The sequence below is a fragment of the Acetobacter sp. JWB genome, assembly GCF_003323795.1.
Taxonomy (GTDB): Bacteria; Pseudomonadota; Alphaproteobacteria; order Acetobacterales; family Acetobacteraceae; genus Acetobacter; species Acetobacter oryzifermentans.
This window is the reverse complement of record NZ_CP030871.1, coordinates 1034510-1149852: the sequence shown is the minus strand read 5'-3', so window position 1 is coordinate 1149852 and position 115343 is coordinate 1034510. Positions and strand designations below refer to the sequence as shown.

Annotated in this window: 94 protein-coding genes (1 of these 94 cut by a window edge); 51 read left to right on the top strand and 43 right to left on the bottom strand. The window is 54.9% G+C overall.

Annotated elements, in window-relative coordinates; genetic code table 11:
- The first annotated feature begins 70 nt into the window (after window positions 1-70).
- The 3 genes from DS739_RS05495 to DS739_RS05485 are packed head-to-tail and all read left to right on the top strand — an operon-like array spanning window position 71 to window position 2048.
- Window positions 71-277 (top strand): YdcH family protein, encoded by a 207-nt coding sequence (locus tag DS739_RS05495; protein WP_006115131.1) that lies wholly within the window; start codon window positions 71-73, stop codon window positions 275-277.
- A gap of 44 nt (window positions 278-321) precedes the next feature.
- Window positions 322-870, top strand: a complete 549-nt coding sequence (purE, locus tag DS739_RS05490) for a 5-(carboxyamino)imidazole ribonucleotide mutase (RefSeq protein ID WP_006115130.1) — start codon at window positions 322-324, stop codon at window positions 868-870.
- The gene (locus tag DS739_RS05485) at window positions 867-2048 is read left to right on the top strand and encodes a 5-(carboxyamino)imidazole ribonucleotide synthase (RefSeq protein WP_006115129.1); all 1182 of its coding nucleotides are present in this window, start codon (window positions 867-869) and stop codon (window positions 2046-2048) included. Before purE ends, DS739_RS05485 begins: the two co-directional genes overlap by 4 nt.
- 22 nt (window positions 2049-2070) lie before the next feature.
- Here DS739_RS05485 and DS739_RS05480 read toward each other — a convergent pair whose 3' ends face one another.
- Together DS739_RS05480 and DS739_RS05475 are read right to left on the bottom strand one after the other, a co-directional pair.
- The gene (locus tag DS739_RS05480; protein WP_006115128.1) at window positions 2071-2835 is read right to left on the bottom strand and encodes a RadC family protein; all 765 of its coding nucleotides are present in this window, start codon (window positions 2833-2835) and stop codon (window positions 2071-2073) included.
- The gene (locus DS739_RS05475) at window positions 2832-3656 is read right to left on the bottom strand and encodes a RadC family protein (RefSeq protein ID WP_006115127.1); all 825 of its coding nucleotides are present in this window, start codon (window positions 3654-3656) and stop codon (window positions 2832-2834) included. Before DS739_RS05475 ends, DS739_RS05480 begins: the two co-directional genes overlap by 4 nt.
- A gap of 45 nt (window positions 3657-3701) precedes the next feature.
- Here DS739_RS05475 and DS739_RS05470 point away from each other — a divergent pair, with 45 nt between their 5' ends.
- The 5 genes from DS739_RS05470 (at window position 3702) to DS739_RS05450 (ending at window position 10647) form a co-directional block, all read left to right on the top strand.
- Window positions 3702-5933: an ATP-dependent helicase gene (locus DS739_RS05470; protein ID WP_035351511.1), complete on the top strand. Its 2232-nt coding sequence runs from the start codon at window positions 3702-3704 to the stop codon at window positions 5931-5933.
- Window positions 5933-6853, top strand: coding sequence for a 50S ribosomal protein L11 methyltransferase (locus DS739_RS05465; protein WP_006115125.1), 921 nt, complete (start codon window positions 5933-5935; stop codon window positions 6851-6853). Before DS739_RS05470 ends, DS739_RS05465 begins: the two co-directional genes overlap by 1 nt.
- Window positions 6854-6895: 42 nt before the next feature.
- Entirely contained in the window at window positions 6896-8677 is a 1782-nt protein-coding gene (locus tag DS739_RS05460; protein WP_006115124.1) for an aminopeptidase P family protein, read from the top strand.
- 97 nt (window positions 8678-8774) lie between these two features.
- Entirely contained in the window at window positions 8775-9806 is a 1032-nt protein-coding gene (locus DS739_RS05455; protein ID WP_006115123.1) for an isocitrate/isopropylmalate dehydrogenase family protein, read from the top strand.
- A 97-nt stretch (window positions 9807-9903) separates the two neighbouring features.
- Entirely contained in the window at window positions 9904-10647 is a 744-nt protein-coding gene (locus DS739_RS05450; protein WP_006115122.1) for a hypothetical protein, read from the top strand.
- 5 nt (window positions 10648-10652) lie between these two features.
- Here DS739_RS05450 and DS739_RS05445 read toward each other — a convergent pair whose 3' ends face one another.
- Window positions 10653-12200 carry a peptide chain release factor 3 gene (locus DS739_RS05445; protein WP_035351513.1) on the bottom strand — a complete coding sequence of 516 codons (1548 nt, stop codon included), beginning with the start codon at window positions 12198-12200 and terminating at the stop codon, window positions 10653-10655.
- 99 nt (window positions 12201-12299) lie between these two features.
- Window positions 12300-12917 carry a 30S ribosomal protein S4 gene (rpsD, locus tag DS739_RS05440; RefSeq protein ID WP_035351514.1) on the bottom strand — a complete coding sequence of 206 codons (618 nt, stop codon included), beginning with the start codon at window positions 12915-12917 and terminating at the stop codon, window positions 12300-12302.
- A 272-nt stretch (window positions 12918-13189) separates the two neighbouring features.
- On the opposite strand from rpsD, the gene DS739_RS05435 reads away from it, so the two are divergent.
- On the top strand, window positions 13190-13741 hold the full coding sequence (locus tag DS739_RS05435) for an HdeD family acid-resistance protein (RefSeq protein ID WP_035351518.1): 552 nt from the start codon (window positions 13190-13192) through the stop codon (window positions 13739-13741).
- Window positions 13742-13821: 80 nt separating this feature from the next.
- Here DS739_RS05435 and DS739_RS05430 read toward each other — a convergent pair whose 3' ends face one another.
- Window positions 13822-16422: a cation:proton antiporter gene (locus tag DS739_RS05430; RefSeq protein ID WP_006115118.1), complete on the bottom strand. Its 2601-nt coding sequence runs from the start codon at window positions 16420-16422 to the stop codon at window positions 13822-13824.
- A 268-nt stretch (window positions 16423-16690) separates the two neighbouring features.
- Here DS739_RS05430 and DS739_RS14420 point away from each other — a divergent pair, with 268 nt between their 5' ends.
- Complete coding sequence (locus tag DS739_RS14420; RefSeq protein WP_231621180.1) at window positions 16691-16930, top strand: hypothetical protein; 240 nt, start codon at window positions 16691-16693, stop codon at window positions 16928-16930.
- Between the two features lie 122 nt (window positions 16931-17052).
- Window positions 17053-18762 carry an ABC transporter substrate-binding protein gene (locus DS739_RS05415; protein ID WP_035351521.1) on the top strand — a complete coding sequence of 570 codons (1710 nt, stop codon included), beginning with the start codon at window positions 17053-17055 and terminating at the stop codon, window positions 18760-18762.
- A gap of 97 nt (window positions 18763-18859) precedes the next feature.
- Here DS739_RS05415 and pstS read toward each other — a convergent pair whose 3' ends face one another.
- The 5 genes from pstS to rpmI form a co-directional block, all read right to left on the bottom strand.
- Window positions 18860-19906, bottom strand: coding sequence for a phosphate ABC transporter substrate-binding protein PstS (gene pstS / locus DS739_RS05410; RefSeq protein WP_081461398.1), 1047 nt, complete (start codon window positions 19904-19906; stop codon window positions 18860-18862).
- 19 nt (window positions 19907-19925) lie between these two features.
- Entirely contained in the window at window positions 19926-22385 is a 2460-nt protein-coding gene (pheT, locus tag DS739_RS05405; RefSeq protein WP_006115114.1) for a phenylalanine--tRNA ligase subunit beta, read from the bottom strand.
- 3 nt (window positions 22386-22388) lie between these two features.
- Complete coding sequence (gene pheS, locus DS739_RS05400) at window positions 22389-23459, bottom strand: phenylalanine--tRNA ligase subunit alpha (RefSeq protein ID WP_035351523.1); 1071 nt, start codon at window positions 23457-23459, stop codon at window positions 22389-22391.
- 164 nt (window positions 23460-23623) lie between these two features.
- Window positions 23624-23983, bottom strand: a complete 360-nt coding sequence (gene rplT / locus DS739_RS05395; RefSeq protein WP_003622900.1) for a 50S ribosomal protein L20 — start codon at window positions 23981-23983, stop codon at window positions 23624-23626.
- 14 nt (window positions 23984-23997) lie between these two features.
- Window positions 23998-24198, bottom strand: coding sequence for a 50S ribosomal protein L35 (gene rpmI / locus DS739_RS05390; protein ID WP_003622898.1), 201 nt, complete (start codon window positions 24196-24198; stop codon window positions 23998-24000).
- A gap of 220 nt (window positions 24199-24418) precedes the next feature.
- On the opposite strand from rpmI, the gene DS739_RS05385 reads away from it, so the two are divergent.
- From DS739_RS05385 to DS739_RS05370, 4 genes are all read left to right on the top strand, one after another.
- A complete protein-coding gene (locus DS739_RS05385; protein ID WP_035351527.1) occupies window positions 24419-25891 on the top strand; it encodes a mannitol dehydrogenase family protein in 1473 nt (490 codons plus the stop codon).
- Between the two features lie 404 nt (window positions 25892-26295).
- Window positions 26296-27624, top strand: a complete 1329-nt coding sequence (locus DS739_RS05380) for a cytochrome c (protein ID WP_035351529.1) — start codon at window positions 26296-26298, stop codon at window positions 27622-27624.
- Between the two features lie 20 nt (window positions 27625-27644).
- Window positions 27645-28121 (top strand): (2Fe-2S)-binding protein, encoded by a 477-nt coding sequence (locus DS739_RS05375; protein ID WP_006115970.1) that lies wholly within the window; start codon window positions 27645-27647, stop codon window positions 28119-28121.
- Complete coding sequence (locus DS739_RS05370; protein WP_006115971.1) at window positions 28114-30441, top strand: xanthine dehydrogenase family protein molybdopterin-binding subunit; 2328 nt, start codon at window positions 28114-28116, stop codon at window positions 30439-30441. Before DS739_RS05375 ends, DS739_RS05370 begins: the two co-directional genes overlap by 8 nt.
- A 126-nt stretch (window positions 30442-30567) precedes the next feature.
- Here DS739_RS05370 and DS739_RS05365 read toward each other — a convergent pair whose 3' ends face one another.
- From DS739_RS05365 to DS739_RS05345, 5 genes are read right to left on the bottom strand one after another with little or no spacing between them, the layout of a single operon-like run.
- Window positions 30568-31011 carry a SufE family protein gene (locus tag DS739_RS05365; protein WP_006115972.1) on the bottom strand — a complete coding sequence of 148 codons (444 nt, stop codon included), beginning with the start codon at window positions 31009-31011 and terminating at the stop codon, window positions 30568-30570.
- Window positions 31011-32324, bottom strand: a complete 1314-nt coding sequence (hslU, locus tag DS739_RS05360; RefSeq protein WP_006115973.1) for an ATP-dependent protease ATPase subunit HslU — start codon at window positions 32322-32324, stop codon at window positions 31011-31013. The genes DS739_RS05365 and hslU overlap by 1 nt, the downstream gene beginning before the upstream one ends.
- Window positions 32324-32923 carry an ATP-dependent protease subunit HslV gene (gene hslV, locus DS739_RS05355; protein WP_006115974.1) on the bottom strand — a complete coding sequence of 200 codons (600 nt, stop codon included), beginning with the start codon at window positions 32921-32923 and terminating at the stop codon, window positions 32324-32326. The genes hslU and hslV overlap by 1 nt, the downstream gene beginning before the upstream one ends.
- A 46-nt stretch (window positions 32924-32969) precedes the next feature.
- Window positions 32970-34967: a response regulator gene (locus tag DS739_RS05350; RefSeq protein ID WP_035351530.1), complete on the bottom strand. Its 1998-nt coding sequence runs from the start codon at window positions 34965-34967 to the stop codon at window positions 32970-32972.
- The gene (locus tag DS739_RS05345) at window positions 34951-36801 is read right to left on the bottom strand and encodes an ATP-binding protein (RefSeq protein WP_006115976.1); all 1851 of its coding nucleotides are present in this window, start codon (window positions 36799-36801) and stop codon (window positions 34951-34953) included. The genes DS739_RS05350 and DS739_RS05345 overlap by 17 nt, the downstream gene beginning before the upstream one ends.
- 235 nt (window positions 36802-37036) lie before the next feature.
- Between DS739_RS05345 and DS739_RS05340 the strand changes: the two genes are divergently transcribed.
- Window positions 37037-37432: a hypothetical protein gene (locus tag DS739_RS05340; RefSeq protein WP_035351532.1), complete on the top strand. Its 396-nt coding sequence runs from the start codon at window positions 37037-37039 to the stop codon at window positions 37430-37432.
- 58 nt (window positions 37433-37490) lie between these two features.
- Here DS739_RS05340 and DS739_RS05335 read toward each other — a convergent pair whose 3' ends face one another.
- Entirely contained in the window at window positions 37491-38573 is a 1083-nt protein-coding gene (locus DS739_RS05335) for a zinc-ribbon domain-containing protein (RefSeq protein WP_050793121.1), read from the bottom strand.
- A gap of 168 nt (window positions 38574-38741) precedes the next feature.
- Here DS739_RS05335 and DS739_RS05330 point away from each other — a divergent pair, with 168 nt between their 5' ends.
- Genes DS739_RS05330 through DS739_RS05320 form a run of 3 tightly spaced genes read left to right on the top strand, consistent with a single transcriptional unit; the run spans window position 38742 to window position 41097 of the window.
- Window positions 38742-39524, top strand: a complete 783-nt coding sequence (locus tag DS739_RS05330; RefSeq protein WP_006115979.1) for a cell division ATP-binding protein FtsE — start codon at window positions 38742-38744, stop codon at window positions 39522-39524.
- On the top strand, window positions 39521-40468 hold the full coding sequence (locus DS739_RS05325; protein WP_035351539.1) for an ABC transporter permease: 948 nt from the start codon (window positions 39521-39523) through the stop codon (window positions 40466-40468). The genes DS739_RS05330 and DS739_RS05325 overlap by 4 nt, the downstream gene beginning before the upstream one ends.
- 44 nt (window positions 40469-40512) lie before the next feature.
- Window positions 40513-41097 (top strand): YdcF family protein, encoded by a 585-nt coding sequence (locus DS739_RS05320; RefSeq protein WP_035351770.1) that lies wholly within the window; start codon window positions 40513-40515, stop codon window positions 41095-41097.
- A 5-nt stretch (window positions 41098-41102) separates the two neighbouring features.
- Here the strand turns inward: DS739_RS05320 and fghA are convergent, their stop codons facing one another.
- On the bottom strand, window positions 41103-41969 hold the full coding sequence (gene fghA, locus DS739_RS05315; RefSeq protein ID WP_006115981.1) for an S-formylglutathione hydrolase: 867 nt from the start codon (window positions 41967-41969) through the stop codon (window positions 41103-41105).
- 144 nt (window positions 41970-42113) lie between these two features.
- Here fghA and DS739_RS05310 point away from each other — a divergent pair, with 144 nt between their 5' ends.
- The 3 genes from DS739_RS05310 (at window position 42114) to DS739_RS05300 (ending at window position 45388) form a co-directional block, all read left to right on the top strand.
- On the top strand, window positions 42114-42989 hold the full coding sequence (locus tag DS739_RS05310; RefSeq protein ID WP_006115982.1) for a bestrophin family protein: 876 nt from the start codon (window positions 42114-42116) through the stop codon (window positions 42987-42989).
- A 65-nt stretch (window positions 42990-43054) separates the two neighbouring features.
- Complete coding sequence (locus tag DS739_RS05305; RefSeq protein ID WP_006115983.1) at window positions 43055-43645, top strand: CarD family transcriptional regulator; 591 nt, start codon at window positions 43055-43057, stop codon at window positions 43643-43645.
- 138 nt (window positions 43646-43783) lie between these two features.
- Window positions 43784-45388 (top strand): tetratricopeptide repeat protein, encoded by a 1605-nt coding sequence (locus DS739_RS05300; protein WP_006115984.1) that lies wholly within the window; start codon window positions 43784-43786, stop codon window positions 45386-45388.
- Window positions 45389-45473: 85 nt separating this feature from the next.
- On the opposite strand, the gene DS739_RS05295 is transcribed toward DS739_RS05300, so the two are convergent.
- Complete coding sequence (locus DS739_RS05295; RefSeq protein WP_035351542.1) at window positions 45474-46865, bottom strand: penicillin-binding protein activator; 1392 nt, start codon at window positions 46863-46865, stop codon at window positions 45474-45476.
- On the opposite strand from DS739_RS05295, the gene rsmI reads away from it, so the two are divergent.
- Window positions 46853-47821, top strand: coding sequence for a 16S rRNA (cytidine(1402)-2'-O)-methyltransferase (gene rsmI, locus DS739_RS05290; RefSeq protein ID WP_035351545.1), 969 nt, complete (start codon window positions 46853-46855; stop codon window positions 47819-47821). The two genes, DS739_RS05295 and rsmI, sit on opposite strands and share 13 nt — an antisense overlap.
- Window positions 47822-47824: 3 nt before the next feature.
- Here the strand turns inward: rsmI and DS739_RS05285 are convergent, their stop codons facing one another.
- Together DS739_RS05285 and DS739_RS05280 are read right to left on the bottom strand one after the other, a co-directional pair.
- On the bottom strand, window positions 47825-49039 hold the full coding sequence (locus tag DS739_RS05285; RefSeq protein WP_006115987.1) for an NAD(P)/FAD-dependent oxidoreductase: 1215 nt from the start codon (window positions 49037-49039) through the stop codon (window positions 47825-47827).
- A gap of 4 nt (window positions 49040-49043) precedes the next feature.
- A complete protein-coding gene (locus tag DS739_RS05280) occupies window positions 49044-49763 on the bottom strand; it encodes a glutathione S-transferase family protein (RefSeq protein WP_003622857.1) in 720 nt (239 codons plus the stop codon).
- Between the two features lie 133 nt (window positions 49764-49896).
- On the opposite strand from DS739_RS05280, the gene minC reads away from it, so the two are divergent.
- The 3 genes from minC to minE all read left to right on the top strand — a co-directional run bounded on the left by minC (window position 49897) and on the right by minE (window position 51881).
- A complete protein-coding gene (gene minC, locus DS739_RS05275; protein ID WP_006115988.1) occupies window positions 49897-50595 on the top strand; it encodes a septum site-determining protein MinC in 699 nt (232 codons plus the stop codon).
- Window positions 50596-50733: 138 nt separating this feature from the next.
- Window positions 50734-51549: a septum site-determining protein MinD gene (gene minD, locus DS739_RS05270; RefSeq protein ID WP_006115989.1), complete on the top strand. Its 816-nt coding sequence runs from the start codon at window positions 50734-50736 to the stop codon at window positions 51547-51549.
- A complete protein-coding gene (gene minE / locus DS739_RS05265) occupies window positions 51546-51881 on the top strand; it encodes a cell division topological specificity factor MinE (RefSeq protein ID WP_006115990.1) in 336 nt (111 codons plus the stop codon). The genes minD and minE overlap by 4 nt, the downstream gene beginning before the upstream one ends.
- Before the next feature lie 94 nt (window positions 51882-51975).
- Here the strand turns inward: minE and DS739_RS05260 are convergent, their stop codons facing one another.
- Both DS739_RS05260 and DS739_RS05255 read right to left on the bottom strand, forming a co-directional pair.
- Window positions 51976-52695, bottom strand: a complete 720-nt coding sequence (locus DS739_RS05260; RefSeq protein WP_006115991.1) for a GntR family transcriptional regulator — start codon at window positions 52693-52695, stop codon at window positions 51976-51978.
- Complete coding sequence (locus tag DS739_RS05255) at window positions 52695-54545, bottom strand: ABC transporter ATP-binding protein (protein WP_006115992.1); 1851 nt, start codon at window positions 54543-54545, stop codon at window positions 52695-52697. The genes DS739_RS05260 and DS739_RS05255 overlap by 1 nt, the downstream gene beginning before the upstream one ends.
- Window positions 54546-55132: 587 nt before the next feature.
- Here DS739_RS05255 and DS739_RS05250 point away from each other — a divergent pair.
- From DS739_RS05250 to rsmA, 6 genes are all read left to right on the top strand, one after another.
- Window positions 55133-56791: a hypothetical protein gene (locus DS739_RS05250; RefSeq protein ID WP_035351549.1), complete on the top strand. Its 1659-nt coding sequence runs from the start codon at window positions 55133-55135 to the stop codon at window positions 56789-56791.
- A gap of 111 nt (window positions 56792-56902) precedes the next feature.
- The gene (gene lptF, locus DS739_RS05245; protein WP_006115994.1) at window positions 56903-58108 is read left to right on the top strand and encodes an LPS export ABC transporter permease LptF; all 1206 of its coding nucleotides are present in this window, start codon (window positions 56903-56905) and stop codon (window positions 58106-58108) included.
- A gap of 16 nt (window positions 58109-58124) precedes the next feature.
- Window positions 58125-59237, top strand: a complete 1113-nt coding sequence (gene lptG / locus DS739_RS05240) for an LPS export ABC transporter permease LptG (protein ID WP_006115995.1) — start codon at window positions 58125-58127, stop codon at window positions 59235-59237.
- A 6-nt stretch (window positions 59238-59243) separates the two neighbouring features.
- Entirely contained in the window at window positions 59244-61571 is a 2328-nt protein-coding gene (locus DS739_RS05235) for an LPS-assembly protein LptD (RefSeq protein ID WP_081461441.1), read from the top strand.
- Between the two features lie 81 nt (window positions 61572-61652).
- Window positions 61653-63017 (top strand): peptidylprolyl isomerase, encoded by a 1365-nt coding sequence (locus DS739_RS05230; protein ID WP_006115997.1) that lies wholly within the window; start codon window positions 61653-61655, stop codon window positions 63015-63017.
- Between the two features lie 4 nt (window positions 63018-63021).
- Window positions 63022-63852, top strand: coding sequence for a 16S rRNA (adenine(1518)-N(6)/adenine(1519)-N(6))-dimethyltransferase RsmA (rsmA, locus tag DS739_RS05225; RefSeq protein ID WP_035351552.1), 831 nt, complete (start codon window positions 63022-63024; stop codon window positions 63850-63852).
- A 6-nt stretch (window positions 63853-63858) separates the two neighbouring features.
- On the opposite strand, the gene DS739_RS05220 is transcribed toward rsmA, so the two are convergent.
- The 8 genes from DS739_RS05220 to DS739_RS05185 all read right to left on the bottom strand — a co-directional run bounded on the left by DS739_RS05220 (window position 63859) and on the right by DS739_RS05185 (window position 71795).
- Window positions 63859-65070 carry a cyclopropane-fatty-acyl-phospholipid synthase family protein gene (locus tag DS739_RS05220; RefSeq protein WP_006115999.1) on the bottom strand — a complete coding sequence of 404 codons (1212 nt, stop codon included), beginning with the start codon at window positions 65068-65070 and terminating at the stop codon, window positions 63859-63861.
- A 99-nt stretch (window positions 65071-65169) separates the two neighbouring features.
- Complete coding sequence (gene rplI / locus DS739_RS05215; protein ID WP_006116000.1) at window positions 65170-65775, bottom strand: 50S ribosomal protein L9; 606 nt, start codon at window positions 65773-65775, stop codon at window positions 65170-65172.
- Window positions 65776-65786: 11 nt separating this feature from the next.
- The gene (gene rpsR / locus DS739_RS05210) at window positions 65787-66062 is read right to left on the bottom strand and encodes a 30S ribosomal protein S18 (protein ID WP_003622836.1); all 276 of its coding nucleotides are present in this window, start codon (window positions 66060-66062) and stop codon (window positions 65787-65789) included.
- Window positions 66063-66068: 6 nt separating this feature from the next.
- A complete protein-coding gene (gene rpsF, locus DS739_RS05205) occupies window positions 66069-66530 on the bottom strand; it encodes a 30S ribosomal protein S6 (protein WP_035351555.1) in 462 nt (153 codons plus the stop codon).
- A 166-nt stretch (window positions 66531-66696) separates the two neighbouring features.
- Window positions 66697-67278, bottom strand: coding sequence for an N-acetyltransferase (locus tag DS739_RS05200; RefSeq protein ID WP_006116002.1), 582 nt, complete (start codon window positions 67276-67278; stop codon window positions 66697-66699).
- The gene (rpoD, locus tag DS739_RS05195) at window positions 67268-69259 is read right to left on the bottom strand and encodes an RNA polymerase sigma factor RpoD (protein ID WP_035351559.1); all 1992 of its coding nucleotides are present in this window, start codon (window positions 69257-69259) and stop codon (window positions 67268-67270) included. Before rpoD ends, DS739_RS05200 begins: the two co-directional genes overlap by 11 nt.
- Before the next feature lie 145 nt (window positions 69260-69404).
- Window positions 69405-71243 carry a DNA primase gene (gene dnaG / locus DS739_RS05190; protein ID WP_006116004.1) on the bottom strand — a complete coding sequence of 613 codons (1839 nt, stop codon included), beginning with the start codon at window positions 71241-71243 and terminating at the stop codon, window positions 69405-69407.
- 96 nt (window positions 71244-71339) lie between these two features.
- The gene (locus tag DS739_RS05185; protein WP_035351772.1) at window positions 71340-71795 is read right to left on the bottom strand and encodes a GatB/YqeY domain-containing protein; all 456 of its coding nucleotides are present in this window, start codon (window positions 71793-71795) and stop codon (window positions 71340-71342) included.
- 233 nt (window positions 71796-72028) lie between these two features.
- Here DS739_RS05185 and carA point away from each other — a divergent pair, with 233 nt between their 5' ends.
- From carA to DS739_RS05135, 9 genes are all read left to right on the top strand, one after another.
- On the top strand, window positions 72029-73429 hold the full coding sequence (gene carA / locus DS739_RS05180) for a glutamine-hydrolyzing carbamoyl-phosphate synthase small subunit (RefSeq protein WP_006116006.1): 1401 nt from the start codon (window positions 72029-72031) through the stop codon (window positions 73427-73429).
- Window positions 73430-73445: 16 nt separating this feature from the next.
- On the top strand, window positions 73446-76700 hold the full coding sequence (gene carB / locus DS739_RS05175) for a carbamoyl-phosphate synthase large subunit (protein ID WP_006116007.1): 3255 nt from the start codon (window positions 73446-73448) through the stop codon (window positions 76698-76700).
- Between the two features lie 151 nt (window positions 76701-76851).
- A complete protein-coding gene (gene greA / locus DS739_RS05170) occupies window positions 76852-77325 on the top strand; it encodes a transcription elongation factor GreA (RefSeq protein WP_006116008.1) in 474 nt (157 codons plus the stop codon).
- Between the two features lies 1 nt (window position 77326).
- Window positions 77327-78523, top strand: coding sequence for a threonine ammonia-lyase (locus DS739_RS05165; RefSeq protein ID WP_035351562.1), 1197 nt, complete (start codon window positions 77327-77329; stop codon window positions 78521-78523).
- 159 nt (window positions 78524-78682) lie between these two features.
- Window positions 78683-80221 (top strand): 2,3-bisphosphoglycerate-independent phosphoglycerate mutase, encoded by a 1539-nt coding sequence (gene gpmI / locus DS739_RS05160; protein ID WP_035351564.1) that lies wholly within the window; start codon window positions 78683-78685, stop codon window positions 80219-80221.
- Window positions 80222-81688, top strand: a complete 1467-nt coding sequence (locus DS739_RS05155; RefSeq protein ID WP_006116011.1) for a murein hydrolase activator EnvC — start codon at window positions 80222-80224, stop codon at window positions 81686-81688. It abuts the gene before it with no gap.
- 178 nt (window positions 81689-81866) lie between these two features.
- Entirely contained in the window at window positions 81867-83312 is a 1446-nt protein-coding gene (locus tag DS739_RS05145) for a S41 family peptidase (RefSeq protein WP_035351569.1), read from the top strand.
- A 20-nt stretch (window positions 83313-83332) separates the two neighbouring features.
- On the top strand, window positions 83333-84424 hold the full coding sequence (locus DS739_RS05140) for a divergent polysaccharide deacetylase family protein (RefSeq protein WP_035351571.1): 1092 nt from the start codon (window positions 83333-83335) through the stop codon (window positions 84422-84424).
- Entirely contained in the window at window positions 84421-84933 is a 513-nt protein-coding gene (locus DS739_RS05135) for an RNA pyrophosphohydrolase (RefSeq protein WP_006116013.1), read from the top strand. Before DS739_RS05140 ends, DS739_RS05135 begins: the two co-directional genes overlap by 4 nt.
- 78 nt (window positions 84934-85011) lie before the next feature.
- On the opposite strand, the gene DS739_RS05130 is transcribed toward DS739_RS05135, so the two are convergent.
- The 5 genes from DS739_RS05130 to DS739_RS05110 all read right to left on the bottom strand — a co-directional run bounded on the left by DS739_RS05130 (window position 85012) and on the right by DS739_RS05110 (window position 91603).
- Entirely contained in the window at window positions 85012-86589 is a 1578-nt protein-coding gene (locus tag DS739_RS05130) for a DHA2 family efflux MFS transporter permease subunit (RefSeq protein WP_006116014.1), read from the bottom strand.
- Complete coding sequence (locus tag DS739_RS05125; RefSeq protein ID WP_006116015.1) at window positions 86586-87785, bottom strand: HlyD family secretion protein; 1200 nt, start codon at window positions 87783-87785, stop codon at window positions 86586-86588. The genes DS739_RS05130 and DS739_RS05125 overlap by 4 nt, the downstream gene beginning before the upstream one ends.
- Window positions 87786-87957: 172 nt before the next feature.
- Complete coding sequence (locus tag DS739_RS05120; RefSeq protein WP_006116016.1) at window positions 87958-89751, bottom strand: ABC transporter ATP-binding protein; 1794 nt, start codon at window positions 89749-89751, stop codon at window positions 87958-87960.
- 56 nt (window positions 89752-89807) lie between these two features.
- Window positions 89808-91001 (bottom strand): CCA tRNA nucleotidyltransferase, encoded by a 1194-nt coding sequence (locus DS739_RS05115; protein ID WP_035351574.1) that lies wholly within the window; start codon window positions 90999-91001, stop codon window positions 89808-89810.
- Window positions 90998-91603: a DUF1285 domain-containing protein gene (locus DS739_RS05110; protein ID WP_035351577.1), complete on the bottom strand. Its 606-nt coding sequence runs from the start codon at window positions 91601-91603 to the stop codon at window positions 90998-91000. The genes DS739_RS05115 and DS739_RS05110 overlap by 4 nt, the downstream gene beginning before the upstream one ends.
- Before the next feature lie 82 nt (window positions 91604-91685).
- Between DS739_RS05110 and DS739_RS05105 the strand changes: the two genes are divergently transcribed.
- Genes DS739_RS05105 through DS739_RS05085 form a run of 5 tightly spaced genes read left to right on the top strand, consistent with a single transcriptional unit; the run spans window position 91686 to window position 99334 of the window.
- Complete coding sequence (locus tag DS739_RS05105) at window positions 91686-92723, top strand: MoxR family ATPase (RefSeq protein WP_006116018.1); 1038 nt, start codon at window positions 91686-91688, stop codon at window positions 92721-92723.
- A gap of 5 nt (window positions 92724-92728) precedes the next feature.
- A complete protein-coding gene (locus DS739_RS05100; protein WP_006116019.1) occupies window positions 92729-93712 on the top strand; it encodes a DUF58 domain-containing protein in 984 nt (327 codons plus the stop codon).
- Window positions 93709-96504 (top strand): DUF4159 domain-containing protein, encoded by a 2796-nt coding sequence (locus tag DS739_RS05095; RefSeq protein WP_006116020.1) that lies wholly within the window; start codon window positions 93709-93711, stop codon window positions 96502-96504. The genes DS739_RS05100 and DS739_RS05095 overlap by 4 nt, the downstream gene beginning before the upstream one ends.
- Window positions 96501-98645 (top strand): hypothetical protein, encoded by a 2145-nt coding sequence (locus tag DS739_RS05090; protein ID WP_006116021.1) that lies wholly within the window; start codon window positions 96501-96503, stop codon window positions 98643-98645. Before DS739_RS05095 ends, DS739_RS05090 begins: the two co-directional genes overlap by 4 nt.
- A gap of 23 nt (window positions 98646-98668) precedes the next feature.
- On the top strand, window positions 98669-99334 hold the full coding sequence (locus tag DS739_RS05085) for an ankyrin repeat domain-containing protein (protein WP_035351775.1): 666 nt from the start codon (window positions 98669-98671) through the stop codon (window positions 99332-99334).
- Between the two features lie 61 nt (window positions 99335-99395).
- On the opposite strand, the gene DS739_RS05080 is transcribed toward DS739_RS05085, so the two are convergent.
- The 3 genes from DS739_RS05080 to DS739_RS05070 form a co-directional block, all read right to left on the bottom strand.
- Window positions 99396-100499, bottom strand: coding sequence for a site-specific DNA-methyltransferase (locus DS739_RS05080; protein ID WP_006116023.1), 1104 nt, complete (start codon window positions 100497-100499; stop codon window positions 99396-99398).
- Window positions 100496-101143 carry a ribonuclease HII gene (locus tag DS739_RS05075; protein WP_006116024.1) on the bottom strand — a complete coding sequence of 216 codons (648 nt, stop codon included), beginning with the start codon at window positions 101141-101143 and terminating at the stop codon, window positions 100496-100498. Before DS739_RS05075 ends, DS739_RS05080 begins: the two co-directional genes overlap by 4 nt.
- A 110-nt stretch (window positions 101144-101253) precedes the next feature.
- Window positions 101254-101559 (bottom strand): CsbD family protein, encoded by a 306-nt coding sequence (locus DS739_RS05070; RefSeq protein ID WP_035351587.1) that lies wholly within the window; start codon window positions 101557-101559, stop codon window positions 101254-101256.
- Between the two features lie 112 nt (window positions 101560-101671).
- Here DS739_RS05070 and DS739_RS05065 point away from each other — a divergent pair, with 112 nt between their 5' ends.
- From DS739_RS05065 to DS739_RS05045, 5 genes are all read left to right on the top strand, one after another.
- The gene (locus DS739_RS05065) at window positions 101672-103066 is read left to right on the top strand and encodes an MFS transporter (RefSeq protein ID WP_006116026.1); all 1395 of its coding nucleotides are present in this window, start codon (window positions 101672-101674) and stop codon (window positions 103064-103066) included.
- A gap of 173 nt (window positions 103067-103239) precedes the next feature.
- On the top strand, window positions 103240-104475 hold the full coding sequence (locus tag DS739_RS05060; RefSeq protein WP_006116027.1) for an efflux RND transporter periplasmic adaptor subunit: 1236 nt from the start codon (window positions 103240-103242) through the stop codon (window positions 104473-104475).
- Complete coding sequence (locus DS739_RS05055; RefSeq protein WP_006116028.1) at window positions 104472-107663, top strand: efflux RND transporter permease subunit; 3192 nt, start codon at window positions 104472-104474, stop codon at window positions 107661-107663. The genes DS739_RS05060 and DS739_RS05055 overlap by 4 nt, the downstream gene beginning before the upstream one ends.
- Complete coding sequence (locus DS739_RS05050; protein WP_006116029.1) at window positions 107660-110968, top strand: efflux RND transporter permease subunit; 3309 nt, start codon at window positions 107660-107662, stop codon at window positions 110966-110968. Before DS739_RS05055 ends, DS739_RS05050 begins: the two co-directional genes overlap by 4 nt.
- Entirely contained in the window at window positions 110968-112533 is a 1566-nt protein-coding gene (locus DS739_RS05045; RefSeq protein ID WP_006116030.1) for an efflux transporter outer membrane subunit, read from the top strand. The genes DS739_RS05050 and DS739_RS05045 overlap by 1 nt, the downstream gene beginning before the upstream one ends.
- Window positions 112534-112621: 88 nt before the next feature.
- Here the strand turns inward: DS739_RS05045 and DS739_RS05040 are convergent, their stop codons facing one another.
- The 5 genes from DS739_RS05040 to DS739_RS05020 form a co-directional block, all read right to left on the bottom strand.
- Entirely contained in the window at window positions 112622-112798 is a 177-nt protein-coding gene (locus DS739_RS05040; protein WP_006116031.1) for a DUF1328 domain-containing protein, read from the bottom strand.
- 58 nt (window positions 112799-112856) lie between these two features.
- Window positions 112857-113090, bottom strand: coding sequence for a hypothetical protein (locus DS739_RS05035; RefSeq protein ID WP_035351594.1), 234 nt, complete (start codon window positions 113088-113090; stop codon window positions 112857-112859).
- Window positions 113091-113172: 82 nt separating this feature from the next.
- Window positions 113173-113991, bottom strand: coding sequence for an ABC transporter ATP-binding protein (locus tag DS739_RS05030; protein WP_006116033.1), 819 nt, complete (start codon window positions 113989-113991; stop codon window positions 113173-113175).
- Window positions 113979-114743 carry an ABC transporter permease gene (locus DS739_RS05025; RefSeq protein ID WP_035351599.1) on the bottom strand — a complete coding sequence of 255 codons (765 nt, stop codon included), beginning with the start codon at window positions 114741-114743 and terminating at the stop codon, window positions 113979-113981. Before DS739_RS05025 ends, DS739_RS05030 begins: the two co-directional genes overlap by 13 nt.
- Window positions 114740-115343: the 3' portion of an ABC transporter substrate-binding protein gene (locus tag DS739_RS05020; protein WP_050793131.1), read on the bottom strand. It continues 458 nt past the right edge of the window; 604 of the gene's 1062 nt are visible here — the last part of the coding sequence; its start codon lies off the right edge, out of view; it ends in the stop codon at window positions 114740-114742. The genes DS739_RS05025 and DS739_RS05020 overlap by 4 nt, the downstream gene beginning before the upstream one ends.

Below are 115343 nucleotides of genomic sequence, written 5' to 3'. Positions count from 1 at the left end.
TGCTATTCACTCTGCGGGCCGCCAGACCCGGCGCACGATTCCGCATCAGTGGTGAAGGAGACAGGACATCATGCTGCGAGATCGCGATTTACTGCTTGCCCAACTGCATGAACTGCGTAGTGAACACAGAGATCTGGATACAGTTATCAGCCGGATGGGGCATGAAACCACCTTTATTGATCAACTATATCTCCAGCGGCTTAAAAAGCGTAAACTCCTGTTAAAAGATCAGATCACCAAGGTTGAAAGCCTTCTGATCCCTGATGATATCGCCTAAACCACCCCGTTACAGACTTTAGAAAACCCGGATAGATACCTACCGTGAGCGAAACCGCCCCCCTGCCCTCCGCTTCCGATGCTTTAGATGACAAAGCAGCCTCTGCCCCAGTTGTGGGGATTATCATGGGCAGCCAGTCAGATTGGGAAACCATGCGCCATGCGGATGGATTGCTGACCGAGCTGGAAATCCCGCATGAAACCCTAATTGTTTCAGCACATCGCACACCAGATCGGCTGGCTGATTACGCACGCACGGCAGCCGAACGCGGGCTAAACGTCATTATTGCTGGTGCTGGCGGAGCTGCGCATCTGCCGGGTATGTGCGCGGCATGGACACGCCTGCCCGTTTTAGGTGTTCCGGTAGAATCCCGCGCACTTAAAGGCATGGACAGCCTGCTTTCTATTGTGCAGATGCCCGGTGGCGTGCCCGTGGGCACTTTGGCTATTGGTGCATCCGGGGCAAAAAATGCAGCCTTGCTGGCAGCCTCCATTCTGGCGCTGCACAATCCGGCCCTTGCTGCGCGGCTTGAAACATGGCGTGCATTGCAAACAGCCTCTGTCCCCAACTCCCCCATTACCGAAGATAAATGACCTTCTCACATTCTCCGCTTAAGCCCAATGCCGTTATCGGCATTGTGGGCGGTGGCCAGCTTGGCCGTATGTCTGCCATTGCAGCTGCACGCCTTGGGTTTCGCACACATATTCTGACAACCGAGGCCAATGGCCCGGCGGCTCAGGTTTCTCACGCTGTAACATGCGGCAAGTATGATGATCCGGCAGCACTGGATGCATTTGCCAGCACGGTTGATGTTGTAACTTTTGAGTTTGAAAACATCAGTGCAGATGCGTTAGACCTTTTGGCCACACACTGTCCTGTGCATCCTTCGGGCCATATTTTGCGCATCAGCCAAGATAGACTGGCTGAAAAAACTTTTTTTGCTTCTGCTGGCATCCCATTAGCACCGTGGCACGCGGTCACAGACGTAAAAACCCTACATGAAGCCGCAGAAAAAGTTTGCTTACCGCTGATTCTCAAAACTACCCGCAATGGATATGATGGCAAAGGCCAGCGCCGTGTGCACCATATCCATGATCTGGAAGATGCTTTTAACGCCTTGGCACCACATCCTCTGGTTGCAGAAGGTATGGTAGATTTTGCCTGCGAAATTAGCGTTATGGTGGTGCGCAGTGCCGATGGTACGGTGCGGTGTTTTGATCCAGCGCTCAACCGGCACTGGAATGGTATTCTAGACCTTACACTAGCTCCGGCCCCTATTGATCCAAACATTGCCGCGCAGGCCGTAAAACTGGCCACCACTATTGCAGAAAAACTGGAATTGGTTGGCATTCTGGGCGTTGAGATGTTTGTTGATCGCACCGGCAACCTGTTGGTGAACGAAATGGCCCCTCGCCCCCATAATTCGGGCCACTGGACCATGAACGCCTGCCCACAGGATCAGTTTGACATGCACATCCGTGCAGTTGCGGGGCTGCCTTTGCCCCATGCTGTGCGCCATTCTGATGCCATCATGAAAAATCTGGTTGGGCCGGAAGATATGGCTCTGTTGCCACAAATTATGGCTACTCAAGGCTTTATTCCGCACTTATACGGCAAGAAAGAAGCCCACGTTGGCCGTAAAATGGGGCATGTGAATATTCTGTTCCCCTACGGCGCACTTCCCGGCAATTTGGGTATTCAGGATGCTTTGGGGCCACTGGCCACCAAAACCGCTGCCCCGGAACCAAAAGAAGACACAGCCGCCAGTTAAGACACTGCGTGAAGCAAGATATTTACAGAAGCCCTGCTTCACGCATGCTCAACAGCTTTTCTCCGGCAACAATAATATGATCCCATACGTGGATATTCATAATTTTTGCTGCACCACAAATTTGCGTTGTCATCACCACATCATCGGCTGAAGGCGTTGGGTCTCCGCTTGGGTGATTATGCACCAACACCAGAATAGTAGCTTTGAGCTGCAAGGCGCGTGATACAATTTCCCGCGGGTAAACAGGCGTATGATCCACCGTGCCCTGCCCCATAACATCATCAACCAGAAGCTGGTGCTTTTCATTTAGAAACAATACGCGCACCTGTTCGCGCTTTTCAGGCCCCATAACAGCCCGTAAATACGCATAAAGCTGTGTGCTATCAGCCAATATGCCAGAACGGCGTAATCTTGCGCGTTGGATACGCAACCCAGTTTCACGCGCCAACATCAGCAAAACGCGTGCAGCCTCTGGCAATGCCTTTATGCTTTTACTTGGCTCCTGCCAGCTTATAGCTGCCATTACTGCGGACAGGTTTCCATATTCATGTAATAAGTTCTGTGCCTGTTCCTGTGCTTTAGCATTACGCGGCTGTGCCTGTACTATAAGCCTGCATAGCAGAGAAAAATCCGTTTCTTCCGCCTCAGAAGCTTCTGGCACTGTGCCGCCATAAATTTCGGCTGGAAACGCAATAGCTTCCGCAGTTGAAACATTCAGCCGAAAATGCGTGGCATCAGCAAATTGACTTGTCGCTTTTTTTTCGGGTTTTGTAGGTGGGCGCGTCAAAATTTCGGCCCTGCGTGGTGGTTAAAGCTACGCCATTCACCCCACCCAATGGTAATATGATCATGCACCTCCACCGCCAACAATGGGGCGCTACGCTGCAATTCCCTTACAAAAGGCGCATTTTGCGCAAGGCTTTGATCCAGCGTTTGATTTTCTGCCACTAAATCCACAGTTACCAACGCACAGGCATGCAAAGCCAATGCACGTTGCAAAACCAGCGCCACAGCCTGCCGAATACAGGCCATAGCCTCATGGCTGCTGCCTTCATGCAAAAACGCTGGCACCGTTTCATCGGCAATTAACTGGTTGCGGCTATCCAGAAACAAGGCACGCACCTGCCCTCTGGGGGCATTTGCCAGATAAACATCTGCATATTCTAAAATACTGTCCCAGTTGCCCAAAAACTGGCGTGATTCCTCACCACTTTCTGGCAACCGGTCTGCCACGCAGGCCACATCTTGCAACACTGCGGCACTTGCCCGTGTAACACCACTGATCTGGCGCAGATTTTCTTCTCCTGCTTCCAGCACAGCCTGCAAAGTACCAAACGTATTGATAAGGCTTTTTGCCAAGGGCTTTGTATCTTTACGTGGAATCCCGACATACAACAGCATTTCCAGCAATTCGTAATCAGCCAAGGAAGCTGCGCCCTGGGCCAACACGCGTTGGCGCATACGTTTGCGATGCCCTGTAGGGCCGGTGCTTTCAAAAACAGGCAGGGCACCTTGCGGCGCATTTAAACAACCTTGGGTTGTGTCAGCCTTTACTGCAAAGCTGCTGGGCTTTTTTTGCCTTTTCTGCTCAGCCGACTGTCTCCCCATTCCATTGCTCCGTTTGGCCTGAAGCGCACATGCTTATATAAAGGCATGGTGAATACGTCCGAACACCCCTCCGCCCCGCTTTTTTCATCTCCGTCTGCATCGGGTGACAGTTATCTGGCTCGTCTTAACCCCGAACAGCGCGCTGCTATTGAAACAACGGATGGCCCTTTGCTGGTGCTGGCTGGTGCTGGCACAGGCAAAACACGGGTTTTAACCACCCGCTTTGCGCATATCCTGCTGACAGGCCGGGCCAAGCCATGGCAGATCCTGACAGTAACCTTTACCAATAAAGCTGCGCGAGAAATGCATGAGCGTATTGGGCTGCTTTTGGGCAGTCCGGCAGAAGGGCTATGGTTAGGCACATTTCATGCCCTGTGTGCGCGTATGCTGCGCCGCCATGCCGAATATGTGGGGCTCACACAAAGCTTTACAATTCTGGATACGGATGACCAGCTGCGCCTGCTCAAACAGGTTATGGCACCGTGGCAGATTGATATCAAACGCTGGCCTGCTCCTGGCCTTTTAGGCGTTATTCAGCGCTGGAAAGACCGCGGGCTTACACCAGAGCGCATTACCCCCTCCGAGGATTCGGACTTTGCCAACGGCCACGCCCGCGCCATTTACACCGCGTATCAGGCCCGCCTGAAGCAACTGAACGCCTGCGATTTTGGTGATCTGATGCTGCATGTAACCGAAATTTTGCGCACACGGCCTGATGTGCTGGCACAGTATCATCGCCTGTTCCGTTACATTCTGGTGGATGAGTATCAGGATACCAACACCATTCAATACCTCTGGCTGCGTCTGCTGGCCAAACACGCAGAAGGCCCAGCCAATATCTGCTGCGTGGGGGATGATGACCAATCCATCTACTCATGGCGTGGTGCAGAAGTTGAAAACATTCTGCGGTTTGAAAAAGATTTTCCCTCCGCCAAGGTTGTGCGGCTAGAACGCAATTATCGCTCTACCCGGCATATTCTGGGGGCTGCCGCAGGGCTTATCGCCCATAATAGCGAACGGTTAGGCAAGACACTTCGCCCTGGCAGAGAAGATGCAGAAGGTAAAAAAGTTAGCGTTCTTGGTGTGTGGGATTCGGATACAGAAGCCCGCATGGTATGCGAACAGGCAGAAAAACTACGCGCACAAGGCCACGCTTTAAAAGAAATAGCCATTCTGGTGCGTGCGGGCTTTCAAACCCGCGCGTTTGAAGAACGGCTTATGCAAACTGGCCTACCCTATCGCATTGTAGGTGGCCTGCGTTTTTATGAACGTGCAGAAATACGTGATGCACTGGCCTATATGCGCGTGCTAAGCCAACCGGCGGATGATCTGGCGTTTGAGCGTATTATCAATGTACCCAAACGCGGCGTTGGCCCTGCCGGGTTGCAAAAGCTGCATGCTGCTGCCCGCGCCAACAGCCTGCCCCTTACCGGCGGCACGGAAAAGCTGCTGGAAGATAACGCGCTTAAAGGAAAATCCGCCGCCCATTTACGCCAGTTGATGGAAGCCTTTGCCAGCACACGCGATATTTTAGCGCGTGAAGGCCATGTGGTGGCTGTTGAACACCTGCTGGAAGAAAGCGGGTATCTGGATATGTGGCGGCAGGATCGCTCCCCCGATGCGCCGGGGCGGCTGGAAAACCTGAAGGAACTGACACGTGCGCTGGCTGATTTTAGAACGCTGGGCGAGTTTTTAGAACACGTTGCCCTTGTGATGGATCATGATGAAAACGGGCAGGATGATTACCTGTCCATCATGACCCTGCATGGCGCCAAAGGGCTTGAATTCGATACAGTCTTTCTGCCCGGGTGGGAGGAAGGTGTTTTTCCCTCTCAACGCACGTTGGATGAAGGTGGCCTGAAAGGGCTGGAGGAAGAACGCAGGCTGGCTTACGTGGGCATTACACGCGCACGGCAGGAAGCCATTATCTTTCATGCTGGCCGTCGGCGTATTTACGCCAACTGGCAGCCTTCCATGCCCAGCCGCTTTTTAGACGAACTGCCAGATGAACACGTGGTTCGCCATGATGAAGGCGGTACGTTCCAACGGCAAGGCCTTAACCTTTCCGAATCCGTGTTTGATAACGGCCCCATTATTGCCCGCCGCAGAAAAGACCCCATGCTGGAAGCCGCACCGGCACTGCAACTAGGTGACCATGTACGCCACCCCCGCTTTGGGGAAGGCATCGTTATTTCGGCAGATCGGCACCATGTTGAAGTGTCTTTTGAATCTGTCGGCACCAAACGTCTTCTTTCATCCTTTATCGAGAAAATCTAATGGCTCCTCCTACCCGCCGTCATGCCACCAGCCTTGAAACCATTTCTGTCACTGTGCCGGAAGCGGCGGTGGAAGCTTACGAAAACGCCATTGGCAGCGTGTGCGCCACGGTTGGTATTTTTGAAGCCAACCCGGAAGGCACCCTGTGGCGGGTAGAAGGCGTGAAAGATACCGGACACCGGGAAGATGAACTAACCGCCAGCCTTGTGCTGGCCGAACTGACAAGTGGCGTTACCGCTCCACTGGAACGCACCAGCACGGAAGCAGAAGGCTGGCTGGCCCGCACGTATGAGGCTTTTCCCGAACAGGAAGTGGGCCGCCGTTTTGTGGTGCGTGGCACGCATTTGCCCGATTCTAAAAATGCCACCCGAATTGTGCTCACGCTGGATGCGGGCGTAGCTTTTGGATCAGGCGAGCATGGCTCCACCCGCGGGTGCCTGCGCGCGCTGGAGCGTGTGGCTTACCGTCGCCCTCGCCGGATTTTGGATCTGGGCTGCGGCACCGGTATTCTGGCCATGGCTGCTGCGGCATTGCTGCACCAAAAAGTATTGGCCGTGGATATTGAGCCGTGGTCTGTGCGCGTAGCGGCACAAAATGCCAAGCGTAACCAGCTTGGGCGCGTGCTTACATGCCGCTTGGGCAATGGGTGGCAAACGCCTGCCATCTGGAAGGCCGCACCGTTTGATCTGGTTTTTGCCAATATTCTGGCCCGCCCTTTGTGCCTGATGGCCAAAGATCTGGCACGGTATCTGGCCCCCGGCGGCACGGTTATTCTGGCAGGGTTGTTGCGCACACAAGTACGTATGGTGTTGGCCGCGCATCGGCGGCAGGGGCTGGTTCTTGAGCAGGAATTGACAGAAGGAGAATGGGCCACCCTTATTCTACGCCGCCCGGTTCTTCCTGTTCGAAAAACAGCCTGATCAGCCTTTTCTTTTCCTACGTTATTTCAGGACACAGTTTTCATGACGTCTGCATCTTCCGCCCGGTTGGCTGCGCTACGCACCCTTTTGCAAAACGAGGGGTTGGATGGCCTGATTGTGCCCCATAGCGATGAGTTTTTGGGGGAATACACACCAGCCTGTGCTGAACGTCTGGCATGGTTAACTGGTTTTACGGGCAGCGCAGGCATAGCCATTGTGCTGCCCCATACAGCCGCTGTGTTTTCTGATGGTCGTTACATTACCCAGATGGATCAACAGGTGGACGGTACGTGCTGGCAACGCCTGCATATCAGCCAGACACCTCCGGCCATGTGGCTGAAGGAGCAAGCCAAACCAGAAACCCGCGTAGGTTACGATCCGCGTGTGATGAGCACCGCGGAACTACGCCCGTTTGTAGCCCAAAGCGGCGTCATACTGGTGCCAACATCTCGCAATCTGGTAGATGATATCTGGGCAGATCGCCCGGCTTTTCCCTCTGCCCCAGCCTGTATGCACCCGCTGGCCTTTGCTGGCCGCAGCTCTGCCGAAAAACGGCAGGAAATTGCTGCAATTCTTACCCAGAATGGTCAGGATGCTGCGGTTCTGAGCGATTCCGCCTCTATTGCGTGGCTACTGAATATTCGAGGCTCCGATATTCCCTGCACACCCGTAGCTTTGGCATTTGCGCTGGTGCATGCAAACAACTCAGTCGATCTATTTATAAAGCCAGAAAAAATCCCGACAAACATTAAGGAATGGCTCGGCTCTTCCGTGCGCGTGCATGCACCGCAGGAGATGGAGCAGATTCTGGCAACCCTGAAAAGCAAAACCGTTGGTGTAGATCCTGCCAGCAATGCCGTCTGGTTTGGCCAAACGCTCACCCGCCACGGCGCAACAGTGCAGGAAACACCAGACCCGTGCCTGCTGCCCAAGGCCCGCAAAAACAAAGTGGAACAGATGGGCATGCGTACAGCCCATCTGCGTGATGGTGTCGCACTTTGCCGTTTCCTGCATTGGCTGGATACAAAGGGCCGCAACTGCACAGAGCTTGAAGCCGCTACACAGCTTGATGCCTTTCGTGCTGAAGGGAAGGACTACCGGGAGGAATCCTTTCCCGCCATTTCCGGTTCTGGCCCCAATGGAGCCATTATTCATTACCGCGTTACGCCGGAAAGTGACCGAAAACTTCAGAATAACGAAGTTTATCTGATTGATAGCGGTGGCCAGTACCCCGAAGGCACAACCGATGTTACCCGCACTGTCTGGACAGGCCCTGACGCGCCACCGGCCAGCTTGAAAGACGTATTTACCCGCGTGCTCAAAGGTAATTTACGTTTGGGCCGTGCGCGGTTTCCTGTTGGCACCAAAGGCCACGCGCTAGATGCACTGGCACGGTTTGACCTGTGGCAGGCTGGGTTGGATTATGACCACGGCACCGGCCACGGTGTTGGCAGCTTTCTTTCCGTGCATGAAGGGCCTGCACGTATTTCTAAAATGCCTTCTCCCATTACGCTGGAAGAAGGCATGGTGATTTCCAACGAACCGGGCTTTTACAAACCCGGCGCCTACGGCATTCGTCTGGAAACACTGGTAATGATCTACCGGAATGACATGCCGCATTCCGATCGAGCTTTTCTGGCATTTGAAACCCTTACATTGGCTCCTTTTGACAGACGGCTGATTGACCTCGCCCTGTTAGGCCCGGAAGATACCGCCGTGCTGGACGCGTACCATGCTCAAATCTTGGATCAGGTAGGCCCTCACCTGCCATCTGATGCACAGAAATGGCTGAAAACAGCATGCGCACCTCTCAAGAGGCCGTGAGAGACGGAGTCTTTCCTCTCTGGTCACGAAATTGAGAATCGCATGCACCGTAAAACGGGCGCAAAACAGGCTACGAAGTTGAAGGGAGCTTCTCAGAATGACGACAGACAGCAAGACCATTCCAGCCACTCTTATTGCAGGTGATGGCATCGGCCCTGAAATTGTTGAATCAGTTACCGAAATTCTGGATACCGTTGGGGCCCCATTTGTATGGGATCGCCAACTGGCCGGTATGGCGGGTGTGGACGCGGTAAATGACCCGCTGCCCAAGCAGACAATTGAAAGCATCCGGCGCACTGGCCTGGCCCTGAAAGGCCCGCTGACAACTCCAGTTGGTGGTGGGTTTAAATCCATCAACGTAACCCTGCGTCAGGAATTTGGCCTGTTTGCCAACCTGCGCCCAACCAAAACCATCATTCCCGGTGGTCGGTTTGATGATATCGACCTTGTTCTGTTCCGTGAAAACCTTGAAGGTTATTATGCAGCAATGGAACATTACATTCCGGTAGGGGATGACCCCAAGGGCATTGCGCTAAGCTCTGGCTTTAACTCCCGCGCAGAATGCCGCCGGATTGTAAAGTTTGCCTTTGAATATGCGGTCAAGAATAACCGCAAAACGGTAACCATTGTTCACAAGGCCAATATCCTCAAACTGCTGACAGGCCTGTTCCTTGAAGAAGGCCGCAAGGTTGCAGAAGAATACAAAGGCCGCGTTGAATTCAATGAACGGATTGTAGATGCCTGCGCCATGCAGCTTGTCATCAACCCGTGGCAGTTTGATGTGATTGTAACCTCCAACCTGTTTGGTGATATCCTTTCTGACCTTACGGCCGGTCTGGTTGGTGGTCTGGGTATGGCACCGGGTGCAAACATTGGTGAAAAAGCCGCTGTGTTTGAAGCCGTGCATGGTTCTGCACCAGATATCGCAGGCAAAGGCATTGCCAACCCACTGGCTCTGCTGCTGGCTGCTGTTATGATGCTGCGCCACGTGAACCGTGATGATCTGGCTGACCGTATTGATGCCGGTATCAAAAAGGTTATCACCAACGGTACAGTGCGCACGAAGGATCTGGGCGGCAATGCCACCACAAAGGATCTGACAGCAGCTCTGAAACAGGCAGTTGCCTGATACTCAGCATTACGGCTGTTCAAAAAACCGATTGCGATGGAAAGGGGGCCCTTGTGGCTCCCTTTTCTTTTAACCGCATCTCACATTAGGGTAAGGCATGACCCGTTCTTTTGGTGGCCCATGGCCTGCCCTCCCCCTTTCTGCTTCATTCCGCATTGATGTAGAACCATCACCTCCGGCTGTTCCGGCAGATATCGAGCAGGAAATTACGCATCTCTGGCAGCAAGCCTGTGCAACAACGCCAGCCTTATTTAATGGCTGCGTCTTTTCGGCCTCCTGCGTAACGCGTACCGTTATTAAAGGTTACTGGACAGAGTATCGTCGCGTATTTGCGCAAATGAAGAACCCTGCGCTTTTTCCATTTTTGCGGCTGCAACCATTAGCTGTGGTCGGGTTAGTGCGTACGCCAGATGGATATGTGTTAGGCCGCCGTAACCCATCATCTATCTATCAGGGAAATTTTTGGCAAAGCCCGCCTGCTGGTAGCATTGAAAAACGCACAGATGCCGAAAGTATCAATCTGGCCGAACAGATTTTAGCAGAAGCCACAGAAGAATTGGGGCTGGATGCCAAAAACCTACAGGTTGAACAGCCACTTATGGCAGTGCGGCACCCTCATACCCGCGTGTTGGATATTGGGCTTGTATTAAAAACCCGGCTGACTTTTGAGAAAGTAGAAGAAAGTTGGAGGCAACATGCCAATAAAGAATACGACATGCTAGCCTGCGTACCTGCCAAAAACGTAGCAACATGGCTGGAGCAAAACGCTATTCTGCCAACCAGCCAGTACCTTCTGCAACATGAGCAAAACACTGCGCACCATATGATGCGCCAGCGTTAAATTGCTTATTTAATTTCCACACCAATCTGCTTGATATCATGGAAGTTGATATCCGGGTTCTGTTCTTCCGTACGGCGCATCATAAATGCTGAGGTGGCCAGAAACACCGGATCATCATCCAGATCATCCGCCATGGCGGAGCGATGTGCAGCGGCAAAGGCCTCAATTTTTTCACGCGGGCCGGTAATCCAGCGGGCCAAAGAATACGGCGTGGAATCAAAACCAATGGCTACACCGTACTCTGCTTTCAGGCGAGATTGCAGCACATCAAGCTGCAAAGTACCCACAACGCCAACAATCGGCTGCGCGCCATCTTGCGGGCGGAACAACTGCACCACACCTTCTTCCGCCAGCTGCACCAGCGCCTGTTTGAGCTTTTTGGCCTTCATGGCGTCATCCAGCCGCACGCGGCGCAGAATTTCCGGGGCAAAATGCGGCACACCGGTAAACTGGATATCTTCACCCTCTGTTAGCGTATCGCCAATGCGCAAGGTGCCGTGGTTGGGAATACCCACCACATCCCCAGCGAAGGCTTCTTCTGCCAGATGTCTATCCTGCGCAAAAAAGAACTGTGGCGTATGCACTGCAAAGCTTTTGCCTGTGCGCGTGTGTTTAAGGCGCATGCCACGGCTTAGCTTGCCAGAACAGATACGGGCAAAGGCAATACGGTCACGATGGTTGGGATCCATATTCGCCTGAATTTTAAACACCAGCGCCGTCATGTTCGGCTCCGTGGCCTTTACCACACGGGTTTCTGCGGCCTGATCGCGCGGGGGCGGGCCAAAAGCCACCAGTGCATCCAGCAGATCGGTCACCCCAATTTCCTTGATCGCACTCCCGAAGAACACGGGGGTAAGGTGCCCGGCATCGAAGGATTCTTTATCAAACTCCGGCAGCGCGGCTTCTACCAGCTCCAGTTCCTCACGCATCTGCACAAGGCGGGCATCATCTTCTGGCAGATCAACCGTTGTGTGCAGTTTTTTGGTAAGAATATCGTAAGTACCAACAAACGTGGCCGCGCGCCCCACCGGCCATGTGGCAGGAGATGTATCTAGCGCAAGGGATGATGCAATTTCATCCAGCAGAGCAAATGGATCCTGCGCCTCACGGTCCATCTTGTTGATGAAGGTAACAATCGGAATATCACGCAGGCGGCAAATCTCGAACAGCTTGCGTGTACGATCTTCAATGCCCTTAGCGGCGTCAATCACCATTACGGCGGAATCTACGGCTGTTAAGGTACGGTAGGTATCTTCAGAAAAGTCTTCATGTCCGGGTGTATCCAGCAGGTTGAAAACACAGCCGCCGTAATCGAACGTCATAACCGAGCTGACAACGGAAATCCCACGGTCACGCTCAATGCCCATCCAGTCAGACCGTGTGCGGCGGCGTTCGCCCTTGGCGCGCACGTTGCCCGCCATCTGAATAGCCCCACCTGCCCGCAATATCCGTTCTGTCAGCGTGGTTTTACCAGCATCCGGATGCGAGATAATAGCAAAGGTCCGGCGGCGGGTAATGTCACTGCTAAGAGGGGCGGATGCGGTATCAGACATAAGGGCTCTGTTCCGAAACAAACATGAGTAAAAACGGCAAACGCCGGATGGAGAGAAATCCCTCCACCCGGCGCGGTATAAAACGAACCTAAACGCCGATTAACGGGAGTAGTATTCGACCACCAGATTCGGTTCCATCTGCACCGGATACGGCACATCGGAAAGCTGCGGGCCACGCAGGTACGTGCCCTTCATCTGGCGATGATCCACTTCCATGTATTCCGGCACATCGCGTTCGGCAGACTGCGCGGCATCCAGAACGATAGCCAGCTGCTTGGATTTTTCACGCACTTCGATAACGTCACCATCCTTCACGAGGTAGGAAGGGATGTTCATCTTTTTGCCGTTAACCAGAATGTGGCCATGGCTGATGAACTGACGGGATGCAAACGGCGTGATTGCAAACTTCATCCGGTACACAACGGCATCCAGACGGCGTTCCAGCAGGTTGATCAGGTTTTCAGACGTATCCCCCTTGCGGCGCACGGCTTCCTGATAATAGCGGCGGAACTGCTTTTCTGTAATGTTACCGTAGTAACCCTTCAGCTTCTGCTTAGCCATCAGCTGAACGGAGAAGTCAGACGGCTTGCCCTTACGGCGCTGGCCATGCTGGCCCGGACCATATTCGCGACGGTTAACCGGAGATTTGGCGCGGCCCCACAGGTTTACACCAAGGCGACGGTTAATTTTATACTTGCTCTCAAGGCGCTTGCTCATAGTGCGCTCTTCTCTCTTAACAGGCGGAACATCGGGCAGATGTCCGTCGTTACACCGGTAGTCCCCGTCCACCACGGATCGGAGCGGGCGCAAACCGTATTACCAGCGGGGCGTGCTCCCCTTCTGGCCGATTTGTCCACATTCCCGGCAATGGAGGCAGGAATTACGAAACCCCGGGCGCAGTGTCAACTTTTTCCGTTGCGCTTTCTTCCATTCTGCAGTGCATAGTCGTGCAATCGACCCATAAAATTGAAAAGAAAGGATTACTCAGCATGCCATTTGCTAAAAAATGGGGGCTATTTGTGGCGTTGGGTCTCGCCCTTATTATATTGGGCTTTATTGCCTGTATTGATGCGGTTTCCGTAACCCTTGCCAGCACCATATTTATTGGCGCACTGCTAATTGCTGCTGGCATTATGCAGATAGTACATGCCTTTGCTGTACGCGATTGGGGCGGCTTTATTTTTTCCCTGCTATGCGGGCTTCTCTACGCCGCTGGCGGTTACCTTCTTATAGAAGAACCAGCCACAGGTTCCGTTGCCATTACCATTTTTGTATCTGCCTGCTTTGTGGTTGTAGGCGTGCTGCGCTGCGCTCTGGCCCTGCAAGCACGCGGTATGCCGGGCTGGGTGATTATTCTGGGTAGCGGGCTTATCAGCCTGCTTGTTGGCCTCTGCCTGTACTTTACCTTGCCGTGGTCTGGCCTGTGGTTGATTGGTACATTTGTGGGTGCAGAACTGATTGTAAGCGGCATAAGCTGGCTACAAATTGGCCTTGCCCTGCGCCAGAGCAATTCTGTGCCGCCACCCATTACCCGCCTATAAAATTTACGGCGTATATATACAAAAACGGCGCGGGCCTGTTGGCTCCGCGCCGTTTTTTATGCCCACATCATTAAGGCCGCTTATTCTTTTGGTGTGGATGAAGGCGGCAACTGGCTTTTGGGGGCCAACAGCATAAGCGCATCCTTGCCAGCATCATCCTCCACCTTACGGTTTGAGCCAGGCAAAAGAGCAATAGGCCGTTCGCCTGCTTCACGCTTGCGCAGGATGTTTTGAATGTTTTCCAGCACCACGGGGTAATCTTCAATCAAGCGCTGGAAGCGGCTGGCCGTAATCACCATGAAATGCCCAAACTGCACGGCACGGATGGTGCCGGGGCAACGCCAGCCATGCAAAGCCTCCTGCGCGCCTATCAGATCCCCTGCGCCATACAGCACATCGGCCCCCGCAACGTGGCTTTCTGCCAAACCGGCGCTAATAAAATAGATGGCGCCCATCTTGCGCCCTTTCCGGCAGATTACCTCCTGCGGGGCCACAAAACGCAAGGATGTGGTCGTGGCCAGATCATGCAGTTCTGCCCCCGGCAACCCCTTAAAGATGGCTGCATGTTTTAGCCGGTCTTCTATGCCACTGCGCAGATCAAAGCTCATCCGCTTGATCAGACGATGCCTGCGGCGTTCCAGCTCTTTCAGCAGTTCACGGCTAAGTTCATCACTGATGAGGGATTCTGAAAGCAGGGTTGTGTATTCTTCACTTTCCAGGCGCAGGGCAATCTGGCGGAAAATCCGGTTTTCCAGCGCCTCGGCATAGCCATGATAATGCAAGCGCAAGGTTTCCAGCGCCTCATCCAGCAACTTGCGCTGGCGAGAGAGCACCTCGGCCACAATTTCCCCAATACGGCTGCCCAATGTGGGTTCCAGCCGCTCGTGCATGAAACGTGTGAGAGAGATGGAAATGAAATGCGCCACCATCAGCATTTCAAACCGTTCCGCCATGCACAGCATCAGCGGCCGATCCAGATGCAAATGATTATGCACCCATTGCGCCGCCTTGAAGCGCAAAGATGGACTCAACCGTTTACGCAGCGCGCGCACATACCCCAAACGCCCTTCCAGCCGTGCACCATCAATTGCTGCTTCGGAAGACCGTAGCAATGTTTCCATCACCCGGCGAGAAAGCCCCTGCATACGGAACAGATCCAGCAGCATGGAGCGTTCCTGACTGGCAATGGTAATCAGCGCCAGATTAACGCGCTGGATATCAGACAGTGCGCGGTCAAACTCATTAGCTGCCTGTTCTTCCTCTGCCCGGCGTTCTAGATGATCAACAACCGAGCGCGTGGCATCTGCGCTGAAACCAAGTTCATCCCCCAGTTCCTTGGCGCGGTTGCACACATTGCCCAGCCCGATACTCAGCACCTGATGGCGCATGGCTTCATCAATGGGGGACAGACGATCCAGCTTGAGAAACAGCACGAGGGAACGCAGCGTGGTGCCGTTAACAAGCAGCGTAATCAACACGAACCCGGTGGCAATAATACCGATAAAATGCGCAACCGGCGTGGAAACGTGTTCGTTTTCCGTAACGGCCAACGCCAGCGCCAATGTAATGGCCCCACGCAAGCCCCCCCACACCATTGTCACCTTAAATGGTGTGGGCACGGGTGGGGAAAGGCGTGTCCATGCCAATAGCGGCAACATGCCAAACACCACAGCTGCACGTGCAGCCAACCCCGCCACACTGGCAATAAGGATAAGCACCCAATCCCACCGGGTCATGCCCACCAGCAGGCGCGGTACCAGCATGGAGGCCAGCACAAACACCAAGGATCCCGCCCAAAAGACCAATTGCTGCCAAAGCTGGTTGAGAAACAGCCACGTTTGCGGCCGAATGGTGGATGGCCCGTACACAGACAGCGTAAGCCCTGCGGCCGCTGTGGCCACCACGCCGGAAACCCCCAGAATTTCGTCTGAGAGGATGTACACCACGTAAGGCAGCGCCACTGTTAGCGTAATTTCCGCTGCCGAACTGGCAATAGCGGACATCATGACCAATGTGAGCCGCCCGACAACCACCCCAACAATAAGCGCCCCCACAAAGGAGACCACGAAGGAGATCAACGCATCACCCAGATGGATGGCTTTATGCAGCGTGACGGAGGGCAGCAGAATGGAAAAGATGGAAATAGCCGCCGCATCATTCAGCAGTGCCTCACCCTCCACCAGCCGTGTTAGGCGTGTTGCGGCCCCAATATCTCGGAAAATCCCGGCCACAGCGGAAGGATCAGTCGTGGCCACAATAGATCCAAGCAGCAGGCAGACCACCAGCGGCATCTGGGCAAAGGGATACAACGCAAAGCCAATAGTGGCCGTGGCAATAACAACCGCCACCACAGCCAGAAGCAAAACAGTACCTGTTTCATGCGCGAGGCGCCGTACATCAATGGCCAACGCGCCCTGAAACACCAGCGCGGGCAGAAAGATGAGCAGAAATTCTTCACTGTTCAGCGGGAAATCAAGCAGCGCCTCTGCAATGCCATTGAAGGCCGAAGTGTGGGAACTGCGCAGAGCCACATCTGCCAAAGACCCGATGATAATACCCACAATAGCCAGCAGAACCGTTTCAGACAGTTCCAGCTTGCGCGCAATGGGCTGCACGGTGCTCACCACCACCAAAAGCAGCGCAATAACAAGCAGTACCGCTGCCAGACCCGTTACCGCCATGCCACGCTATTCCCTATATCCAACACCAACATCCATACTGCCTGAGCCGTTATCATCATGATAAGGCAAGGAAATGGCAGCTTCCGCATTATATACGCGTTATCCCTAACATGGCATGCACTGCCCTAGCCATATTACCCAAAGCATTGGCCTCATTATTCACGCATTTTCTTGCCATTATGTGAACGCATCGGGCTTGCACGCCACATATCAGCGCCTACCTGCTTTGTTCTTGGCGAACAGGCCCAAACAACGCTATGCTGGAGGTATGATGAAACAGTTTTCTTCATTGCGGCGCACGTACAAGGTCGCCCTTATGTTGCTGGCCGGATTTGGGCTTGCTGCCTGCGCGCATGATCCGCACCGGCACTATTATCACCCCGGCTCAAACCATGGGCGTGCCGCGCCTGGCTGGTACCGCCCCCCTCTTACACCGCAGCAGGGTACCAACCCTTATAAGCACTCCACCACCAACTATGGTGGCGGCTCAATGCGCTATGACCAGTAAATTTGTACGAATCTGCATTATTATCGCCACAATAGTTGTGGGCATAATGATGGTGTCGTCCCTTTACAAAAACCTTAGCACGTTGATGACATCTCCTTCCCCTGAAGCGGCTATGGAGCAGAATTCTGGCCAGTAAGTCTGGCAAGCTGTTTCGCTGTGCCTGTTTTTGTCTGCTGCTTACAGCCAGCACAACAAAAGCAGGTATGGCCGCGCCTATTTTAGATGCCCCTGCCGCATCCGTCCCACATATGGGGGGCACTTTACGCTTGGTTGCGGCCTCTTCTGGCGGCACATTAGATCCCCAGATCAATTACTCCGGCAAATACATTAATCTGTTTGCCAATGTGTATGATGGGTTAACCACCTTCCGCAAAGCAGATGGTCTGGCTGGGGCAGACGTGGTGCCAGATTTGGCTGAAGACCTTCCACACCCCGAAGATGGTGGCCTGACCTACACTTTCCGCCTGCGTGAAGGCATTATTTTTTCCACCGGGCAGCCTGTCACCACGGCTGATGTTGTGGCATCCTTCCGACGGATTTTTCGTGTTGGCAGCCCAACGGCAGGGTCTTTTTACGGGGCTATCAAAGGGGCCGATGCCTGCCTACGCAGCCCGACAGACTGCAAGCTTGAAGGGGTTGTAGAAAACCCTGCCACACGCAGCATTACATTTCATCTCACCACGCCTGATACAGAATTCCTGCATAAACTGGCATTTACGCACGCCGTGATTTTACCGGCCAATACGCCAGACCATGATACCGGCAATGTGCCTTTACCAAGCACCGGCCCCTATCAGCTTACAGTGTATGACCCGAACCGGTTTTTAAAGCTGGCACGCAATCCATATTTTAAGGAATGGAGTGCACAGGCACAGCCTCTCGGCTACCCTGATGACATAGAATACACCTTTGGCATACCGGATGAAGCTGCCGTAACCGCCGTAGAAAACGGGCAGTATGACTGGATGGCAGACCCCATCCCCCTAGACCGACTTGGGGAATTAGGCAGCCGGTTTGCTGGCCAGACACATGTGTTGCGCCACCCGGCCATGTATTTCCTACCCATGAACATGCGGGAGGCGCCTTTTTCTTCCCTCAAGGCGCGGCAAGCCGTCAATTACGCACTCAACCGCAAGGCCATGACCATTCTTTATGGTGGCCCCGGTATTGCGCGCCCACTCTGCGGGATGTTGCCTTCTACTTTGCCAGCTCCCTCTACGCAGTGTTTTTATACTAAAGATGCCTCTCCCGAATCCCCTGCCCCTATGTGGCGCGGCGTGGATATGGAAAAAGCCCGCAATCTGGTGCGTGAAAGCGGAACATATGGCCAGAAAGTCACGGTAATTGCTGCCAATACCAGTGTTGATCTGGCTATGGGCGCATGGGTGCGGGATATGTTGCAAAACCTTGGCTACCGCGCCAACCTACGCCCACTTAGCAGTGCGCTGGCTTTTTCCTACATGCAGAATTCAGATAACCATGTGCAGATTGGCGTGGCCTCTTGGTCTGCCGATTATCCATCGGCTTCCAATTTTTTGGATGCTTTATTGGGGTGTGAAAATATTCATCCCGGTTCAGACAGCTCCATCAATATTCCCGGCTTTTGCAATCACGATGTGCAAAGACTGATGGATAAAGCCAAAACGGATGTTAGCCTGACAGCCCAAGCACAAAACGCCTTGTGGCAAGAGGCCGACAAACTGGTTATGGAACAAGCCCCCGTAGCTCCAGCCATTGAAAAAGATGCTGTAATTTTAACATCCCCACGCCTGAAAAACCTGTTGTTTACACCCGTAAACCAGCTTTTATTCTCTCAGGCATGGGTGCAGTAACTTATCCCGGTTCATACGTTATCCACAGAATCTGTGGATGAAACGTGGGACAACCGCAGGATGAACGCGGGAAGAACCGAATAACCCTGTTATCCGCCTATTTCAGCCGCTCCAGAACGGCATCTCGCACAGTTGCAGGCAATGGCACATAGTCCAGCTCCCGGCTGGCGGCCTCTCCATCCTTCACGCCCCAACGGAAGAACGTTCTTACAGCGTTTCCGTGGTTTGCTTCATTTGCTTCACGCGGCACCAATGCATAGGTGGTGGTTACAATCGGCCAGCTTCCGGCTCCATCTGCATCACAAAGCGAAGCTGTCATGTCTGCTTGATCCCATGTGGCGTTTTCTGCCGCCCGCGTAAAACTGTTAACAGAGGGCACCACAAATTCCCCTGCCCGGTTTTGCAGAACAACGGTGGAAAGGTGGTTGCGTTCCGCATAAGCGTATTCCGCATACCCCACACTGCCTTCTGTATTTTTTACGTAAGAGGCAATACCATCATTCCCGCGCGCACCTGCACCAACAGGCCATGCAACAGACGTGCCGCGCCCCACCTGCTTCTCCCACGTGGGGGAAACCCGGCCGAGATATTCTGTAAACACATAGGTTGTGCCAGATCCGTCTGCCCGGTGTAGCGGAGCCACGGGCAGATCCGGCAACGTGACACCGGGGTTGAGCGCAACAATCTGCGGATCATTCCATTGCGTGATGGAACCATCATAAATAGCTGCCAGAACGGGGCCAGTAAGACGCAACGCACCTTCTGGCACGCCTGGTACATTGGCAATAATAACAATGCCACCAATAGCGGTAGGAAACTGGAGCAAATGCCCAGCCTCCAGCCGCGCATGAGGCATTGGGGCATCGGATGCACCAAAATCCACTGTGCCAGCCAAAACCTGATTCTGCCCAGCGCCAGAACCAATGGTCTGATAATTAAGCTGCACACCTGTTTGCGCCGCAGAATGAGCAGACCATGACTGATACAAGGGCGCGGCAAAGCTGGAACCGGCCCCTGTAATTTGTTCGGCCCGCGCCTGTGGCAAAACGCCACCCGCCAAGCCACACAACAAGGCAGACAGGAAAACAGTTTTCTTCCAACTCATGTTTTCAGCCCTGCCTGCCATGATGCGCTTTTCCTTCATACAACCCAGCTCCTTCTGCTTAACGCAGGGTTGCACCCGTTGCCTTGGTAACAGCGGCAACAATTTTTTCAGATACAGCTTCCAGTTCCGCATCTGTCAGGCTTTTATCCATTGGCTGAAGCGTAACTTCCACACCAATAGAGCGATGCCCTTCTGGCACGTGCGGGCCTTCATACACATCAAACAGGCTTACATCTGCAACAAGCTGGCGCTCTGCCCCACGCACAGCACGCAGCAGCTTTTCACCCGGCACATCGCGCGCCACAACAAATGCAAAATCACGCCGCACTGGCTGGAACGCAGAAAGACGCGGTGCGACTTTCTTTTTGCGTTTGGGGTCTGGCACCATATCTGGCAGCAATTCAAACCCTACAACCGGCACATCAATACCCTCGGCCTGAAGCAGAGATGGATGCAATTCACCAAAATAGGCCAGCACGTTTTTTGGCCCCTGCCGCAGCACGCCAGAACGACCGGGATGATACCAGCCCGGCGCATCTGTGGTGGTGCTCATGGCATCTGGGTTTACACCAAGCTGCTGGAGCAGTTCCAGCGCATCTGCCTTAACCGCCCACAGAGAAACAGGCTGCCCCGCCCGCCCCGGATAACGCGGTGTGTGGCCAGAGCGCACACCGGCTACCACAGGTTGCTGGCTATTTTCTGCAAAGGCTGGGCCAACTTCAAACAGCCCCAGATCACCCCAGCCACGTGCGCTGTTATGCTTAACCGCAGCCAACAGATTGATCATGGGTGTGGGGCGCATCTGGTCTAGATCAGACGCAATGGGGTTGAGCAAACGCAGGGATTCCGGCGCGCCACCAAACCGTTCAGCCTCCTCGTGCGAGACGAAAGAGAAACCGACTGTTTCTGTAAGCCCGCGAGCAGCCAAAAAGCGCCGCGCAAGTGCCAGACGCGCCTGACGAGGCGTAAGTGCAGCTTCTGGCACAACCACCACAGATGGCAGCGGCACCGCAGGCACGGCATCCAGCCCTTTAAGGCGCAGCACTTCTTCAACCAGATCGCTTTCTGATTCTATAGCGGCAACACCTTCCGCAGCCTTGGCGGCAACATCAGCCGGAATACCCTCGCCCTGTGCCAGAATAGGCTTTTGGGCAATATCATTCCGCCATGATGGCACGCTTACACGCACCTGCGTATTGTTACGGTCCTGCACCTCAAAACCCAGTTTTTCCAGCAGGTCCACGCTTTCATCAGCAGGCACATCCAGCCCACCCAGATCGCGCACGCGGGCAAAACGCAACGTGGCATCGCGCTGCCAAGCAGGCTGCGCCCCGGCAGAAACAACTTCGCTGGCCTCACCACCACAGAGTTCAATAATCAAGCGTGTTGCCGCTTCCAACGCCGAAACTGGCAGGGCTGGATCTACCCCACGCTCAAACCGATAGCTGGAATCCGAGGAAACCCCCACACGGCGGGCGCTCAGAGCAATTTTCACGGCATCAAATAGGGCACATTCCACAAATACATCTGTGGTTTCTGCTGTTGCACCTGTGGCCTCACCGCCCATAATTCCGGCCAAAGACTGTACGCCAGCCTGATCTGCAATCACGCAGTCTTCTGGGCCAACTGTATAATCCTGCCCATCCAGCGCCCGGAACTGTTCCCCCTCACCCCGGCAGATTGTCAGCTTGCCACCGGCAATTTTGGCAGCATCAAACACGTGCAGCGGGCGGCCGAGATCGAAACAGAAATAGTTGGTGATATCCACCAGCGCGGAAATCGGGCGCAGGCCAATGCTTTCCAACTTGCGCTGAAGCCATTCCGGGCTAGGGCCGTTTTTCACACCACGAATAGTGCGGCCCAACACCCACGGGCAGGCTTCTGGGTAGGAGATATCCCACACCACGGGGGATTCAAATGTGCCTTCCACCGTTTCTGCCAGCCACGGGCGCAACGTGCCAAGCCCTGCAGCGGCCAGATCCCGCGCAACGCCGCGTACGCCCAGCGCATCACCTCGGTTGGGAGTAATGGCAATGTCGATCACCACATCATCAAGGCCAGCAAAATCAGCATAGGACTGGCCGGGCAGCGTATCTTCCGGCAGTTCTGCAATGCCGTTGCTTTCTTCACCAAGACCCAGTTCACGCAGGGAGCACAGCATACCGCCGCTGGCTTCACCACGAATCTTGCCAGCCTTGATGGTAATATCCAAGCCCGGCACATAGGTACCCGGTTTGGCAAAAATAACAGCTAGCCCTTTGCGTGCATTGGGGGCACCACATACCACCTGCACATCCTGAAAACCGGGGCCCGCATCTACCCGGCACACCTGAAGGCGGTCTGCATTAGGGTGCGGTTGGGCATCCAGAATACGGGCCGTTAAAAATGGCTCAATCGCCGCGCCACGGTTTTCAACGCTTTCAACCTCAAGCCCAATCTGGTTCAGCTTTGCGCAGATTTCTTCCAGCGTGGCCTGCGTATCCAGATGGTCATACAACCAAGATAGCGTGAACTTCATTCCTCACACCCCCTCATGCAGTAGCGCGGGCGCAAGCGGGTCCGACCCATAATAGCGCAGCCAGCGGATATCACTTTCATAAAACGAACGCAGATCGGGAATACCGTTCTTCAGCATAGCCAGCCGTTCAATGCCCATGCCAAAGGCAAAGCCCTGCCATTCATGCGGGTCCAACCCACAGTTGGCCAGCACACGGGCATGCACCATGCCTGCGCCCAGCACTTCCAACCAATCTTCCCCACCGCCGATCTCACCAGTTTTACGAGACCAGCCGATATCCACTTCCAAGGAAGGTTCGGTAAACGGGAAGTAGGAGGAACGGAAGCGCACCGGCAATTCCGGCTTACCGAAGAACGCCCGCAAAAATTCAATCAGGCAGCCTTTCAGGTGCCCTAGTGTAATGCCCTTGCCCACAACCAAGCCTTCGCACTGGTGGAACATGGGGGAGTGCGTGGCATCATGATCGGCCCGGTAGGTACGGCCCGGCACAATCACGCGGATAGGCGGCTTTTGCGCCAGCATGGTACGAATTTGCACGCCAGATGTCTGGGTACGCAGCACGCGCGTAACATCCAGCCCCGGCTGTGGCGGCAAATAAAACGTATCATGATCCGTACGTGCAGGATGATGATCGGGCGTGTTGAGGGCGGAAAAGTTGTGCCAGTCTGTTTCGATATCCGGCCCTTCTGCCACCTTAAAGCCCATGGCGCCAAAAATGGCGGTCATTTCTTCAATCGTGCGGCTGATGGGGTGCAGGTAACCCTGTTCTACCGGTGGTGGTGGCAGAGTAACATCCACCCGCTCGGCAACCAAACGGGCTTCCAGCGCTGCGGCTTCCAGCTCTTTACCGCGCGCTTCAATTGCACGGGTGAGTTCATCACGCAGGCGGTTGAGCGCCACACCACGGGCTTTGCGTTCATCGGGCTGCATTTTCCCCAGCGCTTTGAGCAAAGCCGTCAGCCTGCCAGATTTTCCCAGGGTGCTGACACGCACAGCATCCCATGCTTTCAGGTCTGTGGCGCCAGCCAGTTCGGACAGGACTTCCTGCCGCAGAATCTCAAGATCGTTGCTCATGAAACCTCACGCGAGGAGAAAATGCTTACCGGGCGGATACAATCTCCCGCAGCGGGAGAAAAGCCCCAAGAGGGAAAACCATATCCTCCCTCACCGGCACCAAGCAAAAAGGCCGCCCACGTGGGACGGCCTTTTCTTCAACCTTATCGTATCAGACAGGCAGATCAGGCAGCCAGAGCAGCCTGAGCCTTCTTTACGATTTCAGCAAAGGTTGCGGCATCATCAAACGCAATGGCGGCCAGCACCTTACGATCGATTTCGATACCAGCCTTGTCCAGACCGTTAATGAAACGGCTATAGGTCAGGCCATGTTCGCGCACCGCAGCGTTGATACGCTGAATCCACAGAGCGCGGAATTCACGCTTTTTGTTGCGGCGGTCACGGTAAGCATAGCGCAGTGCCTTTTCAACACGTTCCAGCGCAATGCGATAGTTGGTGGAGGAGCGGCCGCGATAACCCTTGGCCAGTTCCAGAACCTTTTTATGACGAGCAAGGGTGGTAACACCCCGTTTTACACGTGCCATGAATCAGATGCTCCTTATAGCCCGTAGGGGGCCCACTGCTTGACGGTACGACCGTCCTGCGGGGTCATGGTCTGCGTGCCGCGTGCGGAGCGCTTCATTTTCTGTGTGCGCTTAATAAGGCCGTGGCGTTTACCGCACGGACCAGAGAGCACCTTGCCGGTTGCGGTGATTTTAAACCGCTTCTTGACCGACGACTTGGTCTTCATCTTGGGCATTTCAACACTCCTGAAAAACTCTGGATAACGTTACCTTAATTAAAAGGTAACCAACCACGGCCGGGCATGCCCTACAAGCCCGGACGCGTGTGCGAATGCGCTCCCTTAACGGAAAGCCCCATCACTTTCAAGCCTCACATACGCAGCTTTCTTGCTTATGCTGCGTTTTGCCCCAACATTATTCACCAACAGATATTTTAAAGCGAGGTACACAGTTTTCATGATCCCTCTTTCCAACGCCACACTGCATCAGCTTCCTGTTCAGGTTACAACGCCGCGTTATAATCGGCAGAAAACCACAGCAGGCATTGCGCATCTTGGCGTGGGCAATTTTCATCGCGCCCATCAGGCCATGTATATCAACAAAGTTCTGGAGCGTGAGGGCCAGCAAGGCTGGGCCATTGTTGGTGTGGGATTGCGCAACTCCGCGCGGGAAGACAAGCGCGCAGCCATTATGGCGGAACAGGATAACCTGTACACCCTCACCACCTTTGCGCCCGATAGCTCCCATGAAACCAGTGTTATCGGCAGCATTATAGAATATGTGCATGCTGCCAAAGATCGTGCTGCCGCCATTAAACGCCTGACAGATCCGGATATTAAAATTGTCACCCTGACCATTACAGAAGGTGGCTACTACTTGGATGCCAAAGGCAACTTCACGCTGGATCACCCTGATATTAAAGCAGATTTGGCGCGTGATGTACCCGAAACAGCATTCGGGCTGGTATGTGAAGCCCTACGCCAGCGGCGCGAAAGCGGCACCGGCCCCTTTACAGTGCTCAGCTGCGATAACCTGCGCCATAACGGCAAGGTGGCCCGCACAGCTTTTTGCACCTACGCCACAGCGCGTGATCCCATTTTGGGCGCATGGATAAAAGAAAACGTTAGCTTTCCATCCAGCATGGTGGACCGGATTACACCCTCCGTTGGTGAAGCCGATATAACACGATTGGATGCTCTGACAGGCGTGGCCGACCAGATGCCCATTTTTGCAGAAGACTTCACTCAATGGGTTATCGAAGATCATTTCTGCGCGGGCCGCCCGGAACTGGAAACTGTGGGCGTACAGTTTACGGATGATGTTGGGCCTTATGAGCAGGTGAAACTGCGTATGCTCAACGCCTCTCACTCCATGCTGGCACTTCCCGGCGTGCTGATGGGGTATGACACCGTGCCTCATGCCATAGCCGACACCTTGTTGCTGGGGCATCTGGAACGTTTTCTGACCGAAGATGCCTCACCGTTCATTACACCGCCCAAAGGTCTTTCTCTGGCGCAATATGCTCAGCAGGTGCTGCACCGCTTCCGCAACCCGGCGGTTGGGGATCAGCTTTTACGCATTGCCTCCGATAGCGGCTCTAAACTGCCTGTGTTCCTGACAGATACTGTCAATGGTGTTCTCAGCTCTGGGCGCGATCATTGGCGGCTGGCGTTTGGCACGGCTTGTTTTTTAGAATATCTGCGCGGCACTACGGATAAGGGCACGCCCTACACCATTACAGAACCTGCCATCAACGCAGAGCAACTGGCGCTAGCACGCGCAGAAGATCTGGCCGCAGGATTACAGATGACTGTTTTTGCAGGCTGGAACCTGAAAGATTACCCCAATTTTGCAACTGATGTTGTAAAGCTACGCCAGAGCATTCGTGCACAAGGCACACACAAAACCCTTGCCCAGCACGCTGGCTAACCAAGCTTAGGCTTTATATGCCTTAAATTACCGTTGCGCTCCCTACCCTGCCTACCAAACACAGCCAGACCAGAGAGCGCAACGACCCCTTTCATCGCAAAAATATGATTTCTTTCAAGAACTGAGCGCATGGCATACATGCAAAATCAACGCTTAACTATATTCATTGAAATATAGATAAAGATCAAACCCCTGTTTTTCTGCAATATTCTCAGCAGGCAAATAAATCTTATTCAGATTTCACTGTAATACAGTGGAACCTATGCGTTTATTTACATCGCAAATCCAGATAAGAATTGTCCTGAATCAAGAAACGAACCTCAGACGCTGATCCATCGGCTCATGGCGCGTAGGCTTACGTGTTGCCCGCCAGATGGTACGTTTTTCACGGGATTGGGGGTAGAGTGATCAAACGTCTTCTAGCGGGAGTAGCCGCGGCCGGGGTCCTTGGGGGGCTCGGGTTCTTATATTATGCGTGGTATCCACCGATTGCACCAATTGAGCGGCCAAACCCCGCCAGCTTTTCTGCCGAGCAGATAGAACGCGGGCGGATTGTGGCGGCTGAAGGGTATTGCGCCGAATGTCACACCCGCACAGATAACGGCGGCGGCCCGGAACTGGCTGGTGACTATAAAATGGATACCCCGTTTGGGGCCATCTATTCTTCCAACATCACACCAGATGTTGAAATGGGCATTGGTGCCTGGTCGGAAGAGGCCTTCCGCCGCGCCATGCATCTTGGTGTATCCCGCAAGGGCGTGCATCTGATCCCGGCTTTCCCGTACGATCATTTCACCAAGATGACGGATCAGGATATTTCCGATCTGTATGCCTACATCATGACACGCCCAGCCGTGCATATGTCTCGCCGCCCGAACGAACTGCCTTTCCCGCTCAGCCTGCGTATTCTTCAGGCGGGTTGGAAGCTGCTGTATCTGCGCCCCGGCGTGTACAAGCCCGACCCTCGGCATGATGCCCTGTGGAACCGCGGCGCCTATCTGGCCGAAGGCAACGCCCATTGCGGCGCATGCCATACCCCGCGTGACCTTATGGGAGCCGAAAAGAAAGGCTCTGCCTACGATGGCGCTGTGGTGGATAACTGGATTGCGCCCGCTCTTAACGAGCACAACCCAACCCCCACCACATGGACGGAAGACGAGCTGTTCCAGTATCTGCGCTTTGGCGTAGCACCATTGCACGGCCCGGCTGGTGGGCCTATGTCCCCCGTGCCGCATCGCTTCCTTTCCACTGTGCCGGAAGAAGATGTGCATGCCATTGCGCATTACTTTGCGGATGTGGATCACGCTGCCGAGCGTGAAAAGAACGATAAGGCCGCCTTGGCTCGCGCCATGGAAGAATCCAAAACCGATCTGATCGGCCCGAATGTGGACCCAGACGCAAAGCTGTATCAGGGTGCTTGTGCGGCCTGCCATTACAATGCAGCGCCTACGCCTGTTCTTGGCCGCCCGGATCTGGCGCTCAACAACGCACTGTGGCTGGATGAACCCACAAACCTGTATCAGGTTATGCTGCGTGGGCTGACAGCGGAAGAAGGGCAATCTGGCGTAGCCATGCCCAGCTTCTACAATGCGCTGTCTGACAAGGATATGGCCCGCATTGCAGCCTATCTGCGCCGCACCCGCACCACACTGCCACCGTGGACAAACCTTGAGAAAAAGGCCGCCGAAGTGCGCAAGACCGTCCAGCCAGTTCCTGTCAATTCTTCGCACTAAGACGGAACACGGAGCAAGAGATGATAAAATTCAAACTCAATGGCCGTGACGTTTCCGTCGATGTGCCAGAAGATACCCCTTTGTTGTGGGCCCTGCGTGATGATCTGGATCAGACAGGCACAAAGTTTGGTTGTGGCGTAGGCCAGTGCGGTGCATGCACCGTGCTGGTGGGTGGCCGCGCCACCCGCTCCTGCATTACGCCCGTTAGCTCCATAGAAGGCGCTGATGTAACCACGATTGAAGGCCTGCACCCAGAAGGCAAGCACCCTGTGCAGGAAGCCTGGAAGGATATTCAGGTTCCGCAGTGTGGGTACTGTCAGTCGGGCCAGATTATGCAGGCTGTCAGCCTTCTGAAAGATTATCCTAACCCAACGGATGAGCAGATTGATGGCGTAATGGGCGGTAGCCTGTGCCGATGCATGACGTATGTGCGCATCCGCAAGGCGATTAAAAAAGCCGCCGCCGCCATGCAGAAGGAGGAGGCATCTCATGGGTAAGCTAGAACGCATTGCAGCCCGGCAGGATCGGGCCGCTGGCCGTGGGCCTACGCGCCGCGGTTTTCTGCTTACGGCCATGGGCTCGGCCTTTATGTTCGGCTTTGCGCGGCAGGGTAACGCTGCGCAGGTTTATCCGCAGGCTGCAGGCAATCTGCCCGCCGGTGGTGCGTTTGAACCCACAATCTGGTGCTCCATTGCGCCAGATGGCTGGGTGAACGTAAACGTTATCCGTGCGGAAATGGGACAGCATGTTGGCACAGCCCTTGCCCGGATTATTGCCGATGAAATGGAAGCGGACTGGAACAAGGTTCGGATCACCTATGTAGATACAGACCCCAAATGGGGCCTGATGATTACAGGTGGTTCATGGTCTGTCTGGTTGACGTGGGATCAGTTCCGCCAAGCTGGTGCCGCAGCCCGTACCGTCATGGTGGAAGAAGGCGCACGCCTGCTGGGTGTGGCACCTTCTGCCTGTATCGCACGTAATGGGCAGGTTATTGCGGGCAAGCGCTCCATTTCCTACGGTGATATTGTAAGCCGTGCGCACCCCACCCGTACCTTTACGCCAGATGAAATGGCCAAGCTGCCGCTCAAGCCTGCATCTGAACACCGGTTGATCGGGCGTGACGTCAAGGCGCTGGATATTCCTTCCAAAACAGACGGCTCAGCCATTTATGGTATTGATGCCAAGCTGGAAGGCATGGTGTACGCGCGCCCCAAAATGCCGCCCACACGGTATGGCTCCAAAGTGGTTTCTGTTGATGATACGGAAGCCAAAAAGGTTAAGGGCTATATCCGCTACATTGTACTGGATGATCCTTCCAATACGGTGCCGGGCTGGGTTGCGGTTCTTGCTTCCTCCTACCCTGCGGCCATCCGCGCAACAGATGCCCTGAAAGTCACGTGGACACCGGGTAAAACCGCCAACGTGACCGAGCAGGACATTATTGAACACGGCCGCAAGCAGATTGCCGAAAAAACCGGCGGTTCGCGCATCTTCAATGATGCCGGGGTGAATGAAGCGCTGGGCAAAGCCGATAAGGTGGTGGAACGCACTTATACGTGCTCTTCCGTACTGCATTATCAGCTAGAACCCATGAACGCCCTTGCCCGCCTGCATGAAGGCAAGTGGGAAGTACATTGTGGCAACCAGTGGCAAACACTGTTCCTGCCCGTTATTGCCAAGGCGCTTCAGGTTCCCGAATCCGATGTGGTGATGCGCAGCTACCTGCTGGGGGGTGGTTTTGGCCGCCGCCTGAACGGGGATTACGCAGTTCCTGCCGCACTGATTTCCAAAGCCTTGGGCGGCAAGCCTGTTAAACTGATCTTCACCCGGTCTGATGACGTACTATTTGATTCCATCCGCTCACCGTCCATCCAGACCGTGCGCGCGGGTGTCAATAAGGATGGTTCCATCAACGGGTGGGAACACCATGCCTCTGCCGGTTGGCCAACTGGTGTGATGGCTGCCGCCTTTATGGAAAAAGGTGAAGACGGCAAGCCATACGATCAGTTCGCCATTGCAGGCGCTGACCATTGGTACGACGTTGGCCCCATTCTGGTGCGTGCGCTGGATAATGATCTGGCCGATGCCACCTTCCGCCCCGGCTGGCTGCGTTCAGTTAGTTCCGGCTGGACACCATGGGCGCATGAAAGCTTTCTGGATGAACTGGCCCATGATTATGGGAAAGACCCGGTTGATTTCCGCCTTGGATTGCTAACATGCAAAGGCCGCAACGCAGGGAGTGCTCCCAACTCTGTTGGTGGCGCATCCCGCCAGGCCAATGTGCTCAAAAAGCTGGTGGAAAAGTGCGGTTACGGCAAAGTCAGCCTGCCTAAAGATACGGCCATTGGCATTGCCACCACCTTCGGGCAGGAACGCAACATGCCTACATGGACAGCAGGCGCCGCACAGGTGCATGTTGACTGCGAAACAGGTGTTGTAACCTGCCAGAAAATCTGGCTGGTTCTGGATGCAGGCACGATTATTGACCCAGACGGCGCTTTGGCCCAGACCGAAGGCGGCGCGCTGTGGGGCCTGAGCATGGCGCTGTTTGAAGGCACGGAAATTGAAAACGGCAACGTGCGTGACCGCAACCTGAACACCTATACGCCCCTGCGTATTACAGATGTGCCGGATATGGATATTGAGTTCCTGCCTAGCACGGAAAAACCCATGGGGCTTGGTGAACCGGGTGTTACCACCATTGCACCAGCTATTGGCAACGCCATTTTTAATGCTGTTGGCGTGCGTATGCGGCACCTGCCTGTACGCCCGGCTGACATTTTGAAAGCGCTGAAAGAAAAAGGGAACGCCTGATTTTTCAGGCTTCCGCTTTTTTCTAAAGCAGACATAAAAAAACCGGCGGCTGGATTTTTCCAGTACGCCGGTTTTTTTATTTAGAACTGCACCACCTGTGTGCAGGCAGCGCAATTCACATTCTGTTCAGGCCACAGCAGAAGCCGCAACGGAACGAATAGCCCGCGCCATAGCTTCCACCCCGTTGCCTCGGTTGGTGGAAAGCGCCTGCACAAGCCCCAGATCACGCAAAAACTTAGGATCTGTTGCCTGAATTTCTGCCTTGGATCGGCCAGAATATACGCGCAGCAGCAAGGCGACCAGCCCGCACACTATGGCGGCATCAGACAGACCAGCAAAATACAGCTTGCCGTCTTCTTCCTTTTCTTCCAGCCATACTTGGCTTTGGCAGCCAGGCACACGGTGGGCATCATCACACCATTCCTGAGGAAACGGCGGCAGCTTGCGCCCCATTTCTATGATGTACTGATACCGCTCCATCCAATCATCAAAGATTTCCAGCTCATCGCGGATGGCCTCAATAGCTTCTTCTGCCGTATCTTCCTGCGGCGTTACAAATGGTGCTTCCATTACAGAATAAACCTGCTCAGATCTCCCTTGCGCGCCAGTGGCGCGACTTTTTCCTGCACCATTGCAGCATTTACTTCCACGGTTTCGCCCTTACGATCCGATGCCGTGAAAGAGACATCTTCCAACAATCTTTCCAGCACTGTGGCAAGGCGCCGCGCCCCAATATTTTCAACACGGTCGTTAATATCCGCTGCCAGTTCAGCCAGCGCATCTATGGCATCATCTGCAAAGTTTAGGGTAACGCCTTCAGTTCCCATTAGGGCGATATACTGCTTGAGCAGAGAATGTTCGGGGTCTGTTAGAATACGGCGCAAATCTTCGCGGCTCAGAGGCTGCAATTCTACCCGAATAGGCAAACGACCTTGAAGCTCTGGCAAAAGGTCAGACGGCTTGGCCAGATGGAACGCGCCAGAAGCAATAAACAGAATATGGTCTGTGTTTACCGGCCCATATTTGGTGGAAACGGTTGTGCCTTCAATAAGTGGCAGCAGATCGCGCTGCACCCCCTCGCGGGAGACATCGCCACCCTTTGCGCCGCTTTCCGAGGCACGGGCACACACTTTGTCTATCTCATCCAGAAAGACAATGCCGTTTTCCTGCGCATTCGCCACGGCTTCCCGCGTGAGAGCCTCACCATCTAGCAGGCGGTCTGCTTCTTCACGCTTCAGATATTCCCGTGCCACAGAAACCTTGAGCTTTTTCTGCTTGGGGCCACGGTTCATGAAGGCCTTCATCATATCACCAACATTGATGGCCTGCCCCGGCATGGCTCCGGGCATTTCACCGCTTCCGGCAGGGGCCTGCTCGGTTACGGCAATATCAATTTCTTTGTCTTCAAGCTGCCCAGTGCGCAGCATGCTGCGGAATTTGCTTTTTGTATCGGCAGAAGATCCTTCCCCTGCCAGAGCATCTACAATGCGTTCTTCCGCTGCTTGCTGAGCTTTTTCTTCAACATCCTTGCGCCGCGATGTTTTCAGCATGGTGATGGACACTTCCACCAGATCGCGCACAATGCTGTCTACATCACGGCCCACGTAACCCACTTCGGTAAACTTGGTGGCTTCCACCTTTAGGAAAGGCGCCTGAGCCAGTTTTGCCAGCCTGCGGGCAATTTCCGTTTTACCGCAGCCCGTGGGGCCAATCATAAGGATATTTTTGGGCACGACCTCTTCACGCATGCCCTCAGAAAGCTGCGCACGCCGCCAGCGGTTGCGCATGGCAATGGCCACGGCCCGTTTGGCATCCTGCTGGCCCACAATAAACCGGTCCAGTTCGCTTACAATTTCACGCGGGGAAAAATTAGGAGCATCCATTACCGGCTCTCCTGATCTGAGGCTGCCTTAAGTGTTTCCACCCGGACAGAATGATTGGTGTAAACACAGATATCACCGGCAATCTTCATAGATCGCCGCACAATTTCCTCCGCCCCCAACCCATCAACTGTCAGCAGGGCACGCGCGGCGGAAAGTGCGTAATTGCCGCCTGAGCCAATAGCGATAATGCCATCTTCGGGTTCCAAAACATCGCCATTGCCTGTGAGGGTAAAGGAATGTTCGGCATCTGCCACGGCCATCATGGCTTCTAACCGGCGCAGATAACGATCTGTCCGCCAATCTTTTGCCAGCTCCACACAGGCGCGCTCAAGCTGGTTAGGGTAGCGTTCCAGCTTGGCTTCCAACCGCTCAAGCAGGGTAAAGGCATCTGCTGTAGCCCCAGCAAAGCCCGCCAGAATATTATCCTGCGGGCCTATGCGGCGCACCTTGCGGGCATTGCCCTTTACAACCGTGCTGCCTAGCGTGACCTGACCATCGCCCGCCATGGCAACTTCGGCCCCGCGCCGCACGCAGAGAATGGTTGTCCCGTGCCAGCCGACGGGATCATGGGATGAGGAAGCTGTATGAAGAGTATGCATGATCTTCCTCAGATAAGCCTTATTGCGCCCAGAACAAGGGGTTGGCCTATGCAGCCAGCATGGCCTTCACATCTCCTAAAAGCGCATCACGCGTATAAGGTTTGTGCAGCACGGCCACGCCTTGGGGCAAAATGCCCAGATCTGCGTAACCTGTTACAAACAGCACCGGCAGTTCCGCCCGCTCTGCATGAATACGCTGTGCGGCCTCCCCCCCATTCATCCCCGGCATCATCACATCCATCACCACAAGGGCAATATCTGGCCTGTTGCGCACGGTTTCTACAGCTTCTGCCCCGCTGGCAGATTCTAAGACCTCATACCCTGCGCGGCTCAGAAAACCTGCCGTTACGGCCCGCACGCCCGGCTCATCATCCACAACCAGAATAGCGCGGCCCTGTGGGGTGGTTGCCAGTGTGCGGATGTTGGTCGTGGTATTACCAGAAGCCGCAGTGGGCGGGAGAGATGCTGAAAGCTGCGCATCCATGGCCGGGAACCACAATTCCACAGAAGTGCCGCCACCCGGTGTACTTTCTACGCGCACTTCACCACCACAATGGCTGATAAAGCCGTAAATCATGGACAGGCCCAGCCCTGTGCCCTGCCCCATATCCTTGGTGGTAAAAAACGGATCAAAAATGCGGGCACGCATTTCTTCCGTCATGCCCACGCCTCTGTCCGAAACCTGCACCACCACCCATGCGCCAGCATGATCCTTACCAACATGTCGGCCTAACAGCCGGGCAACCTGCCGCACAGAAACGCTGGTGCTGCCGCCCTCCGGCTGCGCATCAATGGCGTTGATGCACAGGCTAAACACCGCCAGCTCAAGCTGCACGGGGTCTGTCCATACAGGTGGCAGAGGTTCTTCGGGCAAGGCAAACTGCACGCTGCTAAAGCGCCCGCTACCTTCTACCAAGGCAGAATCCAGCGCATCCCGAATATCTTCTGGCACCTTGCCCTGCTTCATGAAGCCTTGGAGGTTTTGCATTACGTCCTGCACCTCCACGCGCTGGCATACCAAATGGCGTGGTCGGCTGAAGTCTAGCAACTTGCGCGTAAGTGTGCCCCCTCGGCGTGCAGCTTCCATGGCGTTCTGGTACAGGCGCGCCACACCCGGCTCCCGCGGGGGTTCCAGATCCTGCACCAACTCCAGTGACCCCTGAATGGCGGTAAGCAGATTGTTAAAATCATGCGCAATGCCGCCCGCCAAGGTGCCGATTGCCTGCATTTTCTGGGCCTGCCGCAAGCGCTGTTCCAGCCCCAGCAGGTCTGTCACATCCCGATCAATCAGAATGGAATAATCGGACAACAAGCCCGAACGCACAGGGGCGTTGCGCAAGCTGTCCAACCGCACGCGCGTAAGATCATGCCAGCGGTTTTGCCCATCTGGCCCCGGAAGCTGCAAGACCTGCTGATCCCGGCCAGATGTTTCCAGTGCCTGCTGTGCTTCTTCCAGACTTTCATGCCGTGGGCCATTTACCAGATCTTCTTCTTTCTGGCCCAAGCATTCGGCAACGCTACGGCCAAACTCCCGCGCCATCTGCTGGTTCAGGCGGATAAAGCAACCGTTCTGATCCTTGAACGCCAGCCCAAATGGCAGGTTTTCCAATAGCCCGCGTAGCAAAAGCTGCTCACACTCCAACTCTTTTTCCAGAAAATAGCGCGCAGCCGCCTGCCCTACCATGGAAAGAAGTGTTTCATCATCCCACGGTTTATAGGCGAAAAAGGAGATCTGCCCTTGGTTCAGCGCGGCTTCCACGGCAGAGATATCGGCATATCCTGTCAGCAAAATAGCCCCTGCACCGGAAATATCCCGCGCCTGCGCCAAAAAGACATCACCCGTCATGCCCGGCATGCGCTGGTCCGAGATAATAACCGCTACATCTGGGTTTTCACGCAGCAACGCCAAACCCTGTTCTCCCGATGAGGCAGAAAGAACATGATAGGCCCCTTCCAGCAGGTCTGTCAGCGCAACCAGAATCTCCGGTTCGTCATCCACCACAAGCACGATGGGACGCTGTTTTAGGTCAGGCAACGTTATCACCGCGCCTCTCCTCTCCTGCTCTGTATGGCACGCGGAGGGTGAAACAGGCGCCCCCCAACGTGCTTGCATTGGTTACAACAACATTGCCGCCGTGGGCCTGCACAACACCGTATGCCGTGGCCAGCCCAAGCCCCGTACCAGACCCTACAGGTTTTGTGGTAAAAAACGGTTCAAAAACACGTTCCTGCAACTCTTTGGGCACACCCGGCCCGGTATCGCTTATCTGGATCACGTATTCTTCACCTTTGCCGCTTTCGGCTTGCTCCAAAAACGAGGTGATAAGGATACGATCTGCACGTGGAAGCGTAGGCTCGGAGCTTTGAATCGTCTCGCGCCGTGTGTCCAAAATGGCATCTGCGGCGTTGCTTACAATATTCATAACCACCTGATTTACCAGCGCCGCCTGACACACCAGTTCTGGCGGAGCCTCCAGCTTGCAGGTGACCTCAATATCCTGCCCCAGCTTGGGGGCAAGCAGCGTAAGCACCATGCCTATGGCCTCTGGCACATCCAGACGGCGAAACTCCCCTTCCTCCAAGCGGGAAAAACGGCGTAAACTGGCCACCAGATCCCGCATGCGTGAAAGACCGATAAGAGAGGCAGATAGGCGTTCGCTCCCCTTTTGCAATGCGGTTTCTGCCGTTACCATATCTTGCGATCTCACAGCATGCAGGGCCTTCACCATGCTGCGTTTGACCGTGTTTTCATGCGCCAGCACAAACGCCAATGGGTTGTTAAATTCGTGCGCAATACCGGCAGCCAGTTCCCCCAATGATGCCATTTTGGCAGACTGCACCAGTTTGGCCTGCGCCTCTATCAGCTTGCGATTGGCCGCTGCCAGATCTGCATTGACGCGCCGCAGAGCATCGGCCAGCGCCATACGCGCACGAGCACTTTCTATATGCGCTTCTTCCCGCCGGGCTTCATCTTGCAATGTCTTGCGCCGCACAAGGCTGCCAATGCGGCTCACCAGCAAATCTACTGGCGTATCGGCATCTAGCAGATCATCTATACCGGCATGAAATGCACGGGCCACTTGCTCACCAGATAGGCCACCGTGCTCCACCATGCCCATAATACGCGTGCACTGGCGGCTGCGCCTACGAAAAGCCGCTATGGTGCGGGCAAGCGCCAAGCCATCAAATGCCGGGCAGGCTAGATCCACCACCACACAATCCGGGCAGGCGCGGCTGCCGGCGATACCGGAAAGATCCAGCTTTTCCGGATCTTCCACCAGCAGAGCGTCTTCCCCATTTTGTTGCAGAAGCTCCACCAGATAAGGTTGGCCGCCTCTGGCTGGCTCAAAATCTGCGGGTTTTTGCCTATCAGACCACGCCCACAATACGCCGCCCGGCGCTGTCATGATAACAATGCGCGGCTGGCGAAAAACCACGCCCTCTCGCCCGGCAAGGTCTTCATCATATTCACGCAGCAACGCGCAGATACGAAAAACAAGTAAAAGCGGATTATCCGCCATGCTGAAGCAGCAATCTGCCCCGCGCTCCAGAATTTCGGATTCCTGCCTGCTGTTGGCTTCTGGCAACACCACCACTACAGGAATACCCCGCGTGGCCGCGTTTAAGCGCAACCGCTGGCAAAGTTGGGTGGCGGGCATATCTGGCAAGCGTGCTGGCACAACCAGAAGATCAGGCAGATCTTCATCAAACCCGGCAAAGGCAGAACGGCCATCCGCCACGCTTTTTACACGCAACCCACGCGCCTGCAGCAGAGTTTCAAGATGTGCCTGCCAAGCCGCGTCCACCCCAGCAAACAGGATGGAGCAGGAAAGAAAATCCATAATTTTACCGGCCACCGGCATAAAAGCCGCTGACATGCCCTTCCGAGAGGTCAGTGTAAAAAACGTATTCTAACAAAAATCTTCCTGCACACCCTCATCGCGAATGCGTTACCCATATAAAAACATGCTTTGCATGCGCCATATGGCTATCCATTGGCATGCTTTACCCTGTGCCTGTATATAGATGGCAAGAATAGTCCGCCTGCGCGCTCTGTGGGTTGGATACAGCAAAACCACTCGGCCCTGTTACTGCCGACAAGGAACGATACCAATGGACACGCGCATGCCCCTTTCTTCCCAGTCTTCTGCTGCCTCTCGTTCTGGCACTTCCAGCTTTGCCCTTGTGCGCACAGCCATTTGGTCTGTCTGTTATTTTGCGTTCTATTTTGTGCAACAGGTTGCCGAGCTGTTTGCCCCACTGTTGCTGATTGCTGGTGTGGCATGGGCCGCCCTGCCCGCGCTGGTTAGCGCACTTTCCAAATCTGCCGCATCGGCAGACCCGCAAGCGCGAGATGCCATTGCCAATGTGGCTTCCGCCATTCCGCATCATCTTGCCATTGCTGGGCATGATCTAACAGCCAGCGGCCTGATCTGGGATGGTATTATGCTAATGGCTTTGGCTGCTGCAGGCGCTACTCTGGCAACACTGGCCGGGCGCAGCATGTAAACGCTGCGCAAGCCTACTCTATCCCTAGCAAGCCACGCGCGTCTTTTCGTATCAGGTATTAGCCTGCACGATGCAGGCGCGCCGCAGCAGGCCATGCGTGCACAATGGCATTCCACCAATGCCAGATAGCCACAAAACCGATAACAGCCAGAACAACGCTGATAATCCAGGCTATTTTCCAGAATTTTTCCGTTAAAATCAGCCCACGCACATCCAGCTTGCGCGCCAATTGCGCTTGAGGTTGCGCAACATGCGCCGCCGCACTTTGAGCATAGGCCTGTGCAACTTCCGGCCGCACTTTGGGCATTCCCATAGGCCGCGGCGGGTTTGCAGCTCCTGCTTCTGGCGCAACACGTGGTGCGGCAGATTCCGCAGCGGGTGATGCCTTGCGCAAAGGCTCATAACGTTGGCCCGTTTGTGGTGCAGGCTCTCTGATCTGCTGCTGTTCTGGTGCTGCTACAGGCGTAGGCGCAGCAGAAGGTTTTGCTGCCGCCGATAGCGTTGGCTCCACATGCGGCTGAGCATACGGCGGAGGTGTTTGTTTAACATGCACCTGCCGCACAGTTGTGGGCTGCGGGGCTTCCGAAACAGGCGGCGGCGCAACTGGCTTTTCTGGCTCTGGCGCAGGAGAAGATTTCAGCTCTGCTACAGGCGTCGATTCAGTAACGGGCGCACTTGGAATTTCCGGGGCATGCTGCTGTGGAACAGGCTGAGGTTCCGGCGGGGACTGAACGGCTTCAGGCGCCAACACTTCTTCAACCTGCGCAGATGCTTCGGCTGTTTGCGTAGCGACTGGTTCTTGAACAGGTGCCTGCGGTACCGGAGGTTCTGTTACGGGTGGTGGAAGCTCCGAATCCGGCCTATCGGCAGCAGGAGCTTCCGAAGGTGCCGTGGGAGAATCCACTTTTTTTTGTGGCGCACTTTCTTTCGACGCGCTGTGTGGTGCTGTTGCTTCTGGCTGTGCAGATTGGGGTTGAGCGTGTTCATGCGGCACAGGTTCCGCAACAGGTTCTGGCTGAGGCTGCGGGATCTGAACCCGCCATTTAACGCCACAGGCAGAGCATTTGAGCATTTGCCTTTTGGCAAGAAGAGCCTCTGGAACCTGATAGGCCACACCGCAGGAAGGACAGACGATCTTCATGAACACTCTCTTGATAAAGGCTGCCTTCCTCCCTGCGCCTGCTGCACGCAGATGCGAGGCTAAGGCATCGAACGGAAGAACAGATTTGGCATCCCCCTTAGCACAGGTAACGCCCGTTCGCGCCAGACATCGCGCCAAAAAGATGGAACAGACCGTTTATTAAGCAGTATGTTGTGTCTTTCAATCGACACTTCCCCCGCCTGTCGGTTACACTACATACATGCAACAATCGCTCCGCTTTACGCCACTTCCGCCCTTTATGGTTCCAGCATGATCCGTCTGGAAAACGTTTCATGGCGGCGGGGCAAAAAGCAGAATGCGCTGGTATTGTCCGATCTTTCCTTCTCTATTCCGCAAGGGGGATTCCGCTGGCTTCTTGGCCCATCGGGCGCAGGTAAAAGCAGCCTGCTCAGCCTACTGCACCTTGAAACACTGCCCACGCAAGGGCGTATGCTGCTTTTGGGTAAACCTGTTTCCAAGGCGGAAAAGCGTGCGCATTTTGTGCGCCTGCGGCAGAGAATCGGCATGGTGCATCAGGATTACAAACTTATCCCCGGCTTGAGCGTGGCGGATAATGTGGCCCTGCCTTTGCGCCTGCAAAAACGCCCTGAAGATGAAATTCAGGATGAAATCCAAGCCATTCTTAAATGGGTAGGATTGGGTGAGCGCCTGCATGCCCCCGCATCCAGCCTTTCTGGCGGGGAGCAACAGCGCACAGCCATTGCCCGCGCCATTATCCACCGCCCCGGCCTGATTTTGGCAGATGAACCCACCAACGCGCTGGAAGAAAGCCAAGCCCACCGGTTGCTGGATATGTTTGCTGAACTCAGCGACATGGGTACCACCATGGTTGTGGCCACGCATAACGAGGCCCTGATACGCAGGCTGCAACGCCCTGCCCTCTATCTGGAACGTGGCAGACTGGTGCAGGATGAAGGGGCAGATATATGATTTTGCCCTTTTCTGGCCGCAAGGATGGCTTATCTGTTTCCGAAGCCCTACCAGACCGCAGCCTGTTTGCGCTTGTAGCCATGATGAGTTTTTTGGCAGCCTTAACTCTTGCTGGAGCAACAGGTGCGCGTGCGCTTTCTGCCCGCTGGGCCGGAGGTGCTGCCCAGCTTGTTACCGTGCAGGTGCCAGACCCAGATCAACCTCTTACCCCTACCAGCAAAAAAGAACCCGCAGGCCCCACCCGCGCAGAAGCCGTTTTGGCAGACCTCAACACCTTGCCCCCCGGCTCGGTGATGCACCGTCTGGATAAAGAGGAACTGGCACGGCTTTTAGAACCTTGGTTGGGTGAAGCGGATAATTCGGCCCTTCCTCTGCCAGCCATTATCCGCATTCGTCTGCCAGACAATGCGCAGCTCCCTAATGATCTGGAGCAAACCCTTACCGCGCATGTGCCCGGCACCATTGTTGAGCATAATGCAAGCTGGGGAGAACGTCTGAGGGCACTGGCAAACAGCCTTTTGGCCTGTGCTGGTTTGGCATTGCTAACCGTTGGTGGCATTGCCACGCTTGTAACCGGCCTTGCGACACGGGCAGGCCTTTCAACCCGGCGCGATATTATTAAAATCCTGCATGGGCTGGGTGCATCCGATGGCTATATTGCCGGTCGTTTTGCTTGGCGCACAGCTATGTTGGGGCTAGGTGGCAGCTTGGCAGGCACTGTTTTGGCTATGGTGCCTTTGCTGGTTCTGTTCAGAATGGCAGCACCTTTTGCCAATATCTCACTCCAGTCTGACACGCTGTTGCTGCCAGATTGGCACACTCTGCAAAGCGTTATTCCAACAGATATGCTGGTTGCCTTTGCTGCACTGCCATTCGTTGCGGCCTTTATCTGCTGGGTTACAACACAAAGCATGGTACGCCTATGGCTACGGCGGCTCCCTTAATCCCTCACCACAAACCATCCGGGCCACGCCCTTCTGGCCCGATCATGCTTTTTTTGCGGCTTTTACTTCGGCTGGCATTGCTGGCCTGTTTTGCATTTGCTGGTGGATTTGGCTGGTTTGTAAATGATGCCCTGCGCCCCCCGGGCTATTTGCCCCATGCAGATGGTATTGTTGCGCTTACAGGTGGCGCGGGCCGCATTGATACATCGCTTAATCTGCTAGCGCGTAATCAGGGTGAAAGACTGCTGATTTCCGGCGTGGACACCCAAACCACACTGGCCGCACTTTTACCCTCCACCGCGCCTCCGGCTTTGGCAGAACGTATTACTCTTGGCTATCAGGCACGCTCCACCATTGGCAACGCAACGGAAACAGCCGTTTGGGTTGCTGATAACCATATTACTTCGCTCATTGTTGTTACAGCCAGTTACCACATGCGCCGCGCATTGCTGGAACTCAGCCGCACATTGCCTGATGTCACCCTGTACCCCTATCCGGTGTTGCCTCCAGCCATGGAACATCCTCTGCGTCGTTCATCTTTGCGGCTTCTGGCTTTGGAATATCTCAAATGGTTGGGCGCACTGGGCGGATTTACCTCTCCCAGCCTGAGCCGCACCCTCCATTCCTGAAAAATTTAACCCACTTTCAAATTTTCTGCATGGTGGCGCAAATGGTCTGCCGCAAAACTTTGTACAAACCAATAGGAATGATCGTACCCCGCGTGCTGGCGTAGGTTCAATTTTTGCCCCACCTGTTCCGCCACCTGTTGCAAGTGCCACGGCTGAAGTTCGCGTTGCAGAAATTGGTCTGCCTCACCCTGATCAACCAGAATGGTATTGGGGTGTTTGTGGCCATCTTCCAACAAGCACACCGCATCATACCCCCGCCACATGGCCGCATCTGGCCCCAAATACGCGGTAAATACCTTTTTCCCCCATGGCACAACCGCCGGATGCACAATAGGCGCAAAAGCGGATATGGATTTCCAGAAGGTCGGCGCACGCAAACCATGTATCAATGCACCATGCCCACCCATGGAATGGCCCATAATGCCACGCCGCGCACTATCCAACGGTAACGCCTGCTCCACAATTTCTGGCAGTTCCTGCGCGATGTAACTGCCCATACGGTAATGTTTGCACCAAGGCGCTTGCGTGGCATCCAGATAAAAACCGGCGCCGGTGCCTAAATCCCAGTCCTTATCTTCTTCCGGCACGCCTGCACCGCGTGGTGATGTATCCGGAGCCACCAATGCCAGCCCCAAATGCGCAGCCTCTGCCAGTGCAGTGGATTTGATCAGGAATGTTTCTTCCGTGCAGGTTAGTCCAGCCAGTGCATAGACAACCGGTACCTTCTGCCCCAGACATGCAGCGGGCGGCAAGAATACACCAAACCGGGCAGCAAGCCCCAGAGTATGGGAAAAGTGCTCATAAAACTGCACTTTACCACCGTGGCATTCATGCTCCTCACGCAGTTGCAAGCTGGTTGGTTGCGTATCCATTTCTGCCCTCCTGATCCTTCAAAAATCCGCACTCATGCTGAAAAATATGAAATAAATATCTGTATTGTTAAGAAACTCCTTTTTTCGTGCCATGTTGATATAGGTTCAGGCAAGAACGCTTTTGTGACACGCGAGGATTTGTGAATGATTGTTGACCAAAGGGTCGGGCTACGCATTATCGGAAAAGAAATTCTAGGTGTTATCCTGCTTATGGCAGGGTGGGATTTAATTGTAGTTGTGCTTTTTCAGGTGTTCCATCAGGAGTGGATGGAACAGCCCAGCCTGCCGGTTTCCCTTATTGGTTCTGCACTGGCGTTGTTCATGGGGTTCCGCAGCAACAGCGCCTATGCACGCTGGTGGGAGGCCCGCACGTTATGGGGCGCCATTACCAATAACTGCCGCTCCTTTGGCCGACAGGCGGGCACATTGCTGGGAGACCGGCATGATCTGATGTACGCCATTGCCGCCTACCCCCACGCCCTGCGCATGGCATTGGGAAAGGAAGATGCCTCGGCCGATATCCAGCGCCTGCTTCCGCCTTATATGCAGGATGCGATTGTTCATTATCGCAACAAGCCCAATGCTATTTTGTATCAGATTGGGCTGGGCGTTACGGAAGAAGTTAATAAAAAGGGCATTGATGGCGCGGTGCATGGACAGATTGACCGCATTTTGTCCGACATTGCCAACGCGCAGGGTGGTTTGGAGCGTATCCGCAATACGCCTTTGCCCATGCAGTTTTCAGCCTTGCCGCGCACATTGGTAAATATCTTTTGTATCGTGCTGCCCCTTTCCATGGTGCAGACGCTGGAATGGATTACGCCGCTGGGTTCATCACTGGTGGGCTGCCTGTTTCTGGTGCTGGATAAAAGTGCGAATGACCTGCAGGAACCTTTTTCTGGCACACCGCATGCGCTGCCCATGGCAACAATGGCACGAAATATTGAAATTGACGTCACCCAGCCTACCGGAGACCCAACAGCCCCACCACTTGGCGCTGTAAACGGCGTACAATACTGAATAGCAGAACCGCGGTTTTCTCTTTTACAAGACAACGCTGCGGTTTTATGCTATAAGCTATAGCTATGAACACGTTCAGAGCACCTCCTAAAGGCGGCGTGACAGACGCCATGGCACGCACCGCTGCAGCTGCTACGGCAGCCCAAGCAAAAACAAAAGTAAAGGATGAAGATCCTTTTGAGGAAGGCGATGCCATTGTCTATGCCGCCCATGGCGTGGGGCGGGTAGACCGGATAGGGGTTGATGAAATTGCCGGAACGAAGCTGGAAGTAATCCAGATTTCCTTCCCCGGCAACCAGATGACACTGCGCATCCCGCTCAGCAAGGCCCGTAAGGCTGGCCTGCGCAAAATTGTCTCGCGCGAGATTGTAGATAAGGCCATGGCCATTATCAAGGGTAAGCCGCATGTTAGCAAAGGCATGTGGGCCCGCCGCGCCGTGGCATATCAGGAAAAAATCAACTCGGGTGATTTGGTACAGATTGCCGAAGTGCTGCGTGATCTACGCCGCAACGTAGATAGCCTGGATGGCAGCTTTAGCGAACGCAAGCTGTTTGAAGCCGCGCAGGAACGTTTTGTAGCCGAAGTGGCCGTTTTGGAAAAGAAAGACCCGACTGAAGTTCTGGAATCCCTGACAGCAGTTATGAAAGCTGCCTGAACCTTTTACATTCCGTTACTTTAGACATTCAGGTTCATCGCCCGGCATGATACACTATCGTGTCGGGTTTTTTCTTGCCTACACATTGCCTGCCTCGTGTTATTCATTCATCTGTTTTAAACGATATCTAATGCCATCATGAATACTCCTGCTGCTTCTGCCCCTACCCTGCCCGATCAACTGACGTTGCGGCGCGCACGTACAGAAATTATTGCGGGCCACTTCAACGAAATGCTTGCTGTTCTGGAACCATTCAGCACCAGCAATAATGATCTGGCCAAAACCCTGTATGCATATTGCCTTGCAGGCACTAACCAGCCGGAAGAAGCCGCAGAAATTCTATGCGATATTGCATCCCGCCATGCTGGCACGGAGCATCCGCTACAGGCACTGAGTGATCTGCTAGCAGAACTGGACAAACGCCCCTTAGCCGAAGCTGTATGCCGCGCTGCTCTGGAGCGCACGCCGCAGGATGCCCGTATTTATGATATTCTGGGCAATTTGCTGGTGCAATGCGGACAGTTTGATGAAGCTATCAGCCTGTTACGCCATGCTGTTGACCTACGGCCCAACAGCATGCACTCCCACAACCTGCTGGCCATGGCGCTTCTTGAACAAGGCCGTTTTGATGAAGCTTTGGCACACCTCCAAAATGTTTTGGAAACGCAGCCAGATCATGCTGGCACACTTTCAAACATCGGATGTATGCTGGCAGGCAAAGGGCGGCTGGATGAAGCACTGGATTACTATCGGCGTGCCATTTCTCTGCGTCCTACAGAACCGCAAATCCGCCTGAACCACTCCATTACACTGCTTAAAGCCGGGCGTTATGCACAAGGTTGGGCAGAACATGAATGGCGTTTGCGCCTGCCCGGCCATACCAGCCTGCCGCCAAGCACTCTTATGCCTTCGCTTGGGCCGAATACGGATATCCGGGGTAAACGTATCCTGATTACGCAGGAAGAAGGGCTTGGAGATACTTTAATGTATCTGCGTTACATCAAGCCACTTTCAGACCGGGGGGCCATCCCACATTTATGGGTACCAGAAACACTGGGCGAACTCTGTAATCGGGTTGTTGGCGCACAAATTGTGCAGGTAGGTGGCACTACCCCGCCGTTTGATTGGCATTGCCCGTTTATTAGCCTGCCCCGCGTTTTTTCTGCCACGCCAGATGCCATGGGTGCGCCCGTGCCCTATTTGCGGGCAGACACCATAAAAGTGCGCGAACTGGCAAAATTTCTGCCTGAAAATGATAACCTGAATGTGGGGCTGGTATGGGGCGGTGCACCACGGCCCAATACAATTTCAGCCCATATTGTAGACCGCAGGCGCTCCATAAACCTGCACACTCTCTCTCCATTGGGAGATGTAGAAGGCGTTAATCTCATCAGCTTGCAAAAAGGCCCTTATGCCGAGCAGATGAATGACCCACCGCCCAACATGGTATTGTATGACCCCACACATCTCCTCCACAATATGGATGATACAGCGGCCTTCATCATGTCTTTGGATGTTGTGGTCACGGTAGATACCTCTGTGGTGCATCTGGCTGGCGGATTAGGTAAGCCGGTTTTGCTGATGGATCGGTATGATAACTGCTGGCGCTGGCTGAGTGGGCGCACAGATAGCCCATGGTACCCTACGTTGCAGATTATTCGCCAGACCACCCCGCGAAAGTGGGATGATGTGGTGGAACGTGTTGCGCAGGTTTTAACCATTCTGGCACAGCACAAAAAATAATTTCTTTTATGCACAGCAAATAAAAAGGGCTGCCTGAAAATATATCAGGCAGCCCTTTTTAGCTTTTATTACAAATACAACCAGATCAACCCGATATTGCATTGGCCTTTGCTGGAGCACTCTGCATTTTGGCAGGGCTACCGCCGCCAATCACTTCAAACACACCCAAAGCACGACGAACACGCCCATCAGGCAGCAGCGTAAACGGACCATTGACGCCAGAGAACCCTTCAGACCGCGTAAGTGCGCTGGCCGGATACCCAGAAGCACCACTCTGCGCCACGGTTTTGGCCACATTGGCAGCATCGTAAGACAAATCGGCCAATGGCTTGGGCATATGGTGGTTAACCGCCATAAAACGCGTAACAAAAGCCTGACGAGACGTAGGATCTGGCGCGGCATACCATGCGCCTTTAATGGCCCCCAGCTTAGTGGCAAAAGCAGCCCACAGGCCCGGCCCCATAATACGCACGGATGGCAGGCTGATCTGGGTTTCGTTCAACGCCACAATCACGTTTCTCAGATTCAGGCCGGTATCACCCAGCAGTAGCGCATCAAAAGGTGGCGCTTCTAACTTGGGAGTCTCTGCCTTGGGCGTATCTGTTGGCGCTGCTGGTGCGCTACCATCTGTGCCCAATGCTGCCGCCAGATTAGAAGGCAGCTTGTCTGCCGTTTTAGCGGCATCTGCATCTGGTGTGGCGGCATCTGGCGTATAAGGCGCTGGCTCACTGCTGTTGCCTTTTGCAGTCTGCAAACGCGTATCGTAATTGGAAATATCACGCAGGCTTTGCGAAATACTGGCCGCCGTGCCGGAGTGATACACAATTGTGGGCTCTGGCAAACCCTGATCATGGCAAGCAGACTGCAAGCCATTCCCCAGCGCATGGCCTAGCGGGTTGTTGGGCAAAAGCGCCGCAAACTTACGCCGCCCATCATGGCGTGCCTGTTCTACCAGACGCTGCACCTGATCTTCTGGCGTGATACCCATAATCCACACACCAGAACGAGCCTGAGAAATATCACTGGTGAACGCCAGAACCGGAATACCGGCAGACTGTGCGGCGGGTGCCGCAACTGCGGTATCACCACTGGTAAGCGGGCCAAGCAGCAGGCCATCCCCGGCACTTACAGCAGCAGTAGCCGCGCCAGATGCCCCACCGGCTGCGGCTGTATCATGCACATCTAACTGCAACCCTGTTGGATCCGTAGGTGCTGTGTTGCCAACTGCAAGCTGCGCACCCGCCAGCAGTTCGTGCCCCAGCCCGGCATTTGGGCCACTAAGAGGCAGCAGAACCCCAATTTTGTGGCTGGCTACAGGCTTAGAAAGCCCACCACCAGCAGAGGGAGATTGGTCTGCACAGCCAGCCAAAGCCATGCCGGTTATGCCCAAAGCAGCCAGACCGGCCTTGCGCCATGTCTGTTTTCCCGCCAGACCTTGGCTGGAAAGTCCAGACAGGAGCGAACATGCACGCGTCATCATCAAGATCGTCCTCCACAAACAACCGGCCTGATGAACACCGCGACCGGACTTCCCCCCTCCATAGCGAAGGAAAGCCGCCAAGTCATGCGCCTTCTTGCCCCGGTCTTACGTTGGTTGCCACCCCCATTGGCAATCTGGGGGACTTCAGCCCGCGTGGTGCCGAAGCACTGGCCAGTGCAGACCTGATTCTATGTGAAGATACACGCACCACCGCCCGGCTGCTAACAGAACGCAGTATTTCTGCCCGCACAGAAGCACTGCATGAACATAATGAGCGCCAGCGTATTCCCGGCCTGATTGCCCGCTTGCAAGATGGCGCCAACATTGCGCTGGTTTCTGATGCCGGCATGCCCCTGCTATCAGACCCCGGCTTCCGCCTTGTGCGCGCGGCCATAGAAGCCAATGTGCCCGTTACAGTCGTACCCGGCCCAAACGCTGCATTAACAGCACTTGTGCTTTCTGGCCTGCCACCGCACCCGTTTATGTTCATTGGCTTTCCGCCGCCGCGCTCATCAGCCCGCAAGGAAAGTTTTGCCAAGCTACATGCGGCGGAACGTGCAGGCCTGAGCGCAACCCTAATCTGGCACGAAGCCCCGCATAGGCTGGCTGAAACTTTGGCTGATATGGCGGAAATTTTTGGCCCCACACGCCCCTGTGCTGTAGCGCGGGAACTGACCAAAAAATTTGAGGAAGTGCGGCGTGATACCGTGGGTGACCTAGCCGCCTTTTACGCCACCACACCCCCGCGCGGAGAAATAACCGTGCTCCTTGGCCCGGCCGAGCCGGAACAGACATCTGAAGATGATCTGGACACCACCTTGCGCAGCCTGTTGGAAACACATTCTGTTAAGGATGCCGCAGCACTGGCGGCAACAGCAGCGGGTTTGCCAAAGCGCACCGTTTATACGCGCGCTCTGGAGCTGGCTGCCGAAATTAAAGCTGCAAAAAGCTAAAACCTATACAGCACGAAACTGCGCTGCGGCTTCCCCCGCAGCGTGGCCACTGGCCCATGCCCAGTGGAAGTTATAGCCGCCCAACCAGCCCGTAACATCCACAGCCTCACCCACCATAAACAGGCCGGGTACAGCTTCTACCTGCATGGTGCGAGAAGACAGTGCGCGTGTATCCACCCCGCCACGCGTCACCTCTGCTTTGGCAAAGCCTTCTGTGCCTGTGGGGTAAAGTTGCATGTTCTGCGCACGCTGCGCCAAGGCCTGAATATCTTTATCGGCCCATTCCGCCATAGGCCGCTCAGATGCCTTTTGCGCTGCCAAGGCAGCGGCCAAACGCTGCGGCAGCCATCTGGCCAAAGCTGCTGGTGCCTTGGCTTTGGAACCAGCTTTTTTCAGCCCCATCAGCAAGGCTGCCAAATCCTGCCCCGGCAGCATATCCACCTTTACAGCCTGCCCCGCCTGCCAATAGGAAGAAATCTGCAACAAGGCTGGGCCAGAAAGCCCCCGATGCGTGAACAGCAAAGCTTCATCAAACGCTGTTTTGTCACACGTCACACGCACGGGCAGAGAAACACCAGCCAGCGTTTTCAACCACCCATCCTGCGGCTGATCAAATACCAGTGGTACAAGGGCCGGCTCTGGTTTGATAACGGGCACATCAAATTGCCGCGCCACATCATACGCAAAGCTGCTGGCCCCCAATTTGGGAATGGAAAGCCCACCCGTGGCCAAGATAACGGCTTTTGGCTGAAACTCACCGGCAGAGCTTTCTACCCGAAAGACATCACCAGAGCGGCTGACGTGGCGAATGCGTGTATCTGTAAGAATACGCACGCCTGCTGCGCCACATTCTGCCAACAGCATGGAAACAATATCCCGCGCTGAATGATCGCAAAAAAGCTGGCCCAGCTTTTTCTCGTGCCATGCAATGGCATGTTTGGCCAACAGGGCCAGAAAATCTTCCGGCTTATAGCGGCTGAGCGCTGATTTTACAAAATGCCGGTTGGCAGACAAAAACCGGTCTGCCCGTATTTCTGTATTGGTGAAATTACAGCGCCCACCACCGGAAATAAGGATTTTGCGCCCTACTTCCGGCCCGTGCTCCACCACAACAACGCTGCACCCACGCTGGCCTGCCGTTATGGCAGCCATAAGCCCTGCGGCACCGCCGCCAATAACCAGCACATCTGGCGCGTGCCACGCCGTTTGGTGTTTCAAAAGATCAGAAATCCAGATTGGTGTAATATTCAGGCGGCGTTATGCCAGAAACCCGATCAGCCAGAAGCGGACGGAAACAGGGGCGAGACTTCATGCGTGCGTACCAGTCCCGCACAGCTGGCACCTTGCTCCAATCAATATCGCCAATAAAATCCAGGCAGGACAGATGCCCAGCGGCCGTAAAATCTGCCAGAGACAGAAAATTACCAGCAAGCCAGTTCCGGTTTTCTGCCAGATCATTCACGTATTTCATAAGCGGGCGCATGGCGGCATAGGCCTCACGCAGCGCGGTGCCATCTGGGTTGCCGCGGCCGCTTAGGCGCTTCATCACCCGCTCATCAATAAACCGGCCAGAAACTTCGCGCGCAAACAGCGTATCAAACCACGCCATTACGCGGCGCACTTCCACACGTTCTGCCAGCGTGCGCCCCAGCAGCGGCGTATCGGAATATGCTTCTTCCAGATATTCGCAGATCACATACGAATCCGGCACAATCAGCCCATTATCTTCCACCAGAACCGGCACATCACCTGCTGGGTTCATGGCCAAAAATTCGGGCCGGTGTTCCCATGCCCGTTCAATAATGGCCTCAAACGGCAGGCGCTTTTCCGCCAGTACAAGCCGAACAGTACGGCTGGCAGGAGAGAGGGGAAAATGAAAGAGGGTACGCATACCCGATGATTTATGCCATTGCCTGCCCCAACGCCAGAGGGAAAACAGCATGAAAGCACATCAAATTCCCACCATCCCCTTGCCTTCATGCATCCAATGCGTAACAGACACTTCCCAACTGCACTGTAACGCCATTATCCTGTGCATCTGTTATTCCTGATCTTTATTTCGAGAGCGGCTGTTCTTGTCCGGCACACATCCCCCACTCCCCCGTATCCGTATGTCCGGGCGCTCTTTTCTGGCGCTCACCCTCACGCCGGAAGCCCCGCTGGAAGATTGGCTGGTGGCGCTGGATCATCAGATCACGCGGTCTGTTGGCTTTTTTGCTGGCAAACCTGTTATTCTTGATCTGAGCATGATGCAGGCCGATACGCCCAACCTTGCCTTTTTGCTGCCTGCGCTCAAAGAACGTGGCATACGTGTGCTGGGCATAGAAAACGGTGATCGCTCATGGCCTGCCGTAGCAGATTGGGAATGGCCTGAAAGCCCGGTGGGAGGCCGCTCTTCGGGCCCAATTACCGCACCAGAAGAAGAACCCGAAGGCCCACCACCCCCCACAACCCTGCTGATAGAAGACCCTGTACGCTCCGGCCAGCATATTGTCTGGCCAGATGGCGATGTGGTTATTCTGGGGGCTGTGGCCTCTGGGGCGGAAGTTTCTGCCGGGGGGTCTATCCATATTTATGGCGCCTTACGCGGGCGGGCCATTGCAGGTATTGGCGGGCACGGCAATGCCCGGATTTACACCCGCAATCTGGCCGCCGAACTTGTGGCCATAGATGGATTCTATGCCACGGCGGAAGAAATGGACCCCGCCTGTACAGAAAAGCCCGCACAGGTTCTGCTTTCGGGGGAAGCACTTTTGTTCCGTCCGCTGCCGTAAGAAAATAAATAAAAAGAAAACTAAGACTAAATAGATATTGGCAGTTTTCTTTTTAGGTGCAGCTTGTCATGTTATCGCCATACAAGGTCATCATGGCTTCATCCGTATGACCCCGCAGAGATATAAAAAGGAATACTGATGGCAAAGGTTCTGGTCGTCACGTCAGGCAAGGGTGGTGTGGGTAAAACCACAACCTCCGCAGCCTTGGGAGCCGCACTGGCCAAAACCGGCCAGAAAGTCGTGCTGGTAGATTTTGACGTCGGGCTGCGTAATCTTGATCTGGTTATGGGGGCGGAACGCCGCGTGGTGTTTGACCTGATTAACGTTATTCAGGGTGACGCCAATCTGGCGCAGGCGCTTATCAAGGATAAGCGGATTGATACCCTCTCCCTTCTACCAGCCTCCCAGACGCGGGATAAAGATGCCCTGACCACAGAGGGCGTTGCCAAGGTTATTGAAGAACTTCGTAAAAAGTTTGACTGGGTTATCTGTGATAGCCCCGCCGGTATTGAGCGTGGCGCACAAATGGCCATGCACCATGCTGATATGGCTGTTATTGTCACCAACCCGGAAGTTTCCTCTGTGCGAGACAGTGACCGCATGATCGGGATGCTGGATAGCACAACGGAAAAGGCCAAAAGCGGCAAGAAAATTGATAAGCACCTGCTGCTGACACGTTATGACCCGCAGCGCGCCGCACGCGGTGACATGCTGGCTACGGATGATGTGCTTGAAATTCTTTCCATTCCACTGCTTGGCATTATTCCAGAAAGCCCGGATGTTCTGAAAGCATCCAACGTGGGCGCCCCTGTTACGATTGCCGAACCGGAAAGCGCTCCAGCCCGCGCCTATGCAGAAGCAGCGCGCCGCTTGTTGGGTGAAAAAGTGGAAGTTACCATTCCAACTGAACGCAAAGGCCTGTTTGACTGGCTGTTCAAACGGAGAGTCTCATGACCTTCCTCTCCAACCTCTTTAAACGCCGCTCCTCCGCCCCTGTTGCGCGGGATCGGTTGCAGATTTTGCTGGCGCATGAACGCATCAGTGTAGGTGACGGCAAGGATGACCTGCTGGCTCAGCTACACCGCGAGATCATGGAAGTTATTAAACGGCACGTTGCGGTTGATCAGGACAAGGTTCAGATCAAGCTGGATCGTGGCGCGCATTGTTCCATGCTGGAAATTGATGTGGAAGTTCCGGGCCTGTCAGACAAAGACAAAGCGGATAACAAGGCCAAAGCTGCGACATCTGGCAAACCTCCGGCTGGTGGCAAAACCAAACCAGCCTAAACCTGCCTGACTGCGGGGCTTTGCGCCGCGCACAGATACACAAGCCTGACCGACCCTTTCCGGTCTGGCAGGCTTGTGTATTTTTACTTCAAATTCAAACTGTTACCGGCTGTTCTTCTGGCAGCAAAGGTTCCAGCCATTCTCTAGCTTGCAGAAAATCACGCTGCAATGCATCTGTTGCGGCCTCAACATCGCGCTTTTCAAACGCGGCCAGAATTTGCAGATGCGGGTGGTTTGGGTCTGCTGGGCTCATTGTAGGCAAGCTGTTAGCTGCTGCATAAATTGGCCCCATACGTGCCCACAACCCGCGAATAATCCCTACCGTAAACAACAAGCGGGAAAAACCTGCTGCCGTGCTATGGAAAATAGCATTGGCCACAGCGGTCTTATGTGGGTCTGCGTTTTCATATGCCACAATAAAATCCCGATGCTTTTCGCGCAGCACCGCAATCTGTTCTTGGGTAATGTGCGTAACCAGATCTCGGGTAAGACGGCCCTCCAGATCTCCCCGCACACCATGAATTTCTAAAAACAGTGCGCGCGTGGTGGTCGGCACACGGGCTGTATTGCGTTCATCCAGTTCCAGCGCCTGTTCTGAAACCAAGCGCAACAGCGCCTCGCGCACTGGAGTTGGGCTTAACTCCAATGAAGCCGCAAGCGGGCGCAAAACCAAGCGCTCACCACCTTGATAATGACAGTAAATCAGCCTGTCGCGTATCTGCTGGTAAGCATAGGCTGCAAGTGCACCTCGTGCTTCGCCCCGCCCTTCGGGTCGCAGGTTTTTCCACGCCTGTGGTGTTTGTATGATTGTCATTATGCGTGTGTCATCTGCCTGTTAAGAAACTGCCGATACGGGCCATCCTGCTGTTCAAGCTGCGCAGGAGAACCATCCTCGATAATCCTGCCTTCCTGCATCACAACGATTCTGTCAAAGTTTTGTAAGGTGGAAAGCCGGTGCGCCACAGCAATAACCGTGCGCCCAACCATCAGCCTGTCTAGTGCTTGCTGTACGTGTTGTTCGCTTTCCGTGTCCAGCGCGCTTGTGGCTTCATCTAAAATAAGAATAGGGGCATTGCGTAAAAAGGCGCGTGCAATGGCAATACGCTGGCGCTGCCCGCCAGACAGTTTTACGCCCCTATCTCCTACAATGGTAGCAAACCCTTCAGACAATTCGTCGATAAATGCGGCACACCCGGCAGCGGCTGCTGCGGCACGCACTTCTGCATCTGTGGCATCTGGCCTGCCGTAGCGAATATTTTCCATAACAGAGCGATGCAACAAGGAGACATCCTGCGGCACAATGGAAAGGCAAGCCCGCAATGCATCTTCTGTAAGATCGCGAATATCCTGCCCGTCTATCAACACACTGCCAGACTGCACAAAGCGCATGCGCTGCAACAGGGCCAGCACCGTGCTTTTGCCTGAGCCCGAACGCCCCACCAACCCTACGCGGGTGCCTGCCTGAATATGCAGGTTGAAGTGATCCAGCACTGCGGTGCCACCAGGATACGCAAACACCACATCCCGAAACTGCACATCGCCCAACACTGGGCCTTTCATCGGCACGGCATTTTCAGCATCTGGCATATCATGCGGCACAAGTAGCGAGGAAAGCACTTCGGACAACCGTGCGTTATGCTGGATGGTTTCCACCATAGACAAAGCCAGATCCCGCGTGCCGTGCAGAATGGCAAAGCCCAGCGTAATAATCATGACCACCTGCCCAACGGTTGCCTGCTGCCATTGCCACAGCAACACGGCCCAAATGAGCAAACCCGTAGTGAGCACCGCAGTCAGCAACGCATGGATCATGCGCAACTTTTCCATGTAACGCAGAGACTTCAGGCGTTCGCCCATTTCCCGTTGCGTGAGGGCATTAAAACGCTCGCGCTCACGGTTGCGCATGCCAAAGGCCCGCACCAGCGCAATGTTGCCCATAACATCCAGCGTTTCACCTTCCAGCCCGGCGGCTGCGGCTGCGTAATCTCCGTGCAGAGTGCGGCCTCTTACGGCCAGACGGAACATCAGCAAACATAGCCCAATGGCCAGCACTACTGTCACGCTGCCCATAATGGTGCTGACAGACAACATCAGCACAACAGAAAGCAGAACATTCAGACTAGGGGGCAATACGCTCCATGCCAGCAAGTTTTCTATGGTGAAACTCACATTGCCAGCGGTAGCGATACGTGCAGCAAGCGATGTGGGCATACGGTCTGCAAAATAGGCGGGAGAATGGCCTGTTAGAAAACGGAACAGATCCTGCCGGATATCCCCCGTAACCGCTACAAAAGTGCGGGCAGCAAACCACCCGGCAATACGCCACGAGATATTGTCTGCCACAATCAGGCCAATCAGCACCCCAACGGCAGACCATACGGCCATAACATCCCCCGTAGGGGATGTGCCTGTCATGAGGTCCACCAGACGGCGGATACCGTTAGATGAAAGCACAATACAGCCAATAGCCAATCCAACAGAGCCAAATACCAACGCATGCCCCACAGGCCTATGCCGCATGTAACGCACTAAAAACGCCACGGGCCGCCCGGCATAATGTGGCAGTTCCTCATCCGGCACCGTTATAATGGGCTCAGCAGAAAAAGCTTGCTGCTGAGCGCTGTGTGGCCAAGCCTGACTGTGTTTTTCTTTTTCCGCCGACACTGTGTTTGCTTTCGTTACTGATTTGGCAGAACCACTTGCCCTGCCCGGCTAAGTTTAAATTCAAGACACCAAAATGTGCTGTGCGGCGCGAACACGGCGGCATAATGGCAAATTATGATGCAAAGTACTGCAATTACGGGGAAATTTTCGCACCCTTTTACGTCGCCAATCAAAAACACCCTCAAGAAATGACGTAAATTCTTGTTATAACAATAAAAATTCCGTGATGAGTGGAACTTTTGTAAGCACACTTTTCTTCACTTTTTGTGCTGTATATATAGCATTTTATCGTCAAAACTGCTTACGTCATTTTTAATTCATACTGTTTTTCATTCTGCTTCCAACGCAAAAAATAATCGTCTATTTCCTTGATATTAAAGAATTATATTTATCCCATTCCATTGTAAAACCAATACGTTTTGCTGTTTACGCAGCATTGTAGAATGGGGAGTTTTCTACCAATGCGTTCGGTTTTGCTGCATCGTTGCCCTCTTGGCTTACAAAGCTGCTGCCTTTTTACGCCGTATTGACGGCAGGAAATCTGATCCACAGTAAGAGAGAGCAGGTTTTTAGGGGAGCACAGTTTTATGGCATCGGGAAAAAAGGCGCTGGTTGCCACGGTTATGGCCGCATCGGTTGCTGGTTCGCCTGCCATGCTGCCCAAAGCTGCTCTGGCTGATGATTATAGCGATCTGCTGGATGTGCTGCGCGCCAAAGGCAGCCTAACCAAGCATGAATACGATACGCTGCTCGCCAAACACGTGCGCCACGCCGCTCCAGCACAAACCGAGCGTGCATCTTCAGGCGGCAGAGGTGGTTCAGGCTCTGGCCGCACGGCAGCGGCTTCGGGCACACGGCACCGCATGGTGGCCCATGCCGGGCATGGGGCTGGCGGTGATGAATACGAACCCGGCATCAAGTTTGACCCCGGTGCAGAAGATTCCGGCATGCGGGCCGAAAGTGCCGCAGAACGCGCAGAAGCCAGCGCCCGTTCTGCCGAAGAAGCCGCCAAATCCCTTAAAGGCGACGATGTGGTGCGGGTGGCAAAATACGTGCCCGGCAAAGGGCTTACCTTTATGGCGGGCCCCATCAACATCAACCTTTCTGGCTTTGTGAACGGCTTTTACACCTACAACAGCCCCGCTGGCGGGCAAGCCGTGGCTGGGGGTGTTTCCACCGGTTCCAGCGGGTTTGATTCTTCTGCTGTGCGTAACGGTCTGCTCCCTGCTGGCTTTGTGCTCAAGCTTAGCACCGTGCAGCGCGGTATGGATATTTCTGCCGTTCTGGGCATGTATCCGGGTATTGATAACGCCAAAAACGGGGCTTTTAACGCCAACACAGGGGGCAGCCCCGTTGGGCTTGGCACTGCTGGTATCGATCTGCGTCAGGTTTACGTTACGTTTGGCAACAAGAATATCGGCACATTCAAGGTCGGGCGTGATCTGGCGCTGTTTGGCTCCGACGCTATTCTGAACGATGCCACGCTGCTCAGCGTCGGTGCTTCCGGCAACAACGCAGCTCCGGGCAACACATCTCTGGGCCGCATTGGTGTGGGTTATGTGTACGCAGACTGGATTCCGCAGATTTCATACGCCTCTCCCACAATCCACGGTTTTCAAGGCACTGTCGGTATCTTCCAGCCGCTGGATGAATTTAATTTTGCCGGGGGCAATCTGTCTGCCTCATCCGAGCATCATTCCTCCCCCATGGTGCAGGGCAAGGTTACGTATGATTTCAAGGTTGGCGAGGTGCAGACACGCATCTGGGCCAGCTTCCTTATTCAGCATCAGCAGGGCCTGCAAAGCACTTTGCTGAATACAGACAGCCGCAAGGGCGCAATGGCAGAAGCGGGCGATATTGGCACCAAAGTTACTTATGGTCCGCTTGAAGGTGTCGCCTACTACTATCGCGGCAGCGGCTTGGGTACCACCGGGCTGTTCTTTGATGGCGTGGGGCAAAATGGCCGCAAACGTGCATCCGAAGGGTATTACGTGCAGGGGGCCTACCACGTTACCAAAAGGCTCAAGCTGGTGGGCAGTTACGGCGTAAGCAACCTGTATCAGGCTCCGGGAGAAAACAGCCCTACCCTTGTGCGGCGCAACCAGTCTGAAGTTGGGGCTGTTTTTTACAAGCTGACAGATTGGCTGAATCTGGTGGGTGAATACACACATACATCGTCTGCCGCCCACGGCCCTTACAAGGAAAGCGACAACACGGCTGCTGGTGGTGTGATTCTTCTATTCTAGAAATTCCGCAAAAAACGAAAAAAGAAATTGCGGAATTTTGAGAGTTTGCGCCAATAAAACTGTCAGTTTTCAAGAAAAACCACACCGGAGCAACATGCTTGCACCTGCTTTATGCATGATAAGGCTGTTGCCTCCCGCACAGGTGAAGTAGATAACAGACGTATGACCGTCCGTTCACTTCAGTCTTGGCTGAAATCGCGTTTCCTCACGCTGGACAGGTATGTGTTCCACCAGCTTCTGGTGGCACTGCTGGCAACCACCGGGGGGTTGGCCGCGCTCATCTGGCTTATGCAGTCTTTGCGCTTTGTCTCTCTGGTGGTGGACAGAGGGCTTTCCCTGCGTGTGTTTATTGAACTCACAAGCCTGCTCATCCCTTCCTTTGTGGCGGTGGTGCTGCCCATTACCACTTTTGTGGTCAGCCTGTTTGTGTATCAACGGCTGGCGGGAGACCGCGAACTTACGGTTATGCAGGCGGCGGGGCTTTCACAGTTTGCGCTGGCAAAGGCCGGGCTGGGCTGTGCGCTTATGGCCACCATAATGGGCTTTTTGCTGAACCTGTGGATTGTGCCCACATCCTACCACGCCTTCCGGCAATACGAATTTGATATCCGCAACAAGATGGCGGCCTTCATGCTGCAAGAGGGCGTGTTCACCAAGGTTTCGGATGCCATGACGGTCTATATCCGTTCGCGCAGCCACGATGGCACGCTGCACGGCATTATGGTGGAGGATGATCGGCAACCGGGGAATCAGGCCACAATTCTGGCCAATCATGGGTCCATGATGATCGTGAATGATACCCCCCGCGTGATCCTGTACGATGGTTCCAGACAGGTGATCGACCATAAGACAGGTCGCCTGAACATGCTGGTTTTCAAGCAGGATTCCATGGATTTGTCTTCCGCACATCAGGAAGACGCCCGCTTTCGGGATGCTGCTGAAATGTCTTTGGGGGAACTGCTGCACCCAGATCCACAACAGGTTTCTGTGCGCGATACAGGCAAGTTCAAGGTAGAAGGCTGGCGCCGCCTTACATCCCCTCTTACCTGCTTTTCCTTTGCCATGGTGGGGCTGGTTGCCGTGCTGCGTGGAGCTTTTTCACGCTACGGCAATATCAAGCGGCCCCTTGCTGCGGTGCTAACTGTTGTGGGGCTGTTGGCCATTAACCTGTTGTTGCAAAACCTGGCCAGCCGAAACATGGCCCTTATCCCGCTTATTCCGCTTGTGGCATTACTGCCGGGGCTGATATGCGCAGGCATACTATTCATTCCGGAAATGCTGGCAGACCGCGCCTCTGCCCGCCTGACACAGAACTGAAGGGGCTTCCGGCCTGATGATTGTTGCCGTTACCCTCTCCCGCTATATTGCGCGGCAGTTTGTATTTTCCGTTGTGGCGATGATTGCCTCCCTAACCGGCATTGTCTGCCTGTTTGATTTTATTGACCTGTTGCGCCGTGTCGCCACCAAGCCAGATGTTTCCACCAATGTGGTAACAGAAATTGCAGCGCTTCATGTGCCTTATTTTGCCACGGAAATCCTACCTTTTGGCATGCTGCTGGGCGGGATTGTCTGCTTCTGGCGGCTTACGCGTTCTTCCGAACTGATTGTGGCGCGCGCTGCTGGTATTTCCGCATGGCAGTTTCTTACCGCTCCGGTAGCCTGCGCCATGCTGATTGGTGCTCTTTTCACCACCCTGATTTCTCCGGTGTCTTCATCCATGTATCGCCGGGCGGAAGAGCTGGATCAGCAATATCTGCGTACTGGTGGTGGGCCGCTCAGCCTGTCCAGCGGGTCTTTATGGCTACGGCAATCAGATAGTCAGTACGATCCGCACGGCGTTGCCATGCTACATGCGCGTGGCGTGCAGCTTAAGGATGGCTTGCTCCGTATCCGTAATGTGAGCGTGTTCCGTCTTGATCATCAGGACAAGCTGATGATGCGAATCGAAGCTCCCGAAGGCTATCTGGGAACATTGAAATGGATTTTAAGTGATGCCTCTGTGGTGCGGCCCAATGATTTGTTGCACCACGTTGGCCAGATCGATCTGCCTACAGATTTAACGGTTAACCGCGTGCAGGAAAGTTTTTCTTCCCCCGAAACGCTTTCTGTCTGGGCGCTGCCGGGCTTTATTTCCTTGCTTGATCGCTCAGGTTTCTCATCTATTCGCCATCGTATTCATTTTCAGTCCCTGCTGGCATTGCCCATGCTGGCGGGCACGATGGCACTGGTTGCGGCGGGGTTTTCCATGCGTCCATCTCGGCGCGGGGGCGTTGCCCGCATGATCGGGTCTGGCGTTGCGGCGGGTTTTCTGCTTTTCACCGTATCCAAGGTTGCAGAGCAGTTCGGGAATTCGGGGGCACTTCCGCCGATGCTAGCTGCATGGGCCCCTACGCTGGCCGGGTTATGTCTGGCTGTTTCGTTGCTGCTTCATTTGGAGGATGGCTGATTGACCGTGGCTCGCCGGCCTTTCCGCAACCCTTTGTTGCGCCGTCGTTCCACCCTCAGTGCGGCCACCGCATTGGGGAGCATGGCCGCGTGCCTTCTTTTCAACCTGCCCAAACATGCCCACGCGCAGTTCCGCCCGCAGGTGATGCACCTTGATACCGGCCGCCCGACATCTCCCGATGAACCGGCAACCTTTCAGGCCGATAAGGTTGACTACAACGATGTTGAGCACACCGTTACCTGGACTGGCAATGTCCAGGTCTGGCAGGGCGACCATGTGCTGCGAGCAGACCGCATTGTGTATGACCGCGATACCGGCGTTATAGCCGCACGCGGAAATGTAGCCACCATTCAGCCAGATGGTTCCGTGCTGTACACCCATTATGCCGAGCTTTCGGGCGGCATGAAGGATGGTATCATGATGCACGTGAATGCCACCATGCAGGACAACGCCAAGCTGGCAGCCAACGGCCTGCGGCGTACAGCAGGCAAGATTAACGTCATGAGCCGCGCCGTTTATACGGCCTGTGAAATCTGCGAAAAAGATAAAACCCGCGCGCCTTTCTGGCAGTTCCGCGCTTATGACGCCACGCAGGATCTGGAACACCAGAAAATCGACTTCCGTGATGCGTATCTGGATATTCTGGGTATTCCGGTCATCTACCTGCCCTACTTCTCCATGACGGACCCTTCAGCCAAGCGGCACAGCGGGTTCCTTATGCCCGGCATTACACCGCATGACCGTTATCTGGGCACGTATTTCACTATCCCGTATTACTGGGTGATTGATGATCAGTCCGACATGACCGTGCAGGGCCTGTTCTCCACCAAAACAGGGCCACAGATCAGCGCGCAGTACCGAAACTTCTTTAACTTCGGCAAGATCAACATTCAGGGCGGTCTGGCTTACGATACGCATCGCAGTAACAGCTACACCAACGGCTTTGGTGATGATGTAGGCCGTGGCGGCAACCATGGTGTGCAGGGCTATCTGTTTGCCCGTGGCCAGTTCTCCATAAACAAGCACTGGCGCGCCGGAGCCAACATCAATCTGGCCACCTCTGCTGACTATATGCGCGATTACCGTGTGCAGGGTTATGGGTCTGATACCCTAAACTCCAACGCCTATATTGAAGGCTTTGGCACAGGTTCTTACTCCCGTATTGATGGGCAGTACTATCAGGGCCTGAACAAAGGTGTCATTCACAACACCGATCTGCCGTGGGCGCTGCCGCGTTATACGTATAGCTTTGTTGGCCAGCCAGATGCCTTGGGCGGCCGCACCAGCGTAAACACCACCGATTTTTACGTATATCGTGAAAACGGGTCTGCCGATCAGCGCGGTGAATTGCAATTAAACTGGGATAGGCTGTGGCGTTCCCGCCAAGGGCAGCAATTCCTGCTGACATTGCGGCTTGATTCCATGGTCTACCGCGCCCGCAAGCTGTACCAGCAGCCCAACTACTACAAAACAGCCCGTACAGTTGTAAGCGGGCAGGTTCTGCCTACCATTGCGTTAAAAACCAACTGGCCGTTTGTCCGCAGCTTTGAACATGGCCGCGGCACGCAGTTGATAGAACCCATTGTGCAAGCCATTTACGCCCCCAATACTGGCATGGGCGCAACGGACATGATTCCGAACGAAGATAGCATGTCCTATGAATTTACGGATTCAACGCTGTTCTCTCTTAACCGCTATCAGGGCACAGACAGGCTGGATGGCGGCCTGCGCGGCAATATCGGGGTGCATGCCAACTGGACATGGGATGGCCACGAAGTGGATCTTCTGGCCGGTGAAAGCTTCCAGGAACATATCGAACATGACCGCCTGCCCTATTCTGGGCTAGACCATCATGCCTCAGACATTGTGGCGCGTGCCCGTGTAGCACCAAACGAGTATTTTGATTTCAACGCCCGTATGCGGCTTGATCCCTATACCGGCAAATTCAACTTTGGTGATGCCCTGTTCAGCGCCGGGGTGCCGCATTTCCGTATCCGTGGCGGGTATGTGTATGAACCCGTTACCCCCTATTACTACTTTGCCACCAACTATCGCTCCTATAGCCCGAACCAGCTTTACACTGTACGCACAAACGAAATCAGTGGCGGTTTCTCCTCCGACTGGGATAACTGGCATCTTTCCGGGTTTGCGCGCCGCAGCCTCTCCCGCCGTGAATTTGTCTCTCTGGGTGGAGATATTGGATATACGAATGACTGCTTCGGCCTCGATTTCATGTATCTCAAGCAGTACACCACCATTGGTGGGCAGCAGCGTAACTCTACCTTCCTGTTCACCCTTAGCCTGAAAACGCTTGGGTCTTTCGGCCTTAAGTAAGAACTGCTTCAAAAATGCCTCGCGCTCCGGTATCAGGGAACAGAGTTCCCGATCTGGCAGAAAGCTGAAAGACTGTTCCGTATGCGCCTGCGTTCCCTTGCACTGGCCTGTTGCTCCCTTGCCGCGCTTAGCGTTCCGGCCATTGCTGGCGCACCGTATGCGCAGGCAGCAACACGGCACACCTCCAGCGCGGCAACGCAGCAAACAGCAACGCCTGCCCAGCCTGAACCAGATGATATGATTCTTGCTGTTATCAACAGTATTCCGCTTACCAAGCGCGATGTTGATAACCGCGGCAAACTGTTTGCCCTTTCTACCGGCCTGCCCCTTACGCCAGATCTGATGGCGCGGCTGCGGCCCCAAATTATCCGCCAGCTTATTGATGAACGCCTGCGCACGCAGGAAATTCTTAGCCGCCATATCAATGTGCCGCCCGAACAGATTGCAGGCGCCATTACCAATATTGAGCGGCGCAACGGCATGCCCGAAGGCACCCTGCGCGAGCATCTGGCACAAGATGGCGTGTCTCTTACCACATTGATCGACCAGATCCGGGTGCAAATTGGCTGGATTCAGGTGCTACGGCAGGAGCTTGGTGCGCGCTCACGCGTATCTGCACAGGATATTGCCCAACGTCAGGCCGCGCTCAAGCGCGAAGAAGGCCGTACAGAATACGAACTGGCCGAAATTTTTGTAAAAGTGGAAGATCCCCGGCACGATCAGGAAGAGCTGGACTTTACCAACACCGTTATTCAGGAACTGCGTAAGGGTGCGCCCTTCCCCATTGTGGCAGCTCAGTTTTCCCAAAGTCAGACAGCGCTGGATGGTGGTTCCATGGGCTGGGTGCAGGAAGATGAGCTTGACCCCGCAGTGGTTCAGGTGGTGCGGCAGATGCCTGTGGGCGTTGGAGCTATTTCTAACCCCATCAAAGTGCCGGGCGGGTATGTTATCATCACCCTTAATGGCAAGCGTGTTATTGGGCACGAAATGGGCCACCTGATTACCATTCGGCAGGTATTCCTTTCCTTTGATACACCGCTAGACCCGCAGCACATTACGCCGCAGCAGGAATCTACCCTGCAAAAAGCCATGCAGGTTATTCAAAACACTCATAGCTGCACGGAAATGGAGGCCCTTAACAAGGCCGAAGGCGAAAAGCGCCCCACAGATCCGGGTGAAATGCCGCTGGAACGCCTGAACCCACAAATGCAATCTCTGCTGGCTGATTTGCCCGAAGGCAAGGTCTCCCGCCCTCTGGTCTCGCGCGATGGGATTGATCTGCTGATGGTTTGCACCAAAAAGGAAAAGAACTTTTCCAACCGCTCACCCAGCGAAATTGCTGACCAGTTGATGAATGAACGCGTGGAACAGGCCGCCCGCCAGTTGGATAGTGACCTGCACCGCCGCGCTATTATTGACAAGCACATTAAGCTAAAGGGGGTATAAGGCCCTGTCTGCCCCTCTGGAAAGCCTGCGCGATGTTATCCATCGGCATGGGCTGGATGCACGCAAAGCCCTCGGCCAGCACTTTCTGCTTGATCCGAGTGTTACAGAACGCATTGCAACACTGGCAGGTAACTTAAAAGGCCGCCACGTTGTGGAAGTTGGCCCCGGCCCCGGTGGTTTAACACGCGCTTTACTGAATGGCCCTGCGGAATCTGTAACCGCAGTGGAGCTGGATAGCCGCGCCGTGCTGGTTATTCAGGAACTGGCAGGCTTTTACCCCAACCGCCTCAAGGTAGTGGAAGCCGATGCGCTAAAGTGTGACCTTACAGAGCTTTGCGCCGCACCACGGCAGATTATTGCCAATCTGCCTTATAATGTGGCCACACCTTTGCTTATTGGCTGGCTACGACAAGGCAACGCGTGGGAACGGCTGACACTCATGTTCCAGTGGGAAGTGGCTGAACGTATTTGCGCCGCGCCCAACAGCCAACATTACGGACGCTTGGCTGTGCTGGCCCAATGGTGTGCAGAGTGTGCGATTGTTATGAAGCTGCCACCGGGTGCGTTTTCACCACCCCCAGCCGTATGGTCTGCGGTTGCCAGCATTACGCCTCATGCCCAACAACCCGCGCCTGCTCTTTTTAAAGCAATGGAACGCGTAACGGCAGCAGCCTTTGGGCAGCGGCGTAAAATGCTACGCGGAGCCTTAAAAGGCCTGAACGGTGATAAGCTTTTGGCAGCAGCAGAAATAGATGGCACGCGCCGCGCGGAAACTCTGGATATTGCAGAGTTTGACCGCTTGGCACGTGCGCATTTTGCGCTATCGGCTCAATAAAGCGCCTTATTCTTTTTCTGCTGCGGCAATGTAATCCCGCGTAAACGGCACGGCAGAAATAGAACGAGAAAGCTGGAGCTGGAAGTTCATGTGCCCCTGCACACGGAAAGCCAGTTCTGCGGCGTTGAGATAAAACTCAAACATCCGGGCAAAGCGTTCATCATACAACGCAACCGCTTCTGCACGTTTTACCGCAAAACGCTCACGCCAGATGGCAATTGTTTTTGCGTAATGCAGACGCAGGATTTCACAATCAGTCACCCACAAGCCTGTAGGCTCAACTGCGGCAAAAACCTCGCTTAACGCCGGAGAATACCCACCGGGGAAAATGTATTTGTTAACCCACGGGTTTGTTGTGCCCGGCCCATCACTCCGGCCAATAGAATGCACAAGTGCCACGCCATCATCCACCAGTGCGTTTTTGATGACATCAAAAAACTGCCGGTAATGCCCTACACCGACATGCTCGAACATGCCAACTGAGACAATGCGGTCAAACCGCCGATGTAGGTTGCGGTAATCCAGCAACTCAAACCGCACACGTCCTTCCAGCCCTTCATCCTTGGCGCGCTGGCGTGCAAAAGCCAACTGCTCCTGAGAAAGAGTAATGCCGGTAACAATAGCACCGTAATCCTTGGCCAGTGTAAGGGCCATACCCCCCCAACCGCACCCAATATCCAGCACTTCCAAATCCGGCCGATCTAACAGCAGCTTGGCGGCAATATGGTGTTTTTTGGCGGCTTGTGCCTCATCCAGCGTTTCTGTGCCATGCCGGAAATAAGCGCAGGAATATTGCCAATCTTTATCTAAAAACAAAGAATACAGGCGGTTATCCAAATCATAATGATGCGCCACATTCTGCTGTGCACGCTTGATTGGGTTAAACTGTATCCACCCCCGGCGCACATACCGCAGAGCCGATGCCAGACGTTCCGCCACATGGCCACCCGGGCGCATGGCGTTAAGCATGAGCACATCCAGCAGATTGTAAAGCGTGCAATCCAACGGATCGAGGTGAGACTCCATATAAGCTTCACCAAAACCCAGCCCCGGGTTTATCACCATAGCCCGCACGGCAGCCTGATTATGCAGTACTACGCCAGCTGAAGGGCCGGGATTGCGGCCTTTATAAAGGCTTGTGCTTCCATCTGGCCAGCGCACCTGCAACTGACCATCTGCGATAAAGTGTTGCAGAATGCGATCAAGAACTTGCTTCATCCCGCGTCTCCTTCAGAAAATTGATTGCAGCATACGCGCAAAAAAAAAGCCCGGAAAAGAATTTTCCGGGCTTCTTCCGCATGAAAATGCAAACAGCAATTAAGCGTTAGCTTCTGCCGGTGCAGCTTCTGCTTCAGCAATTTCTGCTGGGTCGGTAATGAGTTCGCCTTCAACAACGGCATCATCACCAGCAATTTCAGCTTCTTCTTCAAGAGAAGCAGCTTCACCACGTGCCTGACGTTCTGCTTCTTCTTCAGAACGCGCCACGTTGATGATGACCGGCACAACCACTTCCGGGTGCAGCGCAATTTTCACTTCATACAGCCCCAAAGACTTAATGGGGTGCGCAAGGAAAACCTGCTGACGGGAAATGGTAAAGCCTGCTTCCGTAACAGCCTGCGCAACATCGCGCGTGCTGACGGAACCATACAGGCTGCCGCTATCACCAGCCTGACGGATCAGGATGACAGCCAGACCTTCCATCCGTTCGGACAGACGTTCAGCTTCTTCACGGCGCTTGATGTTCTGTGCTTCCAGCTGAGCGCGTTCACGCTCAAAACGGGCACGGTTATCATCGTTTGCACGAATAGCCTTGCCCTGTGGCAGCAGATAGTTACGGGCAAAACCCGGACGTACCTTCACCACATCGCCCATCTGACCCAGATGTTCGACGCGCTGAAGCAGGATTACTTCTGTAGCAGCCATTGATCGCTCCCTCAGCTTACAACGTAGGGAAGCAGAGCCAGGAAGCGGGCACGCTTGATAGCCTGTGCCAGTTCACGCTGCTTCTTTGCGGAAACCGCCGTGATGCGGCTCGGCACGATCTTGCCACGTTCGGACAGGAAGCGGCTGAGCAGACGCACGTCTTTATAATCGATCTTCGGCGCGTTGGGGCCGGAGAACGGGCAAGACTTGCGACGACGGTAGAACGGACGACGCGCACCCACAGCCGGGCGACGGGCGGCGGGGTTTACTTCCATTGTATCAGACATTCTGGATTACTCCGCTGCTGCGTTGTCAGCTGGCTGTTCGGCGTTGCTGCGGTCTTCACCACCGCTGCGACGGCCACGGCCACTTTCAAAACGACCACCGGCCTGCTTGGGGCCACGGAAGCCGCCACGGTCACCACGGTCATCGCCCTTGCGGGACAGAACCGGAGACGGAGCTTCGTCGATTTCTTCAACGCGCAGTGTCAGCAGACGCAGAACGTCTTCGTTCAGAGCGAGCTGGCGTTCAATTTCTTTCACCAGTTCAGAACGTGCTTCCAGACCCAGAAGAGCGTAGTGGCCCTTGCGGTTCTTTTTGATACGATAGGCAAGGCTACGCAGGCCCCAGTACTCGCGCTTGCGCACGGCACCGCCATCGGCTTCAATCTGGGCGGCAATACCATCAAGAATGGCATCCACCTGCTGCTGGGAAATATCATTCCGCGCAATCAGCACGGTTTCATAAAGTGGCATGTTGACTCCCTTCGGATACAATCAACCCACCCGTGCCGAACCCTTCCGGCCTACGGTGCTACAGAGTTTTAAAATCTGAAGCTGCGGGTATAGCCGGGCCAATGCCATGAACCCGGCAGGGAAAGAGCAGTCTCAATCATATTTACGCGGCAAAAGCAAGAGAGATTCACACGCGCAGATGCTGCGGAACGGGAATGCCAAGCCGATCCGGCACATCCCATACCTCTTCTACACGCCGCATAACCTTGAAGCCTGCCTGCTGATACAAAGCCAATGCACGTGGATGATCTGCCGTGCAGGTGTTTACGCGCACAGAATGTGGCCTGCCACGCCACGCCAAACGCAGCACGTTATCCAGAAAAGCGCGCCCGACCCCTTGGCCAATCGCCTCGGGAAACAACCCGAAATAAGAAAGGTTTACAGATTGCGGATCTGCCAGATCCAGCTCAAAAAAACCACGGATCTGCTGTTCTTGCCGTAAAAGGCCAATGTTTACGGGTGCAGTTTCTAAAAAACGGGCCAGAGTGGCATCTGATGCCGCCTGCCGCATCCACCAACAATATTCCCGCCCCACCCGATCCTGCAAAAGCCGATACCCAGCCACATCGGGCTGAAGACGCTCCTGCACGTGCCATCCTTCAGGCAAAGCCAAAGGTGTGTGTTGCGGCGGAGAAAACATGCGCATGAAGGTAACAACCACCTTCATGCGCGTTGTGGATTCGGCGTTAAAGTTTAGATCAGTTATCATCCAAGAAGGAACGCAGCTTACGGCTACGGCTTGGATGTTTAAGCTTACGCAGGGCCTTGGCTTCAATCTGGCGGATACGTTCACGCGTCACGTTAAACTGCTGGCCAACTTCTTCCAGCGTGTGATCGGTGTTCATGCCGATACCAAAGCGCATACGCAGCACGCGTTCTTCACGCGGGGTGAGAGAGGCCAGAACGCGGGTTGTGGCCTCACGCAGGTTGGTCTGGATAGCAGCATCCAGCGGGATAATAGCCGTTTTATCCTCGATAAAATCACCAAGATGGCTATCTTCCTCATCCCCAATCGGGGTTTCGAGGGAGATGGGCTCCTTGGCAATTTTTAGCACCTTGCGCACTTTTTCCAGCGGCATACCCAGCTTTTCAGCCAGTTCTTCCGGAGCAGGTTCACGCCCGATTTCATGCAGCATCTGGCGGGATGTACGCACCAGTTTGTTGATCGTTTCGATCATATGCACAGGAATACGGATGGTACGCGCCTGATCCGCAATGGAGCGCGTAATAGCCTGCCTGATCCACCACGTTGCATAAGTAGAGAACTTGTAGCCACGGCGGTATTCAAACTTATCCACCGCCTTCATCAAGCCGATATTGCCTTCCTGAATCAGATCAAGGAACTGAAGGCCGCGGTTGGTGTATTTTTTGGCAATGGAAATAACCAGCCGCAGGTTAGCTTCGATCATTTCCTTTTTAGCGCGGGCAGAATCACGCTCACCACGTGCAACCGTTGCATACACACGGCGGAATTCACCAATCGGCAAACCCGTTTCCTGCGCCAGTTGCGCAACCTGATCACGCAGGTCAACCACTGTGTTGGCGTGCTTGGCCACAAAGTTTTTCCATGAACGACCAGACAGGGCGGAAACCATATCCATCCAGCCCGGATCAAGCTCACGCCCACGGTATTTCAGCAAGAAATCTTCACGCGAGACACGGCAGCTTTCTGCCAGACGCAGCATGCGCCCTTCCAGCATGTTTAGCTTCTGGAACATCTGTTTAAGCTGGGCAACCAGATCTTCAATCCGGTTATTGTGCAGGTGTACCTGCTCTACCTTGCCCACCAGTTTTTCACGCAGGGCAACGTAGTTTTCTTCAAAATTCCCATCAACATCTTCACCAGATGTCAGGGCTTCAATCCGTTGAACCTGCAACTTACGCAGAGCTGCATAAAGCGGTTCGATCTCATCAAAATGCGCCAGAATCTCCGGCTTAAGCTTTTCTTCCAGCGCAGAAAGGGAAAGGCCGCTGCCTTCGCTTTCAATATCACCCTCGCCCTCGGTTTCTGGCTCTTCTGCCTCTTCCGAGTCCGAATCGGATTCGGCTTCGTTAAACGTGCCGTCTCCGCCTTCTTCTAGCGGGTTGCCCCCGCTTTGCATGGCTTCCAGATCCACAATGTCACGCAGCAGCATTTCATTGTTACGGATCATCTCATGCCAGGAGATGATGGCGCGGAATGTCAGCGGGCTTTCACACAAGCCGCCAATCATTTCATCGCGGCCAGCCTCAATCCGCTTGGCAATAGCAATTTCGCCCTCGCGGGAGAGCAGTTCCACCGTGCCCATTTCGCGCAGATACATCCGCACCGGGTCATCCGTGCGGCCTACGCTTTCAGCATTTACATTGCCGGTTGGGCTTTCGGCTTCAGCTTCGGTCTCAGCCTCTTCCTCCGCATCTGCATCTTCGCTTTCAGCGGCGGCTTTTTTGGGTTCAGCTTCTTCGTTGTCGTTATCTTCGTTTTCGACAACCTGAATACCCATTTCAGACAGCACAGCCATAATGTCTTCAATCTGTTCAGAAGACATCTTGTCCTGCGGGAGAACGGCATTCAGCTCATCAAACGTAATGCACCCGCGCTCACGCCCTTTGGCAATCAGTTTTTTGACTGCAGAAGACCGCGTATCAAGCAGGGTGGTATCCCCATCCTGTTCCTGCGCTGCGTTGGTTGATGCCGTTTTTGTCGCCATGCCAGACCTGCTCCTCCCCGCCCGCATCCGAACAGAATGCAGAACGACCAGTTTACTATGTACTGCTCTCTTTTCAGGGCGGGCAGGACGTGGGATATCCTGCGCGTGAAGTCAAGGGGAACACGCCCTGAACACATTCGTTGTCTTATAGCTCGGTGTCGTCCACACCGCCGCGTTTCAGGCGCTCCATTGCCTCTAGCCGCGCCTGTAACCGTTGCCATTCAGCGGAATCTCCGCCTTTTTCAACAAAACGCGCAATCTCACGATTTACTTCCTGAATAAATTGCGGCCCGTAGAGCAAACCATAAAAATGCCACCACTGTGTTCTTGATGCAACAGTGTGTGCCGGGTCTTCTGCATCACTTTCCGACATCGCAGAGTAGCTTTCACGCACAACAGCGCGAATGGTTTCCTCCGCCCCTTGTGCCTGCAACCATGCATATAATGCCGCAGCATTATCTGGCAACTCACCCTCGGCAGAAAGATCAAGCAAAAGGGCGCGCACCTCGGCAAATTCTTCTGGCAAATCAAGCCGACATAGTGCCTCTTCCACCTCTGGCACCAAAACAGGATGCAACAGCAGCAATTCCAGCATCAGGCGCTGGCGTTCGCGCGTTTGATCCATATTTACTGGCACAGCACCGGGCACAGAGGCAGGAGCGTTGGCCTTACGGCCCTGCGGCCCGTTCCATTTGCCGCCACCGCGCCGGAATGTCGTAAAAAACCGATCCAGCAACGTGGAGCGATATTCAGACGCCAGCGTTTTATCTGGGATAAGGCCTGCAACTTCCGTCAGCCTACGCCGCAAGGCTGCACGTTCTTCTGGCCCCGGATTATTGGCGCCAGCGCTGAGCAAATCAAACAGCACTTCGGATAAAGGCTGCGCTGCGGCAAACATTTCCGCTACAGCCTGCCGCCCTCGTGTGCGTACCAAGCTGTCTGGGTCTTCTCCATCAGGCAGCAAACAGATACGCAGGGAATAATCCTGCTTGAGCAACGGCAGACCCGTTTCCGCCGCTTTAACCGCTGCCCTCCGCCCTGCTGCGTCACCATCAAAACACAGAATGGGCGCACGATCGACCTGCCACAACGCCTCTAACTGCTCAGGCGTGAGCGCCGTGCCCAGTGGGGCAACTGCCCCTGTAAAACCGGCCTGATGCAGGGCAATAACATCCATATACCCTTCCACCACCACCAGATCCGGCGCCAACACACCTTTGGGGCGTGGTGCACGCACAGCAGCGCGGGCACGATCCAACCCAAACAAAAGCCGCCGTTTGGAAAAAACTGGAGTTTCCGGGCCATTGAGGTATTTCGGCTGCCCATCCCCCAGAATACGCCCACCAAAGGAAACCAGACGCCCTTTGCGATCCCGGATGGGAAAAGTGACACGCCCCCAGAACAACTCACCCTTGGGGTGGCCTTGCTCATCCACCCGCATCAGGCCTGCTTCGGCCATCATGTCGAGTGTAATGCCTTTGGGCGCGAGGGCAGAAACCAGATCTCCCCGCTTCTCACTTGCCCAGCCTAAACCGAACGTTTCCAGCGTTTCCCGCGTGAGGCCGCGCCCCAGCAGATAATCCAGTCCAGCGCGCCCTTCTGGCTTGTATAAGGCGTGAGACCAGATTTCCTGCGTCGCCGCCAGCACATCTTCCAGCGAGCGCACATGCGCCACTTCTTCCTGCGTGCGGCGCGTATCCTTTGGCACTTCCATGCCTGCGCTGGAGGCTAACTCCTCTACAGCTTCGGGGAAGTTTTTGCCTTCCATCTGCATGACAAAGGAGATGACATCTCCATGCACACCGCAGCCAAAGCAGTGGAAGTGATCATCATACACATAAAAGGAAGGCGTTTTTTCACCATGGAAAGGGCAACACCCTTTCCAGTTCCGCCCGGAGCGGGCCAGCTTGACCCTGCGCCCGACAACGGACGCAATGGGCGTGCGGGCCCGCAATTCATCCAGAAAAGCTGAATCAATCGCCATTGACTGTCCGTTTCATCAAGCAGCCCGATTGGGCGGCATAAACCACCTCAGATCGGGCTGATACTTATTTCAGCAAATATGATGTTTAAAAAACGCTTAGCCCAGACGCGCTTTTACAGCAGCACTGGCCTTGCCCATATCCAGCGCCACGCCAAACTTGTTTTTCAGTTCAGCCATCACCTTGCCCATGTCCTTCAGGCTTTCTGCCTTTACGGTGGCAACAGCTTCATCCACAGCAGCTTTCAAGGAAGCTTCATCCATTTCTGGCGGCAGATAGCCACGGATCACTTCGATTTCTGCTTCTTCCTTTTCCGCCAACTCGGGGCGGCCGCCTTCTCTGTACATGCCAGCAGATTCCGTGCGGGACTTTACCATCCCACGCAGGGCCGCAATGGCTTCATTTTCATTCAACCCTTCCTGCCCTTTGGCGCGGCCTGCAATTTCCACGTCTTTCAGCTTAGCCGTAATCATCCGAATTGTGGCCACGCGGGCGCTTTCGCCTGCTTTCATGGCTGTTTTCAGGTCTGCCATCAGGCGTTCACGTAATGTCATTTCCATATGCTCCGCTCTTTCTGTGCTGCAATCGGGCGCACCATATCACCCAGATTCACAAAAAAACATCACACGGCAAATAAAGAACCTCCCCACCCCTGCGCGGCACGCATGCAACACTGCGGGAAAAAACTTCCCACCCCCTTACAACACAGCATCTTGCAGGTGGGAAATTTCTTCCCACCTTGGAAATCGAGTGCTAGAAGACGGCTTCGGGAGGCACAAGCACGCACATGCCCTTGTCCATAGATACCATTATCGCCCGGATTGGCGGCCCAGACGCCACAGCCAAGCTGACAGGCGTTGGCACAGAAGCCATCCGCAAATGGCGGCAGGCGCAGGCCATTCCGCCCCGCCACTGGCCCGTTATTGCGCAGGCCACAGGCCTTTCCCTGGAAGACCTCCAACCCATTCCGACAGACCGACCCTCCCCCCATGCGGGAGACAGCAAGACAGGATCATCCATGCCCGACGCCCGCCCCGATGGCGCCACCGCCGCGCTTGTTCTCGCAGATGGAACCGTATTGTGGGGGAAAGGCTTTGGCGCTTTCACCTCCAAACCCTCCATTGGCGAAATTTGCTTTTCAACCGGTATGACCGGGTATCAGGAAACACTTACTGATCCATCTTTTGCCGGGCAGATTATTACCTTCACCTTCCCCCATATCGGCAATGTGGGTGCGAATGCAGAAGATGATGAAGCTACAAAAGTGTTTGCCCGCGGCCTTGTGGTGAAGGAAGACCCCACAGCACCAGCCAACTGGCGCGCAACGGAAAGCTTTGATGCGTGGCTGAAGGAACGCGGTGTGTCCGGTATTGCCGGTGTGGATACCCGCTCCCTCACCTTAAAAATCCGAGACAAGGGTGCCCAAACGGCTGCGCTGGTTTTCCCGCAGGATGGCAAGTTTGATCTGGATGCCATTTTGGCAGAAGCCAAAGCATGGCCGGGCCTTGAAGGCATGGATCTTGCCAAGGAAGTAACATGCGCCGCCCCTTACGCATGGACAAAAAGCGTGTGGGAATGGCCCAATGGCAGCAAGGAAGCCCCCACAAACCGGCGCAAGGTTGTTGCTGTAGATTATGGCGCAAAACGCAACATCTTGCGCTGCCTTGTTGCTGCCGGGTGTGACGTAACCGTTGTGCCCGCCACCACCACGGGTGAAGAAATTCTGGCCCTTAAGCCAGAAGGCGTGTTTCTCTCCAATGGCCCCGGTGATCCGGCAGCTACGGCCACATATGCTGTGCCCGCTATTAAAGCTGTGCTGGATGCTGGCGTGCCGTTGTTTGGCATCTGCCTTGGGCATCAGCTTCTGGCCCGTGCGCTGGGCGCCAAAACCTACAAAATGGAACGCGGCCACCGCGGAGCTAACCAGCCGGTGCAGGATTTGGCCACCAAGCGCGTGGAAATTACCAGCCAGAACCACGGCTTTGCTGTGGATGCTGATACCCTGCCTGCCGATGCGCACGTCACACATATCAGCTTGTTTGATGAATCAAACGAAGGCTTGGCATCAGACAAGTATCCGGCGTTTTCCGTCCAGTATCATCCCGAAGCCAGCCCCGGCCCGTCTGACAGCTTCTATCTGTTCAAACGCTTTGTCACCCTGATCGACCTTAACAGCGCCAAGAAATAACGGGAACGAACGTATCATGCCCAAACGGACAGACATCCGCTCCATCCTCATCATCGGCGCTGGCCCTATTGTTATCGGGCAGGCGTGCGAGTTCGATTACTCTGGCGCACAGGCCTGTAAGGCCCTGCGGGAAGAAGGCTACCGGGTTATTCTGGTAAACTCCAACCCGGCCACCATCATGACAGACCCCGGCCTTGCGGACGCCACTTATGTGGAACCCATTACGCCGGAAGTGGTGGAACGCATTATTCTTAAGGAAAAGCCAGATGCCGTGCTGCCCACCATGGGCGGCCAGACAGCGCTGAACACCGCTATGGCGCTGCATGCATCAGGCTTTTTGACCAAGCATAATGTGGAGCTGATTGGCGCAGACGCCGAGGTGATTGACCGAGCCGAAGACCGCCAGAAGTTCCGTGAAACCATGGATGCCATTGGCATTGAAAGCCCCCGTAGCTTTATTGCCCACACGCTGGCAGAAGCGCACGATGCGCTTAAGCAGATTGGCTTTCCATCCATTATCCGCCCCTCCTTCACTATGGGCGGTTCCGGCGGTGGCATTGCCTATAACCGTGAAGAATTCGACCAGATCGTGCTTTCCGGGCTGGATGCCTCCCCCACTACGGAAGTGCTGGTGGAAGAATCTGTTCTGGGCTGGAAAGAATATGAAATGGAAGTTGTGCGCGATAAGGCGGACAACTGCATTATCATCTGCTCCATTGAAAACATTGATCCAATGGGTGTGCATACGGGTGATTCCATCACCGTTGCCCCCGCATTAACGCTGACAGACAAAGAATATCAGCGCATGCGTGATGCCTCCATTGCCTGCCTGCGGGCCATTGGCGTGGAAACCGGTGGGTCCAACGTGCAGTTTGGGATTAACCCCAAAGATGGCCGCATGGTGGTTATTGAAATGAACCCCCGCGTGTCCCGCTCTTCTGCGCTGGCCTCTAAGGCAACGGGCTTCCCCATTGCCAAAGTGGCTGCCAAACTGGCCGTTGGTTATACGCTGGATGAGCTGAAAAACGACATCACGCGCACCACTCCGGCTTCCTTCGAACCCACCATTGACTACGTGGTGGTGAAGATCCCGCGCTTTACGTTTGAAAAATTCCCCGGCGCACCGGCTCTGTTGTCCACCTCCATGAAATCTGTTGGGGAAGCCATGGCCATTGGCCGCTCCTTCCCCGAAGCGCTGCAAAAGGGCCTGCGCTCTATGGAAACCGGCCTGCATGGGCTGGACCCTGTAGAACAGCCCGGCGATGGTGGAGAAGATGCCTTTCGTGCTGCTCTCTCCCAGCCCAAGCCGGAACGTATCCTTATGGCCGCGCAGGCGCTGCGGGCTGGTCTTTCGGTGGAAGACATTCACGAAGCCTGCAAGTTTGAGCCTTGGTTCCTGCGTGAAATGGAAAAAATCATTCACGCAGAACGGGAAGTGGAAAACCACGGCCTGCCCAAGGATGCCCAAAGCCTGCGCCGCCTGAAAGCCCTTGGCTTTTCAGATGTACAGCTTTCTCGCCTGTCCGGCACGCAGCCTGAAGAAGTGGCCAAATTGCGGGCAGAAGCTGGTGTAACACCGGTTTACAAGCGTATTGATACCTGCGCGGGTGAGTTCGCATCCTCCACCCCGTATATGTATTCCACCTACGAAGGGCAGTTTGCCCCGCCAACCTGTGAATCCAACCCAACAGACCGGGAAAAGATTGTTATTCTGGGTGGTGGCCCCAACCGTATCGGGCAGGGTATTGAGTTCGATTACTGCTGCGTTCATGCCGCTTACGCCCTGCGTGAAGCCGGTTATGAAACCATCATGGTCAACTGCAACCCGGAAACGGTTTCTACCGACTATGACACTTCCGACCGTTTGTATTTTGAACCGCTCACGGCTGAGGATGTCATTTCCCTTATCCGTTGCGAACAGCAAAAAGGCACGGTTAAGGGCTGCATTGTGCAGTATGGTGGGCAAACACCGCTTAAACTTTCCCGCGCTCTGGAAGCCGCAGGCATTCCGCTGCTAGGCACCCCGGCTGATGCCATTGACCGGGCAGAAGACCGTGAACGCTTCCAGACCATGTTGCACAAACTTGGCCTGCGTCAGCCAGAAAACGGCATTGCCCGTACGCCGGAAGAAGCCGAAGCCGTGGCCGAAAAGGTTGGCTATCCGGTTGTGGTGCGCCCTTCCTACGTGCTGGGTGGCCGCGCCATGGAAATTGTGTACGACCGTAATGGCCTACAGCGCTACATGCGCGATGTGCTGACAATGGCCGGCCACGATATTTCTTCCGGCCCGATCCTGCTTGATCGTTACCTGAACGAAGCCATTGAAGCTGATGTGGACTGCATTGCAGACGGCACAGATGTGTATGTGGCTGGCGTGATGGAACACATTGAAGAAGCAGGCATCCACTCTGGTGATAGCGCCTGCGCTCTGCCGCCCTATACCCTCTCCCCCGCCATTGTAACTGAGCTAAAAGCCCAGACAGAAGCCATGGCGCGAGAACTGGGCATTGTGGGCCTGATGAACGTGCAGTACGCCATCAAGGATCAGGAAATCTTTGTTCTTGAGGTAAACCCACGCGCATCCCGCACCGTGCCGTTTGTGGCCAAGGCCACAGGCGTGCCGGTAGCCAAAATTGGTGCACGCGTTATGGCTGGCGCCAAGCTTTCGGGCTTTAATCTGGATGATCGGGCCGTGGTGCCGCATGTTGCGGTAAAGGAAGCCGTATTCCCCTTCAACCGCTTTGCGGAAGTAGACACCATTCTGGGGCCAGAAATGCGCTCCACGGGTGAAGTCATGGGGCTGGATACATCCTTCGAGCGCGCTTTTGCCAAATCCCAGCTTGGGGCAGGTGTTAAGCTGCCAACCTCCGGCACGGTGTTTCTTTCCGTGCGTGAAAGTGACAAGCCCCAACTGCCGCCGCTAGGCCGCCTGCTGGCTTCCATGGGTTTCCGTATTATGGCCACCCGCGGCACAGCCAAAAAGCTGCGCGATTCCGGCATTGAGGTAAACCTTGTAAACAAGGTGCTGGAAGGACGCCCACATTGTGTGGATGCCATTCGCTCTGGTGAGGTGCAGATGGTTATCAACACGGCGCAGGGTGCGCAGTCTGTAGCGGACAGTTTTGATATCCGCCGCTCTGCCCTTGTGCTGGGTATTCCGCACTACACCACCATGGCTGGCGCGCGGGCTGCAATTCATGCAATTGCGGCAATGCGTGAAGGACCGCTTGATGTTGCGCCACTTCAGTCATACTTTAGTGGAACATTCTAAGCTAAAGGTGCAGGCATAACCTGCCTGCACCCCCTTAGCCATGTTCGGGTGGCAGCCTGCTTTTGCGGGTTATGCCTTGCCCGTGTAACTGTTTAACTTTTGCGCCGGAACCCGCTGGTTCCGGCTGCTTTTTTAAGTCTGGGGATGCGTCTTGCAGAAAACTCCAATGACGGGCAAGGGCCTGCTGCAGCTAGAAGATGAGCTGCGCAAGCTGAAAGCAGAAGAACGTCCGGCAGTTATCCGCGCCATTGCGGAAGCCCGTAGCCACGGCGATCTTTCTGAAAATGCGGAATATCACGCAGCACGAGAACGACAGTCCTTTATTGAAGGCCGTATTCTGGAGCTGGAAGAACTTATTTCCACCGCAGAAGTTATTGAGCCCACCTCTCTTTCCGGCAAGCAGGTCAAGTTCGGGGCCACTGTGTGCCTTGTGGACGAAGATACGGACAAGGAAATTACGTACCAGATTGTTGGCCTGCACGAAGCAGACATCAAACAGCACCGCATTTCCATTTCCTCCCCACTTGCCAAGGCACTGATTGGCAAGGAAGAAGGCGATACCGTTTCTGTGCCCGCACCGGGTGGAGATCGGACTTACGAAATCCTTTCCGTCAAATTCATCTAATATGATCACGTTTCAGGATGTCACAGTCGCGGCAGATCGTATCCGCGGCAATGTGATCCGTACGCCCACCATTGCTTCCCACGCGCTTTCCAAAGCAACTGGGGCTGATATTACCCTTAAGCTTGAAAACCTTCAGGCTGTTGGGTCGTTCAAGGAACGTGGTGCCGCCAACAAGCTGGCACTGCTCTCCCCCGAAGAACGCAGCCGTGGTGTCATTGCCGTATCTGCTGGCAACCATGCGCAGGGCGTGGCGCGCCATGCCAGCCTGCTGGGTATTGATGCCGTTATTGTCATGCCCAAGTTTACACCGGCAGGCAAAGTGGTGCGCACCCGCAATTGGGGGGCGCGTGTTATTCTGGAAGGCGAAAGCTTTGCAGAAGCCCTGATGTTTGCAGAAGACCTGCAAGCGCGTGAAGGCCGCACCTTTATCCATCCGTATGATGATCCCGCAGTTATGGCGGGCCAAGGCACCTGTGCGCTGGAGCTTTTTCAAGACGCAGGGCCGCTGGATGCGCTGGTAGTGCCAATTGGTGGTGGTGGCTTGCTTTCTGGCTGTGCCGTGGCAGCCCGCGCCATGCGCCCGGATATTAAGCTGATTGGCGTGCAGGTGGAAAAGTATGATTCTCTGTGTGCTTTCCCCGGCCCGGCCACGCGCCCTAATGGTGGCGCCACCATTGCAGAAGGTATTGCCGTTCTGCAAATTGGCCGCCAAACGGATGAGGTTATCCGCAAGCTGGTTGATCAGGTTCTGGTTGTTTCTGAATCTGCTATTGAAAACGCCATTACCCTGCTGGCTGAGGGCGCCAAACAGGTAAGTGAAGGCGCAGGTGCTGCTGGGCTTGCCGCCCTGCTGACTTACCCGGATATGTTCCGCGGTAAAAAAGTTGCCCTACCTATTTCTGGCGGAAACATTGATAGCCGTATTCTGGCCAACACGCTGCTGCGCGCCATGCTGCGTGATGGCCGCATTTTGCGCCTGATTATGGAAATTCCAGACCGCCCGGGTGTTCTGGCCGATATTTCCAAAAGCATTGGGGAGGCTGGCGGCAATATTATTGAAGTTTCGCACCAGCGCCTGTTTGCTGCCCCTTCCGTGCAGGCTGCTCAGTTGGAAGTAATGATAGAAGCGCGAGACCCGGAACACGCTGCCCTTATCACGCAGGAACTGGGTAAATCTTACATTGTGCGCCGCGCCTGAAAACTTTTAGGCGTTAAGGCTTTTACAAGGGCAGCTTCTGTATGGGGGCTGCCCTTTGTGTTTGGGCATGCGCGCACCTGCTGCACTTGCCCTCTTTGTCTTCATGCAATTTGGTGGCATTATTCACGCATAAACAAAAACATAAAAAGGTTTAAACCTATGACCTCGACATCCCAGCCACAAAAGAGACCAGTTATGCTTGTCATCCTTGATGGGTTTGGATGGCGAGAGGATCAATCAGATAACGCGGTACAAATTGCCCGCACCCCCAATTTTGACAAGCTGTGGCAGAACAACCCGCACAACTTTGTACGCACCAGTGGCGAAGATGTGGGCTTACCTGAAGGGCAAATGGGCAACTCCGAAGTTGGTCATTTAAATATTGGGGCTGGCCGTGTGGTCATGCAGGAACTGCCGCGCATTTTCACCGCCATTCGGGATGGTAGCCTTGCCCGCAACCCGGTGATAGAAAACTTTATTGCCACGCTAAAAAAAACCGGTGGCACCTGCCACCTGATGGGCCTTGTTTCTCCCGGTGGCGTACATTCTCATCAGGATCATGCCGCAGCTCTTGCACACATTGTTGCGCAAGCCGGCGTGCCGGTGGCGTTCCACCTGTTTACCGATGGGCGCGATACCGCCCCGCGCTCTGCGCTGGAGTTTTTGAAAAAACTACGGGCTGATCTGCCTTCTTCCACAACGCTCGCCACCATTTCTGGTCGCTACTACGCCATGGATCGCGACAAACGGTGGGACCGGGTGGAAAAAGCCTACAACGCTATTGTAAGCGCAGAAGGCCCAACGGCTGCAACACCAGAAGATACGGTGAACAACGCCTATCAGGCCGATATTTCAGATGAATTTATTGTCCCCACCGTGTTGGAAGGCTACACCGGCATGAAGGATGGAGATGGCATTCTCTCCTTCAACTTCCGTGCAGACCGTATCCGCCAACTGATGGATGCCTTGCTGGAGCCTGATTTCAACGGCTTTGCACGAGGCAAGGTTGTGCAGTTTGCTGCCGCTGTGGCCATGACACATTACAGCGATACGCTTTCCAAACGCATGTCCATTCTGTTCCCGCCAGAGGAACTGACAAACCTGTTGGGCGAGGTTGTCTCCCGCGCTGGCCTTAAACAGATGCGCATGGCGGAAACGGAAAAATATCCGCATGTCACCTACTTCATGAACGGTGGACGCGAAACACTGTTTGAAGGGGAAGATCGTATTCTGGTACCATCCCCCAAAGTAGCCACCTATGATCTTCAACCCGAAATGTCCGCCCCGGAATTAACAGACAAAGCCGTAGCCGCCATTAAAAGTGGTGAATATGATTTGCTTGTTCTCAACTTTGCCAACCCGGACATGGTCGGCCACACGGGCAAGCTGGATGCTGCCGTAAAAGCGGTAGAAGCCGTAGATACCGGCTTGGGCCGTATTGCACAGGCCATAGCAGAACAACATGGTGCGCTGCTTGTAACGGCAGATCATGGTAACTGCGAAACCATGAAAGACCCCAAAACCGGCGGGCCGCATACATCACACACACTTAACCTTGTGCCCTTTATTGCCTATGGCTCGGGCGCATCTGCCCTGCGTGATGGTGGCAGGCTGGCAGATATTGCCCCCACGCTACTGGCTCTCCTCAACTTACCCAAACCTGCGGAAATGACAGGCTCTTCCCTGCTTGAACGCTGAATGAAACATATCCGGCCTTTTTCTTCTTCTATCTGCCCGTCTTTCCATTGGGGGAAACTGGCCGGATATACGGCGGTTCTGGTTGCAGCACCTGCTTTGCTGGTGGGCTATCCGGCAATGCCTTTGCAGGCTGCAACCACACATCATAAAAAAATAGCAACAGCACATCATTCCACGCAAACTGCGGCCAAAACCTCTGTGCGGGAAAGCAAGCCCCGCAGCACACATACGCGCAAAAGCAAAAAGCCCGCAGAACCTTCCGTGATGTCGGATCGTTCTGTGCGAGAAGCTCAGGCTGCCGTCAACGCAGCCCATGCGCAGCACGAGGCCATGGAGCAGGAAAAAGCCCGGCAAGCCGCTGCTGTTGCACAATCCCGTAGCCAGAATGAGGCTGCGCAGGCTGCCGCGGCAGAAGCCAAAAACCGCGCACTTGCGCTTTCTGCTGCAACAGTTAGCGCCACATCGCAACTTCAAAGCACAGAACAGCAGCTTTCTGATCTGCAAGATCAGATCTCGGATGTAAAAAAAGAGCAGGCTTCGCTTCAAGCCGCCTTAGTGCAAGATGCCCACGCGCTTGCCCCTATCCTTCCCTTGGCAGAACGTCTTTCTCTTTATCCGTCTGATACTTTACTGGCTGCGCCCATGCCGCAGGGTGATGCCATTACCGGCTTTTTGGTTTTGCGCGGGCTTTCCCGCCAAATGGAGCAGGAAGCCAAAGGCATGCGCGCCCGTCAAACCCGGCTGACGGCACTCAACACCACGCTAACAAACAAGCTGGCTGAACTGAACCAGCTTGAACAAGCCCAAAGCCACCAGCGCGATACCGTGCGCCAACAGGCCGCCCTTGCGCGAGAAGCCCAGAAGCAGGCGTCTGCCACTGCCATAAACACCAACCATCAACTGCAAACTGCAACACAGCGGGCTGCCAGTTTGCAGGATGCCGTTTCTAAACTGGATGCCCTACAGGCACAGGCCGAATCTGCCCTGCAAAAAGAAATAGCTGCCGCAGAACGCGCGCATGAGGCCGCGCGGGCTGAAGCTGCACGCCGTAAAATGGCCGCTATGGTAAAAACACAAGGGCCGGGGCTTACAGAGCATCCTTCTGCTGGATCTGGCCTGCGGCCCGTTGCAGGCACACTTATTTCTACTTGGGGCTCTGCTACCGAATCTGGCCCGGCTACGGGCATGACATACCGCACGCCCCCCGGTGCCAGTGTGCGCGCCCCCTGTGCTGGCACGGTAGATTTTGCAGCCCCTTTCCGCACTTATGGGCAAATGCTTATTCTGAATTGCGGCCGCCATTACCGCTTTATCATGGCGGGCCTAAGCGGACTGGCCGTAGATATGGGCCAGAGTTTGACAAAGGGCGCACCTATAGGACAGATGAGCAGTTCCGGAGGCTCTGGCACGCTGTTCATTCAGTTGCGCCATGGGCAGAAAACCATCAATCCCGCGCCTTTTCTGTAATGGCAGAAAACACGCTGGCTCTTTGCCAAGCAGGATCACAAAGGTTACTCTGCCCAACCAGCGCCAGAACATCTGGTTATGCGCGTAAAACCTTGGCCGCACCCCTATTGTGCTGGCTGAAAAGACAGGAAGAACACGCACGGGCCACATACAGCCCTGCGACAGGAGAGACGATCGCATGAAGTTCCGCACAGGTCTGATGTTCGGCGCCACTGCCTTAACCGGCCTTGCCCTGGCTTTTCATCCGGGCCATTTTTCTGGCTCCGCCCTTGTTGCAGCCCCTGCGCAGGCTGCCACGGCGCCAGATGCCACGCCCACCACAAACCACGCTGAAACATACCGACTGCTAACGCTGTTTGGCACGGTTATGGACATGATCCGCCAACAGTATGTGGAACCTGTTTCAGACCGTGATCTGATTACCAATGCGCTAAACGGTATGCTGAGCGGGCTAGACCCGCACAGCTCCTACATGACGCAAAAACAGTATGATGACATGATGGTACAGATGAAGGGCGAATTTGGCGGCCTTGGTCTGGAACTTCAGCAGCAGGATGGGCATATCCGCGTTGTTTCCCCTATTGATGGCACACCGGGCTTTAGGGCTGGCATCAAGCCGGGTGATTACATTATTGCCGTAGATGGCCACCCGATTGACGGCACCCCGCTGGATGAAGCCGTGAAGAAAATGCGCGGCAAGGCCAACACCAAAATTACCCTGACACTGGTGCGCGAAAAAACACCTAAACCCATTGTGGTAACGCTAACGCGTGAAGTGATTCACATCGATGTTGTGAAATCTGCACTGTATGATCGGGTAGGTTACATCCGCGTAGCACAGTTTAACGAAACCACGGAAAAAGAGCTGCTGAAAGCTTATAACAGCCTCAAGCAGCAGGCTGGCGGTAAGCTGGCCGGGCTGGTGCTGGATCTGCGGAACGATCCGGGTGGCCTGCTGGATCAGGCTGTAGATGTTTCTTCCAACTTCATCCGTTCGGGTGAGATTGTTTCCACCCGCTCGCGCAACCCCAAAGACAGCCAGCGTTGGGATGCGCACGGCACCGACATTACAGATGGCCTACCTCTGGTCGTGCTGATTAACGGTGGCTCCGCCTCGGCTTCCGAAATTGTTTCTGGTGCATTGCAAGATCATCACCGTGCGGTGCTGATTGGCACGCGCTCCTTTGGTAAGGGCTCTGTGCAGTCTATTATCCCCATTCCGGGTAATGGTGCCGTACGCCTAACCACTGCGCGTTACTATACGCCTTCTGGCCGTTCTATTCAGGCACTGGGCATCACACCGGATATTGTGGTGAAGGAAACGCGGGAAGATCCGGCCTTCAGCCTGCGCGAAGCTGATCTGGAGCATATTCTGAAAAATCAGGGCGGCAACCAGACCAAGGCACAGCCGCGTACGGATCTGCCAGCCATTGCCAAGGATATTCCAAACGAACCACCGGCAAACTGGCCGGAGTTTGAATACGATAAGCCTGCAACAGACTTCCAGCTTCAGGAAGGCCTGCGTATTGTGCGCTTTATGGCTGGCCTGCCTTCTCCAGATCCAGCTGCATCTCTGCCGCCTGCCAAGCAACCCGCTAAAACGGATAGTGCAACGCACCACTAAGGGCGCGAAAGGGAAAGGCCATGCACACTCCATCGCTCTGGCAGCAACTGCCCTCTAACGGGCGCACCTTTATTCGCTTTTGGGGCGGGTGCGCTACAGCCGCCGTGGCGCTGGCCATAGGGTTGGAGGTTATGGGGCCGCCCGGCCTTTCCATTGAGGGGCAGGATATTGATGTTTCGGCAGATTCCGCTGCCAAACAATCCTCCCCCATCCAGCGCACCACCATTCCCGGCCCGCAAGCTGATCTACTGGAAAGCAAGAATGGCCCGGGGGGCTTTCCGCTTCCCAAAGTGGGTGCACATGATCGCACACCTAAAAAGGTTTATGCCGCACCTGCTGTGGATGTGCCGCCCGGCACCCCCATGGTGGCTTTGCTGATTGATGGCATAGATCAGACAGATGATCTGACAACAGAAGCCATAAACTCCCTGCCCGGTCCGGTTTCTCTGGGTATTTCACCCTATGCCGCCAACCCTGAAGAACTGATGAACGCAGCACGCCAACATCGGCATGAAACGCTGCTTTCTCTCCCCATTCAGGATAACGCCAGCAAGAATACAGATGCCGGGCCCAAAGCGCTTGGGCTGCTACTTTCCCCCCAACAAAACATGGATAATCTGAACTGGGCGCTTTCTCATCTGGCGGGATATGTGGGGGTTACCAATGCCTTTGCAGGGCAAAATGGCGGTAGCTTCCCGCAATCTGAAAGCTTTAAATCTTTGGTAAAAGCCATAGATCAGCGCGGCCTGCTTTATCTGGATGCTACACCGGGCACGCAAACCGAAGGCGCCAGTAGCGCTGCTACCGCGGATGTTGTGGTGAATACGGATACCGATATTGTAAATATTGATATCCAGTTGCTGAAACTTCAGCAAATGGCACGGCAGAATGGGCGCGCCATTGGCATTCTGGGGCCATTACGGCCAGTGGCCATGGCCTGCCTGCGCGCATGGTTACCACACCTGAAAGATATGGGCATTGCCTTGGTGCCAGTTAGCCAGATTGTTCTACCGCCGGACATGTCCGCCTATGGCCCTGCCGCCGCAGATGGCAGCATGCATGTCAACCTCTCCAACCCACGGGTGCAGCAGCAAGGCCAACCGCAACAATGAGAGATGCAAGCGCCACGCCTCTTCCGTATCGCCCTAATGTTGGGGCCATGATTTTTCATGCTGATGGGCGCGTTTTTATTGCTCGGCGTACGGATATGCCCGGCGCTGGCGGCCCCTTGAATGAAGGCACATGGCAATGCCCTCAAGGTGGTATTGATACCGGAGAAGCACCAGAAAAAGCTGTGCTGCGCGAAGTGGCAGAAGAAATTGGCACAGACAAAGTGCGTATTTTGGCCGAACATCCTGAATGGATTACGTATGATCTGCCCCAGCACCTTATAGGGCGTGCATTGGGTGGCAAGTATCGGGGGCAGACCCAAAAATGGTTTGCTCTGGCTTTTGAAGGCACAGATGCCGATATCCGGCTAGATGCCCAAACCCCTGCGGAATTTGACGCATGGCAATGGATAGATCTTGCCACCCTACCCCAGCAGAATGTGGGGTTTAAAAAACCAATTTATGAACGCTTGGTGCAGGATTTCGCACAGTTTACAAAACCGCGCTCATAAAAAATAACGCGCAATAAAAAAGCGCCCTGACCGCCTATAGTCAGGGAGCTTTTTTGTATTGGCTTTTTGCTGCGCTTTTTAGTGTGCGCCAGTCGTCTTGCCGCTGCCTGTAATGGCAGAAAACAGGAAGCAGAACGGCACACAAAGAAACGAACCTATACCCAAGATCATGAACACTTCATTGTAAGACAACATAGCCACCTGCCGAGTGAATTCCTGAAACAGGGTGTGCTGTGCAATGGCCTGTGCCGCGCCGGGGGCGTATCCGTGGGCTGTGGCAACACCCCTGGCCTGCGCCAGATAATCATTATACGGCTGATGGTAGGGCGTCATCCACTGCACCATGTAGGACTGATGCGCCTGCCGCCGCTCTGTAAGCAGTGCCGTGGCACCAGAAATAGCCAAAGACCCCAACACGTTACGCGCCATACTGAATAATGCCGAAGCATCTGCATTCAGTTTTTCCGGAATGGTGGAATACGCAATGGTGGAAAGCGGCACAAACAGAAAAGCCAAACAGGCCGTCTGGCTCATGCGGAACAGCATGAGATGATGGAAGTCCAGCAATGGCAACAAATGGGCTGACCAAAACAGAGCAATACCCATAAGCCCAAAACCAAGCGCAATCACATTCCGCACAGGCATGAGCGTCATAAGCTTACCCACTATGGGGATCAGAAAGATAACGGCAATCCCCCCCGGAGAAAGCAGCAAACCGGAAATAGTGGCCGTGTACCCCATAACTTGCTGGGCAAACTGCGGAACAATGATAGCGGATGCATAAAGCAGCGCCCCCATTGCCCCCATAAGTGCTGTGCCCACCGCAAAATTACGATCCTTGAACACACGCAAATCCACTGCCGGGTTTTTGGCGTGCAACAGCCACAAAACAGCGCCACCAATGCCCAAAAACGCCAGCACACCCATAATGCGAATGAAGGTGGAGCCAAACCAGTCTGCATCCTCACCACGGTCCACCATCACTTCAAGGCTGGCAAACCCAATGGTAATCAGGCTGATACCAATGGCATCCACTGGGGCTTTTTGTTTGCGCGCCCATGGTGGATCTTCCACCAACGCCATAACGCCAACGGTTGTTAAAAACCCGAATGGCACGTTGATGAAGAAAATCCAGCGCCAAGAGAAGTTATCGGTAATCCACCCACCCAGCGTTGGGCCAATAACCGGCCCCACAACGGCTGCAATGGCGGTAAGGCCAAACGCTGCGGCACGTTTTTCGGGCGGAAAACTATCCAAAATAATGGACTGCTGATTAGGCTGGAGCCCTCCGCCAAAAAAGCCCTGTAACAGACGAAAAACAACCAGCTCTGCAAGGCTGGTGGCCGTACCGCACAAAAACGACGATACGGTGAACATAACAATGCAGATAAGAAAGTAGTTTTTACGGCCAAAAACCTTACCCAGCCAACCGGAAATTGTCAGCACAATCCCGTTGGCCACCAGATAGGCGGTCAATGTCCATGTAGCGTCATCATACGTGCTGGACAGGCTCCCTGCGATATGTGGCAGGGAGACGTTCACAATGGTTGTATCCAGAATTTCCATGAACGCCGCCATGGTTACAACAAAGGCGACTGTCCACGGATTATGCTTCGGCTTCCACCCGCCGGGGGCTACTTCGGCCTGTGTGCTCATTGCGCAACCGGGGTTGCTGGTTCTGCCCCATCACGCGGCGGCGCATCAGAGTGCCCTTCTGTATCAACATGCACGGTGGGCACCACGGACATACCAAGTGCCAATGGCTGGTTGGGGTCCAGCCCATCATCAATCAGGATTTTAACTGGCACGCGCTGCACAATTTTTACGTAGTTGCCGGTTGCGTTTTCTGGCGGAAAGGCACTGAACTGCGCGCCTGTGCCTTTTTGCAGTGAATCAATATGCCCATGCACCTTAAGGGATGGATAAGCATCTACCTTGATATCCACCTTCTGGCCGGGCTTCATACGGGTAATCTGGGTTTCCTTGTAGTTGGCCACTACCCATACTTCCGGCTCCACAATGGACAGTATATTCTGCCCCTGCTGCACATAGTTGCCCTGTTCCAGATTACGTTGGGAAATCCAGCCATCATGCGGGGCACGAATTTCTGTCCATTCCAGATTCAGGTTTGCCGTTTCCAGCCGGGCCTGTGCGGTTTTAACTGCGGCCTCTTCCTGAGTGATCTGGATAGCGGTGTTCTGAATATTGGGTTGCACAGGCATGGCCATCTGCACGGCACCCTGTGCGGCTATCACACGAGCCTTGGCAGCATCCAACGCAGCACGGGCTGAATCTATATCCTGCTGCGAAGTTGCTGCACGTTCCACCACATGCTGGCGGCGGAAATCTGTTTGCGCCTTAAATTCCTGAGCCTTGGCGGCTTCTAGCTGGCCTTTTGCCTGCAACAGCTTACCGGGAAACTCCAGCATAGCCACCATGTGCATCATGTCACTGGCGTTCTTAGATGCCTGCGCGCTTTCAACCTGTGCAGCAGCCTGATCTCGCGCGGCTTTCCAGTCTCGCGGGTCTATACGCGCCAGAAGCTGCCCTTTGCGTACAAACTGGTTATCGTTCACCAGCAGTTCTGTCACATACCCGCTAACATGCGGCGCAATGGTAATGGCGCGCCCGGCGGTAAAAGCATCATCGGTTTCAACTTCATTGCGAGTCATAAACCAGTAAACACCGGCCCCCACAGCCAGCACGGCAATAACACCAGTGAGAATAATCTTGCGGCGAGGATTCTCTTTTTTCTTTTCTTCTGGCTTGGCTGGTGCGCCGGTATTTGCGGAAGACTGGTCGTTGTGGTCGTCTGTCATACTGTTCCCTGCCATCTCAAACGCACGGCGCATACCCTGCTTTTTCGGTCAATTCATCTCTGACCGAACTGGTCGGTCAGTTTTGTGGCATGTTCACAAGCAGGCATCAAGTCGCACATGGCATTCAGCACACATGCAACCTGGGTTTTTAATGTTTTGCTGTAAAAAAGACGCAGTTTGCCACGCCCAATCTGCTGCGCTGGCCTTAACGTTCCAACCCCTGCGTTCTAACCAGCCGCGCATATAGGCCGTTTTGCGCCATGAGTTCATCATGGTTTCCGCATTCCACAGCATGGCCTTCCTGCATGACCACCACCAGATCTGCTGACCGTACGGTGGAAAGACGATGCGCTACCACAAGCGTTGTACGCCCTTTACGCAGGGTCACCAAAGCGTCCTGCACTGCGGCTTCGTTCTCACTATCCAGCGCGCTTGTCGCTTCGTCCAGCAGCAGAAGGCGTGGGTTGCGCAGTAGAGCGCGCGCCAAGGCCACACGCTGCCTCTGCCCGCCAGAAAGACGCTGCCCACCCGGCCCCACTATGGTTTCATACCCTGCGGGCAAGGCCAGAATAAACTTTTCGGCTGCGGCTGCCTTGGCCGCTGCCTGAACCTCCTCTTCCGTGGCGGTGGGGCGGCCTATCAGAATGTTGTCGCGCACAGAAAGGTCAAACAGCAGCGGATCTTGGCTGACATAAGCGATGGCATCTCGCAAGCTGGCCAGTGTGAGATCCCGCAGATCTTGCCCATCCAGTAAAATGCAGCCCGATGTGACATCATGCAGCCGCGGCACGAGGGAAAGCGCCGTGGACTTACCTGCACCAGATGGCCCCACTAGCGCTACGGTAAAGCCCGGCTTGGCCTCAAAATTAAGGCCGGAAAGACCAACGCGACCATCTGGGTAAACAAAGCCGACATCTTTAAAAACCAGATCACCCTGTCCGGCACCAAGAAGCACAGCATTGGGGCTATCTGCCACGGCGGGTTTTTCATCAATAATTTCAAAAATACGCACAAGTCCGGCCAACCCTTCCTGCAAGGCGGCGTTCAAGGCCCCTAATGCACGTAAGGGGCGTGCTGCCAGCAACAAAGCCGCCACAAAGCCGGAAAAATCCCCTAATGTGGCCCCGCCCATAGCGGCCCGCCACCCTGCAAAACCTAATACCGCAGCCACGGCAGAACCACCCAGCGCTTCTAACAAGGGGTCAACACGTGCACGACCGCGCGTAATACGCAGCATGGCCTGATGCAGATGATCGAAGGAAATGGCCGCGCGTTCTTCCTCGCGCTGTTCAAGCCGATACACGCGCACAGTACGAGCCTGGCTAAAGCTTTCTGTTAGAAAAGCAGCGGTTTCCCCAATCCGTTCCTGCATGCCACCAGAAGCGCGCCGCACGCGTTTGCCCAGCTTTTGAATAGGCACTGCGGCAATGGGGTAAAGCAGACCGGCTATCAGGCTGAGTTCCCAATCCATGTAAAACATGGAGGCAATCAGCCCCACCACGGTCACAACATCACCCAGCGAGTTTACTGCGCGGATCATGGCTTCACGGATAGAAACGGCATCCGTGGTAAAACGTGCTGCCAGTTTGGCCGGAGCCTCACGCTCTACATCGGTAATATCCGCCTGCATCAGATGCGCAAACATCTCGCTTTGCAAACCACGAATAACCTTAAGCACCAACCCCTGAGACGCCAGCGTTTGCGCGTATTGAGAAATAGATTTGGCAACCGTAATCAGCACCACCAACAGCGGCACCTGATACAGAATGCGGGAATCATGGCTGGAAAACATATCCAGCGCACGCTGAATAACCAGCGGGTACAATGCAGTAAGCCCGGCTGTTAATACCGTAAGCAACACAACAGCCGTAAGGTTACCGGGAAAATGGCGCACCTGCTGCCGCCATAACCGCCTCAGAAGCACGCGGGTATCATCCGGCAATAAATCGCGGGAAGAACGGGACGAACGGGTAGAGGAAGCAGATGCTTGTGACGTCATGCGTCTTCTCTAACAGCCTCCCCCCCTTTCGCGTAAGAGGCTGACGCATGGTTTTATTATGGCAATGCTTTCACCAGCTCTAACGCATAGGCCAGACAAGCCTGTTTATCTGCGCTGCAACCACCCTGTTGCCACCAGTTACGCACATCTTTCAGCACCTGCCCAACGTGCGGCCCCGGCTGGCAGCCTGCCTCTAGCAAATCTCGCCCTGCTATCGGAAACACAGGGATTTCAAGCCGCGCTAAACGTTGCCGCAGTTCTTCGCCCAAAACATCAGAATACCGCGCCTGATGCAGCCAACTGCGTGCAGCCAGAATATCTGGCGGAGTATCTGCCAATAAATGGCGTAATTGCGCATCGGACATCTTGGGCAAAGGCACGGGTTCAGCCTGCATGGCTTTGAGGCGTGCGGCTTCAGCGCGAGAAAATTTGAGGCGGCGTGCCATATCCGCGCTTTTATTCGGCACCAAAGCAGCAAGCCGCAGCAGTGCATCTGCTGGCGGGTTAAACGCCATCAACCGTGCAAACAAAGGCACATTTGCACCTTCTGGCAACAGAACAGGCAGAATACCGGCCTGCTGCATCAAATACACAACATCCTGCGCCTTCGGCCCAGCCAGAATACGTTTAAGTTCAGACCATACCCGCTCAACAGACAGGCCGTTCAGCAACGCCGCCTGCGCAGTAATGGCCTGCATGGCCTGTGCATCTGCCCGCCCCTGCCCATAGCGCCCCCAAAAGCGAAAAAACCGCAGAATACGCAGCGCATCTTCCTGTATCCGCAGCGTGGCATCGCCTACAAAACGCACAGTTCCTTCTGCCAGATCTTGCTGGCCGCCAAAATAATCATGCACAGCACCTGTGCTGTCACAGGACATGGCGTTGATTGTAAAATCTCGGCGCGCGGCATCTTCCTGCCAGTTGTCTGTCCAACACACCACGGCGTGCCGTCCATCTGTTTCCACATCGCGCCGTAGGGTGGTAATTTCATAGGGCGCGGAATCGATAACCGCTGTCACCGTGCCATGCGCCAACCCAGTAGGCACAACTGTAATGCCCTGCGCCTTCAGGCCTTGCATAACCTCTTCGGGCGGTTGCGGCACTGCCAGATCAACATCTGCAATAGCGCGCCCCACCATCAAATCACGCACCACACCGCCAACAAGCCGTGCTTCAGGCAGCACGGCCCATATCTGCTCCAGCGCATGCAAACGTGCAGGAGCCAGCCGGTGCAATAAAGTGCGGGTCATGCGTCGCAATCTGTGCCGGATGATTGCCTGGCAAGCGGAAAAAAGCACCCGCAGCTCCACACGCCCATGCAGGGAATACCTTGGCACATGCCTGGTTCTGCCAAAGCCGCCAGCTCGTACCACACTGGGCGAGACAGACGCGCTTCTAACGGAAAGCGCCTATCATCCCCCTCTCGCAAGCGGATATAGGGTGGGCAACTCTCCGGGCACGCTTCTGGCGGCATGTTCCAATCTGTCCGAATCGGGTGCTCTGGCCCAGCCACCACCACTTCATCCATATTGGTGCGAAAACACAGACGCTGCATTCTGCCGCAGCCTGTCCAATCCAGCTCTACCGCCAGAAAAGGCACGTCTTCCACTTCAATATACCCGGTCTCAAAAGGAGAGCGTAGCAGGTATGCCCCTTTTTCATCCCGCGTGAGCATGGAGCCAAACATGCACAGCATGGCCTTACGTTTTATGGGCGTGCCCCTATAAAGCCACACGCCATCGCGCCGCACCAGAAAAGGCAGGTATCCCAAGTCATGCCTTTTTCTTTCCGGGCTTTCCTGATGCCCCGAACAGGCAAGACTGTCGCCACTCACTGCGTGTTCGCCTTTCACTGGCCTATCATCCTGTAATACGTGTCCATACCGTCATCCTGATGATATAGGGATGATACCCCGCTTGATGTAAGCCCCGTATGTGCTTCACACTGGAACCATGACCGCATCAGACGCATCGCAGCCCGCGCAACAGCCCTCCTCTCCTCCCGAAGTGCGGGAGGCAGACCGTATCTGCGAACGGCTGCAAGCCGTGCAGCAGGAAACCTCTCGCATTGTTTTTGGCCAAAAACAGGTTATCCGCCAAACGCTTGCCACCATTCTTGCTGGTGGCCACGCGCTTTTGGTGGGGGCGCCCGGTTTAGGCAAAACATTGCTGGTCACAACTTTGGGAACAGTGCTGGGGCTTGATTCGCGCCGCGTGCAGTTTACGCCAGACCTTATGCCCTCCGATATTACGGGCAGTGAAATTCTGGATGAAGATGCCTCTGGCCACCGCAGCTTCCGCTTTGTGCCCGGCCCGGTATTCTGCCAGTTGCTGATGGCGGATGAAATCAACCGCGCCAGCCCCCGCACACAGTCCGCTCTGCTGCAAGCCATGCAGGAACACCGCGTAAGCGTAGCCGGAACAGAATACCCTTTGCCACGCCCTTTTCATGTTCTGGCCACCCAGAACCCTATGGAGCAGGAAGGCACCTACCCGCTGCCAGAAGCGCAGCTTGACCGCTTTATGCTGCAAATTCCACTCTCCTTCCCTGATGAAGCAGCAGAACGGCAGATGCTGCTAGCCACCACCGGCGCACAAACAGAACAGCCCCAAACCCTTATGGATGCCGCAAGCCTGCTGGAAGCACAGGCACTGGTGCGCCGTATTCCGGTAGGTGAAAAAGTGCTGGATGCCATTCTCAACCTGGTGCGCAACGCCCGGCCAGAAACCACGCAAGATGCCACCTTGCGTGAACAAATTGCTTGGGGCCCCGGCCCGCGGGCCGCACAAACGCTTATGCTGGCCACCCGCGCATGCGCCTTGCTGGATGGCAGACTTTCCCCCAGCCTGGATGATGTTGCGGCATTGGCCCAGCCTGTTCTGGCCCACCGTATGGCGCTGACTTTTGCCGCCCGCGCTGAAGGTGTGCAAATTCAGGATGTAATCTCTCGCCTTCTGCAACAACTGGGTTAAAGCCATTGCGCGGCCCCTCCTTTCTTACCGCCGCATTCCGCCGCAATAAGGCTGGCACCACACAGGCTCCGCATTTTGCCGCGCTGGCAGATAGTTCTGCTGCCATCGGGCAACCTGCCACGCTTACTCAACAAGCACAGGCCTTGGCGGCACGCATGCCCGATTTAATTGTGCAGGCCAATCGCACCGCCGCCACACTGGCGGCCGGGCAGCACCCGCAACATCGCGCGGGGTGGGGAGATACCTTCTGGCAATATCGCCCAGCCCAGCCGGGAGAGCCCGCTGCGCATATAGACTGGCGACAGTCCGCCCGCAGCACCCATGCTTATGTGCGCGAAACAGAAGCCGAAAGCGCGCAAACCATTCTGTTGTGGTGTGATCTTTCTGGCTCCATGAACTGGCACTCCCGCACCAACATGCCCACCAAGCTGGAAAGCGCCATTCTGCTCACGCTGGCAATGGCCGCTGCTCTTGCTCGTGGGGGAGAACGCATTCGGCTGCTTTCTTCATCCGGTATGGTGCATCTACCCTCTGGCGGCAGCCTTCTGGAGCGTCTGGCATTGGCTTTGGTGTTTCAGGCTTCCTCGCCGCAAAAAAATACGCTGCCTGCCGCTGTCGCGCTGCCCCGCCATGCACATTTACTGCTGACCAGTGATCTGCTGTGTGAAACAGAGGCCCTGCGCGGCCTGCTTCATCAATGTGCAGCGCGGGGCGTGCGTGCGCATATTCTCCATATCGCAGATCCGGCAGAGCTTTCCCTGCCCTATGAAGGGCGCGTTGAGTTTACGGGGCTGGAGCAGGAACCGCCCATTGAGCTGCCCCATGTGCAAACATTGCGTGCAGATTACACCCATCTGGCATCTGCACGCAGCAGCCAGATGGAGCAAATGGCTACAAGCCTTGGGCATGATTATATTTGCCATGTTACCGATACTCCAGCCACGCCCACCTTGCTGGCCCTGCATAATTTGATGGGCCGCCGGGTATGATTTTTCTGGCTCCCCTTGCCCTGCTGGGCCTGCTTACGCTGCCGTTGGTGTGGTGGCTTGTGCGTGCAATACCCCCGCGCCCACGCCAACAAGTGTTTCCGCCTGTAAAACTGTTGGCCAGCCTGAAACCACGCCAGACCGAGGCTGCACGCTCTCCGCTGTGGTTGCTGCTCCTGCGTCTGCTCGCTGTTGCTTTGTTGGTTCTTGGCCTGGCCCGGCCAGTGCTACCGGGGCACAATGCCGCCCAGCAAGGATCTGGCCCGGTGTTGCTTATTATAGATAACGGCATGTTCAGCGCCGCAGACTGGAACGAACGTTTAGCCGCTGCCCAGAATTTTCTGGATGATGCCGAACGCGCCAAACGTCCCGTGCTGTTGCTTACCACCGCGCCGGAAGCCGAAACATCTGTGGCAGAAAGCCTCGCCCCCTTGCCAGTTGCTCAAGTGCGGCAGCATCTGAACGCGTTGCGCCCGGAACCTTGGCAAGTAGACCGCTTAGCTGCCGCCCACACACTGGAACATCTAGCGGCACAAACATTTGGCAGTATTCTGTATCTGGCGGATGGTGTTGCCACCCCCAGCGATGGCGCGTTTACGCACACCCTGCAACGTTTGGGGCGCGTGCGGGAAGTGCGCTTTCCGCATCAAAACGCTGTGGCTCTGGCTCCGGTGGTCGATAAAGGCAATAACGTCATGGCACGGCTGGTGGCGATGCCTGCTGCGGCTCCACGTAGTTTTAATGTTATTGCGCATACGCAAGATGGGGGCACGCTGGCCGTTGTACCCGTAACCCTGCCCGCACAATCTGGCCACGCCAATATTGCTGTGAACTTGCCTGCCGCCGTGCGCAACCGCATAGATACGCTTACGCTTGCAGGCACAGCTAGCGCTGCCACCACAGTGCTAATGGATGAAAGCAGCCGCCTGCATCCGGTAGGGCTTCTGGCTTCCGGCGGAGCGGATACACCTTTAGTGGGGTCTTTGTTCTATTTGCGCCGCGCTCTTGCCCCTTCTGCCGAATTGCATGAAGGCACGCCATTGGCGCTTTTAAGCCGCCCGCTTTCTGTTTTAATTGCGCCTGATGGCACATTGGCAGACCCGGAAACACGAGAAAAAGTGCGTGAATGGGTTAAAAATGGCGGCACACTCATCCGCTTTGCAGGGCCAGCCCTTGCCGGTGCCCAGCATGATGATGCGACTGAAACCACCGAGAACGACAATACCCAGCAGACCATGCAAGATCTGCTTCCCGTCGCTTTGCTGGATGGTGCACGCCAACTCGGCGGCTCCATGACATGGGGCACCCCGCAAAAACTTGCCAAGTTTGATGCCACCTCCCCATTCGCTGGTTTAGTGCCTCCTCATGATGTCACAGTCTCTCGGCAGGTTCTGGCACGCCCCTCCGCCACACTTACTGAGCATACATGGGCACGGCTGGCAGATGGCACGCCGCTGGTTACACATGCCGCGCTGGGCAAAGGTGAAATTGTGCTGTTCCATGTCAGCAGCACAACAGATTGGTCTAACCTGCCGCTTTCCGGGTTGTTTGTCTCCATGCTGCAAAGGCTGACAGACCACGCAAACGGCGTAAGTGTGCCAGCGGATGATGCCATATTGCAACCAGCCCTTACGCTGGATGGTGCAGGTATTGCTGGCCCTCCGCCACCTTATGCGCGCGGCCTAAAAGCTTCCGCCTTTGCCAGCACGGATGTTTCCCCCGCGCACCCCCCGGGCCTGTATGGCCCCGGTTCTGGCCGCCGCGCCTTAAATGCAGCGGACCACGTTGCCACGCTGCATCCTGAAAGCGCCGTGGGTCTTATTACAGATCCGGCAGGACAACAGCCGGATGTGCCACTGGGGCGCTTCTGCCTTCTGGCAGCCATTGTTCTGCTGTTGCTTGATGGCGCTGTGGTTCTGCTGATGCGCAAAGGGCTTTTGGTTACCAACCGCGCTCATACGGCTGCATTGGTTATAGGCGGGCTGCTGTTCGGCATGGCCGCTCCGGCCCATGCAGCAGATACACAACCGCCGGTTCCTGCACAACAAACCTTACCCTCCGTGCCCGGAGCAGCACTTGAAACACGTCTGGCCTACGTGTTGACCGGGCATGAAGATGTAGATGAAGCCTCGCGCCAAGGGCTTCAGGGTTTGGCGGATTTTACGAATGCCCGCACATCTGCCGTGCTGGGCCACCCTGATGGCGTGCACCCCGAAACGGATGATCTGGCCTACTATCCATTGCTATACTGGCCGATTACGCCAGATGCCCATACCTCTCCCGCCATGATAGCCGCACTCAACCGTTTTATGGCGCATGGTGGCATTTTGCTCATTGATACCCAAGGACAGGACACGCCAGACGGCACCACAGATGATGCCAGCTTTGCCGGAGATGCTCCGGGCACGCGCGCCGCCCTGCGCCGCGCTACAACAGGGCTAACAGTGCCGCCCCTCGTAACCATGAATGACCACCACCTACTGGCGCATACTTTTTACCTGCTGCATGACTTTCCGGGCCGTTACGCTGGCCAGCCCATCTGGGTGGCGCGGGAAGGCGATGCCGGAAATGATGAAGTCAGCCCCATTATTATCGGCTCGGCAGACTGGGCACACGCTTGGGCGGTTGATCCATCTGGCAATACGCCCTTTGCGGTTATTCCTGGTGGCGCAGAGCAGCGGTTACTGGCTTATCGCTTTGGACTAAATATTGTCATTTACGCGCTTACCGGCAGTTATAAGGCAGACCAAGTGCACGTGCCCATGCTGCTGAAACGGCTGGAAGACCGGCCATGATAAACAATCTAATGCAATCCATTGGTTTTGCGCCACTTCTGCCTTTATGGCTGCTGGCTCTACTAGGCATTGGGGGCCTGATACTTTGTGCGTGGAGCCTGTATAACGGCGCGCGCGGGGCCTTGCTGCGCCTGGCTGCTCTTGCCTCGCTTCTGTTCTGGCTGGCGGGCCCGCAGCATCTGCGTGAAAGCTGGCATAGCCTGCCCCAAACCGCCCTTATGCTGGTAGATCAATCTCCTTCCATGTCTATCGGACAACGGGCAGCTATTGCCCGGCAGGCGGCAGATGCATTGGCCCATATGCAGGTGGAAGGGCTGAATATTCGTACCGTTACAGTGCGCCAGAACGGGCATGACGGCACCCGCCTGTTTGAAGCCCTGGATCAGGCTGCAGCAGATATTCCGCCTGATCAGCTTGCTGGCGCCATGATGGTTACAGATGGTCAGGTTGCTGATATTCCGGCCAGCCTGCCAGATCGCCTGCGCCCGCACACTGCTGCAGGAGAACAAACTCCCCTACCCCTGCATGTGTTGCTGACCGCCAAAGATGAGGAAACAGACCGCAAGCTCCAGATACTAGAAGCACCGCCCTACGCCATTGCCGGACAACCCGCACATTTACGCGTATTGGCCGAAGATTCCGGCCCCGGCACGCATACTGGCACACCAGCGGAACTTACCTTACGCGTGAATGGGGAAGAGCCTGTGGTCATCCCTGTTGTTACAGACACGCCGCAAGATATCAGCATCCCTGTTGCACGGCCGGGGCAGATGCTTATCAGCCTTTCGGTTTCCCCTCTGTCGGGGGAAATCTCACAACTGAATAATCAAAACATCACCCATATTATGGGTATTCGGGATAGGCTGCGGGTTTTGCTGATTTCCGGCACCCCCAACCAAGGGGAGCGTGTCTGGCGCCGGTTGCTGAAAGCAGACCCGGCAGTGGATCTGATCCACTTCACCATTCTGCGTCCACCAGAAAAAGATGATGGCACGCCGCTATCTGATCTGGCGCTCATTGCTTTTCCCGTAAAGGAACTGTTTCAGGACAAGATCAACCAGTTTGACCTGATCATTCTGGATGGTTTTGAAAACCGCAGCATTCTGCCCCACAGCTACCTGGAAAACATTGCCAACTTTGTGCGCCGTGGTGGTGGGTTGTTGCTAACCGCTGGGCCAGAATTTGTAGGCCCCGGATCATTACAGGAAACCCCTGTAGGTGATGTGCTGCCCGCGCATGTGCCGCCAGAAACAGGCATGGTTGAGCGCCAGTTCCGCCCTCGGTTAACTGCGCAAGGCCGCCAACACCCTGTTACGGCAGCTCTTTCTGGTGCGCCCGATGCCAACGTGCCAGATAGCACCACAACCATTGCAGGCGCATGGGGGCCTTGGTACCGCGCTCTCAAACCAGACAGCACACATGGTGAAGTGCTGATGAGCGGACCAGATGCCGCCCCTCTGCTGGTTCTAGACCGAGTGGATCAGGGCCGTGTGGCCCTCCTGCTTTCTGACCAGATCTGGCTTTGGTCTCGCGGTGAAGGTGGTGGCGGACCGCAAGCGGAATTGCTGCGCCGGATTTCCCATTGGCTGATGAAAGAGCCAGAGCTGGAAGAAGAACAACTGGCTGCCAGCATTACAGACAACGTGTTAACCGTAACGCGCCACAGTATCAGCACCGAAGCCACTCTGCCCGGTATCACCATCACGGCGCCTTCGGGCACGCAAACATCCCTGCGCCTGCATGCTGCCCCACAGGATGGCAGCCAGACAGCAACCATGCCCGCCAATGAAGCAGGAATCTGGCAGGTAACAGATGGCACCCACACCGCCTACGCAGCTCCAGTGCAAAGCGATATCCGTGAAATGACGGATTTACGGGCCACGGCCACCAAGCTGGCGCCTATTGTGCAGCAGTCTGGCGGTGGTGTGTTCTGGCTGGGTACGCCCGGACATTTGGCCATACCCACCATTCGGATGGCAGAATCCTCCACCCTGCACGGCGCAAATTGGCTGGCCTTCCCGCAACGTGGCGCGCATATTGTAACGGGCCAAAGCGCAGAACCCTTATTGCCAACATGGAGCATGCTGCTGGTATCCCTCGCCTTCCTTTTTGCAGGATGGTGGCGTGAAGGCCGGAATTGATAACAGCAGGGAAAGAGTGGGGGGTGCGGTCTCTCCACTTTCACACCATTATGCGGTGTGATAGCATGACGCATACGTGTAATGATGGACAGACAATGACCCGTTTCTGCCGCCTTGCTTCTTCTGCCGTGCTTATGGGCAGTTTTGCCTGCTTTGCCACCACTCCTGTCTGGGCGCAGGCACAAGGGGGCGATGAAGCTGCTGCTGCTGAAGACGCCAAAAAGGCGGAAGCCGCGCAGGCTGCCAAACAGGCTGCCCCGCCCACCAATATTCCCGGTGCATCAGGCTTGGATGAAGATGACGGGGATAAATCCAATAAGGATGTGGAACCCACAGCCGCCCTGTTTGATGCCATTAACCGTGGCAGCATTTCTGCTGCAAAAGATGCCATTAACCGTGGGGCGGATCTGAACGGGCATAATATTCTGGGTCAGACACCTCTGGATATGTCTATCGACCTCAACCGTAACCCCATTACCTTCCTTCTGTTGTCCCTCCGCACTCCGGCAGATAACCCGCGTTCTTACGGTGGCAGCATGGATGGTGGTTCGGAACCTGTTGTTTCTGGCGGCATCAACAATGCCCGTTATGAGCAGGACGAACAGAAGCAAATACAAGAACGGCGGTACGATAGCACAGGCGGCACCGCACAACCTTCTGTGGGCTTTTTGGGCTTTGGCGGCAGCTAAAACGCTGCCTTTTTATATTCTGTTTTTAAAGTATTTTCTTACACCTTAGAAAACAGCGCAGTTATGCCTGCGCTGTTTTCTGGAGTGTTTCCTGCCGCAGCACATCAAGCTGCAACAATTCCCCTGCCCGTTCAAAATACCAGAATGTCCAGCCATTGCAGGAAGGAGCATTTGTAAGCTGCGCACCCAACTTGTGGATAGAACCGCGCTTGGTGCCATTTACCAACGTACCATCAGGCGAAACAGTCGCATGTACACGGCGTTTTTTGTCACACACTACCGTACCAGCAGCAATAACCCCTTGCTCCACCAATGAGCCGAAAGGAATACGCGGGGCTTCACGCTTATCCTGAGTGGTCTGCACGGCATCGGCTTCCAGCGGCGTTTCAGCGGCCACACGCGCCATGGCAGCTTCTACATAATCCGGGTGGCGTTCAATACCGATGAAATGCCGCCGCAAACGGCGCGCCATAGCAGCCGTGGTGCCTGTGCCGGAGAATGGGTCTAGAATAACATCATTTACCGTGGTGGAAGCCAGCAGCACGCGGTGCAGCAGGCTTTCTGGTTTTTGGGTCGGATGTAGCTTCAACCCGTGTTCATTCCGCAGGCGCTCATTGCCTGTGCACAGGGGCAGATACCAGTCTGAGCGCATCTGCACATCATCATTCAGCGCCTTCATGGCCTGGTAGTTAAAGCGGTACCGGCTATCCTGCCCACGTGCGGCCCAGATAAGGGTTTCATGTGCATTGGTAAAACGCCGACCACGGAAATTGGGCATGGGGTTGGATTTACGCCACACAATGTCATTGAGAATCCAGAAGCCCAGATCCTGCAAAATGGCGCCAATGCGATAGATGTTATGATAGGAGCCAATCACCCAAATTGTGCCATCCTTATGCAGCACACGGCGGGCCTCTGCCAACCATGCACGGGTGAAGCGGTCATATTCTTCCAGATCAGAGAATTTGTCCCAGTCATCATCCACACCATCCACCAGCGTATCATCTGGGCGGCGCAGCTCCCCACGCAACTGGAGGTTGTATGGTGGATCTGCAAACACACAATCCACAGAACCAGAAGGCAGGGAACGCATGGTTTCCACGCATTCACCACGGAGGATCTGATCAATAGGGAGTTCCATGGATGCTGATTTTGCGCCGCTCATACCTGCTTCTCCGCCGAATAATGTTCTTCTAGCTGCCGGCGCACTGTGCCGAACGTTTTTCTATGGTGCGGTGTAATGCCCACGCTGATCAGCGCCTTGCGATGAACAGCCGTGCCGTAGCCCGCGTTTTTCTCCCAGCCGTAATCAGGCCAGCGCGCATCCAGCCGAGCCATAGCGCGGTCTCGCACCACTTTGGCCACAATAGATGCCGCAGCAATAGACAGGCTTACCCTGTCTCCGCCCACAATAGCCTGTGCAGCGCAGCCAAAATCCGGCAGCTTGTTGCCATCCACCAGCACGTGGTCTGGCAGGCGCGGCAGGCGGCCTACCGCCCTTTGCATGGCCAGATGGGCTGCATGGTGGATGTTCAGCTTATCGATTTCCGCAGTGGAAGCTGCCCCAATGCCGATTTCAATACCCGGCACTTGCGGCAGACGTTCCGCTATGGCTTCGCGCACAGCTGGTTTTAATTTTTTGGAATCATCAATAACGGCGGCAAGATCAGCAGGTACACCAGCACCAAACACCACGGCGGCAGCAACCACGGGGCCTGCCAGCGGGCCACGGCCCACTTCATCCACCCCGGCCACTCGGCCACCCAGCTGCTGTTCCCGCGTAAAGTCCGGCATTGCTTCTCTTTCCATCCATTTGATGCGACTCGGCTAAATTAACCGAGTCGCATCAACTGCGACTCCGCAGGGAAGGAGAAGCATTTTTTTACCTAGGAGCGCAAGAGTCCCGGTAAACTAATTTTTCAAGAACGCTTGCGACGGGGGAAGATCAGCCAGCCCAGAACAAGGCCAATAGCGGATACAATACCCAATGAAAGCAGGGGCTTATCCCGCACAAAGGTTGCTGCCTTTTCCAGCACGCCTTCACCTTCTTCGTACAGATCTGCAAAATCCTGCTGCATGTGGCCAGCAAACTGATCGAACTTACCTTCGGCCTGCATGCCAATATTACCTGTCAAACCGCCGATGGCATCTTTAACATGGCCTTTGGCATCTGTTGCTGCGCCTTCAACCTTGCTTTCAACATTCTTGATTTTATCTTCAGCCATGACTTTTTCCTTAAACTTTGAGTGCAATCCCACCCGCCTGCTTGCCGTAACAAAACAGTGCTTGCAGGATCATAGGTTGCATCAGACCGCAAAAACACGTTTCTGACTAGGCATGCCACGCCCGACCAAAGCGCAGTTCACCGCCCTGATCGTTGCCTCCATGATGTTTATGGAACAGCTTGATGGCACCATTCTGGCAACAGCTCTGCCTTCTATTGCTAACAGTTTACACGTTGATACAGTTGCAACCTCTGTTGCACTCACATCCTATATTATTGGGTTAGCTATTTTCATACCGGCTTCTGGTGCGTTGGCAGACAGGCTGGGCAGCCGTTCTGTGCTAATGGTGGCCATTTGCATTTTTGTCACCAGCTCTCTGTTTTGCGCTCAAGCAAACTCCCTTCCCTTTCTGGCCTGCATGCGCACGCTGCAAGGTATTGGCGGCGCCCTTATGGTGCCCATAGGGCGGCTTGTGATTATCCGCAGCACACCGCGTGATCAGCTTGTGCGCACCATGACGTGGATGATGTTGCCCGCAACGCTTGGCCCTTTGCTTGGCCCGGTGGTTGGTGGATTTATCACCACATGGTTTTCATGGCGGTGGAATTTTTACCTCAACATTCCTATCGGGCTGATCGGGCTAGGGCTTACATGGCGCTTTATTCCACAAATTCGCGAGCCCTCACCTGCGCCGTTTGATTTAAAGGGCATGGTGCTGGCCGGGGGTGGGCTGGCGCTGCTTTCTGTTTTTGCAGAACTGTTCAGCCACGCAGAAGGTTCAATAACTTTGCGCGTGGTTATGCTAGGCGCAGGCAGCCTTCTGATGGCCCTTTACTGCATCCATGCCTTCCGCATTCCCGCGCCATTGCTAGATTTCCGGCTTATGCGCATTCCCACATTTCGGATTTCTGTTTTAGCGGGCGCGGCCTCACGCGTGGCTGTGGGCTCGCTGCCCTTTCTCATGCCATCCTTTCTGCAAATCGGCATGGGGCTCAACGCTGCCCAAAGCGGGCTGGTCACATTTACAGCCCCCATTGGGGCGTTAATAACGCGGCCCTTTGTACCCGCCATTTTGCGGCGCTGGGGCTTTCGGAAGGTGCTAATGTTCAATGGCATTTCCGCTGCTGTCGTTTTTACACTGGTAGCGAGCTTTCGGCTACCGCATGCCTTGTGGCTTTTTTCGCTTATTTTAGCATGTGCCGGAGCTGCGCAAGCTATCCAGTTTTCCGCTTACAACACCATTGCCTATGCTGATGTGCCAGCAAGTAACATGAGCGCTGCAACCAGCCTGTATTCCACCATGCAGCAGATCATGCTTTCTGCTGGCATATGTATTGCTGCGGGCACACTTACCGTGCTGGGGCAAATATATGGCCACACAACACCCACTTTGGGCGATTTTTCCGCAGGTTTTCTGGCAACTGGGGCTGTATCTCTTCTGGCTGTGCCATTTGCGGCAAGCCTTGCACCTTCTGCCGGGGCCTCCATGAGCGGAAACAAACGTTAAAAAACGTAACAAGCCCTTCCCATATCCATGTGGTACGTTTTACGGTGAAAGCAGAACTTCCTGCTTTCCGGCTCCCATCACTTCTCTCAGATGGATTATAAAACCTTATTCTGGCCTTTATTTTCCTGTCTGAACCAATATTCCTTATTTTTAGGTAATACGCAGCGCGCCACATGGATGAACATCAGCCAGCCTCTCCCGTTTCTCCGTCTTCACCATCTCCGCGCCCTCCCCGTAAAAAACGGATGTTACTTGCAGGCATAGCTCTGGCAGGTGCATGCGTGCTGGCCTTTGCCTTCCTGCGCCCGCATGGAGACACCAGCAGCGGAACGCATAAAAAGGGCAAACACCACACGGCTGATACATCTCAGGCGCAGCCCGTTGCCGTACAAACGGTACATAGTGGCTCCATGCCCGTGGTGTTTACCGAGCTGGGAACGGTTATCCCCATTACCAACGTGACCGTGCAAACCCGCGTGGAAGGCTACCTGATGAACGTGCTGTTTACGGAAGGGCAGCACGTACATAAAGGTGATCTGCTGGCGCTGATAGACACCCGCCCTTATGAGGTGTTGCTAGCCCAATATGAAGGCCAGCTTGCCGCAGATAAAGCCCAGCTTGCACAGGCACGCGTAGATAGCGCGCGTTACCAGCGCCTGATCCGACAGGACAGTATTGATGCTAAAACGGCCAAGGATCAGCAGTTTATCGTGCAGCAACTGGAAGGCACGGTAAAATCCGATCAGGCTTTGGTGGATAACCAGAAGCTCCAGATCACTTACTGCCATATTATTGCACCTGTAGATGGCCGTATTGGCATACGTGCTGTGGATAAGGGTAATTACGTTACGGCGGGTCAATCTGGCGGGTTGGCTATTCTAACGCAGATGCAGCCTATCTCTGTTATCTTCACACTCCCGCAGGATCAGCTTCCTGAAGTAGCGGAAGAGCTACGCACTCAAAAATCCCTTTCCGTAGAGGCATGGAACAGTTCCAATACGCAAAAAATTGCGGATGGCACCGTTAGCACGTTGGATAGTGAAATAGATACCTCCACCGGCACTGTGCGCCTGCGTGCCATCTTCCCCAACACGGATGAGCATCTATTCCCCAACCAGTTTGTAAATGCCCGCCTGTTGGTTAAAACACTTAACAATGTGCTGCTACTGCCCACAACAGCAGTGCAAACTGGCCCCAATGGCCTATTTGTTTACGTTGTAAAGGCCGATAACACCGTTGAAGTACGGCCCGTTACCACTGGCACATCAGATGGCACCAACATTGTTGTTCCCTCTGGTCTGAAGGATGGTGACAGAGTGGTAACAGATGGCACAGACCATCTGCGTGCCGGCATTAAAGTCACCATTCCTGCACAAACCACTCCAGCATCGGATTCCGCGGCAAAGTGAACCCCTCAGCCCTTTTTATTCGCAGGCCGGTTGCCACTACTCTGCTTATGCTGGCCATTTTTATGGCTGGCCTGCTGGGCTACCATTTTCTGCCCGTTTCCGCCCTGCCGCAGGTAGATTATCCAACCATTACGGTTGAAACATTCTACCCCGGCGCTGGGCCCGATGTCATGTCCACCTCTGTAACTGCCCCGCTGGAAACCCAGTTTGGCCAGATGCCGGGGCTGGACCAGATGACATCACGCTCATCTGGTGGGGCATCGGTTATTACCCTGCGTTTTGCGCTGGATACTTCCATAGATGTGGCGGAGCAGGAAGTTCAGGCTGCCATTAACCAGGCCAACTCCCTGCTGCCAACAGATCTGCCAGCCCCTCCGGTTTACGCCAAGGTAAACCCGGCGGATACACCTGTGCTAACACTGGGCATTACATCTTCCACCATTCCGCTGCCAGAAGTGGAAGACTACGTGGATACGCGCCTGGCGCAAAAAATCAGCCAGATTTCCGGCGTGGGGCTGGTAACGCTTTCTGGTGGCAACCGCAAAGCAATTCGGGTGCGGGTTAACATTCCCAAGCTTACATCCTACGGTATGGATCTGGACACGTTGCGCACCACCATTGGCAACGTGAACGTAAACTCCCCTACCGGTACGTTTGATGGCCCGCAAAAGGCCGCCACGTTGCAGGTGGATGGGCAGATTACCAGTGCGGATGTGCTGCTTAATCAGGTTATCGCCTATCAGAACAACGGCCCTATCCGCCTGCGTGATGTCGCAACGGTAGTTGTCGGTGCGGAAAACACGCAGCTTGCGGCGTGGTCCAACCTTACGCCCGCGCTGATCATGAACGTGCAGCGCCAGCCCGGCGCCAACGTAATTTCCGTGGTGGACAACGTAAAAGCCACCCTGCCTGCCCTGCGGGAAACGCTGCCTCCGGGTATTGATATTACCCCGCTAACAGACCGCACCACCACCATTCGTGCCTCTGTTTCCGATGTACAGGGCGAACTGTTTTTATCCCTCGCGCTGGTTGTAGCGGTTATTTTTGTATTCCTGCGCAATATCCCTGCCACCATTATTCCCAGCCTGTCTGTGCCGCTTTCCATTATCGGCACGCTGGCAGTGATGTATCTGCTGGATTTCTCGCTGGATAACCTTTCGCTTATGGCGCTTACCATCGCCACCGGCTTTGTGGTGGATGATGCCATTGTCATGATCGAGAACATCTCCCGCTACGTGGAAGCGGGAGAAGACCGTATGACAGCCGCCCTGAAAGGGGCCGGGGAAATTGGCTTTACCATTATCTCGCTCACCATCTCGCTGATTGCGGTGCTCATTCCACTGCTGTTTATGGGCGATGTTGTGGGCCGCCTGTTCCATGAATTTGCGCTTACACTGGCCGTTACCATCATTCTGTCTGCTGTGGTTTCGCTTACACTGGTGCCGATGATGTGTGCGCGTATTCTTTCTGAACGTGTGCATGATGCCAGTTCTGCCACAACAGCATTCCAGCGCTGGTCTGCCCGGATGGAAGACTACACGGAAAAGCTGATTGCCGGATATGACCGCATACTGGATGTGGTGCTGGCCCACCGCGTGCTAACCTTGTGCGTGGCCGTAGGTACACTGCTGCTTACAGGTGTACTGGCGTGGGTTATTCCCAAAGGGTTCTTTCCCGCGCAGGATACGGGGGTGATTCAGGGTATTTCTGTTGCCTCACAAACCATCTCGTTTGAGAGCATGAAAGAGCATCAGCAAGAACTTGCCAAAGTGCTGCTGAAAGACCCGGATGTGGTCTCGCTTTCTTCCTTTATCGGGGTGGATGGGCAGAACGCCACGCTTAATCAGGGCCGGTTTCTTATCAACCTGAAACCGCATGATGACCGCACAAGCACAGCGGCGCAAATTGCCCGGCGGCTGGCCGATGAAACCTCACAGGTAGCCGGTATCAAGCTGTATATGCAGCCTATTCAGGATCTTTCTCTGGATACAACAGTTACGGCTACGCAATACCAGTTCCTACTTGAAAACCCAGAATACAGTGCCTTTGAGACATGGGTGCCAAAGCTGCTGGATCGCCTGAAGCAGGAACCTGCGCTTTCTGATGTCACATCGGATTTGCAGGCATCTGGGCTGGTGGCAAAGGTTACGCTGGATAGAGCCACCGGGGCACGTTATTCCATCACGCCGCAAACCGTTGATAACGTGTTGTATGACAGCTTTGGTCAGCGGCAGATTTCTACCATCTATACGCAGTCCAACCAGTATCGCGTTATTCTGGAAGCAGACCCCAAGTTCCAGACCAACCTTTCCTCACTCTCCCAACTTTATCTGCCGGGTATCAGCGGCAATTCGGGGGAAAGTGTTTCTGGCCCTACGCGTTCACCCACTTCCGGCATGGTGCCGCTAGATGCCGTTACCACCGTTACGCAGGAAACAGCGCCCCTGCTTCTCACACATTTTGGGCAGTTCCCCGCCACCACCATTTCCTTTAATCTGAGCGATGGCTATGCGCTGGGGGATGCCACGGCCGCCATCCGCAAGGTGGAAAAAGAAATTGGGCTGCCTTCCACCTTCCAGACATCATTCCAAGGCACGGCAGCCGCGTTTGAAGGCTCACTCAGCAATGAGTTGTTCCTTGTAGCTGCGGCGTTGATTGCCGTGTACATCGTGCTGGGCATTCTTTACGAAAGCTTTGTGCATCCGGTTACCATTCTCTCCACCCTGCCTTCCGCCGCCATTGGAGCGCTGTTAACGCTGATGATTGCGGGCGTGGATCTGGATATTATGGGCATTATCGGCATTGTGCTGCTGATTGGCATTGTTAAGAAAAACGCCATCATGATGATCGACTTCGCACTGGAAGCCGAACGCGTGCATGGCATGGACTCCCTTCAATCCATCCGCACTGCCGCCACACTGCGTTTTCGCCCTATTTTAATGACAACCCTTGCCGCCATGTTGGGTGCTGTGCCCATGGTCATCTCTCATGGCACGGGGTCCGAGCTGCGTTACCCTCTGGGGCTGAGCATTATTGGCGGGCTGGCACTTTCCCAATTGCTTACGCTGTTTACAACGCCGGTTGTTTATCTGGCGCTGGATACGCTGGCCCACAAGTTCAACGCCATGCGGCACCAGCACAGCCAGCCTTCTGCCCCACCTCCGGCTGATGGACATTCCACACCATGAGCATAAGCCGGCTGTTTATTGACCGGCCCGTGGCCACCATTCTGCTTACGGTGGCCATGTTGCTGGGGGGCATTTTAGGCTACCGCACCCTACCGGTATCTGACCTGCCGAATGTGGATTTTCCGGTGATTATGGTGCAGGCCACGCAGGCTGGCGGCAGCCCGGAAGAAATTGCCAGTTCTGTAGCAGCCCCGCTGGAGCGGCATTTGGGGCAGATTGCGGATGTGACGGAAATGACGTCACAATCCTCGCAAAACACCACGCGCATCATGCTGCAATTCTCGCTCTCGCGCGATATCAACGGCGCTGCGCGAGATGTGGAAGCCGCTCTTCAGGCAGCCCATGCGGATATGCCGTCCTCCCTGCGGCAAAACCCGACGTACCGCAAAGCCAACCCTAACGGCGCACCTATTCTGATTTTAACCCTGACATCAGACACCCATACGCGCCCACAACTTTATGATTACGCCACCAATGTACTGGTGCAGCATCTTTCATCTGTAGAAGGTGTTGGTCAGGTAGAAATCAGCGGGAGTGCGCTGCCAGCTATCCGTGCAGAAATAAACCCTCTGCCGCTTTACCGCTACGGCATCAGCTTTGAAGACGTGCGCGCAGCCTTGGCCTCGGCCAATGCCCATACCCCCAAAGGTATTATTGACCAAGGCGGCATGCGCTTTACCCTGGATACGAATGATCAGGTAAGCAAAGCGCAGGATTATCGGGATCTGATTATCGCATGGCGCAATAATCGGCCCGTGCGGCTGGCGGATATTGCCCAAGTGCGTGATAGCGTGGAAGACCTGCGCAACGCCGGATATTACAATGGCCAGCCCTCGGTTATTGCCATCGTGTTCCCGCAGGCTGGGGCCAACGTGATCCATACGGTGGATCAGATCAACGCTAAGCTACCCATGCTCAAGGCCGCTCTGCCCGGCGGGGTGGATTTGCATATTGGGCTGGATCGTTCCCTTACCATCCGCGCCTCTCTGGCCGATACACAGCTTACACTGGTTATTTCTGTGGTGCTGGTTGTGCTAATGGTGCTGCTGTTTCTGCACTCTGTTAGAATGACGCTTATTCCCGCCATTGTGGTGCCAGCTTCTATTGTGGCCACATTTGGGGTGATGGCGCTGCTTGGCTATTCGCTGGACAATATGTCCCTTATGGCGCTTACGGTTTCCACCGGCTTTGTGGTGGATGATGCCATTGTGGTGGTGGAAAATATTGCCCGCTACATAGAACAGGGCCTTCCCCCGCGAGAAGCCGCCATAAAAGGTAGCGGCGAGGTAGCTTTTACCGTTTTCTCCATTTCCATTTCGCTGATTGCGGTTTTTCTGCCCATTTTGCTCATGGGTGGCCTTGCGGGCCGGTTGTTCCATGAATTCGCCATGACGGTCAGCATCACCATCATTATTTCCATGGTGCTATCTCTCACGCTTACCCCCATGATGGCTGCTTACCTGTTGGCCCCACGTGCGCCCGCGCTTGAAACGCAGGAACACGCACCGTTTTCTGCCCGTGTAGCGGCACGTATTACCCGTGCGCTAGATAAACTTCAGGCTGGATATGCGTATTCACTCGATGTTGCGCTGCGGCATAGCAAGCTGGTGTTGCTGAGCCTGCCCTTTACGCTGGCGCTGATTGTCGCGCTGTTTATTCTCATGCCCAAGGGCTTCTTCCCGGTAGAAGATACGGGCCTGTTGATGGGACATTTGCAGGGAGATCAGTCTATCTCGTTTGGCGCACTCAGCAAAAAACTGGCTGATGTGCAAAAGGCTATTCTGGCGGAATCAGAAGTTAAAAGTGTCTCCTCCTTTATTGGTGGCCGCGGCTCTTCCAACCAAGCCAATCTGTTCTTGCAGTTGCAGGACAAAAGCGAGCGTTCGGATACCCCCACAGACCTTATCAACCGTATCAGCACACGCCTGAGCAAACTGGTGGGGGCTGATTTCTTTCTGATGGAACCCGGCGCCGTACGTGCGGGCGCCCGGCAGAGCAACGCCTCCTACCAGTACACATTGGAAGGTGAAAACGCATCTGAGCTTTATACATGGACAGACAAGCTCCAAAGTGAATTACGCCGCCACCCACAGTTGACCGATCTTTCATCCGACGTGCAGCAGGGTGGTTCCGCCATGAGCGTGGATATAGACCGTGATACCTCCGCACGTGTCAGCATCACGCCGCAGTTGCTTTCCAACACACTGTACGATGCCTTCGGGCAACGCGCGGCCTCTGTCATCTACAACAGGCTCAATCAGTATCGCGTGGTGATGGAAGCTGACCCGGTGCTGTGGTCCAACCCCCACAGCCTGATGCAGGTGTGGGTCAGTGTGGCCGGTGGCACAGCGGGTGGTGGCACACAATCCAACACCATACGTGTGCGCAACACCAGTGGGCTGGATGAGGCCGGAAGCAGTTCAGCATCTTCCCTAAGTTCGGAATCCTTCAAAAACCAGATTGCCAACGCACTGGCGGGAGGCGCCGGGGCTTCCAACGGGTCTGCTGTCAGCACATCGTCAGAAAGCATGGTGCCGCTTACGCTGGTTTCTCAGATTGTGCAGACACGTACACCCCTTTCGGTCAACCATCAGGGTATGGCTGTGGCTTCCACTATCTCCTTCAATCTGGCCAAGGGTGTTTCGCTTAGTACGGCAACGCAGATTATCAACACCGCACAGGTTACGCTGCATATGCCATCCACCATCCACGGTAGTTTTGCGGGAAATGCCGCACAGTTCCAGAAAGCCGTGAATGATGAACCCCTGCTGATACTGGCCGCCTTGGCTGCCGTGTATATTGTTCTGGGTATTCTGTACGAAAGCTATCTGCACCCGCTCACCATTCTTTCCACTCTTCCTTCTGCTGGTGTGGGAGCACTGTTGGCGCTGCAACTGGCTGGGGAAGAATTCTCGCTTATCGCCATGATCGGGGTGATTCTGCTGATTGGCATTGTAAAGAAAAACGCCATCATGTTGGTGGATTTTGCCCTTGTGGCAGAGCGTGAACATGGCATGTCTTCGCTTGAGGCCATCCGTACAGCCTGCTTGCTCCGCTTCCGCCCTATTATCATGACATCCGCTGCCGCAGCGCTGGGGGCGGCCCCGCTAATGATCACCAATGGCTATGGGGCAGAACTACGCCACCCGTTGGGCATTGCCATTGTGGGCGGGTTGCTCGTCAGTCAGGCTCTTACACTTTACACCACCCCTGTTATTTATCTTACGCTTGATACGTGGCGGCTGCGTGTTCAGAAAATACGCCTGCGCTCTTTCTTTTCTCGCACCTCCCGGCAGGATAGCTGATGGTTTCGCCTTCTTTTTCCAGCATGATGCTCAAACACAAAAAACTGTCCCGCCGCGCTGCCAGCCTTATGGCACCACTGGCGCTTATGGGCTGCATGGTTGGCCCCAATTATAAACGCCCTTCGGCCATTATCTCTCCGCAGTTCAAGGAGTTACGGCCTGCGGCTGGGTGGAACTATGCACAGCCCAGCTTGGCGGCCATTCCCAAAGGCGCATGGTGGACGCTTTATAATGACCCGCTGCTGAACCAGCTTGAATCTCAGGTGGAAATTAACAACCAGAACGTCGCACAGTATGAGGCCAGATACCGCAATGCCCGCGCCGCCATTAACGCCATACGAGCAGAGCTGTATCCTACATTAAGCGGTGCCCTCTCCTTCAACCGGCAGAGTTCTGGCCGTGGCTCGCGCTCATCAGGCACGATTATTAACTACGGAGATACAACGTCCTCCATTGCCTCCAACACCACAGAAAATACCTATGCAATGGGTGCTTCCGCCTCGTGGGATCTGGATTTGTGGGGCAATATCCGCCGTCAGATTCAGGCTCAGGTAACAGAGGCTCAGGCTTCTGCGGCTGATCTGGCCAATGCCAAACTCTCCTATCAGGCGCAGTTGGCAACAGCTTATTTTAACCTGCGGTATCAGGATAGCTTGCACGATCTGCTACAAAAGAACGTAGATTTTTACGAACGCTCCTACCAGATTACCAAAAACCAGTATGATGCAGGCACGGCTGACCCCACCACACTGATGCAGGCCAAAACCCAGCTTGAGCAAACACGCGCCCAAGCCACCGCAACAGATGCCGCCCGCGCAGGGTACGAACATGCCATTGCCATTCTGATGGGCAAATCTCCGGCGGATCTTTCCATTCCCCACGGTGCGCTTACGCGGGATATTCCGGCCATTCCTGTTGCCGTGCCCTCAGAGCTTTTGCAGCGCCGCCCAGATGTTTCTGCCGCAGAACGCAGGATGGAGGAATATAACGCCCAGATTGGCGCAGCACTTGCTGCATTTTACCCGGACGTAAAATTAACAGCCAGCTACTCCTACAGTGGTGACCCGGTGGGAGCACTAGTGCAGGTAGCCAACCGTATCTGGGCGCTAGGTGCTTCCGCTACGGAAACCCTCTTTGAGGGGGGCGCACGTACCGCCGCTGTGCGTGAAGCCAACACCAATTATAATTACTACGTAGCCGCCTACCGCCAGACCGTGCTGACAGCCCTGCAACAAGTAGAAGATCAGCTTGCCAACCTGCGCGTACTAGCAGACCAGGCAGACCAGCAGGCTGTTGCTGTAGAAGCCGCCAACAAGGCTGTGCAGATTTCCTTCAACCAGTACATGGCTGGCACCCAGATTTACACCACGGTTATTACGGCGGAAGTAACAGCTCTTTCCAACGCGGAAACTGCACTGCAAATTCAGCAAAGCCGTATTCTGGATTCCGTCACGCTTATTGAAGCTCTTGGTGGTGGGTGGGATGCATCCTCGCTGCCTAGCAAGGATTCCATGCAAACAGACAACCCGCTTCTGCCATCCTTTATCCAAAAGGATAAAAACTAGGGCGGCCTGCTTTTTAGCTGCACAAACAAAAAAACCCCAGGCCTTTTCAGACCGGGGGTTTTTTCATGCTCTGGTTATTCAGAAGCGGTTATTTTGTAATGGCACGCCCAGCCAACAGGGCCACCACCAGAAAAACAACGAACAGAATAATTGCGATAAAGAACAGGATTTTTGCCATTCCCGCGGCTGCGGAGGAAATGCCACCAAAACCGAATAGTCCCGCAATAAGGGAAATAACTAGAAAAAACAGTGCCAGCTTCAGCATGTAATCATCTCCTTCACACCTTCAGGCAGAGTTTTCTGACTGAAAATCTATCAAAATTTTAACGTCGCCGCCGGAGCAGGCCACCAACAATAAAGCTGAAAATTCCCACAACAGGCAGAATCAGGAAGGGCTGGTCAATCACCACATCCCGAACAGCTTCCGTTGCAGCACAACGCTTGGCCGGGTTCATTTCATCATAACTGGGGAGCTGGCTGAACAAGCCTTCCGCACCATCCTGAACACGGCCAATACCTTCTTCCAGCGCGTAATCCTTTGTGTTGTCATCGCTCATGCGATGTCTCCCCATTTTGTTGCATGTGAACGCACGACACCCCAGAAAGGATGCGTGTGACTTTTATTTATATGCTTTTCAACTAAATTTCAGCAGAACGCCAGTACGGAGCACCACCGGGGTCTTTTTCCCCCGCAATCATGGCGCGCAAACGGGCCGCATAGGTTCTAAACACCGTGCTTTCGGGGTTTCTTTCATCCATCGTAATGGCAATTTCACCCGTAATACCTGCTGGTGGGCCGCCCGCAAGCACCACTACACGGGTAGCAAGGCGCAAGGCTTCCTCAATATCATGCGTTACAAACAGCACGGTTTTATGCGTTTGTTGCCAGATACGTTGAAGCTCCTCTTGCAAGCTGCTGCGTGTAATAGGGTCTAGGGCACCAAAAGGCTCATCCATCAGCAGCAGATCAGGGTTGACTGTAAAAGCACGCGCAACCCCTACACGCTGCCGCTGCCCACCAGACATACGGCGGGGCCACCTATCTGCTGCTTCCTCCAGCCCTACCAGTTTAAGCGCATCCATGGCGCGTGTGTGCTTTTCCTCACGCGTTAGGCCCAAGCCTTCCAGCCCGAATTCAACATTTTTCAGCACAGAACGCCACGGCATCAGCCGCGCATCCTGAAAGACCAAGGCCCGCCTACGCCGTTTGGTGCCTGTTTCCTCTGCATCTGTTATGCAGGCCGAACCACCCACTGTGCCTTCCGTAGGCTGCATGAGCCCCATAAACACGCGCAGAAGCGTGGATTTCCCCACACCAGATGGGCCTAAAAGCGCAACAAATTCACCCTGCTCCAATGTGAGGCTCACATTGCGCAACACAAAATTAGCTCCGCCATCGTGCGAGAGGCCGACATTATCCAAGCTGGCAACGCTGTGTTTGTCGCTCATGGTTGCCACCTCAGCACGCGTTTTCTTACAAACCCGAACAGAAAATCAGTTACCGCATAAAGCAAAGCCATGGTGAGCATATAAACAACCACAACATCGGTTGCCAACAAGCTGGATGCCTGCATCATACGCGCACCAATACCGGGAACGCCAAACAGTTCCGCCGCCACAACAGACATCCAGCCCTGCCCCAAACCTGTGCGCAAGCCAGACATAAGACCGGGAGAAGCCGCAGGCAGCACCACCTTGAACAAACGCCCCAAAAAGCTGCCATGCCCAAAAGCGGCTGCCAGTTCATACAGTTCTGGGTCCACTCCGCGCACGGCACTGTGGGCCGCGTAAAAGTTGATCCAGAAAACTGAAATGGCAATCACAAAGGTGGCGCCCGATGTGTTCAGGCCAAACCACAAAATGGCAAAAGGCACCCACGCCAAGCCCGGCACAGGCCGCAGCAGCCGGACAATACCTTCCAGCAAGCCATCCACAACAGCCGCCATGCCGCACAGAATGCCTAAACCAGCACCCAGCACGGAACCAATAAGCAAGCCCAACAGATAATGGTGCAGACTGTCTAAAATGGCCTGCTGCCAAAAGCCCCCGCGCACTTCATCCAGCCAGGCTGGCCCTAGTGAACTGGGAGCAGGCACCATACCAGAAGGCAGCAATCCTGTTCGGACTGCTGCCTCCCACCCTCCAAAAAAGACGATAAGCCCGATAAGACCTAACGCCCATTTTGTTGAAAACGAAACTTTATCCCTCACTGCTGGCTCTGCTTCCACATCTCCAGATCAAACAGGCTATCCACTGGCTCGGCCTTACGCAAAAGCCCCTGTTCAACCTCAAAATCCTGTAACTGCCGCACGCCTTCTACAATACGTGCAGGATCACTCACAAAATGCTGAGCAGAACGCGCAAGGGCTTTTTGCAACACTTCTTCCTTCAGCATACCGCCACCCAGTGCTGTGCGCACGAAAGGAGCTGCTTCATCCGGATGCTGAGACACCAAGGTGTTGGCTTTAACAAACAGGCCTGTAAGCGTTTTTGCCCATGGCACTTCTGTTGGCTTTACAATAGCCAGAACAGAACCCGGCTGATCGGGCAGCATATCATGCCCCGTGGCCAGAATTCTGGCTTCCGGCACACGCATTTTTGCAACTGTTAAAGAAGGTTCGCGCAATACGGCGGCATCTACCGCACCAGCCAGAAAAGCCTGCTGTGCGGCATCAATATCCACACCGGCAATATTGATAACAGAGGCAGGCTGCGCAATATTAAGGCGTTTTTGCAGCCAGTAACGGAGCATGATATCCGGCACGGAACCGGCTGGCTGTGCGGCAACACGCGGCAAATGCCCCTGTTCC

Bases quoted from the DNA above. Each gene is read 5' to 3' on its own strand.
- DS739_RS05495 (WP_006115131.1), top strand. From the start codon at position 71: ATGCTGCGAGATCGCGATTTACTGCTTGCCCAACTGCATGAACTGCGT.
- DS739_RS05485 (WP_006115129.1), top strand. From the start codon at position 867: ATGACCTTCTCACATTCTCCGCTTAAGCCCAATGCCGTTATCGGCATT.
- DS739_RS05475 (WP_006115127.1), bottom strand. From the start codon at position 3,656: ATGGGGAGACAGTCGGCTGAGCAGAAAAGGCAAAAAAAGCCCAGCAGC.
- DS739_RS05470 (WP_035351511.1), top strand. From the start codon at position 3,702: ATGGTGAATACGTCCGAACACCCCTCCGCCCCGCTTTTTTCATCTCCG.
- DS739_RS05465 (WP_006115125.1), top strand. From the start codon at position 5,933: ATGGCTCCTCCTACCCGCCGTCATGCCACCAGCCTTGAAACCATTTCT.
- DS739_RS05460 (WP_006115124.1), top strand. From the start codon at position 6,896: ATGACGTCTGCATCTTCCGCCCGGTTGGCTGCGCTACGCACCCTTTTG.
- DS739_RS05455 (WP_006115123.1), top strand. From the start codon at position 8,775: ATGACGACAGACAGCAAGACCATTCCAGCCACTCTTATTGCAGGTGAT.
- DS739_RS05450 (WP_006115122.1), top strand. From the start codon at position 9,904: ATGACCCGTTCTTTTGGTGGCCCATGGCCTGCCCTCCCCCTTTCTGCT.
- DS739_RS05445 (WP_035351513.1), bottom strand. From the start codon at position 12,200: ATGTCTGATACCGCATCCGCCCCTCTTAGCAGTGACATTACCCGCCGC.
- rpsD (WP_035351514.1), bottom strand. From the start codon at position 12,917: ATGAGCAAGCGCCTTGAGAGCAAGTATAAAATTAACCGTCGCCTTGGT.
- DS739_RS05435 (WP_035351518.1), top strand. From the start codon at position 13,190: ATGCCATTTGCTAAAAAATGGGGGCTATTTGTGGCGTTGGGTCTCGCC.
- DS739_RS05430 (WP_006115118.1), bottom strand. From the start codon at position 16,422: ATGGCGGTAACGGGTCTGGCAGCGGTACTGCTTGTTATTGCGCTGCTT.
- DS739_RS14420 (WP_231621180.1), top strand. From the start codon at position 16,691: ATGATGAAACAGTTTTCTTCATTGCGGCGCACGTACAAGGTCGCCCTT.
- pstS (WP_081461398.1), bottom strand. From the start codon at position 19,906: ATGAAGGAAAAGCGCATCATGGCAGGCAGGGCTGAAAACATGAGTTGG.
- pheT (WP_006115114.1), bottom strand. From the start codon at position 22,385: ATGAAGTTCACGCTATCTTGGTTGTATGACCATCTGGATACGCAGGCC.
- pheS (WP_035351523.1), bottom strand. From the start codon at position 23,459: ATGAGCAACGATCTTGAGATTCTGCGGCAGGAAGTCCTGTCCGAACTG.
- rplT (WP_003622900.1), bottom strand. From the start codon at position 23,983: ATGGCACGTGTAAAACGGGGTGTTACCACCCTTGCTCGTCATAAAAAG.
- rpmI (WP_003622898.1), bottom strand. From the start codon at position 24,198: ATGCCCAAGATGAAGACCAAGTCGTCGGTCAAGAAGCGGTTTAAAATC.
- DS739_RS05385 (WP_035351527.1), top strand. From the start codon at position 24,419: ATGATCCCTCTTTCCAACGCCACACTGCATCAGCTTCCTGTTCAGGTT.
- DS739_RS05375 (WP_006115970.1), top strand. From the start codon at position 27,645: ATGATAAAATTCAAACTCAATGGCCGTGACGTTTCCGTCGATGTGCCA.
- DS739_RS05370 (WP_006115971.1), top strand. From the start codon at position 28,114: ATGGGTAAGCTAGAACGCATTGCAGCCCGGCAGGATCGGGCCGCTGGC.
- DS739_RS05365 (WP_006115972.1), bottom strand. From the start codon at position 31,011: ATGGAAGCACCATTTGTAACGCCGCAGGAAGATACGGCAGAAGAAGCT.
- hslU (WP_006115973.1), bottom strand. From the start codon at position 32,324: ATGGATGCTCCTAATTTTTCCCCGCGTGAAATTGTAAGCGAACTGGAC.
- hslV (WP_006115974.1), bottom strand. From the start codon at position 32,923: ATGCATACTCTTCATACAGCTTCCTCATCCCATGATCCCGTCGGCTGG.
- DS739_RS05345 (WP_006115976.1), bottom strand. From the start codon at position 36,801: ATGTCAGCGGCTTTTATGCCGGTGGCCGGTAAAATTATGGATTTTCTT.
- DS739_RS05340 (WP_035351532.1), top strand. From the start codon at position 37,037: ATGGACACGCGCATGCCCCTTTCTTCCCAGTCTTCTGCTGCCTCTCGT.
- DS739_RS05335 (WP_050793121.1), bottom strand. From the start codon at position 38,573: ATGAAGATCGTCTGTCCTTCCTGCGGTGTGGCCTATCAGGTTCCAGAG.
- DS739_RS05330 (WP_006115979.1), top strand. From the start codon at position 38,742: ATGTTGTGTCTTTCAATCGACACTTCCCCCGCCTGTCGGTTACACTAC.
- DS739_RS05325 (WP_035351539.1), top strand. From the start codon at position 39,521: ATGATTTTGCCCTTTTCTGGCCGCAAGGATGGCTTATCTGTTTCCGAA.
- DS739_RS05320 (WP_035351770.1), top strand. From the start codon at position 40,513: ATGCTTTTTTTGCGGCTTTTACTTCGGCTGGCATTGCTGGCCTGTTTT.
- fghA (WP_006115981.1), bottom strand. From the start codon at position 41,969: ATGGATACGCAACCAACCAGCTTGCAACTGCGTGAGGAGCATGAATGC.
- DS739_RS05310 (WP_006115982.1), top strand. From the start codon at position 42,114: ATGATTGTTGACCAAAGGGTCGGGCTACGCATTATCGGAAAAGAAATT.
- DS739_RS05305 (WP_006115983.1), top strand. From the start codon at position 43,055: ATGAACACGTTCAGAGCACCTCCTAAAGGCGGCGTGACAGACGCCATG.
- DS739_RS05300 (WP_006115984.1), top strand. From the start codon at position 43,784: ATGAATACTCCTGCTGCTTCTGCCCCTACCCTGCCCGATCAACTGACG.
- rsmI (WP_035351545.1), top strand. From the start codon at position 46,853: ATGCACGCGTCATCATCAAGATCGTCCTCCACAAACAACCGGCCTGAT.
- DS739_RS05295 (WP_035351542.1), bottom strand. From the start codon at position 46,865: ATGACGCGTGCATGTTCGCTCCTGTCTGGACTTTCCAGCCAAGGTCTG.
- DS739_RS05280 (WP_003622857.1), bottom strand. From the start codon at position 49,763: ATGCTGTTTTCCCTCTGGCGTTGGGGCAGGCAATGGCATAAATCATCG.
- minD (WP_006115989.1), top strand. From the start codon at position 50,734: ATGGCAAAGGTTCTGGTCGTCACGTCAGGCAAGGGTGGTGTGGGTAAA.
- minE (WP_006115990.1), top strand. From the start codon at position 51,546: ATGACCTTCCTCTCCAACCTCTTTAAACGCCGCTCCTCCGCCCCTGTT.
- DS739_RS05260 (WP_006115991.1), bottom strand. From the start codon at position 52,695: ATGACAATCATACAAACACCACAGGCGTGGAAAAACCTGCGACCCGAA.
- DS739_RS05250 (WP_035351549.1), top strand. From the start codon at position 55,133: ATGGCATCGGGAAAAAAGGCGCTGGTTGCCACGGTTATGGCCGCATCG.
- lptF (WP_006115994.1), top strand. From the start codon at position 56,903: ATGCATGATAAGGCTGTTGCCTCCCGCACAGGTGAAGTAGATAACAGA.
- lptG (WP_006115995.1), top strand. From the start codon at position 58,125: ATGATTGTTGCCGTTACCCTCTCCCGCTATATTGCGCGGCAGTTTGTA.
- DS739_RS05230 (WP_006115997.1), top strand. From the start codon at position 61,653: ATGCGCCTGCGTTCCCTTGCACTGGCCTGTTGCTCCCTTGCCGCGCTT.
- DS739_RS05220 (WP_006115999.1), bottom strand. From the start codon at position 65,070: ATGAAGCAAGTTCTTGATCGCATTCTGCAACACTTTATCGCAGATGGT.
- rplI (WP_006116000.1), bottom strand. From the start codon at position 65,775: ATGGCTGCTACAGAAGTAATCCTGCTTCAGCGCGTCGAACATCTGGGT.
- rpsR (WP_003622836.1), bottom strand. From the start codon at position 66,062: ATGTCTGATACAATGGAAGTAAACCCCGCCGCCCGTCGCCCGGCTGTG.
- rpsF (WP_035351555.1), bottom strand. From the start codon at position 66,530: ATGCCACTTTATGAAACCGTGCTGATTGCGCGGAATGATATTTCCCAG.
- DS739_RS05200 (WP_006116002.1), bottom strand. From the start codon at position 67,278: ATGATAACTGATCTAAACTTTAACGCCGAATCCACAACGCGCATGAAG.
- rpoD (WP_035351559.1), bottom strand. From the start codon at position 69,259: ATGGCGACAAAAACGGCATCAACCAACGCAGCGCAGGAACAGGATGGG.
- dnaG (WP_006116004.1), bottom strand. From the start codon at position 71,243: ATGGCGATTGATTCAGCTTTTCTGGATGAATTGCGGGCCCGCACGCCC.
- DS739_RS05185 (WP_035351772.1), bottom strand. From the start codon at position 71,795: ATGACATTACGTGAACGCCTGATGGCAGACCTGAAAACAGCCATGAAA.
- carA (WP_006116006.1), top strand. From the start codon at position 72,029: ATGCCCTTGTCCATAGATACCATTATCGCCCGGATTGGCGGCCCAGAC.
- carB (WP_006116007.1), top strand. From the start codon at position 73,446: ATGCCCAAACGGACAGACATCCGCTCCATCCTCATCATCGGCGCTGGC.
- DS739_RS05165 (WP_035351562.1), top strand. From the start codon at position 77,327: ATGATCACGTTTCAGGATGTCACAGTCGCGGCAGATCGTATCCGCGGC.
- gpmI (WP_035351564.1), top strand. From the start codon at position 78,683: ATGACCTCGACATCCCAGCCACAAAAGAGACCAGTTATGCTTGTCATC.
- DS739_RS05155 (WP_006116011.1), top strand. From the start codon at position 80,222: ATGAAACATATCCGGCCTTTTTCTTCTTCTATCTGCCCGTCTTTCCAT.
- DS739_RS05145 (WP_035351569.1), top strand. From the start codon at position 81,867: ATGAAGTTCCGCACAGGTCTGATGTTCGGCGCCACTGCCTTAACCGGC.
- DS739_RS05140 (WP_035351571.1), top strand. From the start codon at position 83,333: ATGCACACTCCATCGCTCTGGCAGCAACTGCCCTCTAACGGGCGCACC.
- DS739_RS05135 (WP_006116013.1), top strand. From the start codon at position 84,421: ATGAGAGATGCAAGCGCCACGCCTCTTCCGTATCGCCCTAATGTTGGG.
- DS739_RS05130 (WP_006116014.1), bottom strand. From the start codon at position 86,589: ATGAGCACACAGGCCGAAGTAGCCCCCGGCGGGTGGAAGCCGAAGCAT.
- DS739_RS05125 (WP_006116015.1), bottom strand. From the start codon at position 87,785: ATGCGCCGTGCGTTTGAGATGGCAGGGAACAGTATGACAGACGACCAC.
- DS739_RS05120 (WP_006116016.1), bottom strand. From the start codon at position 89,751: ATGACGTCACAAGCATCTGCTTCCTCTACCCGTTCGTCCCGTTCTTCC.
- DS739_RS05115 (WP_035351574.1), bottom strand. From the start codon at position 91,001: ATGACCCGCACTTTATTGCACCGGCTGGCTCCTGCACGTTTGCATGCG.
- DS739_RS05095 (WP_006116020.1), top strand. From the start codon at position 93,709: ATGATTTTTCTGGCTCCCCTTGCCCTGCTGGGCCTGCTTACGCTGCCG.
- DS739_RS05090 (WP_006116021.1), top strand. From the start codon at position 96,501: ATGATAAACAATCTAATGCAATCCATTGGTTTTGCGCCACTTCTGCCT.
- DS739_RS05080 (WP_006116023.1), bottom strand. From the start codon at position 100,499: ATGAGCGGCGCAAAATCAGCATCCATGGAACTCCCTATTGATCAGATC.
- DS739_RS05075 (WP_006116024.1), bottom strand. From the start codon at position 101,143: ATGGAAAGAGAAGCAATGCCGGACTTTACGCGGGAACAGCAGCTGGGT.
- DS739_RS05070 (WP_035351587.1), bottom strand. From the start codon at position 101,559: ATGGCTGAAGATAAAATCAAGAATGTTGAAAGCAAGGTTGAAGGCGCA.
- DS739_RS05065 (WP_006116026.1), top strand. From the start codon at position 101,672: ATGCCACGCCCGACCAAAGCGCAGTTCACCGCCCTGATCGTTGCCTCC.
- DS739_RS05060 (WP_006116027.1), top strand. From the start codon at position 103,240: ATGGATGAACATCAGCCAGCCTCTCCCGTTTCTCCGTCTTCACCATCT.
- DS739_RS05050 (WP_006116029.1), top strand. From the start codon at position 107,660: ATGAGCATAAGCCGGCTGTTTATTGACCGGCCCGTGGCCACCATTCTG.
- DS739_RS05045 (WP_006116030.1), top strand. From the start codon at position 110,968: ATGGTTTCGCCTTCTTTTTCCAGCATGATGCTCAAACACAAAAAACTG.
- DS739_RS05040 (WP_006116031.1), bottom strand. From the start codon at position 112,798: ATGCTGAAGCTGGCACTGTTTTTTCTAGTTATTTCCCTTATTGCGGGA.
- DS739_RS05035 (WP_035351594.1), bottom strand. From the start codon at position 113,090: ATGAGCGATGACAACACAAAGGATTACGCGCTGGAAGAAGGTATTGGC.